This window comes from Cellulophaga sp. HaHaR_3_176 (assembly GCF_019021925.1).
GTDB lineage: Bacteria > Bacteroidota > Bacteroidia > Flavobacteriales > Flavobacteriaceae > Cellulophaga.
Window position 1 is genome coordinate 1,645,761 of record NZ_CP058990.1, and the last position, 115,343, is coordinate 1,761,103.

The 115,343-nt window shown below is 30.4% G+C and carries 107 protein-coding genes, 1 other RNA gene and 1 pseudogene (2 of these 109 cut by a window edge); 49 read left to right on the forward strand and 60 right to left on the reverse strand.

The window, feature by feature from the left end:
• The 4 genes from H0I23_RS07140 to H0I23_RS07155 form a co-directional block, all read right to left on the reverse strand.
• On the reverse strand, positions 1–418 hold the 5' portion of the coding sequence (locus H0I23_RS07140; protein ID WP_216785770.1) for a hypothetical protein. 485 nt of this gene lie to the left of the window's left edge; 418 of the gene's 903 nt are visible here — the first part of the coding sequence; the start codon lies at positions 416–418; its stop codon lies beyond the left edge, outside the window.
• A 95-nt stretch (positions 419–513) separates the two neighbouring features.
• Complete coding sequence (locus H0I23_RS07145) at positions 514–1,233, reverse strand: hypothetical protein (protein ID WP_216785771.1); 720 nt, start codon at positions 1,231–1,233, stop codon at positions 514–516.
• Positions 1,234–1,664: 431 nt separating this feature from the next.
• Complete coding sequence (locus H0I23_RS07150; protein ID WP_216785772.1) at positions 1,665–2,528, reverse strand: thioredoxin family protein; 864 nt, start codon at positions 2,526–2,528, stop codon at positions 1,665–1,667.
• 278 nt (positions 2,529–2,806) lie between these two features.
• Positions 2,807–3,439 carry a hypothetical protein gene (locus H0I23_RS07155; protein WP_216785773.1) on the reverse strand — a complete coding sequence of 211 codons (633 nt, stop codon included), beginning with the start codon at positions 3,437–3,439 and terminating at the stop codon, positions 2,807–2,809.
• Positions 3,440–3,774: 335 nt separating this feature from the next.
• Between H0I23_RS07155 and H0I23_RS07160 the strand changes: the two genes are divergently transcribed.
• Entirely contained in the window at positions 3,775–4,359 is a 585-nt protein-coding gene (locus tag H0I23_RS07160) for a hypothetical protein (protein WP_216785774.1), read from the forward strand.
• 270 nt (positions 4,360–4,629) lie between these two features.
• Here H0I23_RS07160 and H0I23_RS07165 read toward each other — a convergent pair whose 3' ends face one another.
• Positions 4,630–5,724 (reverse strand): hypothetical protein, encoded by a 1,095-nt coding sequence (locus H0I23_RS07165; protein ID WP_216785775.1) that lies wholly within the window; start codon positions 5,722–5,724, stop codon positions 4,630–4,632.
• A gap of 340 nt (positions 5,725–6,064) precedes the next feature.
• Positions 6,065–6,967, reverse strand: coding sequence for a LysR family transcriptional regulator (locus H0I23_RS07170; protein WP_216785776.1), 903 nt, complete (start codon positions 6,965–6,967; stop codon positions 6,065–6,067).
• Positions 6,968–7,060: 93 nt separating this feature from the next.
• Here H0I23_RS07170 and H0I23_RS07175 point away from each other — a divergent pair, with 93 nt between their 5' ends.
• Positions 7,061–7,657, forward strand: a complete 597-nt coding sequence (locus H0I23_RS07175) for an NAD(P)H-dependent oxidoreductase (RefSeq protein WP_216785777.1) — start codon at positions 7,061–7,063, stop codon at positions 7,655–7,657.
• A gap of 61 nt (positions 7,658–7,718) precedes the next feature.
• Here H0I23_RS07175 and H0I23_RS07180 read toward each other — a convergent pair whose 3' ends face one another.
• From H0I23_RS07180 to H0I23_RS07215, 8 genes are all read right to left on the reverse strand, one after another.
• Positions 7,719–8,576: an IS3 family transposase gene (locus H0I23_RS07180; RefSeq protein WP_216783348.1), complete on the reverse strand. Its 858-nt coding sequence runs from the start codon at positions 8,574–8,576 to the stop codon at positions 7,719–7,721.
• A complete protein-coding gene (locus H0I23_RS07185) occupies positions 8,576–8,971 on the reverse strand; it encodes a transposase (protein ID WP_226989911.1) in 396 nt (131 codons plus the stop codon). Before H0I23_RS07185 ends, H0I23_RS07180 begins: the two co-directional genes overlap by 1 nt.
• A 227-nt stretch (positions 8,972–9,198) precedes the next feature.
• Positions 9,199–9,714 carry a hypothetical protein gene (locus H0I23_RS07190; protein WP_216785778.1) on the reverse strand — a complete coding sequence of 172 codons (516 nt, stop codon included), beginning with the start codon at positions 9,712–9,714 and terminating at the stop codon, positions 9,199–9,201.
• A gap of 140 nt (positions 9,715–9,854) precedes the next feature.
• Positions 9,855–10,304 carry a cbb3-type cytochrome c oxidase subunit I gene (locus H0I23_RS07195; protein ID WP_216785779.1) on the reverse strand — a complete coding sequence of 150 codons (450 nt, stop codon included), beginning with the start codon at positions 10,302–10,304 and terminating at the stop codon, positions 9,855–9,857.
• A 22-nt stretch (positions 10,305–10,326) separates the two neighbouring features.
• Positions 10,327–10,530 carry a hypothetical protein gene (locus H0I23_RS07200; protein ID WP_216785780.1) on the reverse strand — a complete coding sequence of 68 codons (204 nt, stop codon included), beginning with the start codon at positions 10,528–10,530 and terminating at the stop codon, positions 10,327–10,329.
• A gap of 440 nt (positions 10,531–10,970) precedes the next feature.
• On the reverse strand, positions 10,971–12,062 hold the full coding sequence (locus H0I23_RS07205; protein WP_216785781.1) for a serine hydrolase: 1,092 nt from the start codon (positions 12,060–12,062) through the stop codon (positions 10,971–10,973).
• Positions 12,063–12,139: 77 nt separating this feature from the next.
• Complete coding sequence (locus tag H0I23_RS07210; protein WP_216785782.1) at positions 12,140–12,628, reverse strand: hydrolase; 489 nt, start codon at positions 12,626–12,628, stop codon at positions 12,140–12,142.
• A 13-nt stretch (positions 12,629–12,641) separates the two neighbouring features.
• Positions 12,642–13,406: an MBL fold metallo-hydrolase gene (locus H0I23_RS07215; protein ID WP_216785783.1), complete on the reverse strand. Its 765-nt coding sequence runs from the start codon at positions 13,404–13,406 to the stop codon at positions 12,642–12,644.
• Between the two features lie 85 nt (positions 13,407–13,491).
• Between H0I23_RS07215 and H0I23_RS07220 the strand changes: the two genes are divergently transcribed.
• Complete coding sequence (locus H0I23_RS07220) at positions 13,492–14,949, forward strand: TonB-dependent receptor (RefSeq protein WP_216785784.1); 1,458 nt, start codon at positions 13,492–13,494, stop codon at positions 14,947–14,949.
• Between the two features lie 61 nt (positions 14,950–15,010).
• Here H0I23_RS07220 and bcp read toward each other — a convergent pair whose 3' ends face one another.
• A complete protein-coding gene (gene bcp / locus H0I23_RS07225; RefSeq protein ID WP_216785785.1) occupies positions 15,011–15,460 on the reverse strand; it encodes a thioredoxin-dependent thiol peroxidase in 450 nt (149 codons plus the stop codon).
• 102 nt (positions 15,461–15,562) lie between these two features.
• Here bcp and nth point away from each other — a divergent pair, with 102 nt between their 5' ends.
• Positions 15,563–16,225, forward strand: a complete 663-nt coding sequence (nth, locus tag H0I23_RS07230) for an endonuclease III (protein ID WP_216786044.1) — start codon at positions 15,563–15,565, stop codon at positions 16,223–16,225.
• Positions 16,226–16,244: 19 nt separating this feature from the next.
• On the opposite strand, the gene H0I23_RS07235 is transcribed toward nth, so the two are convergent.
• Positions 16,245–16,388 (reverse strand): hypothetical protein, encoded by a 144-nt coding sequence (locus H0I23_RS07235; RefSeq protein WP_216785786.1) that lies wholly within the window; start codon positions 16,386–16,388, stop codon positions 16,245–16,247.
• A 71-nt stretch (positions 16,389–16,459) separates the two neighbouring features.
• Positions 16,460–17,041: an RNA polymerase sigma factor gene (locus tag H0I23_RS07240; RefSeq protein ID WP_216785787.1), complete on the reverse strand. Its 582-nt coding sequence runs from the start codon at positions 17,039–17,041 to the stop codon at positions 16,460–16,462.
• Between the two features lie 258 nt (positions 17,042–17,299).
• On the opposite strand from H0I23_RS07240, the gene uvrA reads away from it, so the two are divergent.
• From uvrA to H0I23_RS07255, 3 genes are all read left to right on the forward strand, one after another.
• On the forward strand, positions 17,300–20,080 hold the full coding sequence (gene uvrA / locus H0I23_RS07245) for an excinuclease ABC subunit UvrA (protein ID WP_216785788.1): 2,781 nt from the start codon (positions 17,300–17,302) through the stop codon (positions 20,078–20,080).
• A 131-nt stretch (positions 20,081–20,211) separates the two neighbouring features.
• Positions 20,212–22,110 carry a PQQ-binding-like beta-propeller repeat protein gene (locus H0I23_RS07250; protein WP_216785789.1) on the forward strand — a complete coding sequence of 633 codons (1,899 nt, stop codon included), beginning with the start codon at positions 20,212–20,214 and terminating at the stop codon, positions 22,108–22,110.
• 181 nt (positions 22,111–22,291) lie between these two features.
• Complete coding sequence (locus H0I23_RS07255) at positions 22,292–23,455, forward strand: hypothetical protein (RefSeq protein ID WP_216785790.1); 1,164 nt, start codon at positions 22,292–22,294, stop codon at positions 23,453–23,455.
• A gap of 61 nt (positions 23,456–23,516) precedes the next feature.
• On the opposite strand, the gene H0I23_RS07260 is transcribed toward H0I23_RS07255, so the two are convergent.
• From H0I23_RS07260 to H0I23_RS07275, 4 genes are all read right to left on the reverse strand, one after another.
• The gene (locus H0I23_RS07260; protein WP_216785791.1) at positions 23,517–24,971 is read right to left on the reverse strand and encodes a polysaccharide biosynthesis C-terminal domain-containing protein; all 1,455 of its coding nucleotides are present in this window, start codon (positions 24,969–24,971) and stop codon (positions 23,517–23,519) included.
• Positions 24,971–26,242: a glycosyltransferase family 4 protein gene (locus tag H0I23_RS07265; RefSeq protein WP_216785792.1), complete on the reverse strand. Its 1,272-nt coding sequence runs from the start codon at positions 26,240–26,242 to the stop codon at positions 24,971–24,973. Before H0I23_RS07265 ends, H0I23_RS07260 begins: the two co-directional genes overlap by 1 nt.
• Positions 26,242–28,677 (reverse strand): YfhO family protein, encoded by a 2,436-nt coding sequence (locus H0I23_RS07270; RefSeq protein WP_216785793.1) that lies wholly within the window; start codon positions 28,675–28,677, stop codon positions 26,242–26,244. Before H0I23_RS07270 ends, H0I23_RS07265 begins: the two co-directional genes overlap by 1 nt.
• Positions 28,678–28,782: 105 nt before the next feature.
• On the reverse strand, positions 28,783–29,070 hold the full coding sequence (locus tag H0I23_RS07275) for a DUF4834 family protein (RefSeq protein ID WP_254073665.1): 288 nt from the start codon (positions 29,068–29,070) through the stop codon (positions 28,783–28,785).
• Positions 29,071–29,162: 92 nt separating this feature from the next.
• Between H0I23_RS07275 and H0I23_RS07280 the strand changes: the two genes are divergently transcribed.
• Together H0I23_RS07280 and H0I23_RS07285 are read left to right on the forward strand one after the other, a co-directional pair.
• On the forward strand, positions 29,163–30,218 hold the full coding sequence (locus H0I23_RS07280; RefSeq protein WP_216785794.1) for a transporter: 1,056 nt from the start codon (positions 29,163–29,165) through the stop codon (positions 30,216–30,218).
• Between the two features lie 101 nt (positions 30,219–30,319).
• Positions 30,320–31,441: a GTP cyclohydrolase gene (locus tag H0I23_RS07285; RefSeq protein ID WP_216785795.1), complete on the forward strand. Its 1,122-nt coding sequence runs from the start codon at positions 30,320–30,322 to the stop codon at positions 31,439–31,441.
• Positions 31,442–31,525: 84 nt separating this feature from the next.
• On the opposite strand, the gene H0I23_RS07290 is transcribed toward H0I23_RS07285, so the two are convergent.
• The 3 genes from H0I23_RS07290 to H0I23_RS07300 form a co-directional block, all read right to left on the reverse strand.
• Complete coding sequence (locus H0I23_RS07290; protein WP_216785796.1) at positions 31,526–32,785, reverse strand: aminotransferase class I/II-fold pyridoxal phosphate-dependent enzyme; 1,260 nt, start codon at positions 32,783–32,785, stop codon at positions 31,526–31,528.
• A 122-nt stretch (positions 32,786–32,907) separates the two neighbouring features.
• Positions 32,908–33,948, reverse strand: a complete 1,041-nt coding sequence (locus H0I23_RS07295; RefSeq protein ID WP_216785797.1) for a PLP-dependent cysteine synthase family protein — start codon at positions 33,946–33,948, stop codon at positions 32,908–32,910.
• An 86-nt stretch (positions 33,949–34,034) separates the two neighbouring features.
• Positions 34,035–36,173, reverse strand: coding sequence for a S9 family peptidase (locus tag H0I23_RS07300; protein ID WP_216785798.1), 2,139 nt, complete (start codon positions 36,171–36,173; stop codon positions 34,035–34,037).
• A gap of 64 nt (positions 36,174–36,237) precedes the next feature.
• On the opposite strand from H0I23_RS07300, the gene H0I23_RS07305 reads away from it, so the two are divergent.
• The 3 genes from H0I23_RS07305 (at position 36,238) to H0I23_RS07315 (ending at position 37,385) form a co-directional block, all read left to right on the forward strand.
• Complete coding sequence (locus H0I23_RS07305) at positions 36,238–36,564, forward strand: YbaB/EbfC family nucleoid-associated protein (protein ID WP_216785799.1); 327 nt, start codon at positions 36,238–36,240, stop codon at positions 36,562–36,564.
• Positions 36,565–36,589: 25 nt separating this feature from the next.
• Positions 36,590–37,045, forward strand: coding sequence for a thioredoxin family protein (locus H0I23_RS07310; RefSeq protein WP_216785800.1), 456 nt, complete (start codon positions 36,590–36,592; stop codon positions 37,043–37,045).
• A gap of 88 nt (positions 37,046–37,133) precedes the next feature.
• A complete protein-coding gene (locus tag H0I23_RS07315; protein WP_216785801.1) occupies positions 37,134–37,385 on the forward strand; it encodes a hypothetical protein in 252 nt (83 codons plus the stop codon).
• A gap of 453 nt (positions 37,386–37,838) precedes the next feature.
• Here H0I23_RS07315 and H0I23_RS07320 read toward each other — a convergent pair whose 3' ends face one another.
• Positions 37,839–38,939: an OmpA family protein gene (locus H0I23_RS07320; protein ID WP_216785802.1), complete on the reverse strand. Its 1,101-nt coding sequence runs from the start codon at positions 38,937–38,939 to the stop codon at positions 37,839–37,841.
• A gap of 221 nt (positions 38,940–39,160) precedes the next feature.
• Between H0I23_RS07320 and H0I23_RS07325 the strand changes: the two genes are divergently transcribed.
• Complete coding sequence (locus H0I23_RS07325; RefSeq protein WP_216785803.1) at positions 39,161–39,484, forward strand: YegP family protein; 324 nt, start codon at positions 39,161–39,163, stop codon at positions 39,482–39,484.
• On the opposite strand, the gene H0I23_RS07330 is transcribed toward H0I23_RS07325, so the two are convergent.
• Positions 39,485–40,507, reverse strand: coding sequence for a low specificity L-threonine aldolase (locus tag H0I23_RS07330; protein WP_216785804.1), 1,023 nt, complete (start codon positions 40,505–40,507; stop codon positions 39,485–39,487).
• A 395-nt stretch (positions 40,508–40,902) separates the two neighbouring features.
• On the opposite strand from H0I23_RS07330, the gene H0I23_RS07335 reads away from it, so the two are divergent.
• The 7 genes from H0I23_RS07335 to H0I23_RS07365 all read left to right on the forward strand — a co-directional run bounded on the left by H0I23_RS07335 (position 40,903) and on the right by H0I23_RS07365 (position 48,844).
• Positions 40,903–42,366 carry a circularly permuted type 2 ATP-grasp protein gene (locus H0I23_RS07335; RefSeq protein WP_216785805.1) on the forward strand — a complete coding sequence of 488 codons (1,464 nt, stop codon included), beginning with the start codon at positions 40,903–40,905 and terminating at the stop codon, positions 42,364–42,366.
• 6 nt (positions 42,367–42,372) lie between these two features.
• Positions 42,373–43,320 (forward strand): alpha-E domain-containing protein, encoded by a 948-nt coding sequence (locus tag H0I23_RS07340; protein WP_216785806.1) that lies wholly within the window; start codon positions 42,373–42,375, stop codon positions 43,318–43,320.
• Positions 43,321–43,362: 42 nt separating this feature from the next.
• Positions 43,363–44,214, forward strand: coding sequence for a transglutaminase family protein (locus H0I23_RS07345; protein ID WP_254073666.1), 852 nt, complete (start codon positions 43,363–43,365; stop codon positions 44,212–44,214).
• Positions 44,215–44,279: 65 nt separating this feature from the next.
• A protein-coding gene (gene prfB, locus H0I23_RS07350) for a peptide chain release factor 2 (RefSeq protein WP_216785807.1) occupies positions 44,280–45,384 on the forward strand; the annotation gives its coding sequence in 2 pieces (ribosomal slippage) (positions 44,280–44,345 and positions 44,347–45,384; 1,104 coding nt in all).
• 23 nt (positions 45,385–45,407) lie between these two features.
• On the forward strand, positions 45,408–45,749 hold the full coding sequence (gene arsC, locus H0I23_RS07355) for an arsenate reductase (glutaredoxin) (RefSeq protein ID WP_216785808.1): 342 nt from the start codon (positions 45,408–45,410) through the stop codon (positions 45,747–45,749).
• 116 nt (positions 45,750–45,865) lie between these two features.
• A complete protein-coding gene (locus H0I23_RS07360; protein WP_216785809.1) occupies positions 45,866–46,348 on the forward strand; it encodes a hypothetical protein in 483 nt (160 codons plus the stop codon).
• A gap of 12 nt (positions 46,349–46,360) precedes the next feature.
• The gene (locus tag H0I23_RS07365) at positions 46,361–48,844 is read left to right on the forward strand and encodes an outer membrane beta-barrel family protein (protein ID WP_216785810.1); all 2,484 of its coding nucleotides are present in this window, start codon (positions 46,361–46,363) and stop codon (positions 48,842–48,844) included.
• A gap of 102 nt (positions 48,845–48,946) precedes the next feature.
• Here the strand turns inward: H0I23_RS07365 and H0I23_RS07370 are convergent, their stop codons facing one another.
• Positions 48,947–49,120: a hypothetical protein gene (locus H0I23_RS07370; RefSeq protein ID WP_215955753.1), complete on the reverse strand. Its 174-nt coding sequence runs from the start codon at positions 49,118–49,120 to the stop codon at positions 48,947–48,949.
• Positions 49,121–49,264: 144 nt separating this feature from the next.
• Here H0I23_RS07370 and fumC point away from each other — a divergent pair, with 144 nt between their 5' ends.
• Positions 49,265–50,662: a class II fumarate hydratase gene (gene fumC / locus H0I23_RS07375; RefSeq protein WP_216785811.1), complete on the forward strand. Its 1,398-nt coding sequence runs from the start codon at positions 49,265–49,267 to the stop codon at positions 50,660–50,662.
• A gap of 70 nt (positions 50,663–50,732) precedes the next feature.
• Here fumC and H0I23_RS07380 read toward each other — a convergent pair whose 3' ends face one another.
• Positions 50,733–51,620 carry a hypothetical protein gene (locus H0I23_RS07380; protein WP_216785812.1) on the reverse strand — a complete coding sequence of 296 codons (888 nt, stop codon included), beginning with the start codon at positions 51,618–51,620 and terminating at the stop codon, positions 50,733–50,735.
• Between the two features lie 154 nt (positions 51,621–51,774).
• Here H0I23_RS07380 and H0I23_RS07385 point away from each other — a divergent pair, with 154 nt between their 5' ends.
• The gene (locus H0I23_RS07385) at positions 51,775–52,239 is read left to right on the forward strand and encodes a GNAT family N-acetyltransferase (protein ID WP_216785813.1); all 465 of its coding nucleotides are present in this window, start codon (positions 51,775–51,777) and stop codon (positions 52,237–52,239) included.
• 5 nt (positions 52,240–52,244) lie between these two features.
• Positions 52,245–53,030, forward strand: a complete 786-nt coding sequence (locus H0I23_RS07390; protein WP_216785814.1) for an MBL fold metallo-hydrolase — start codon at positions 52,245–52,247, stop codon at positions 53,028–53,030.
• Between the two features lie 70 nt (positions 53,031–53,100).
• Here H0I23_RS07390 and ettA read toward each other — a convergent pair whose 3' ends face one another.
• From ettA to H0I23_RS07405, 3 genes are all read right to left on the reverse strand, one after another.
• Positions 53,101–54,792 (reverse strand): energy-dependent translational throttle protein EttA, encoded by a 1,692-nt coding sequence (gene ettA, locus H0I23_RS07395; RefSeq protein ID WP_216785815.1) that lies wholly within the window; start codon positions 54,790–54,792, stop codon positions 53,101–53,103.
• A gap of 48 nt (positions 54,793–54,840) precedes the next feature.
• Positions 54,841–55,023 (reverse strand): CAL67264 family membrane protein, encoded by a 183-nt coding sequence (locus H0I23_RS07400; protein ID WP_216785816.1) that lies wholly within the window; start codon positions 55,021–55,023, stop codon positions 54,841–54,843.
• A gap of 80 nt (positions 55,024–55,103) precedes the next feature.
• The gene (locus H0I23_RS07405) at positions 55,104–56,090 is read right to left on the reverse strand and encodes a Gfo/Idh/MocA family protein (protein WP_216785817.1); all 987 of its coding nucleotides are present in this window, start codon (positions 56,088–56,090) and stop codon (positions 55,104–55,106) included.
• 73 nt (positions 56,091–56,163) lie between these two features.
• Between H0I23_RS07405 and H0I23_RS07410 the strand changes: the two genes are divergently transcribed.
• Positions 56,164–57,792, forward strand: coding sequence for an acyl-CoA carboxylase subunit beta (locus tag H0I23_RS07410; protein ID WP_216785819.1), 1,629 nt, complete (start codon positions 56,164–56,166; stop codon positions 57,790–57,792).
• Here the strand turns inward: H0I23_RS07410 and H0I23_RS07415 are convergent.
• Both H0I23_RS07415 and H0I23_RS07420 read right to left on the reverse strand, forming a co-directional pair.
• Positions 57,789–59,135 (reverse strand): M24 family metallopeptidase, encoded by a 1,347-nt coding sequence (locus H0I23_RS07415; RefSeq protein ID WP_216785820.1) that lies wholly within the window; start codon positions 59,133–59,135, stop codon positions 57,789–57,791. The two genes, H0I23_RS07410 and H0I23_RS07415, sit on opposite strands and share 4 nt — an antisense overlap.
• 95 nt (positions 59,136–59,230) lie before the next feature.
• The gene (locus H0I23_RS07420) at positions 59,231–59,701 is read right to left on the reverse strand and encodes a Plug domain-containing protein (protein ID WP_216785821.1); all 471 of its coding nucleotides are present in this window, start codon (positions 59,699–59,701) and stop codon (positions 59,231–59,233) included.
• Between the two features lie 141 nt (positions 59,702–59,842).
• Between H0I23_RS07420 and H0I23_RS07425 the strand changes: the two genes are divergently transcribed.
• Positions 59,843–60,448: a zinc-ribbon domain-containing protein gene (locus tag H0I23_RS07425; RefSeq protein ID WP_216785822.1), complete on the forward strand. Its 606-nt coding sequence runs from the start codon at positions 59,843–59,845 to the stop codon at positions 60,446–60,448.
• 2 nt (positions 60,449–60,450) lie between these two features.
• On the opposite strand, the gene H0I23_RS07430 is transcribed toward H0I23_RS07425, so the two are convergent.
• Genes H0I23_RS07430 through H0I23_RS07440 form a run of 3 tightly spaced genes read right to left on the reverse strand, consistent with a single transcriptional unit; the run spans position 60,451 to position 63,490 of the window.
• Positions 60,451–61,524: an AMP-binding protein gene (locus H0I23_RS07430; RefSeq protein WP_216785823.1), complete on the reverse strand. Its 1,074-nt coding sequence runs from the start codon at positions 61,522–61,524 to the stop codon at positions 60,451–60,453.
• Entirely contained in the window at positions 61,524–62,447 is a 924-nt protein-coding gene (locus tag H0I23_RS07435) for a CPBP family intramembrane glutamic endopeptidase (protein ID WP_216785824.1), read from the reverse strand. Before H0I23_RS07435 ends, H0I23_RS07430 begins: the two co-directional genes overlap by 1 nt.
• A complete protein-coding gene (locus H0I23_RS07440) occupies positions 62,438–63,490 on the reverse strand; it encodes an o-succinylbenzoate synthase (protein ID WP_216785825.1) in 1,053 nt (350 codons plus the stop codon). Before H0I23_RS07440 ends, H0I23_RS07435 begins: the two co-directional genes overlap by 10 nt.
• Positions 63,491–63,539: 49 nt before the next feature.
• Here H0I23_RS07440 and H0I23_RS07445 point away from each other — a divergent pair, with 49 nt between their 5' ends.
• On the forward strand, positions 63,540–64,334 hold the full coding sequence (locus H0I23_RS07445) for an SDR family oxidoreductase (protein WP_371736663.1): 795 nt from the start codon (positions 63,540–63,542) through the stop codon (positions 64,332–64,334).
• Between the two features lie 2 nt (positions 64,335–64,336).
• Here the strand turns inward: H0I23_RS07445 and H0I23_RS07450 are convergent, their stop codons facing one another.
• The 10 genes from H0I23_RS07450 to H0I23_RS07495 all read right to left on the reverse strand — a co-directional run bounded on the left by H0I23_RS07450 (position 64,337) and on the right by H0I23_RS07495 (position 74,581).
• Positions 64,337–65,017, reverse strand: coding sequence for a metal-dependent hydrolase (locus H0I23_RS07450; RefSeq protein ID WP_216785828.1), 681 nt, complete (start codon positions 65,015–65,017; stop codon positions 64,337–64,339).
• A gap of 21 nt (positions 65,018–65,038) precedes the next feature.
• Entirely contained in the window at positions 65,039–66,997 is a 1,959-nt protein-coding gene (locus H0I23_RS07455; RefSeq protein WP_216785829.1) for a sensor histidine kinase, read from the reverse strand.
• A gap of 456 nt (positions 66,998–67,453) precedes the next feature.
• Entirely contained in the window at positions 67,454–68,221 is a 768-nt protein-coding gene (locus H0I23_RS07460; RefSeq protein WP_216785830.1) for a LytTR family DNA-binding domain-containing protein, read from the reverse strand.
• Between the two features lie 35 nt (positions 68,222–68,256).
• Entirely contained in the window at positions 68,257–69,165 is a 909-nt protein-coding gene (menA, locus tag H0I23_RS07465) for a 1,4-dihydroxy-2-naphthoate octaprenyltransferase (RefSeq protein ID WP_216785831.1), read from the reverse strand.
• A 1-nt stretch (position 69,166) separates the two neighbouring features.
• On the reverse strand, positions 69,167–69,763 hold the full coding sequence (locus H0I23_RS07470; RefSeq protein ID WP_216785832.1) for an SPOR domain-containing protein: 597 nt from the start codon (positions 69,761–69,763) through the stop codon (positions 69,167–69,169).
• Positions 69,764–69,939: 176 nt separating this feature from the next.
• Positions 69,940–70,770 carry a S1 RNA-binding domain-containing protein gene (locus H0I23_RS07475; RefSeq protein WP_216785833.1) on the reverse strand — a complete coding sequence of 277 codons (831 nt, stop codon included), beginning with the start codon at positions 70,768–70,770 and terminating at the stop codon, positions 69,940–69,942.
• 119 nt (positions 70,771–70,889) lie between these two features.
• Complete coding sequence (locus tag H0I23_RS07480) at positions 70,890–71,234, reverse strand: DUF2853 family protein (protein WP_216785834.1); 345 nt, start codon at positions 71,232–71,234, stop codon at positions 70,890–70,892.
• A 39-nt stretch (positions 71,235–71,273) separates the two neighbouring features.
• On the reverse strand, positions 71,274–73,028 hold the full coding sequence (gene menD, locus H0I23_RS07485) for a 2-succinyl-5-enolpyruvyl-6-hydroxy-3-cyclohexene-1-carboxylic-acid synthase (protein ID WP_216785835.1): 1,755 nt from the start codon (positions 73,026–73,028) through the stop codon (positions 71,274–71,276).
• A 25-nt stretch (positions 73,029–73,053) separates the two neighbouring features.
• Complete coding sequence (locus H0I23_RS07490; RefSeq protein WP_216785836.1) at positions 73,054–74,157, reverse strand: chorismate-binding protein; 1,104 nt, start codon at positions 74,155–74,157, stop codon at positions 73,054–73,056.
• Position 74,158: 1 nt separating this feature from the next.
• Positions 74,159–74,581, reverse strand: coding sequence for a PaaI family thioesterase (locus tag H0I23_RS07495; RefSeq protein WP_216785837.1), 423 nt, complete (start codon positions 74,579–74,581; stop codon positions 74,159–74,161).
• A gap of 111 nt (positions 74,582–74,692) precedes the next feature.
• Between H0I23_RS07495 and H0I23_RS07500 the strand changes: the two genes are divergently transcribed.
• Positions 74,693–75,337, forward strand: a complete 645-nt coding sequence (locus H0I23_RS07500; protein ID WP_216785838.1) for an alpha/beta hydrolase — start codon at positions 74,693–74,695, stop codon at positions 75,335–75,337.
• A gap of 1 nt (position 75,338) precedes the next feature.
• On the forward strand, positions 75,339–75,893 hold the full coding sequence (locus tag H0I23_RS07505; RefSeq protein ID WP_216785839.1) for a GNAT family N-acetyltransferase: 555 nt from the start codon (positions 75,339–75,341) through the stop codon (positions 75,891–75,893).
• Here the strand turns inward: H0I23_RS07505 and H0I23_RS16780 are convergent.
• The 5 genes from H0I23_RS16780 to H0I23_RS07530 form a co-directional block, all read right to left on the reverse strand.
• Positions 75,886–76,119 (reverse strand): hypothetical protein, encoded by a 234-nt coding sequence (locus tag H0I23_RS16780; RefSeq protein WP_254073667.1) that lies wholly within the window; start codon positions 76,117–76,119, stop codon positions 75,886–75,888. The genes H0I23_RS07505 and H0I23_RS16780 overlap by 8 nt on opposite strands.
• Positions 76,120–76,336: 217 nt before the next feature.
• Positions 76,337–77,281 carry a hypothetical protein gene (locus tag H0I23_RS07515; RefSeq protein WP_216785840.1) on the reverse strand — a complete coding sequence of 315 codons (945 nt, stop codon included), beginning with the start codon at positions 77,279–77,281 and terminating at the stop codon, positions 76,337–76,339.
• A gap of 138 nt (positions 77,282–77,419) precedes the next feature.
• The gene (dnaK, locus tag H0I23_RS07520) at positions 77,420–79,324 is read right to left on the reverse strand and encodes a molecular chaperone DnaK (protein WP_216785841.1); all 1,905 of its coding nucleotides are present in this window, start codon (positions 79,322–79,324) and stop codon (positions 77,420–77,422) included.
• Between the two features lie 220 nt (positions 79,325–79,544).
• Complete coding sequence (locus H0I23_RS07525) at positions 79,545–80,810, reverse strand: Y-family DNA polymerase (RefSeq protein WP_216785845.1); 1,266 nt, start codon at positions 80,808–80,810, stop codon at positions 79,545–79,547.
• Positions 80,807–81,175 (reverse strand): S24 family peptidase, encoded by a 369-nt coding sequence (locus tag H0I23_RS07530; protein ID WP_216785846.1) that lies wholly within the window; start codon positions 81,173–81,175, stop codon positions 80,807–80,809. Before H0I23_RS07530 ends, H0I23_RS07525 begins: the two co-directional genes overlap by 4 nt.
• A gap of 235 nt (positions 81,176–81,410) precedes the next feature.
• Here H0I23_RS07530 and H0I23_RS07535 point away from each other — a divergent pair, with 235 nt between their 5' ends.
• The 8 genes and pseudogenes from H0I23_RS07535 (at position 81,411) to H0I23_RS07570 (ending at position 88,422) form a co-directional block, all read left to right on the forward strand.
• On the forward strand, positions 81,411–82,670 hold the full coding sequence (locus tag H0I23_RS07535; protein WP_216785847.1) for a hypothetical protein: 1,260 nt from the start codon (positions 81,411–81,413) through the stop codon (positions 82,668–82,670).
• Between the two features lie 116 nt (positions 82,671–82,786).
• Positions 82,787–84,211 (forward strand): L-serine ammonia-lyase, encoded by a 1,425-nt coding sequence (locus tag H0I23_RS07540; protein WP_216785848.1) that lies wholly within the window; start codon positions 82,787–82,789, stop codon positions 84,209–84,211.
• 245 nt (positions 84,212–84,456) lie between these two features.
• Positions 84,457–85,233: a DUF3050 domain-containing protein gene (locus tag H0I23_RS07545; protein WP_216785849.1), complete on the forward strand. Its 777-nt coding sequence runs from the start codon at positions 84,457–84,459 to the stop codon at positions 85,231–85,233.
• 3 nt (positions 85,234–85,236) lie between these two features.
• The gene (locus H0I23_RS07550; RefSeq protein WP_216785850.1) at positions 85,237–85,731 is read left to right on the forward strand and encodes a GyrI-like domain-containing protein; all 495 of its coding nucleotides are present in this window, start codon (positions 85,237–85,239) and stop codon (positions 85,729–85,731) included.
• A 124-nt stretch (positions 85,732–85,855) separates the two neighbouring features.
• Complete coding sequence (gene panB, locus H0I23_RS07555; RefSeq protein ID WP_216785851.1) at positions 85,856–86,674, forward strand: 3-methyl-2-oxobutanoate hydroxymethyltransferase; 819 nt, start codon at positions 85,856–85,858, stop codon at positions 86,672–86,674.
• A gap of 9 nt (positions 86,675–86,683) precedes the next feature.
• Complete coding sequence (gene lspA, locus H0I23_RS07560) at positions 86,684–87,163, forward strand: signal peptidase II (RefSeq protein ID WP_216785852.1); 480 nt, start codon at positions 86,684–86,686, stop codon at positions 87,161–87,163.
• Positions 87,163–87,861: an RluA family pseudouridine synthase gene (locus tag H0I23_RS07565; protein WP_216785853.1), complete on the forward strand. Its 699-nt coding sequence runs from the start codon at positions 87,163–87,165 to the stop codon at positions 87,859–87,861. The genes lspA and H0I23_RS07565 overlap by 1 nt, the downstream gene beginning before the upstream one ends.
• Before the next feature lie 170 nt (positions 87,862–88,031).
• Positions 88,032–88,422: pseudogene (locus H0I23_RS07570) on the forward strand (DUF4252 domain-containing protein).
• On the opposite strand, the gene H0I23_RS07575 reads toward H0I23_RS07570, so the two are convergent.
• On the reverse strand, positions 88,412–89,287 hold the full coding sequence (locus H0I23_RS07575; RefSeq protein ID WP_254073668.1) for a DMT family transporter: 876 nt from the start codon (positions 89,285–89,287) through the stop codon (positions 88,412–88,414). The pseudogene H0I23_RS07570 and the gene H0I23_RS07575 sit on opposite strands and share 11 nt — an antisense overlap.
• Positions 89,288–89,297: 10 nt before the next feature.
• Positions 89,298–90,842 (reverse strand): hypothetical protein, encoded by a 1,545-nt coding sequence (locus tag H0I23_RS07580; protein WP_216785854.1) that lies wholly within the window; start codon positions 90,840–90,842, stop codon positions 89,298–89,300.
• A 146-nt stretch (positions 90,843–90,988) separates the two neighbouring features.
• On the opposite strand from H0I23_RS07580, the gene H0I23_RS07585 reads away from it, so the two are divergent.
• Positions 90,989–92,161 carry a 2-isopropylmalate synthase gene (locus H0I23_RS07585; RefSeq protein ID WP_216785855.1) on the forward strand — a complete coding sequence of 391 codons (1,173 nt, stop codon included), beginning with the start codon at positions 90,989–90,991 and terminating at the stop codon, positions 92,159–92,161.
• On the forward strand, positions 92,162–93,280 hold the full coding sequence (gene leuB / locus H0I23_RS07590) for a 3-isopropylmalate dehydrogenase (RefSeq protein ID WP_216785856.1): 1,119 nt from the start codon (positions 92,162–92,164) through the stop codon (positions 93,278–93,280). It abuts the gene before it with no gap.
• A 55-nt stretch (positions 93,281–93,335) separates the two neighbouring features.
• On the opposite strand, the gene H0I23_RS07595 is transcribed toward leuB, so the two are convergent.
• Positions 93,336–94,553, reverse strand: a complete 1,218-nt coding sequence (locus H0I23_RS07595) for a TlpA disulfide reductase family protein (RefSeq protein WP_216785857.1) — start codon at positions 94,551–94,553, stop codon at positions 93,336–93,338.
• Between the two features lie 240 nt (positions 94,554–94,793).
• Here H0I23_RS07595 and pheT point away from each other — a divergent pair, with 240 nt between their 5' ends.
• Positions 94,794–97,217: a phenylalanine--tRNA ligase subunit beta gene (pheT, locus tag H0I23_RS07600; protein WP_216785858.1), complete on the forward strand. Its 2,424-nt coding sequence runs from the start codon at positions 94,794–94,796 to the stop codon at positions 97,215–97,217.
• 14 nt (positions 97,218–97,231) lie between these two features.
• Here the strand turns inward: pheT and H0I23_RS07605 are convergent, their stop codons facing one another.
• A complete protein-coding gene (locus H0I23_RS07605; RefSeq protein WP_216785859.1) occupies positions 97,232–97,780 on the reverse strand; it encodes a fasciclin domain-containing protein in 549 nt (182 codons plus the stop codon).
• A 287-nt stretch (positions 97,781–98,067) separates the two neighbouring features.
• Entirely contained in the window at positions 98,068–99,696 is a 1,629-nt protein-coding gene (locus tag H0I23_RS07610; RefSeq protein WP_216785860.1) for an ABC-F family ATP-binding cassette domain-containing protein, read from the reverse strand.
• Positions 99,697–99,865: 169 nt separating this feature from the next.
• Between H0I23_RS07610 and H0I23_RS07615 the strand changes: the two genes are divergently transcribed.
• Positions 99,866–101,239, forward strand: coding sequence for a thioredoxin-like domain-containing protein (locus H0I23_RS07615; protein WP_216785861.1), 1,374 nt, complete (start codon positions 99,866–99,868; stop codon positions 101,237–101,239).
• Between the two features lie 95 nt (positions 101,240–101,334).
• Here H0I23_RS07615 and fsa read toward each other — a convergent pair whose 3' ends face one another.
• The 3 genes from fsa to ffs form a co-directional block, all read right to left on the reverse strand.
• Entirely contained in the window at positions 101,335–101,988 is a 654-nt protein-coding gene (fsa, locus tag H0I23_RS07620) for a fructose-6-phosphate aldolase (protein ID WP_216785862.1), read from the reverse strand.
• Positions 101,989–102,032: 44 nt separating this feature from the next.
• Positions 102,033–102,842, reverse strand: a complete 810-nt coding sequence (locus H0I23_RS07625; protein WP_216785863.1) for an SDR family oxidoreductase — start codon at positions 102,840–102,842, stop codon at positions 102,033–102,035.
• 90 nt (positions 102,843–102,932) lie between these two features.
• Positions 102,933–103,030, reverse strand: an RNA gene (ffs, locus tag H0I23_RS07630) — signal recognition particle sRNA small type.
• Positions 103,031–103,180: 150 nt separating this feature from the next.
• On the opposite strand from ffs, the gene H0I23_RS07635 reads away from it, so the two are divergent.
• The 9 genes from H0I23_RS07635 to H0I23_RS07675 all read left to right on the forward strand — a co-directional run bounded on the left by H0I23_RS07635 (position 103,181) and on the right by H0I23_RS07675 (position 114,526).
• A complete protein-coding gene (locus tag H0I23_RS07635) occupies positions 103,181–104,224 on the forward strand; it encodes a glutaminyl-peptide cyclotransferase (RefSeq protein ID WP_216785864.1) in 1,044 nt (347 codons plus the stop codon).
• Positions 104,224–104,616: a thioesterase family protein gene (locus H0I23_RS07640; protein ID WP_216785865.1), complete on the forward strand. Its 393-nt coding sequence runs from the start codon at positions 104,224–104,226 to the stop codon at positions 104,614–104,616. Before H0I23_RS07635 ends, H0I23_RS07640 begins: the two co-directional genes overlap by 1 nt.
• A gap of 11 nt (positions 104,617–104,627) precedes the next feature.
• Positions 104,628–106,157: a hypothetical protein gene (locus H0I23_RS07645; protein ID WP_216785866.1), complete on the forward strand. Its 1,530-nt coding sequence runs from the start codon at positions 104,628–104,630 to the stop codon at positions 106,155–106,157.
• 109 nt (positions 106,158–106,266) lie between these two features.
• A complete protein-coding gene (locus tag H0I23_RS07650; RefSeq protein WP_216785867.1) occupies positions 106,267–106,998 on the forward strand; it encodes a LytTR family DNA-binding domain-containing protein in 732 nt (243 codons plus the stop codon).
• 140 nt (positions 106,999–107,138) lie between these two features.
• Entirely contained in the window at positions 107,139–107,291 is a 153-nt protein-coding gene (locus tag H0I23_RS07655) for a hypothetical protein (RefSeq protein ID WP_216785868.1), read from the forward strand.
• A gap of 84 nt (positions 107,292–107,375) precedes the next feature.
• Positions 107,376–109,460, forward strand: coding sequence for an ATP-binding protein (locus tag H0I23_RS07660; RefSeq protein ID WP_216785869.1), 2,085 nt, complete (start codon positions 107,376–107,378; stop codon positions 109,458–109,460).
• A gap of 7 nt (positions 109,461–109,467) precedes the next feature.
• Positions 109,468–110,136 carry a response regulator gene (locus tag H0I23_RS07665; protein WP_216785870.1) on the forward strand — a complete coding sequence of 223 codons (669 nt, stop codon included), beginning with the start codon at positions 109,468–109,470 and terminating at the stop codon, positions 110,134–110,136.
• Positions 110,137–110,283: 147 nt separating this feature from the next.
• Positions 110,284–110,949: a hypothetical protein gene (locus H0I23_RS07670; protein ID WP_216785871.1), complete on the forward strand. Its 666-nt coding sequence runs from the start codon at positions 110,284–110,286 to the stop codon at positions 110,947–110,949.
• 298 nt (positions 110,950–111,247) lie between these two features.
• On the forward strand, positions 111,248–114,526 hold the full coding sequence (locus H0I23_RS07675) for a two-component regulator propeller domain-containing protein (RefSeq protein ID WP_216785872.1): 3,279 nt from the start codon (positions 111,248–111,250) through the stop codon (positions 114,524–114,526).
• Between the two features lie 86 nt (positions 114,527–114,612).
• On the opposite strand, the gene carB is transcribed toward H0I23_RS07675, so the two are convergent.
• Positions 114,613–115,343, reverse strand: partial view of a carbamoyl-phosphate synthase large subunit gene (carB, locus tag H0I23_RS07680; protein ID WP_216785873.1) — the 3' end only. 2,122 nt of this gene lie beyond the right edge of the window; the window shows 731 of its 2,853 coding nt (coding positions 2,123–2,853); its start codon lies off the right edge, out of view; it ends in the stop codon at positions 114,613–114,615.

Sequence of the window (115,343 nt, forward strand, 5' to 3'; positions counted from 1 at the left end):
CTAATGATATTGAGTACGGTTCTTTCTGATTTTTATAAGTCAGTTTTTGAACTTTATGTTTTTTTAAATCAAACTCTTTAAAATCTACCCCACTTACTTCCTTAGCATTAACCTTTAGTATTCCGCTAAAGACTTTTTTAGGAAAATGTGTAAGTTTATGATTGCTAGAGAGTAAAAAGTTAATATTCAAAATATTATCCCAGGTTCCGTAGTCAGCATATATGCCTAACTTATCCCAAACAACCCGCCATAGTAAATCGTGTTCTTGTTTTGATGGTTCTCCAAAAACCTCTTTAAGTGTGTTTAAATGAATAGGAAAAGATACCTGCAAACCATTAATCTTTATTTGATTCTCATCACACTCTATTAAAATTTTATTTTCAGATTCTTCTTTTTTCTTTTTAAAAAAATTGAACATAATTTTAATTATTACTTTTTAAAAGTAGTTTATTTCGATTTAGCACTTAATCCAAACTTTTTATTTTGTTTCATTTTTTTAATGCTCTTCTATTACTAATTAAACTTAATCTCTTCTTCTTCGAGTTCTTCATTTTCTTCCGATGCTACAAGTAATTTTATGTCATTACCTTTTACAATGTACTCTTCAAATTTTTCTCCGTTCCATTTTAAAAATATTTTATTAATGATTTCACGGTTTTCAAATTCTTTTTCCATCCATGTATTTAGTAACACCTCTATTGTTTCATCATTAATAAATCCATAATGTAATTTAGGCTGGTATGACTCTGGCAATTTGTCCTCTTTGCTTAAAAAATCGTTTGCAGAATATTTTTTTAATACATCTGATTCTTGAAGATTTTTATCTTTACTAGAATAGTTCCATGTAAGAAGGTTTGTATGTTGTTCGTTGGTTATTTGGGCAAATAACAGCCCGTCCGAATTATCTTTACTTTTAAAAAAACGCAAAGTGACTTCGCTCAAAGGTTGTTTGCCCTGTATTGCGAGCTTTGTTTTATTTTCGTCAGCTATTCTCCAAGAAGCTGATTCTCCATTTTTTATTAAATCATTTTTTTCTGAAAAGCTCAACCCTTCTGTAGTTTCGTCAAAAATAGTTAACGGACTTAAACTGAATAACGATTTAATGTCAATCGATTCAATTTTTTCAGGTTCTTCACCAATTATTTTTAAAGTACTATCCGATGTGCTTTTATTGCTTGGTTGATTGCAAGCAAACAGTAAAATAGATAATAAGAAAAAAAGTGATTTTTTCATTGTTTTGATTTTTGCTTTTATAACTACTCAGGCTTAATTCAAATAATTAATATGCTGAAAATACTACGTTTTAGTGTAATTTACACGTAATTATATTGTTATTTCAACATAATAATAATAATAATAATAGCTAACAAAATAAAGTTTACTTTATTAATTATATATTTATTTTGGAAATCAAAAAGTTGCAGGTTTAATTTGACCTGAATAGTTCTTTTTTTTTAATTGCACATAACGTCTCTGTATATGGCTCGTAGCGTGCAAATTATGAAATTACTTTCGGATTAAGCACGAGCCGAATTTTTTAATTTTTCTTATTATCTTTTTTCTCAATAAGCCAAATTAAAAAATTTGGCGGACTCGCAAATATACCTTAACTTCGATTAAGCGCTTGACAAGCTATGAGCTATATACATTGTTGCCACACGTTTTTATTCCGATTTCTTTTTATCGAATTCTTCTTTAAACATTTTGATATTGTAATTTGCGTGTTCCTCTTCAAGAGCCTCTTTTGCAAACTTACTCGCTAAATCGAATTTCGATTGGCTTTTATTCTCGATAGCATCTTCGAATTTCCCAAAGGTTAAAAATAATAATGCCACACTTACATCTGTTTCCCCATATAGTTCAATGTACGTACTTTTCTTTTTTAAAAAATTGTCAGCTATATTTGTTGGTAATTTATTCGCAAAATATACTAAAGTTGAAAAATATCCTTCGGATAAAATGTCGTGTTTTTTATTCCAGTATTCTTTAAAATCTGAACGCGAGGTCGCTTTTTTGTCGTCTCTATTTACAAAATCAATATAGAAAGCTGGATATTTACTAATTTCGATTTTATCAGAATATCCTTTTAGGATTTTATTCCTTTTATTCAGATTAATTGATTCTGTTATAAATTCAAATACACTTTTATTGAGTTCTTTTAAATCATCTCCGGCAAAACCATATTTTCTATTTAAAACAAAACCTTTACTGTTAAGTATTATTCCAGTTGGATAACTATTAACGTGATGTTTTTTTGATAAATTGTGAGTTTTATCTTGTTCAGCGTCGTATCTCAGTAGAACAAAGTTTTTTCCGATTTTTGCACTTATTGTGTCGTTTTGGAAAATCAATTTATCCAGTTTTTTACAAGGTGCACACCAAGTAGTATAAAAGTCTATAAAAAGTAATTTATTTTCTTTAAGTGCAATTTTTCTTGCTTTTTCATAATCTTGTTCAATAATTGTTAATTTCTGGGAATAACCAACGCTTGAGATTAAAAGAAGTAATATTATTATCCAATTTTTCATTATTCTATTTTTTTTACTAAAGACTGTTTTAATTTGATAATGTTACAGTTTCACAGTTTTTTTTTAAATGTGTGGCAACGTCTACGTATAAGAAATCGTAGGACAGGTGATAAGCACTTTCATTTCGGTTTATTACTTAGCTAAATATAAATATTTTGCTTTTATCTTTTCTATTATAAACGCCAAATTTTATATTTAGCGGACTTAATTAATATTCACAGACCTTTCGGTTTAGCACGAACGCCCTATGTTTTTTATACATTGTTACCAATAGTTTTTTAATCAAAATTAGACCAATTTCCTCTGTTTAGATTGCCTCTTAATTTTTTATCATATAATTTATTAGCGATGAATATAGTTACCCAAAATCTATCTTTTTTATAGAACTGGTCATATGTTTTTTTAGGATATATTTGAATGACTCTATTTTTATCAAACCAAGTTAATCTAGTTCCTTTAGCAAAAAGTTTTTCTCTGTCTGTTGAATTAGAAGAATCCTTTATTATAGGATTCCCATATAATATTTTCAGTTTCGAAATCATTTTATGATAAGTAATACTGTCTGTATTCTCATTTTTAGCATAAAAGACTAATAATTCATTTTTGGAATTAGTCAAAGCTCCAACTTTTGAGAAATATAAATTATCAAAAACAGCTAATTTATCTGTTGAAGAAGACTTTTTGTGTGTGTATTCAGAAACTCCTTCTATATTGCCTTTAGTATTATATTCATATTCTCCAATATTATATTTTTCATAAATTACTTCATCGGTATCAAAAAAGAAGTCTACATTAAAGTTGTTATTTAGCTTTTCAAGATTTAGAATATCTTTTTTGAATTTTGAATTACTTTGTCCATTACAACCAGTAATAATGATTAACATTATAATACTTAAGAATATTTTGTTCATTTTTTAATTATTGGTAACGTTCAGTATAAGAAATCGTAGGGAAGGTGATAAGCACTTTCGTTTCGGTTTATTACTTAGCTAAATATAAATATTTTGCTTTTATCTTTTCTTCTATAAATACCAAATTTTATATTTAGCGGACTTTGTTAATATGAACAGAACTTTCGGTTTAGCACAAACGCCCTATGTTTTTTATACATTGTTAACTGCTGTTATTTATCTCTATTGGACTATTAATTCAATCATTGCTAATAAAATATAAATATTACCTTAGGCTAGTACAAGAAGTTGAATAAAAATAACTTATTTTAATATAAAATTTTAAAAAAAATATTGTGAAAAAAAAACTTCATATTTTAGTTCTGTTGTTTTTTTGTTTTTGCTCTTGCAAAACAGAAAAAACCAAATTAAAAAGTGAATCATCAGAAAAAAAAGAAAAAATCTCAAAAAAAGAAAATTATAAAGCCTGCCTAGATGAAGTGTTTTTTAATAATGTACGATTAGGTAATTATGGTCATATAATAAAAATAACTCCTGATACATTAAAGCCTAAAAACAATATGGATTATAATTTACTATTGATAAGGGATAAAAAAATGTCAGATTCAGGTAATTTAAAATTGAACGACACAATAATTAATATGTTAATAAATAAAAACACAATTAAAAAATCATATAAACAAAACAAAAAAGATACTATAAACATTGATAATTTTCATTTGCTGACAGCTAATTATTATTATAGTCGAGCATCAGAAAGTCATTTTTCAGTTTTAATGTATTCAATAAAAGACTCATTGTTTTGTAATGTAGGTTATCATTTCGATTATCACAATGGAAAGTATAGATTTAGTATTTATAAAGAAAAAGAGACTAAGATAAAGGCTATTGAAAAATATAATAATTTTAAATGTAACTAATTTTAATCCAAGTAATCATCATTTTTCGCAACAATATGTGAAGTCTAATCAGTGTTTGTTATTTCTTTTTTTCTAATTGCAGTTAACGGTTTGTATAAGAATCGTAGGGCGAAAAAACGCACGAACCATTCGGTTAAGCAAAAGCCGAATTTTTAAATTTTACTTATTATCTTTTTTTCTCAATAAGCCAAATTTAAAAATTTGGCGACCTAGAAAATGTGCCCGAAACTTGCGGTTTTGCTACAATTGCCCTATTATTTTTATACGTTGTTAGCTGTTGTTAAATTTCGGGATGTTTATCTTTTTAGCTGTATATAAATCGTTATTATTATTATTATTATCAAACCAGAATTTCAGAATATTTGTTTTAGTTTCATAAAATGGTTCAATTTTGAAAACTTGTTTGGTGTTTTCCTCGTCAAATATTGCAATCAATCCTAATTCTGTTGTCGCATCCCCTAAAATTATATGGTCGGCTGTGTGAACATTTTCAGTTCTTTGTATTACTCCATTAAAGAATGGTAATTTCTTTTTTGGTTCAAGACCTACTCGATAAACAAAAGGATTACTTCTTTCATAATATACATAGCTTAAATCATCTTGAGTATGCATTAAAATCGGATTGCTCATTAATATTGTTGAATCAATTAATTGGCATAATGTTGCTTTTCTATTTAAGGTTTTTTCTCTATAAACTTCAAGTTTTATTATTTCTTGTGTAACGTCCTTAATAAGAAAAATTTCGCCTTCGTGACCCATTGCTATTTGAACCAAATCTTGGTCTTGTATTATTTTATCAAGACTTGTGAAATAAGCAAAACACAAACTTTTTAACTCCTTAGTTCCTTGATAATTCCAAACAGAGCCAATATAATCACTCGATTGTTCTATGAGTTTTTTGACTTCTTCAGTCGTATGGTGGTAAAGGTTAATGTATGGTTTTCCTTCAATGACCTTCCCTTTACCTGTTGAATATTCCAATAAATTTTCAGGTCCAGTTATCCTGCATTTAAATAAATTAGAATTGTCTTGAAAATTATCAATATGCCATTCGTTAGAAATTGAAATTGTCAAAGTATGTCCCCAAGCAATATCGATGTTGATAGTTCCGTAAATTTCTTCTTCGGTGAACTTGTGTAAATGGTTAGGAAGAAAAGAATAGTGCTGAAACCAAGAAAAATTTTCGTCATCGTCCATTATATAAATCAAATCAGGAACTATGATTGAAAACATTTCGCAATGAACAAGTTTGCATTTAAAAAAGCCTTCAAATTTGGTGTTGCCTATTCCTGCGCCTCCACGGATTGTATTGTATAGATTAGATTTTTCTAATTCAGTTCTGTCAAATTGATAATTTTCTTTCACTCTCGATGTTTCTATTAATAACAGCTAACGTACGGCTAACCGTACATGTACTGTTATATTTTATTATTTTAAATAACCGTAATTATACGGTTTCTTAATTTACCTTCTATTATTTACAGTTAATGCTCTAAAATAGATAAAAATATATGGGTAAATTATTACATTGCTAATATAGAAAATAATACTCTTTAAAATCTTGTGGAAAGCCGCAGTGGTGAAAAAAAGTATAAAATAAAAGCTCAAAGAATCTGTTTTTTGAATCTATGAGCCTAGAATAATAGTGTATCAGATTAAAGAAGAAAAGAGTTATTTTTTTTCTCAGTTCTTTGTTGTACTGCGTTTATTTCATTTTTGATGTAAATATATTCTTAATTGTATCTAATTCTTTTTTGTATTTTAAATCCGTTCTTGATGCAAAATATAAGGTGTTTTCCGTTTTTACTTTTCCTTCCCAAACTAAATTTATTTCGTTTCTTAAAATTTGTTCTCGACATAAAAAATCTGGAACTAATGCAAGTCCGTTTCCATTGTTTAAACATCTTATTATAGAAGTAATATTTGGTAAGATATAGTTTGGTTTAAAAGCGGGTTTCTTATTAAAGTTCTCAAACCAAAAACGTCTAAAATGTTCCATTTCGTTTGATGAACTATACCAAACATTTTGAAGTAGTTCCTCTTCTAACTTATTTAAATTTTTTGAATTAATGTGTTTTTGTATTTTAGTTACATTGGTTTTATTTCCTGCTATTAAAACGATTCTTTCTTTTGAAAAAGGAATATACTCAACTAATGATTTTTTTTCATTCTGTTTTTTAGGTGTTATTACTAAATCTAAAATTCCATTATTTAGGTCTTTTATTAAATCTGTATGTGCTCCAAATCTAGCTACTAGGTCAAAGTCCAGTTTTGGGATTTTGGGTTCAATAATAAGTTGAAACATTTCAGAACACATTCCTATATTTAAAGATGGATTTTTTTCTTGCGTTGTTTTTTTAAAATGCTGTTCTGCTATTTCAAGTTTTTTTAAAGATTCAATTATATATTCATATAAAAATTTCCCATCTTCTGTTGGAATCATTTTTCTCGAAGTACGTTCAAAAAGTTTTTTGCCAACATAAGCTTCTAAAGCATTTAAGTGTACACTAACTCCAGGTTGGGACGCATATAAAGCAATAGAAGCTTTGGTTAAAGTTCCGTTTTCATATATTTCTTTAAATGTTCTGTACCATTCTAAATTCACCATAGCTATTAAAAATTTAATACAAAGGTATGATTTGTATTATTTTTACAATAATAAACATTGCTTTAGTTTTGTCCCATATAAAATAAGAGACAAATGAAAAACATTTTTATAATTAATGGAAGTCATCCATTTGCACATTCTGGTGGAAGATTTAACGAAACACTTTTTAATACCACTACTTCATATTTTGAATCAAACGAAGAATTTGAAGTAAAAACTACTCAAGTAGGTGAAAAATACGATGTAAAGGAAGAAGTTGAAAAATTTAAGTGGGCAGATCTAGTGATTTATCACACTCCAATTTGGTGGTTTCAAATACCGTTTGGATTTAAAAAGTATATAGATGAAGTTTTTACTGAAGGTCATCAAAATGGAATTTATGCAAGTGATGGAAGAAGTAGAAAAAATCCAAACATCAATTACGGGACCGGTGGTTTAATGCACGGGAAAAAATATATACTTACTACAAGTTGGAATGCACCTAAAACCGCATTTACTTTAGAAAATGAATTTTTTAATCAAAAAAGTGTAGATGAAGGTGCTATGTTTGGGTTTCACAGAATGAATGCTTTTACAGGAATGGAATTATTAGCAACACATCATTTTCACGATATGGAAAAAAATGCAGATGTTCCTTTTGAGTTGAATAATTACAGTGTTTTTTTAAATGATTTAATGATTAATTTTTAATTTATCTGGTTCGTTCTGAAAATGTCACGTCCTAAAATACGGCTACAGATTAATATTAGTTTTAAGCGGCATATTGATGCACGTAATTAGGTGTTTTATAATCTAAAGATAAATGCAATCTTTTAGAGTTGTATAATTTGATTGCATTTTTGGCTGCTTTTTTCGCATGTATCACGCTGGTAAAGGTTTGGTCAAGATAGAATTCATCTTTTAGAATACCGTTTACCCTTTCTGCTAGGGCATTTTCATAGCAATGGTTTTCTTCAGTCATACTGATTTTAATTTTCTTTCTTTTCAATATTTGAGTATAGACATTACTGCAATATTGAATACCTCTGTCCGAGTGATGAATAAGTTGGTCAATATTCTTGGCATTGTAAATAGCCTTATTTAAAGCTCTGACACACCCTTTTAGTTCTAGGCTATCACTTAGGTCATATCCAACGATTTTACGTGAGTACATATCTGTAATCAATGCTAGGTAACAGAATCCTTTAATGGTTCTGATGTAGGTTATATCGGAAGCCCAGACTTGATTAGGTCTATTGATTTTCAAGTCTTTTATAATATTACCATACTTATAAAACCTATGATATGAATTTGTGGTTCTAGAAGAATATTTTTTTCTTCTAACGAGTAATCGATTTTCTCTTAGGATACGGAATAGCTGGTCTCTACCTACTTTAAGGTCGTACTTTTGAAACTCATTTTTTAATGATCTCATGAGTTTTCTGGTACCTTCTCGAGGTAGTGTTCTTCTACTTTCCCGAACAAGTTGGATTACATCTTGTTCTATCTGTTTTTTGATAACAAAACGTTTTTGGAATTTGTAATAGGCATCTCTTTTCAGATCAAAGGCATTACAGATAGTACAAATTGAATAGAGCCTTTCATTACGGTTTATCGGTGCTACTTTCATTAGGGCTTTATGTTTAAGTTTTTTTTTAATTCTTCAACATCTCTATAGCCTAGGTTCTCGGCCGCTACCTCGAGATAGCTATCGGTCACCAGTTTGTCCAGGTCCTTTTTAATAAGAAGGTCCTTAAGTTGTTTGAGCTCTTTTTGAAGGGCTTTGATACGGGAAAGTTCATCGTCTGTTTGCACGGTTACACGGGTATTCATTAAATCTTTACGATCATACTTTTTGATCCATACGTTTATAGTACTGGATTGAATACCGTAAGTTAATGCAATTTGTCTTTTGGAATGGTTTCCTTTGGTAAGTTCTGCCAAGACTTTGAGCTTAAAGCTCTCACTATAGCGTTTTACATATCCATCATTTTTATACATATACTTGAAGTGTTTTGTATACATATTTCAGGACGGGTCAAAATTGTGCCCAACGGTTTAGCTATGAACAGTGCGGGAACAAACTGACGTTTGCTTTCCGCCACGCACATAGCGAAATCTTTTTGTTTTGTTTTTTCTTTTTTTGTCCAAAGCAAAATCCCAAAGATTTTGCGACATTCTAAATATACACAGACCTTTCGGTTTTGCCCTAAAGTTCGCATTACGTTTAGGTTTTGTTGGCAAGTGGCTTTTTATTCCGTTCTTTTCCTTAAATCAGTTACTTCGTTTTCTAAATCATATTTTGCTCTTAATTTCCATTCCGTTCTTTCGTTTTCGGCTTGAGTTTTAGACTCTTTTTTGTTCGGCGGTAATGGTTCGGGAGGTGTTGTGGCAGAAACGTTGTTTTCGGGGTTTTCAAAACTACGAGTTAGCCCACAAGCGTTTATCTCGATTAAATTTTCAGTGTTATAATTGCCATAAATTAGCCATCTACCTTCCTTGTTAATTATCGGACCACAATAATTATCATAAGTTCCTTCATAAATGTTTCCAATTCCATCTCCATTAAAAGATTCAACTACCTTAATCTCAAAAGTGCTATTTTCAAAATCAATTTTGAGTACTTCTCCAATAAAAATACAATCAGAATTTTGAAATTCGTAGTCTTGAATAGCTTTTAAACTTTTAGGAATGGAACAGGTACAAGCAAATGCATTGTAAGAAATCAATGTTAATATGAGAAATAATATCTGTAATCTATTTTTCATTTTTCAGCTTGTTTCCAACGTGATTGTATATGGTTTGTTGCGTGTTTCAAGCAACTAATTTAGTAAATAATTACCGACCAAGAAAGTCCGCGAGGACTTTCGTAAGTAGGCAAGAAGCCAGCAATAAATTATATACGGTGTTAGCCACTGGTTTTGTTTTTCCTAAATATTCCAATTATAATGTTTATTATATAGAATAATTGACCAAAAATAATTGTTAGAAATATTAAAGTCAAAATTAAATTTTGTGTAGAAAGGTCATCGTAAAGTGGAAATTCAGACTTTTTACTTTCAAATGATATTAAAGGAATTCCTAACATTATTAATAATGAACCAAAAGTTAATATAATATGAATCCAATTCAGCCATTTTGATAGTTTTCTATTAGCTTTTTTCATTATCCAATATCCAAATCCTATTATTCCAAATAGTGCTGAAATTAAAATACTCAAGTGATATTTAGTGAAAACGAAATAAGTATCGTGAATATTCACATCCATAGTTTCGGTTCCACTTAAAATTCCGATTAATATTATTAATGGAACAGAAAGCCAAAAAATCAGATGTGGTTTATTATTTAAAATGGTCATTTCAAAAAACTTAAAATTTTAATTAATCAATTGTTTTTTCCTTTGACTTTTTGGTCAAGAATTCAGTCAGTTTTAATAATTCAGATTTTTCATATTTAATTGGACCTAAAATAACTTTCGCAAATTCTAAAGTTTGTTTTTCATTCCATTCAGAGATTGCTTGGAAAGAACTTTCTGTCATTTCATTTAATCTTTCAGTAATAGATTTTCCAACATAATTATCCAATTCAAATCGGAATTCAGGAATTCCAGCGTTATTGTTCCTTTTTTTAGTTTTATTTTCTCAAGAATTGAATTCCCAATAGGACTATTTGCGAATTGATTAGATTCATATAAATTCAAATTTTCATATTTGACTTTACTCAAAAGTTTTTTTAAAAAGAGAAGTTCAATGTCGTTAAATTCATTCATTTTGAGTTCTGATTGGTACTTGTGGCTAACGGTTGGTATATGAAAAGTAGCGTGTAAATAGACACTAAATTTTCGGATTATACACGAGCCGAATTTTTTAATTTTCTTTTTATCTTATTTTCTCAAAAAGCCAAATTAAAAAATTTGGCGGACTCTGAAAATACACACGAACCTCTCGGAAAGCCTTTAATAGCTATGTTTTATATACATTGTTATCTCTCGTTTTTTTCCATAATGCTCTTTTCAACTCCAATTTTATGGCAATGTATATTCTAGGTCTGAATAGATACTTAAAATTCCAATTGCCACATCATTGGATGACATTGAAACTCCATTTAAAGTAAAGGACATAGTCACATTATCATTCGGAAAGTGCATAATGTATGATTGAAAACCATCTAGTAGTCCAGTATGCCCTAATGACATTTTTTCGAAAAAGGGAATAGGAATTAGTCCAATCCCTAAGCCTTGACTTGTGTCCTGCATAGACTGTAATGAATTTTGAGATACTACATTTCCGGCAAATAGTTCTGTATAGAAAGTATTTAGGTCTAATGGGCTTGATACTATTGAACCTGTTGCGTTTACAAGAGTTGTGTTCGTTTCAATTGCTAAAGCCCAATCATTAGATTGTGGGTTATATGATAATGCCTCATCATTAGAAGTATCGATTGCTCCGCCATTATAGGTGTCTGTTAAACCTAAAGGAATTATTATTCGGTCTCTTAATGCGTCTGAATAAGATTTTTGGTCGATGTTTTCTATAATAAAACCTAGAATGACATAATTTGTGTTTGAATATGCAGTTTGTTCATTTGGCTCAAAAACAGTTCCGTTTTCAATAAACAAATCGATTAGTTGTTGTTGCGTAGCTGGCTGAGTAACAATATCAGTTCCGTATGCAGTTTCTGTGTAGTTGAAAAGTCCACTTCTATGATTCAACAAGTTTTCAATTGTTATTAAATTTGAGTTTGGCAATTCTGGAAAGAAATTGTCAAGAGTTGTAGATAAAGTCAAACTATTTTCTTCTACCATTTGCATAATGATGGATGCTGTAAAAGTTTTTGTGATTGAGGCAATTCGGTATTTCGTTTGTGCTGACGCAGTAATATTATTTTCTATGTCAGCTTGTCCAAAAGATTTTTGATAATCGACCTGTCCATCTTTAAAAATAGCTACACTACCCATTCCAAGATTTTGCTCCTCAAGAGTTGATAAAAAATTATCCATCTTATTTTGGTCAAAATTTTCTCCAAATTCAAAACTATCGTTTGTACTATCGTCCGAGCAACTCGCTATAAAGCATATAATTAAAATACTTAAAATCTTTAGTTTAATATTTTTCATAATTTTTGTTTAAATGAGAGATAACGTACGGATAACCGTACAATTACGGTTATTTTCAATAATAAATAATAAAGAAACTACCTCGCGTATAATAAATGGTCTGTAAGTGAGAAATCTACTCCTAAATCGTCTTTAAGTTCATATTTTATCAATAAATCTCCCCAATATTTACCATCAGAAAAATCGGCAACAATCCACTTATGGTTTAATACTTTTATCTTATTTATTTTAAATTTACCCTCCATACCTTCGTAAGGTACTAAAGGGTTGTCGCCTTTGCCTTCGTTAGTCTCTAAAAGCTTATCGGTAATATAACTTGTTGGGTTGGTAAGGTTTAAATGCTCGTAATAAGCTAAAGCATCATCATTATTATTTAATGAAAAATACTCTATTTCAAGCATTTTTAAATGTAAGTTCTTAATAGAGTCTTGTAAAACCAATTTATCATCATGCAATGTGTTTATGGTTTTGGTATTTTCTTCTACCATTGTATTTGCACTTACAAATTGGTATAAAGCTATTAATGATGCAAAAATAAATAGGTAAAGAAATAATCTGCTTTTCATCTGAAAATTTAAATTAGATAGTTATTGTTAAGTTATCGTATCCCAAATATACATTATCTGGTAAGTTTTTTTCTACTTCATCATGAAACCCAAGTAGGTGGCTTATATGTGTTAAATAGGCTTTTTCAGGTTGCACTTTTGCTATAAAAGCAAGTGCTTCTTCTAAATTAAAATGTGAATGGTGCGCCTCAATACGCAATGCATTTACGACTAATATTTTTACGCCTTTTAGTTTTTTAATTTCTTCGTCTGTAATAGTTTTTACATCTGTTAAATAAGCAAAATCTTTAAATCGGTAACCAAATACTTGTAGCCTATTATGTTGTACGCTTATAGGTACAACCGCTACTCCACCTAGTTTTAAAACCTTGTTATTTTCTACGGTATGTATATCTACTGCTGGTGCACCTGGGTACCTATTTAGGCTGGCAAAAATATAATCGAAACGCTTTTTTAAAGAGTCTATCACTCTTTCATGCGCATATATAGGTATATCGCCTTGTCTGAAAAAAAAAGGCCTAATATCGTCAATACCTGCAGTATGATCTGAATGTTCGTGGGTAAACAAAATACCATCTAATTTATCAATTGGGTTGGCTAGCATTTGCTGTCTAAAATCTGGCCCACAATCAATAACATAATTAAATTCGTCCCAAGATATAAGAACTGAGACTCTTAAGCGTTTATCTTTTGTGTTTTTACTTAAACAAACTGGGTGTGTGCTCCCTATTATCGGAATTCCTTGTGATGTGCCTGTACCTAAAAAAGTAATTTTCACTTAATAATCGATTTAAATCAAATTTATAACTTATTTAGTTATTAGATAACTCAATCTTATTAACTTTGTTACAAACTTTAAATAAATGGCTTCCGTTTTAAAAAAGGACACTGCATTCGAAAATATTCCGTCCATAAAATCTAAAACCCTAAGAATCAATCTTAACCCTGATATCTACGGGACATTTTCTGAGATTGGTGCTGGACAAGAGACCTCTGGACATTTTTTTAGATCTGGTGGTGCATCGGGTACTATTGCGAAAGCAATGAGTGCTTATGATAAAGATTTTAGTGATGCCATTTATGGTATTGAAAAAGATGGTAGATATGTAACACAATCTCGCTTAAAGAAAATGTTAAGCTATGAGATGAAAAACATGGAAGACCGTATCAGTAGAAAAAAACATCCTGAACGTTTGTTTTTCTCTTACGCGAATACGGTTGCTACGATTGATTTTTCAAAAAGATATAAAGGCCATGGTTGGATTGGTATCCGCTACCAATTAGACCCTACGCAAACTGAGTATGATGAAATTATACTGCATGTGCGTTTTAAACAAAACGAGGCTCGTTTACAACAAGAAACTCTTGGTATACTTGGTGTAAACCTTATTTATGGTGCATTTTATAAAAATGATCAACCTCGTAAAATTCTTAAATATTTATACGACCATATTGATAAGGATACCTTAGAAATTGACATGATCAATTTTTCGGGGCCTAACTTTAAAAATGTAGATAACAGGTTAATGAGTTTGCAGCTTATTAAAAACGATATGACCGATGCGGTTATGTTTGGCCCTGATGGTAATAACTTATTACCTGCTGCAATTTTATACAAAAAAAACATATTAGCATTACGTGGTAGTTTTAGACCTGTTACGAAAGTGAATATGGATATGCTTAAAAAATCTTATGATATTTTTATAAGAGAGCCTAGCGTAAAAGAAGAGAATGCAATGGTTATTTTTGAAATAACACTATCTAACTTAAAAGCATCTGGCGAAATTGATGAGCAAGATTTTATGGATAGAGCTGAATTATTGTGTTCTTTAGGGCACACAGTAATGATATCTAAATTTCAAGAATACTTTAAACTTGTTGAGTACTTTAATAATTACACCAAATCTAAAATTGGTTTGACGATGGGTGTAAATAATTTAGTAGATATTTTTGATGAGAAATATTACCGTCATTTAAGTGGTGGTATTTTAGAAGCCTTTGGTAAATTATTCTTTAAAGATCTTAAAGTGTATTTATACCCAATGAAAAATGATGAGACTGGTCAGATAATGACAAGTAATAACGTGAAGGTTCACCCTAGAATGAAAGAGCTTTACAAGTTCTTTAAATACAATGGTAAAGTGATGGATATTATAGATTACGATCCGGATATTTTACACGTATTCTCTAGAGATGTTTTAAAGCAAATAATAGAAAACGAAGAAGGTTGGGAAAAAGTTTTACCAGAAGGTATCGCTGAAATCATTAAAACAAAACAGCTTTTTACACGCAAAAGAATCGAAGAAATTACGGGTAAATAATTACCGAAGTAATAACATACATAAAAACCCCTAAATAACTACTATTTAGGGGTTTATGTTTTTATAAAAGTTGTGCAGCGTGATCTTTAGTCTTCACTTTATCAATCACATTTGTTACTGTACCCTCTTCATTAACAACAAACGTTTTACGATGAATACCATCGTATTCTCTACCCATAAATTTCTTTAATCCCCATACCCCAAACGCATTAATAACCGTATGATCTTCGTCTGCTAATAACGGAAAAGGAAACTCATATTTGTTCTTAAAATTGGCTTGTCTTTTTTCAGAATCGGCACTTACACCTAAAAGTTCGTACCCTTGTTCTTGCAATTCTTTATAGTTATCTCTTAAATTACAAGCCTCTGCTGTACACCCTGGTGTACTTGCTTTTGGGTAGAAAAAAACGATTAATTTTTTTCCTGAGTAATCAGATAATTTAACCTCATTCCCATCTTGATCTTTCGATGTAAAAGAAGGAACCTTATCCCCTATTTTTAAAGTATTCATAGCTTTTTTATTTAAATTCGTACTACTGTAAAAATACGAATAACCATTTATAGATAAAACTACGTGCTATAATACTCGGTTATTTTGAAATTAGAAAAAAGAATGACGAAAGAAGAAAAAGTAGCTTTTACAATTAATACACTTAAAGAATTATACCCAACTATACCTGTACCCTTAGATCATAAAGACCCATACACATTATTAATTGCTGTACTAATGTCTGCCCAAAGTACCGATGTACGTGTTAATAAAATTACCCCTTTATTATTCAAAAAGGCTGATAACCCGTACGATATGGTAAAAATGACCATTGATGAAATACGCGAAATTATTAAACCTGTAGGTCTATCACCAATGAAAGCCAAAGGAATACACGGTCTTTCGCATATGTTAATTGATAAATACAATGGTATTGTACCTCAAAAAATGGAATTATTGGAAGAATTTCCGGCTGTTGGTCATAAAACAGCAGGTGTTGTGGTTTCGCAAGCTTTTGGTATACCCGCTTTTCCTGTTGATACACATATTCATAGATTAATGTATCGATGGGGTTTTACTAACGGTAAAAATGTGGTGCAAACAGAAAAAGATGCAAAAAGACTATTCCCTAAAGAAATTTGGAATGATTTGCACTTACAAATAATATGGTACGGTCGTGAATATTCTCCAGCACGTGGTTGGAATTTAGAAAATGACGTTATTACCAAAACAATTGGCAGAAAAACAGTACTTGATGAATATTATAAAACTAAAAAGAGCCGCTAATTGCGGCTCTTTTTAGTTTTTAGTTTAAATTATTCTCAAATTTCATCGTATTGTATTCTACAATATGAAGAGATTGGGAGTAACTCATTAGAAACTTTATAGTTTCTGGGCAAGCTTTTGCAAGCCCACACGTATTTTGATTCTCAGAGTAAATTTTTTCCATGTTGAATAGTATTATTATGTTAAGATAACGCTACTAAAATGGAATTATTGTACAGTTCGTCCTTTTACGAATTAATTCGTTAAAACGATATTATTCTTTTCTATAACTTTTCTTAGGTTAATAAGTGCATAACGCATTCTTCCTAAAGCAGTATTTATACTTACTCCTGTATTTTCAGAAATTTCTTTGAAGCTCATATCCCTGTAGATACGCATCATTAGAACTTCTTTTTGATCTTCTGGCAACTCTTCTATTAAAAGATTTAAGTCAGAATCTATTTGATCTTTAATGATTTGTTTTTCTGCATTTAATTTATCGTCGCCGATAACAGAAAAAATGTTAAAATCATCACTTCCTTCAAACATTGGCATCCTTTTGTTCTTTCTAAAGTGGTCAATTACCAGGTTATGTGCAATTCGCATTACCCATGGTAAAAATTTACCTTCTTCACTATAAGAACCTTTTCTTAAGGTTTTTATCACCTTAATAAACGTATCTTGAAAGATGTCTTCCGTTACATCTCTATCTAAAACTTTAGAATATATAAAGCTAGATATACGTTGGTTGTGTCTGTTGATTAAAACCTCTAGAGATTTTTCTTCTCCGTTGATATAATTTTTTACTAAAACTGAGTCATCAATCTGTAGTTCCATACAAATTACTTTTTTATTGGTTAATGATAGGGTTTCCTCTCTTTTACTTTAAAAGATCGGACGTGTACTAAATACTAAATAATTTAAAAAGTAATTTTGCTTTATAGGCTACTATGTTTTTGATTACACTTCAAATATACAGAAATAAGATACTTTCAAAAAAAACAATGTTGTGATATGCAATATTTCCGATGTTAAAACGTGTATTGTAGTTATTGAAATACTCAAATTGTATCTTTGTGCTTTATAAATACGAGTATGACTGCTAATTTAGACGTGAATCCAAAAGAAAATATAATAATTAAAGGAGCCAAGCTTCATAACCTTAAAAATATAGATGTCGTAATCCCTAGAAATAAGCTAGTTGTGATTACAGGTTTATCAGGTTCAGGTAAATCTAGTCTTGCTTTTGATACTTTATATGCCGAAGGACAGCGTAGGTATGTTGAAAGTTTATCATCTTACGCACGTCAATTTTTAGGAAAATTAGACAAACCTAAAGTAGACTATATAAAAGGTATAGCCCCTGCAATAGCAATTGAACAAAAAGTAAACTCTACCAACCCACGATCTACAGTAGGTACAACCACCGAAATTTACGATTACCTAAAATTAGTATATGCCCGAATTGGAAAAACAATTTCACCTATTTCTGGCAATGAAGTAAAAAAGCATACCGTAACTGATGTCATCAACCATATTAAAACATACGAAGAAGGCACAAAACTACTTTTATTGGCACCTATAGTAATAAGAGAAGATAGAAATGCCTTAAAATCATTACAGATATTTTCGCAGCAAGGATATGCGCGTATTAAATATAAAGGTGAAATTATTAGAATTGATGATTCTATAACCGAAATAGAAAAAGAATTTAGTTTAGTTATAGATAGAGTTATAACTAAAGATGATGAAGATTTTTACAACAGACTTGCTAATGCTGTTGATACTGCTTTTTTTGAAGGCAAAGGAGATTGTATTATAGAAGAGCTTGCTACTAAAAAACAAACACCTTTTAGTAATAAGTTTGAATTAGATGGCATGAAGTTTTTAGAACCAAATGTTCACTTATTCAGTTTTAACAATCCTTACGGTGCTTGCCCTAATTGTGAAGGTTATGGAGATGTTATTGGTATCGATCAAGATTTGGTGATACCTAATACCGCTTTATCGGTTTATGAAAATGGAATTTTTCCTTGGCGTGGCGAAAGTATGGGTTGGTACAGAGACCAACTTGTAAATAGTGCTTACAAATTCGACTTCCCGATTCACAAACCTTGGTTTCAACTTACTGAAGAGCAAAAGCAATTGGTCTGGGATGGAAATTCTCATTTTACAGGTATTTCTGGCTTTTTTAGTATGATTGAAGAAAAAAGCTATAAAATTCAGAATAGAGTAATGCTTTCTCGCTACCGTGGAAAAACAAAATGTAGTGTTTGTAAAGGTAAACGTTTACGTAAAGAAACCGATTATGTAAAAGTAAACGGTAAATCTATATCTGATTTAGTAGAACAACCTATAGAAGATTTAATTGCTTTTTTTGAAGGTATAACTTTAAGTAAAAATGATGCCACTATAGCATCGCGACTATTAATAGAAATTAAAAGTAGATTAGGCTTTTTATATAAAGTAGGCCTTACTTATTTAACTCTAAACAGAAAATCAAATTCTCTTTCCGGTGGTGAGAGTCAACGTATCAATTTAGCAACATCATTAGGGAGTAGTTTAGTAGGCTCAATGTATATATTAGATGAACCTAGTATTGGCTTGCACCCAAAAGATACTGAAAACCTTATCGAGGTTTTAAAATCGTTACGAAATTTAGGTAATACTGTTATTGTAGTAGAACATGATGAAGATATTATGAATGCTGCTGACGAAGTAATAGATATAGGTCCTGAAGCTGGTACACTTGGTGGTGAAGTTGTTGCCCACGGTACTATGGCTGATATTTTAAAATCGACATCGCTTACCGCTAGTTACCTTAATGGCACATTAGAAATTAAGGTTCCTGAAAAAAGAAGAGCTTTTAAAAATTATATAGAAATAAAAGGAGCACGCGAAAACAACCTTCAAAATATAGATGTAACCTTTCCTTTAAATGTACTTACTGTTGTTACAGGAGTATCGGGTAGCGGAAAAAGTACATTGGTTAAAAAATTACTGTATCCTATTATATTAAAAGAAATTGGTGGCTACGGAGAAAAGGCTGGTCAGTTTACTGAAGTAAGTGGGAAATATAGTGAAATTAAACATGTAGAGTTTGTAGACCAAAACCCAATCGGGCGTTCATCAAGATCTAACCCTGTTACCTATATAAAAGCTTATGATGATATTAGAGCATTGTATGCTTCTCAAAAACTAAGCAAAATTAGAAACTACCAAACCAAACATTTTTCTTTTAATGTAGATGGTGGTCGTTGTGAAAAGTGTAAAGGTGAAGGAGAAATTACTGTAGAAATGCAGTTTATGGCTGATGTGCATTTAGAATGTGAAACCTGTAATGGAAAACGTTTTAAGAAAGAAGTGTTAGAAGTTAAATTTCAAGATGCTAATATTGATGATTTACTGACAATGACTATTGATGATGCTTTGGCATTTTTTGAAAAACATCAACAAACAAAAATATATCGCAAATTAAAACCTTTACAAGATGTTGGTTTAGGATATGTTACTTTAGGGCAATCATCTTCTACCCTATCTGGTGGTGAGGCCCAACGTATAAAGCTAGCTTCGTTTTTAGTAAAAGGTACTACAAAAGAAAAAGCACTCTTTATTTTTGACGAACCAACTACGGGATTACACTTTCATGATATTCAAAAATTATTGAAGTCTTTTAATGCTTTAATTGAAAAAGGACATTCTATTATTGTAATTGAACACAATATTGATTTAATAAAATGTGCTGATTATATCATAGATTTAGGTTTAGAAGGTGGCTCTAAAGGTGGCGAACTTATTGTACAAGGCACTCCTGAAGTTGTTGCTAAAAACAAAAAATCTCATACTGCTAAATACCTAAAACAAAAATTAAAATAATTAATAATAAAAGTCATTTAAAAAACTTTCATAAAAAAATTAAGTTAAAATAAACATAATACTGTCAGAAAATATCCGTTAAAGTATTCTTTGATAGTATTTACGTTTAATAACTAATAACTTAATTTAACATGATTAACAGAACAAAAAAGTTTACAGCATTAGCCTTAATGATTGTTAGCTGCAATCTATTTGCACAAAGAGAAGCTGATAAAAAAATAGCTTTTGACAGCAAAATCGAAACTTTATTTTTCCACGAATTTTCAGCAGTACCAATAATTTTAACTGATAAAACTGTTGCAGGAATAGACCCTGAAACTGGCGAAAAAATATGGGAAATTGAAGGCGACCGATTGTCTTTACTAGGTGGTGCAATCCAAGAAGATAAAGAAAATTACCAAGTTGTTCCTTTTTCTCCTTACATCATAGTTGATAATTTATTAGTTGATACAAGAGATGGAAAAATTATAGTAAACAAAGAAAATAATTATAAAAGTATCATATCATATAATTTGATACCTGAATTAAAATCTTACCTAATACAGTGTAAAACTGATGACAAAGAGATAAATAAGGTTTTTCTAGTAGAATTATCGAGCAACTCAATAAAATGGGAACAGTCTATAAATATTAGTAAAAAGAGTACTATCAAAAATATTAGTTATAGTAAAGTAAATACTATTGCTTTTACAGCAAGTAACAATTTTTTAATACTAAACAGTAATACAGGTACTGTTATTAAAAATGAAGAAGAAAAAATTGGTGCTATATACCAAAATCCAAATGGAGATACTTTCTACGCAGTAGAAGCTGCTGGCGGTGGTTTAGGCTCAATGATGGGAGCTGCTTTGACTATGAATGTCAATAAAATGGTAGCACTAGGTGATAAGATTTATTCTTTCAACGCTAGTTCTGGTGATAGCAATTGGAAAAAACCTTTAAAATTAGACGAAGGATTTATGTTTAGCCAAGAGGTAGATGGAAAAATGTTTATTCAACATGAAAAAGCTGGTAGTGTTTATGATTACGCTACAGGTGAACCAATTTGGAAAAGAAGTTTTGAAAAAAGAAAGACTAATGATATTGAAAAAAATTCTGAAGGTTACTTAGTCTATTATGGTGCAAGAAAAATGCAATTAGATGATAATGGAAAAGAGCAATGGAAAAAGCCTCAATATAATGGAGATTCATACTTAGAAAATATAGGTGAAGATGATTCTTATGATTTATTTGAATATAGTAATGGTAGTATAGTTGCTACTTCATATAGAATTGCATATTATGAAAATGGTGTAAAAAAAGCAATTTGGAAAATAGGAGCTGATGAAGAAACTAAAATTGCTTATGATGCTCAAGAGAAAAACCTTATAGTTTTAGATGGTAAAAATTTATACATTTTAAATCCAGACAGAGGATTAACAGATGATAACAAACAAAAATTACAATTAAAAAAACATAAAGACTTTAACTTAATGGAAGTTAGAGGAGAGAACTACTTTTTAAGTAGCCCTTGGGAATATGCTATTATAGATAAAAGTGGTTCTTTATTAAAAACTAAATATTTTGTACAACCAGGTGAAGCTGGCAGAAAATGGTTAAATACTTTATCTACAGTAGGTTCTGTTGCTGGTTCAGCATACCAAATGTCAGGACTTTATAATGTTGGCGTGGGTGGAACATCTGCTGTAGGAGAAACTTTTACGGGAGTTGTAGCTCCTGGTACAGGTAGCTTTAACCAAGCTAAAAAAGGAGCTAACCAATATGAAGCAGGTTATTACGGGAAAATGGCTTCTGAAGCATTATATAACCCAAACAGGTTAAATGCTTTTTCTAATTCTAAAGATTATTCTTTCTATTTTACGAAAGATGACGCTGGAACAAAATACTTAGCTCAAGTTAGCAAGGATTCTGGTGAAGAAGTTGATAAATTTATTTTTTTAGATAACAAACCTAACTATCATGTTGACCAAATAGAAAAAAGAGTATTCTATACTAATGATAAAGAAGCTTATATATTTGACTACAAATAAATAATAATTTCATTAAAAAAAGAGCGATACTGTGTAATTACAGTATCGCTCTTTTTTTTAAAAATATAATTTTACACCTGATTATCAACAACTTACATCTTAAATAGATTTTTGGCACGCTGTTTGGTATATATTAATCGAATGTAGATAGTTACATTCAATTAATTTAAAACCTTATATCATGAGAAAATTTATACTTCTTTTTTCGGCATTTATTTTTGCTACTACAATTGCGAAAGCCGAAACTTCAAACGATAAGGTTGCAAATAGCAATACTTATACGAATAACGACTCATTCATTTTTGTCGAAAATGGCATTACGTTTTCAGTTTACCCAGATGGTGAATTTGATTTTTATATAGATGAAAGAGCTGGTGTTAATGCCAATGTAAATATTGGAAGAACAAATATTACATTTAATTCTGGTTACGATTATAACCCATATGTGCAATACGATGATTATGGAGCTGTAATACAAGTTGAAGATATTCCTGTATTTTACGATTATTATGGTCGTGTATCACAAATTGGTGATATAGATATTAGATATAACAACGGTAGAGTTGCTAGATTAGGTGGTATGTCTGTTTTTTACAACAATAATGGTTACTACAGCCATAACAGTGGATACATAAATATATACAATAGAAGTTATGTGTACCGTCCATTTCACCGTTATTTTGCAAGACCATCTATTGGATTTAGTTTAGTGTACCAAACACCTTACAGAAGGTATTATAACCCGGTTAGATATACATATTATAACCCATACCGTTACAATACTCGTAGAGCTTATGCAACTGTAGGTAAATCTCACAGATATAATAAAGTGCGTAACGAAAGAGCTTCTGTTTACAGAAACGATAAAAGAGTAACTGTTAGAAGTAACAACTATTCTAGAGGAAGTAAAAATAGTAAAGTAGCTACTTCTAGAGGTGCTGTAGCTAAAAGAAGTAATACTGGAAGATCTACAACTGTAAAAAGAAGTTCGACAACTTACAGAAAACCATCGACTGCTGCTAATAGAACAAAAACAGTTACTAGAACTACAACGACTAGAAATACAGGTGTAGCTAATAGAAATAATACCTCTTCAAGAGTATCTAAAAGCACTCCTACAAGAACAAATAAACCTGTTGCTAGTAGAACTACAACATCAAGAGTATCGAAAAGTACTCCTGCAAGAACAAGTAGAACTACTACAACTAGATCTACAACGTCAAGGGTATCAAAAAATACTCCTGCAAGAACAAGCAGAGCTAATACATCGTCTAGATCGACTAATAGTTCTTCTAAAAGTTCAAGAAGTACAAATGCTAGCGTAAGAAGTAGTAGTAGAAATTAAAATAATTTTTAGGTTGGTTAGTTGATAACACCCCGCAATGAACTTGTTCTTGTGGGGTGTTTTATTTTTTGAAATACTTAGTTATAACTCCTGTTATATCTTCAGATACATTTAATTTGTATAAAAAAACCACATACACTGCGATTATAAGAATACTTTTAATACCAATATTTATAATCGGATTAAATGGAAGTGGAATAAAATAAAATGATACACCTAATACACATAAAAGCACGAACACTTTAAACATTTGAAACGTAAACGGTAAAACACCAAATCTTAATTTTACAAATATTACCTTAATGGTATTATAAAGTATTAATGAAATAAACGTAGCGATAGCTGCACCAAACAAACCATATTCTGGTATCAACCATAAATTAAAAATAATAGTGATTATAGCCAAAAACACTCCCATAACAAGCACTGCTCTATAATAATCTGAATTATACAATATTGCATTATTGTTACCCAAAGCAGCATCATACACCTTTGCTAGACCAATTAAAAAAACCACAAAAAAACCATTACTGTACTCTTTCGGTAATAGCAAATAAAGGTCTTCTAAATTCAATATAATCAGTAAGTATACTATTCCTGATATAATAAATAATGTCAACGAGCTTCTATGATACATATCTTTTAGCCCCTTAATATCTTTTTTATTTAACAACTCTGCCGTCAACGGGTATACAATTTGATGCATTGATCGCGATGGTACAGATATTACTGTTGCTATAAATATTGCGACACTATAATATGCTACATTTTCAATTTTCACAAACTGATTTATCATCACCTTATCCATTTCTAAAAGAACCACAGCTGCAGAGCCTCCTAAAATTATCAAAGCACTATATTCTAAAATAACTTTTGTATTTGATGGAAAGTTGAAACTTATTTTAGGCATTCGTAAACGGTACGCATATATTTTCATGATTACCATTCTAACCATGTATAATAATACCAAGCACATTAAAAAATCATCTACTGAAATATAGTTAAGGTACACTAATAAAAGTAATACCATTATTCCAACACGAACAAAAACTTCTTTCATGAAGTTACCAAAAACAGATTTCATATAAACTTTTGCCCAAGCATAAAAAATCTCAAAATAAGCCATTGCCATACCTATTAAAAAAATATGCCACACATATCCTTTAACAATTGGATTTTCTTTGGATATAAAACTTCCTATAGCATCATTAGCAACATATGCAATAACAACTATTGGTATAATTAAAAATAAAGGCAATAGAAGCATCAGTGTTAAAAAACCATCGCCTGTTTTTTCATTTTTGAAATTGCTATAGTATTTAACTAAAGTATTTGGCACACCAAATGCCATTATAGGCATTAATACTGCAGATGCTGATAATATAACGCCTACGAGACCATAATACTCATCGGTTAAAAAACGTGTATATAAAAAAAGTGTATTAATCGCTCCTATTCCAAAACCTAAATAGGTAATGATGGTGTTATTAAGAGACTGCTTTAGTACAATTCCCATTAGAGCTGTTCTGCTAGTTTTTTTGTTAGTTCCCTCCTACTATATTTGTTTATATTGGAAGAGTTTATATTTAGTTTACCTTGTTGGTATGCTGTAAACCATGATAAAATTACTTTTTTTAATTCAGCTTTTTGTTGGTATGTAAAAGTTTCTCCTGAAGATGTTTCTGATATAATCTTAGCAACATCCCAATTTTCTGGCCCAATAGCTATTATAGGGCGCTTTGCTGCCATATATTCAAAAAGTTTTCCAGGTATAATACCTCGTGTTTCATCAACATCAATTTCTGCTAAAAGCAAAATTTGAGATGAGCGTTGCACTTCTATAGCTTTACTATGTGAAACATACCCTAATAAATTAATATTGCCTTTTAAGCCATAGCTGTTGATTGTTTCTAAAACATCATCACTAACAACACCAACAAAATTTAAAACAACAGCTTGCTTAAATGCTGAGTTTTCATTTATAAGTTCTGACAAAACTTGCCATAAATTTTCAGGATTTCTGCCTGTTAACAAAGAGCCTATGTGCGCTATTGTAAATTTATCATCTAGAACTGCATCTCCAGCATACGCAGTATCAAAGCCATTTGTAATAACTTCTATAGTTTTATTTGATAGCGCTTGAAATTCTTTTTTAGTAGTTTCACTAGTCACGACAATCTTATCTGCGGTGTTTAAAACTAGCGACTCTAATTTCTTATGCTTTTTAATAGACTTTGAAGTCAACTTTAGCTTTTTATGATAGCCTATCGAAGTCCAAGGATCTCTAAAATCTGAAATCCATTTTATATTTAATTGTTCTTTTAGTTTTAAACCAATTAAATGCACACTGTGTGGTGGGCCTGTAGTAATTACAGTATTAATCTCTTCCTTTTTTATGATTTCTTTTAAGTACGTTACCGATGGTTTAACCCAATATTTTCTAGCATCAGGAATAAATAAGTTACCTCTAACCCAAAGCATCATTTTTTCTGCAAAAGATTGATTTTTAGTTTGAATAATACCTGAACTTATCCTCTTTGTTTTTTTACTTGATAAAAGACTTGCAATTTTATAAGGCTCAAAAATAGGTTGCTTGAAAATAGTTATTCCTTCAGGAATTTCGTTTAAAAAATTAGCATCTACAATTGGATAGTTAGGATTTTCGGGTATATAAACGATAGGTTCTATACCAAAATCTCTAAGGTATTTTACAAATTTTAACCATCGTTGCACTCCTGGACCACCTGCTGGAGGCCAGTAATATGTGATGATTAGTACTTTTTTCATTACTCTTTATTTGTTTTTCGAGAACGCCAGAATGAAAAACCCAATGCTCCTAAAAATAAAATACCTAATAAAGCACTACTCCCTAAAACAATGCTAGAACCTGTTTGTATAACTTTTGGTTCAAATTTGAATTCTACAGTATGCTTTCCTTCAGGAATTTCTAAAGCCCTTAAAGCATAGTTTACTCTAAAGTGTGGTTTTAATTGACCATCAATATAGGCGTTCCAACCATTTGCATAATACATTTCAGAAAAAACAGCCAGACCTATTTTTGAAGTATTTGATTCGTATGTCAAATGATTCGGTTTGTAGGTTCTCAATTTTATTGATGCAAGTGAATCTACAGGAAATGCAAATCTTTTTACAACTGAGAATTTAGATGTATTTACTACTGCTGTAGATTTTGTATTCAACTTTTCTAAAGCTAAAATTTCATCATCAGAAGAAGTTACTTTTTCTAATTTTTGCACAAACCAAGCATTGCCATTAGCGTCTGGGTTTAATGCTGGGTAACTTCTACCCTCTTTATCTTGCTGAATTACATATTTTACATTCAACATATTTAAAACATTTAAATTACCGTTATAAATATGGAAATCAAAAAGATCTTGAATAACTGCGGGTTTAGCAGCATGGTACCCACCAATAGATTTATGGTAATACGATGTACTTGCGCCATTTAACCCTTCTGCTGGGTTATATACTCTATAATTTGAAGTATCTTCTTCAAGTTGCTCATCAATAGGTGTTTTAGGAAAAGGAGCTGTCATTGCACGCTGACGAACAAAATCATCATCATTTACATAACGTTTTGCGACCCCTACTAAATCAAATAAAATCAAAAGTCCAATTACTAAAACAAAAACATTTTTACTGAGTTTTTCTTTGATAAAAAACCATAAAGCCGTTGCTGCCAGCAATACAAAAATTAAAGAACGTATAGCATCATTTACGTAAACTGCTTCACGATCTAATCTAATTATAGTCATTAACTCTTCTCCATAGTTTTGTTCTAAAAAAGCATCACTACCACCTTCAAAATAAAACAAACCTTTAATTAGTAAAATAAGTATACCTAAACCTGTACTTATAAAAAAGCTCAGTTTTAATGCATTTAATTTTTTAGTTTTTTTAATTTTATCATTAAATAAAGCTGATAACGCTAATATCGCAAGTATTGGAACACACAACTCAAGAATTACTTGTATTGATGATACTGCTCTAAACTTATCGTACATCGGAAAGTAATCGATCATAAAATCGGTTAACGTACTAAAGTTTTTTCCCCATGATAATAAAAGAGACATAATAACACCACCTAAAAGCCACCATTTGGCTTTTTTGCGTACTAGTATTAATCCTAAAATAAACAAGAAAAATAATACAGCGCCAATATAAGCTGGAGCTGAAGTACCTGGCTGATCTCCCCAATATAAAGGCAAACCGCTAGTAAAATCTAATGCTTTTGTTTTTGAAAGACCCTTTTCTATTAAAAAATCAAATGTTTTAGAATCCTCACCTAAGTTTTCGTTATTTGAACCTCCAAACATTCTTGGTACAAATAAATTTAAAGACTCTGCTATACCATAACTGTATTGCGTAATATATTCTTTATCTAAACCGCCTGTATTCATTTTTGCAGCTCCGTCTGGCGTAATTGTTAACTCACTTTTACCACGTGTACTCCAGTCCGCATATTCTTTGGTAGCCATTAAACTTGTTGCATTTGTTGCTATACCTAAAAATACGCCTGCTAACAAAATACCTACAGAAGCAAAAAAATGCTTCAATTTTTTTTCAAGAATAGCTTCTACTAAATAGACAACACCTAATATCAATACCAAAAGCATAAAATAATATGTCATTTGATAATGATTAGCATTTATTTCTAAGGCCATTGCTAAAGCTGTGAGAATAAAACCCCAAACATATTTTTTTCGAAATACTAAAACAATACCTCCCAAAAGCATTGGTAAGTATGCAATAGCATGGGCTTTAGCATTATGCCCTACACCTAAAATTATAATCAAATACGTAGAAAAACCAAATGCAAAAGCACCTAATATTGCTAATCTATAATCTACTTTTAAACATGATAAAAGAATATAAAACCCGAATAAATAAAGAAATAAATAATCTGCAGGGCGAGGTAAAAAACGTAGGCCTAAATCTATTTGTTTAATGTAATTATGTGGGTAATGGGCTCCTAATTGAAATGTTGGCATCCCTCCAAATGCACTATTAGTCCAATATGGCTCCTCTCCTGTTTGTTTTTTAAAATCTATTTGCTCTTTTGCCATTCCTGTATACTGAGCAATATCTGATTGAAAAATTACTTTGCCTTGCAAAACAGGTGTAAAAAAAGCTAATGCTCCAATAACAAATAATGCTATCGCAAAAAAATGAATTAAAAACGCTTTAAGGGTACTCTTCATCTGAGGGTATCTTATTTTAGATTCAGATGTAATTACCAAAAAAACATGCAGAATAAGTGCAAATTTTAAATGGTTATTTCATCGGTTGGTTAAAAAAAAAGGAAATTAGTCAATTTCTTCAAAATCTATATATTCTCCCACTTTATTCGAAGAAGAATTAGATTGTTTTTTTGTATTTGTATCAATTATTACATCACCCTCAGGTGTTTTATTTGCTTGCTGTTGTTGCCCAAAACCTTCAAATTTTTCTCTAAAATGTTTCTCTGCTTTTTTACCTGCATAATTTAATAATGTAGGTGCAAATAATTTTATTAAAATTTTGAGCAAATAATATACTAATAGTATAACTAAAATCGTTGTTAAGAAAGCCATATTGTTTAATATAATTAACATCAAAAATACGATTATAAGACCGCATATTAATGGCTAATTTCTTAAAATAATAATAAAACCGTTAACATAACTGCGGTAATGAACAATATATTATGAAAAATCTTTTTAGAATTTCCATTTTTCTATTTTCTATTTTAGCCACTTCGCAATATACAGATGTGATAAATTCTAATAGGCCTGGAGAATCAGTAAGTGCTTACGCCGTTGGTAAAAACGTAATACAGGCGGAATTAGGAATAGGTTTTGAACAACAAGAGCACACATTGTTACTTACTGATTCTAATATTTTGAGCACTGACTTAGCTTTACGTTATGGCCTATTATTTGAAACATTAGAGATTTATTACGAAGGTAGTTTTCAAAAAGAAAACATCAATTATACAGAAGTTGATTACAATACATCTATTACCGACTTTTCAAGAAACAGAATCGGACTTAAATATCTAGTTTATGATCCATACAAAAACCCTGAACGTAATAAACCAAATTTAATAAGTTGGAAAGCAAATCATAAATTTCAATGGCGCAACTTAATTCCTGCTGTATCTGTTTATGCTGGTGCTACGTTTGTAATTGGCGACAACCCTTATTACGCTGGTGACGGTCTTGTTAGTCCAAGAGTTATGATCGCTACACAGAGTAAAATATCGCCGAGAGTAGTTTTCATATCTAACATTGCTTATGATAGAATTGGAACTGAATTTCCTGAATTAAGTTACATACTATCTTTAACACATGCCTTTAGAAATCCTAAATGGAGTATTTTCATTGAAAACCAAGGTATTAAAAGTGATCGATATTCTGATGGAATTTACAGAACAGGAATCGCACATTTATTTGCTAAAAATATGCAAGCAGATGTAACATTTGGTGGAAGCTTTAAAGATACGCCTACGCGTATGTTTGGAAAATTGGGTTTATCTTATAGATTAGATAAACATAAAGACAAGCTTATACCTATTGATGAGCAAAAAGGTGGTAAAAATGGTACCATTAAAAAACATGCCATGAAAAAGAAGTCTAAGAAAAAAGACAGTGGCAATGGAGCCGAAGATGTTGACTTAGGCCCTACTAAAAAGCAAATGAAACAAGAGAAGAAAAAAAATAAAAAGAAAAAAAATAAAGAAAACGGAGCGATTGATTTTTAATCAAAAAAGTTGTTTTTATTATTTAAAACTATTTTAATAAGTTTTCATGTTTTAAGATGTAGATTTATATTACTAATATTGAATCTTCAAAACAAAAATTCATGATTACTATTTCAAAAGTAAAATCTACAGCTGATTTAAAAAAGTTTGTAAAATTTCCTTTTACGCTATATAAAGATTCTCCTTATTGGGTTCCACCAATAATTGCAGATGAGCTAGAAACCTTTAATAAAGATAAAAACCCTGCTTTTAAAGATGCAGATGTCTCTTTATTTTTAGCCTATAAAGATAATGAGGTTGTTGGCCGTGTTGCCGCTATAGTAAATTGGATAGAAGTAAAACAACAAAAAGTGTCTAAAATGCGTTTTGGTTGGTTTGATTTTATTGATGACTTTAAAGTTTCTGAAGCTTTACTAGAAAAAGTTACTGAAATAGGAAATCAACAAAACTTAGATTACATGGAAGGCCCTGTTGGTTTTTCTAACTTAGATAAAGTTGGTGTACTAACGGAAGGTTTCGACCATATTGGAACGATGATTACTTGGTACAACCACGCATATTACGTTAATCATTATGAAAATTCAGGCTTTGTAAAAGAAAAAGAATACATGGAAAATAAGTTTCCATTTGCTAATGCAGATCCAAAATTTTATGCAAAAGCAAATGAACTTATAAAACGTAGATATAACTTAAGGCCTTTAAATTTCACAAAAACAAAAGACGTTATGCCTATGGCTGACAAAATGTTTGATTTATTTAACGAGTCATATGCTTCATTATCTTCATTTGTACCTATAACAGCTATTCAAAAAGCATATTTCAAAAAAAAATATATCAGTTTTATCAATCCTGAATATATAAAGTTTGTAGTAGATAAAGATGATAACTTAGTAGCATTCGGAATTGTAATGCCTTCTTTTTCTAACGCATTACAAAAAGCAAAAGGTAAATTATTCCCTACTGGTATTTTTCATTTATTAAAAGCAAAAAAGCACAGTAAAGAAGTTATTTTTTATTTAATTGGTGTACATCCTGATTATCAAAATAAAGGTGTTACAGCAATCATATTTAATGAGTATTATGAAACGTTTACAGCCAAGGGTGTAGAATCGTGTATTAGAACCCCTGAATTAGAAGAAAACATTGCTATTAAACAGCTTTGGAAGAACTTTAACCCTAAGGTGTATAAACGAAGAAGAACGTACAGGAAGAATTTAAAATAAGTTCTTAAATAACGATTGAATAAAAAAAATCCCAAACACTATAAAATAGTATTTGGGATTTTTTTTATTTTATAGAAAAGAAACTTACTCTCCCATTGCCGCTGATACAGCCGCAGATAATCTTTTATAAGTTCCATTCTCTAATCTTTCTCTAATAGAAGAAAAAGCAGTTAATGTTTCATCTACATCTTCTAATGTGTGTGTTGCTGTAGGTATTAATCGTAATAAAATTAATCCTTTAGGAATTACTGGATACACAACGATAGAACAGAAAACACCATGATTTTCTCTTAAATCTTTCACCAAGGCCATTGCCTCAGGTATACTACCATTTAAATAAACCGGAGTAACACAACTTGTTGTTGTACCTATATCAAATCCTTTTTCTTTAAGACCCGATTGTAATGCATTTACATTTTCCCATAACTTAGCTTTAAGTTCTGGTTGCGTACGCATCATATCTAAACGTTTTAATGCTCCTTTAACATAAACCATTGGTAATGATTTAGCGAACATTTGAGAACGTAAGTTATATTTTAAATAATCTATAATTCCTTGATCTGCAGCTACGAAAGCGCCGATACCTGCCATAGATTTAGCAAAAGTTGCTAAGTATACATCTATATCATCTTGCACACCTTGCTCTTCACCTGCTCCAGCACCAGTTTTACCTAATGTACCAAAACCGTGAGCATCATCTACTAATAATCTAAAGTTATATGTTTTCTTAAGAGCTACTATTTCTTTAAGAATACCTTGTTCTCCTCGCATTCCAAAAACACCTTCTGAAATTACTAAGATACCACCTCCAGTTTGCTCTGCCATTTTAGTAGCACGTTGTAAGTTTTTTTCTAAACTTTCTGGATTGTTGTGAGTAAATGTAAAACGTTTACCCATGTGCAAACGTACACCATCAATAATACATGCGTGACAATCTACATCATAAACAATGATATCATCTTTAGTTACCAAAGCATCGATTACCGACATAAAACCTTGGTATCCAAAATTTAATAAATAAGAGGCTTCTTTATTTGAAAAAGCTGCTAATTCATTTTCTAACTGCTCATGAAACTCTGTGTGCCCACTCATCATCCTAGCTCCCATAGGGTACGCTGCTCCATACTCTAAAGCTGCTTCTCCATCCACCTTTTTTATTTCTGGTAAATTGGCAAGACCTAAATAATCATTAATACTCCAAGTAAGAACTTCTTTACCTTGAAACATCATCCTATTAGAAATTGGCCCTTCTAACTTTGGGAATACAAAGTATCCTTCTGCTTGTGAAGCCCACTTACCTAGCGGTCCTTTATTCTCGATTATTCTTTCAAATAAATCTCTCATTTAAATAAAATTGAATTTGGGGCAAAAGTAAAGATTTTTAGATTGGATTCATAAAATTTATCATACAAAAAAAGCAATGACATAAAAATATCATTGCTTTAAATTATTATTAAATTTTTTATTTATTTAATAAACTGTATTTCTTGAGTAGATTCAACTGTTTTACTATCAAAAAAACCTTGGTCTTCCATCCATTTATCACTATAAACTTTACTCATGTAACGAGAACCGTGATCTGGGAATATAACTACAATATTACTGTCTTTAGTAAACTCGCCTTCTGCATTTAACTGCTTTACAGCTTGTAAAACTGCTCCACTTGTATAGCCAACAAATATACCCTCTGTTCTAGATATTTCTCTTGCGGTATGAGCACTTTCTTCATCCGTTACTTTTATAAACTTATCTATCGCATCAAAATCAGCAGAAGAAGGTATTAAGTTTTTACCTAATCCTTCTATGCGATATGGATAAATTTCATTCGGATCTACTTGTTTTGTTTCGTGATATTTTTTCAAAACAGAACCATAAGCATCAACAGCTATAACTTTAACGTTAGGGTTTTGTTCTTTTAAATACTGAGCTGTACCAGAAATAGTACCACCTGTACCACAACAAGCCACCAAATGAGTAATATGTCCATTCGTTTGCTTCCAAATTTCAGGACCCGTACTATTATAATGTGCTTTAGTATTTAATTTGTTGAAATACTGATTAATGTATATACTATTACTAGTTTCTTCGTGAAGTCTTTTCGCTACTTGGTAATACGATCTAGGATCTTCTGGTGCTACATGAGCAGGACAAACATAAACCTTTGCTCCCATTGAGCGAAGCATATCTATCTTATCTCTAGATGATTTAGAACTTACTGCTAAAATACATTCGTACCCTTTAATAATACTAACCATAGCAATACTAAAACCTGTATTACCTGATGTAGTTTCTATAATAGTACTTCCTTCTTTTAATATACCTTGGCGCTCTGCCTCTTCTATAATATAATTTGCTATTCTATCTTTTGAAGAGTGACCAGGGTTAAAAGCCTCAACCTTAGCATAAAAATTACCTGTAAACGACTCTGCAATTTTATTTAATTTTACTAAAGGTGTATTACCTATTAGTTCAAGTATGCTATTATGAGCGTTGATCTTATTTTCCATTGTTCGGATCTAAGTTAAACATAATGCCATGATTTTTTTTTGAATTAATCATAACAATACTTTGCAAATTTATTGAATTTTTTCGATTAATTCATTTTCTTTTCCAAATCGATTAAGAAAGCATATTCTTTTGCCACCTCTTTTAAGGCTTCAAACCTACCAGATGCGCCTCCATGACCTGCATCCATGTTAATGTCAAATAACAATAAATTAGTATCTGTTTTTAGGTCTCTAAGTTTTGCAACCCATTTAGCTGGCTCCCAATATTGTACTTGAGAATCATGTAAACCTGTAATAACTAACATGTTTGGATATTTCTTAGCTTCTACATTATCATACGGAGAATACGATTTCATATACTCGTAATATTCTTTATCGTTAGGGTTACCCCACTCATCATACTCCCCTGTTGTTAACGGAATAGTTTCATCTAACATTGTGGTAACAACATCAACAAATGGTACCGCTGAAATAACTCCGTTATATAATTCTGGGTTCATATTAACGATTGCCCCCATTAACAGGCCTCCTGCAGAGCCTCCTGAAGCATACAAATGATCTGCACTTGTATATTTTTTTTCAATTAAATATCTCGAGCAATCTATAAAATCAGAAAAAGTATTTCTTTTTTTAAGTAATTTACCGTCTTCATACCAATTACGTCCTAAATATTCACTACCTCTAACATGTGAGATTACATATATAAACCCGCGATCTAAAAGACTTAATCGTACTGTTGAAAAATAAGGATCTACAGTATAACCGTAAGAACCATATGCATATTGTAATAACGGACTACTGCCATCTAACTTTGTATTTTTATGGTAAACGATAGACATTGGTATTTTAACGCCATCTCTAGCTGTTGCCCAAATACGTTCTGATTTGTAATTGTCTTTATCAAATTTACCTCCTAAAACTTCTTGTTCTTTCTTTATCTCTTTTTCTTTAGTTAGCATATTAAAATCTATAACCGAACTTGGTGTTGTCATAGAGTTATAACTATACCTTAAAATGTTAGTATCAAAATCAGGATTTACACTAGCGTATGCTGTATATGTTTCATCTTTAAAGGGTAAAAAATAACTTTCGTTAGTATCCCATCTAGTGATTTTTATTTTACCTAAACCATTTTCTCTTTCAGATAAAACATAATAATCTTTAAAAATATCAATGTCTTCTAATAAAACATCTTCTCTATGCGGAATAAACTCCTTCCAATCTTTAGAAGATGTCTTATCTTCTGAAGTTATCATTAATTTAAAATTTTTAGCTTCATCTTTATTTGTTAACACATAAAAACTATCATTATAATGCGCTATTGAATATTCTAAACCACGTTCTCTTTCTGAAAATATCTTAAACTCACTATTAGGCTCTTCTGCATTTATATACCTGTACTCAGATGTTAATGTACTTGAAGATCCTATCATTATATATTTTTTCGATTTAGATTTAAATATATATACATTGAATGTTTCATCTTTTTCAAAAAAAACTACTTGATCATCTGTTACTGGAGTACCTAAAATATGCTTGTAAATTTTATCAGATCTTAATGTTACTGGATCTTTTTTAGTGTAAAAAAAAGTTTTATTATCGTTAGCCCAAACTGCGCTAGAAGTCGTTTTTTCAATAACATCAGAATATTTTTCACCTGTTATTAAATTTTTAATATTCAGAGTATATTCTCTTCTTGAAACAGTATCAACTCCATAAATAGCCATTGTATTATCTGGACTAATAGAAACGCCTCCTAAGCTATAATACTCATGCCCTTCTGCTAATATGTTACAATTGAACATTTCCTGTTCTATAGCTTCTGGCTTGTCTTCTGTTCTAGAATATATTGGATACTCTTTACCAGTTTCATAACGGGTAGAATACCAATACCCATTTAATTTATAAGGTACTGATGAATCATCTTCTTTTATGCGAGACTTCATTTCCTCAAAAAGACTCTTTTGAAAATCTACTGTATGCGCTGTAACTTTATCGTAATATGCTTTTTCTTCATTTAAATAAGAAATAACATCTGCATTTTCTCTGTCGTTTAACCAATAATAATTATCAATTCTAGAGTCCCCATGAATTTCTAGAGTTTTCGGCATCTTTTTTGCAACAGGACTATTATTTTGTGACATATCTTTTTTTTCACTTTTACAAGAAGCTGCAAAACTAAGACTTAAAAAAAAAATAACACCTTTTTTGATTGTAGATATCATATTTAGCTATATTATTTTTACAATTTATTAAATTTGAACGATTTATATACTTAAAATTACAATTATGTTTGGAGATATCATGGGAATGATGGGTAAATTAAAGGATACCCAAGAAAAAATAAAAGAAACTAAGGAGCGCTTGAATACCGTTTTAGTTGACGAAAAATCTACTGATGAAAAATTAAAAGTGACTTTAAATGCCAACAGGGTTATAAAAAGCATCACTATTGATGATTCGCTTTTAGAAGATAAAGAGCAATTAGAAGATTATTTAATTCTAGTATTAAATAAAGCTATTGAAAAAGCATCTAATGTTAATGATATAGAACTTTCTGCTGTTGCTAAAGAAGGTATGCCCAATATTCCAGGAATGGATTCGTTATTTAAATAAAAATTAGTGTAAATTTTTGAATGTTATGAAAAAAATAATCATACTACTTTTGTTTCCTTTACTAATGTCTGCTCAAGGAGATTTGATAGTGAAAAATGAAAGCAAATGGCTGACTGATTACGATGTTGCTGTAAAAAAAGCCACTAAAGAGGAAAAGAATATTTTAGTTTTTTTTACTGGTAGCGACTGGTGCCCTCCTTGTATTGCTCTAAAGAAAGATTTTTTCGAAACTACTAATTTTGATAATTACTCATCTGATTATATTTTACTATATATTGATATACCGCGTAATAGAGATTTACTAAGCGCTGATCAATTAAAGCATAATAAAGAACTTGCGGCTAAATATAACAAAAGAGGTAGTGTACCTATGTTAAAAGTTATTAATGAAAATGGAAACGAGCTTGGTGCTATGTCTGGCTATAGTATGAATGGTGAAATTCAATACCACACTAAGTTTTTAGACAAATATCTAAAATAAACGATTTTATTAAAAAAAAGGCCAATTTGATATTTTCAAATTGGCCTTTTTTTTTACTTAATTTTAAAATGTTTAAAAAAGCTAAGAGATGAAAATATATAGTATTCGATATGGAATTCTTTTAGTTTTAATTATAGCTTGTAGTGACCAAAAAAAAGAACTTAAAGAATACAGTATAAAAAACAATGATAGTTTAAACGTTTCTTTATCAATTTCTAAATTTGAAACCTTTGGTAATTTAATTGATAGAATAGATAAAATAAGTTGCAACGATAGCATATCTTTTGTGTGTATTAATGATAAACATACAAATAGACATATACCCTATCTCATATTGTGAACTTCCATTATTTTGCCCAAAATCAAAACAGTACATTACTTTTCAAAACGGTAAACCATATCATGATAATTATTACCACACCAAAAAACATAATTATAAGGAAGTAAATCTAGATTCTTTACCGTTCTATTAAAAGAAGATTTCTCACCTTACAGTTCTCATAAAACAACTAATAAGCCTGATAATTATACCGTAATCATTGAAGATAGTAGAAGTGAAAGTATAATTGAGGTCGAAAATTTTTTAAATAAATTATTAATAGAATATGATTTTTTAAATACAGATATTCCTATTAATATATTTTTTTGGGAAGAAGTAAAAACCAACGCTCTAACAGCAACACTGGCAGACTAAAGTTTATTAGATTAATAAACTTAATTTTAAGTTAAAAAAAGACAAAAAAAAAGCCCTTTGAATATTCAAAGGGCTTTTGAGTATTTTAAAAATATCTGATTAGTTGTTGATCAATCTAAACTCAGTTCTTCTATTTACAGAGTGTTCTCTTTCTGTACAAGAAACACCTTCTTTACATCTGTTTTTAATTTTAGTTTCACCGTAACCGTTAGCTACTAATAAACTAGAATTAACACCTTTTGTAATTAAATAATCAGCAACAGCTTGTGCTCTTCTTTCAGATAAACCTTTGTTAGAAGATGCAGTACCTCTTACATCAGTATGAGAAGCTAATTCAACTTTAACACCTGGGTTCTGAGATAATACAGGCATTAATCTATTATCAATAATATTTTTAGCTTCTGCAGTTAATGACGCACTACCTAAGTTCCAGTTTATTGGTAAAGCTTGATACTCAACTAAAGAACATTCAACTTCTTTCCAAGTTGTAAGACCACCTTTAGACTTTAAAACTTCTCTAGAGATTGTTTTAGTAACAGCTGGTATAGTAACCTCTGTTGTGTAAGCGTCTTTATCTAAAACTGTTTTAGTAATTTCTTTATACTCTGCAGGAATAATAGTTTCAACTACTGAAGCTGGAGATATAAGAACTCTTTTAGTATATGTAGCATCTCTAGATCCTAAAGCTGTTTTGCTAACTGATGCAGGAGTTGATAGTACTGAAGTAGAAATTGTTGTAAATTCAGCTGGGTATCCTTTGTAACACCAGTATCTACAATCATCTGGGTTACCAGAAGCACAGTCAGGAGCTGCAGCACCAAGTTCCCATTGAGCAAAAGCTGGCTTAATTTCAATCGTTTCTGATGCCGTTGTAAAAGATGCCGGACTTATAGATAATGTATTTCCACCTGCTTTAGATACATAAGAAATAGTTTCTGTTCCCCATTTTTCAGGAACAACAGATAATTTTTTTCCTGCTGCTTTAATCTCAACTCTTTCTGTAACTGTTTTAAATGTAGCTGGTACCGTTTTTAAAACACTATAAGCTGGCTTAAGCGTAATAGATACTGTTTCATTTACATAAACATCTGGTGTTGTACAACGAACATAACATTTACCAGCTTCTGGATTAGAAGGTAAATCTTGTGCGCTTACAAATGGTGCAGCTAAAACTGCCATAATAAATACTAATTTTTTCATTTCTAAAGTGTTTGTTAATTGTTCCTATTTTATTGTAGTACAAATTTATTTAATTGGTTAACCAAAGCTTATTGTTAAAGAAAACTAAATAAAATTTATCGCCAAAATGCATTAATACACCGATTAAAAACGTTAATAGTTAAATTAACAAGTATTTTCTTACTTAGTTAAGAATTATTTTATGAATAAATTTTGTTTAACTTTAGATATATTTAACATTTATGATAAAATTTCAAATTAAACAGGGTCATACATATTCATTCAAATTAAAGAGTGATAAAGGCTATACGTTATTAAAAAGTGTAAATTTTGAAAGCAAAGAAGAATTGAATCAAATTGCTAATAACCTAAATAATATATTACAAGAAAGAGCTCGATTTGAAAGAAAAACAAATCACAACGGAGATTTCACTTTTAGTTTAAAAGATGAAAATGGAAAGATATTAGGGAATTCTAAAAAATACAGCTCTGAAGCTGGTATGGAAAATGGAATTAAAAATCTTAAAAAAACAATAGATTTTAACGATTACAACAATACCTTATAATTATAGCGCATTTAAAATTTTTATAAATTGCTGATGCATATTTTCAGTATAATCTAAATGTGTAACAATACGAAGCTTCCCCTGCCCCATACCTATTATATGTACATTATTTTCTTCTAATTTTTTCAAAAATGATTCTGCGCTTAATTCTGCTTCATTTATTTCAAAAATAATTATGTTTGTTTCTATTGGTTCTACCTTTTTTATAAAAGATAAGTTTTTTAGCACCTCTCCCAATTCAAAAGCTCTTTTGTGGTCTTCTGCTAATCTATCAATATGGTTATCTAAAGCATAAATACCCGCTGCCGCTAAAAAACCAGCTTGTCTCATTCCTCCTCCTAAAACTTTTCTAACACGTAAAGCTTTATGCATTGTTTTTTTATCACCAACTAAAACAGAACCTACTGGGCATCCCAACCCTTTACTAAAGCAAATACTAATGGTATCAAAAATATTTCCATACTGTTTTGCTGTCTCATTTTTAGCAACTAAAGCGTTCCACAACCGAGCTCCATCCAAATGGTATTTTAAATTGTGATTCTCGCATACTGTTTTAATCCTTTTTAACTCTTCAAAATCCCAACATGCACCACCTCCTTTATTAGTTGTATTCTCTATACAAACTAATGATGTTAAAGGACTATGGTAAAAATCTGGCGGATTAATTGCTTCTTCTACTTGCATAGCTGTCATCATACCCCTATCTCCATCTACCAATCTACAAGATACTCCACTATTAAAACTAATACCTCCACCTTCATAATTATAAACATGCGCATACTTATCACATATTAACTGTTCTGCTGGTTGCGTATGTAATTTTATAGCTACTTGATTTGCCATGGTTCCGCTCGGAAAAAAAAGAGCAGCTTCTTTATTAAATAGTTTCGCTACTTTTTCTTCAAATAAATTGATTGTAGGGTCTTCCTTAAAAACATCATCTCCTACTTCAGCTTTCATCATTGCAGTCAACATTTCGGGTGTTGGCTTAGTAACCGTATCGCTTATCAAGTTTATTTTCATAATGCAACTTATAAATATGTAGTTCTCTACTTTAAAAGGTGGAATTTAAATAAAACAATTCACTCTACTTAGAGAACTACTCATTAATTTAAAAGTAGAAAATATTTTGAACCTCTTTTATTTCAAATAAATTTTAAAAAACGATTTTGATAAACAATTAAAGTTATAAATATCAAATTCATATTTACCCATTCTATTACACGGTATTTTATAATACTAATTACGATAAAAGCATTTTCATTAAAATTTATCGTCTTTTTCCTACTAAAAAATTATCGTATAAATAAAAAACAACATTAATTTTTATTTATACATTAAAATCATAAGGGTATTATTATCAAATAAAAACACCTGAAAGAAATGAAAATCAATAACTTAACTAAAAAATAATGTGTATGACAAATATCGAGAACAGTCTATTCACTTCTTACTTAAAAGACAGAGAATTATATGATGAAATTTTCAATGTTAACGGAAACGTAAAAGAAGTTTACCAAAAGTTATTTGACTTATATGGTGAACACTCTATTGATGATTATGTAAAACTAAATTCTAAAGCTAAATCTTCCTTTTTTAATCAAGGAATTACGTTTCAAGTTTATGGAGATAAAGAAACAAAAGAGAAAATATTCCCTTTCGATTTATTTCCTCGAATTATAGACCCAGTAGACTGGGAGATTATTGAAAAAGGATCTATACAACGCAGTAAAGCTCTAAACCTATTTTTATGGGATGTTTACCATGATAAAAATATTATCAAAGATGGTATCGTTCCAATGGATTTAATAAGCTCTTCTGCTAATTATTTACATCAAATGATTGGTTTAGATCCGCCTGGTGGAATTTATAATCATATTTCTGGAACCGATGTAATTAAACATAAAGATGGCAAGTATTATGTACTTGAAGATAATATAAGATGCCCTTCAGGCGTAAGTTATGTAATTTGTAATAGAACTGCTTTAAAAAAAGCTCTTTTTGGTGTTTTTAATCATTACCAAACGTACTCTGTAACAAATTATGCAGAAAACTTATTAGATCTTTTAGAAACTGTCAAACCTAATGGTGTAGACGTTCCTAATACTGTAGTTATTACTCCCGGAATGTTTAATTCTGCTTTTTACGAGCATTCATATTTAGCTAAAACAATGGGTGTTGAATTAGTAGAAGGACGGGACCTTTTCGTGGAAAACGATTTTGTTTATATGAAAACAATTAAAGGACCTCAGAAAGTAGATATTATATATAGAAGAATAGATGATCCTTTTTTAGACCCGTTAGAATTTAAATCTGATTCATCATTAGGTGTACCTGGTTTATTTGCTGCTTATAAAAAAGGAAATGTAACACTTGCCAATGCCCCTGGCACAGGAGTTGCCGACGACAAAGCCATATATACATATATGCCTGAAATTATTAAGTATTACTTAAAAGAAGAACCTATTTTAAGTAATGTACACACCTACCATTGTTCTAGACCTGACGAGCTTGCTTATGTACTTGAACACATACATGAGTTAGTTATTAAGCCTGTGGATGAGGCTGGTGGTTATGGTATATCAATAGGTAATAAATTAACGAAAAAAGAGATTGAAACTGTAAAATCTCAAATTAAAGAAAATCCTAGAAAATATGTTGCGCAGCCGATTATGTCGCTATCTGTACACCCAACATATATAGATGAAAGCGAATCATTTGAACAACGTCATGTCGATCTTAGAGTTTTTACTGTTTTAGGAAAAGATAAAGAGTTTGTCTTAAAAGGAGGCCTAACCCGAGTAGCATTACAAAAAGGAAATTTAATTGTTAATTCATCTCAAGGAGGTGGCTCGAAAGATACTTGGGTTTTAAAAAAATAATATACTATGCTAGCAAGAGTCGCTAATAATCTATTTTGGATGGGACGTTATATAGAAAGGTCTGAACATATAGCACGCTACCTTAACGTTAATTATTTTTCTTCATTAGATGCTCCTAATAAATTATCGCAATCAAGGCAATTTGTTTTAAGGTCAATGTTATATATGGTTGGAGATCCAGAAATGGATGATTCAGCTATTTTAGAAGAAAAAGATATTTTCTATAAAATTGCACTAGATCCAAACTCAAGTTATTCTATTTTAAATAATGTAAAAAATGCACGAGAGAATGCAAATAGTGCTCGTGATCTTATATCTACAGAATTATATGAATCTATAAATAAGTTTTACCATTTTGTATTGGATTACGAATCTGAGGTATTTTTAAAGAAAGGATTGTATGATTTTACCGTTAATGTAACCGAAATGACATCTATATTAAGAGGGAAAATACGAGGTACATTATTACACGATTCTGTATATGCAATTATTTTAATGGGAATAAACCTAGAAAGAGCAACACAGGTAACTAGAATTATAAATACAAAATACAATGATGCTTTAATTGCACAAGGTAGTTACGGTGACAAGTTCAGTAAAAGCTTCGAATGGACAACTTTATTAAAATGTGCCGAATCTTATGATATGATGAGAAGGTTATACAAAAAAGCACCAACCAGTATTTCAACATTAGAGTTTTTAATTTTAAATCCTTATTGTCCCAGGTCAATAATGAATTGTTTAAATCAAGTGTGCGCACATGTCAAAATTTTAGATAAAAATAAAGACTATAATAAAAATTCGACAGCATTTTTAGTTGGCAGAGTACAGGCGGAGTTTGAATTTAAACATATTGAAGAAATAGAAACCAATATTCAAACTTTCATTGAAAACATATTGGTAAGCCTGTCTGAAATAAGTATTAAAATGGAAAAAGAATTTTTTGATTTTTAAACTTTTAAACCAACTCAACTTCACTATTTTTTACAATCTATTATGCAAGAATATTCAATTACATACAAAACAGAAAATCATTATGAAAATAATGCTGATGATGCGCATTGGCAATTTTTAATAATTCCTGAAGAGAATGAAAGTCAAGAGTTTGTAGAGATAAAGTTTAGTAATTCGTTAAATGTATTAAATCAATTTTCAATTAATGGTTATGGGTTTAAAACAATTCGAGTAAACCCTAAACAGAAATTTAATTTTATATCGTTTGAAGGAAATTTTAAGGTTATAAAAAAAGAGATAAATCCTTTCGTCTCCGACTTCTCTCAAAGTATAACTTCTGATTATCAATTAATTAAAAGTCATAGCTTCAAAATAGATTATGATTTATATCTAAGAGAAACCTCGCTAACTACCCTACCTCGAGAGAACAATAAAGATTATATTTTTGATGAAAATATTCCAATTTTTGACAATCTTCAAAATTTAAACAAATGGGTTTTTGATATACTTACGTTTAAAACTAATGTAACAGATGTAGATACTGTTTTAGATGAAATTATCACTTCGAAAACAGGAGTTTGCCAAGACTACACCCATTTATTTTGTGCCCTGTCTCGTATAAATGGTATTGCCACAAGGTACGTATCAGGGTATATTAACCAAGGAAATGGTTATTTTGGAGATTCACAAATGCATGCTTGGGCCGAAGCTTATGTACCTAATTTTGGTTGGTTAGGTTTCGATCCGACAAATAATTTATTAGCACTAACAAGCCACATAAAAGTATGCGACGGAAAAGATTACAATGATTGTTCACCTCTTAAAGGCATTGTATATGCCTTAGGAGAAAATAAAACTTCTTACACAGTACAAGTTAGTAGTCAGCAACAATAATATTTTAAATTTTTACGGTTACTTTCTTTAAAAAGAATCCTATTTTTGTTTAAAATATATTTATAATGACAGTTACTACAGACCTTTATAAAGGTCTTTTAGATCGCCTTGGTGCGTTAAGGAGGTATCTTTGACGTTGATGCGAAGCTTATCGAAATTGAAAACGAGCAAGAGAAAACGTTAGCTCCTGATTTTTGGGATAATGCCCAAAAAGCACAAGAGCATATGAAGTTTATTCAATCTAAAAAAAAATGGGTTGATAGCTACCATAATGCCGAAAATTTAATCACTGATTTAGAAGTTCTTATTGAGTTTCAAAAAGAAGGAGATGTTTCTCCTGAAGAGGTTGAAAAACACTACGAAAAAACACTTGAAACCGTTGAAAACTTAGAGTTCAAAAACATGCTTTCTGATGAAGGTGATGAGCTTTCTGCTATTTTACAAATTACAGCTGGTGCAGGTGGTACCGAAAGTTGTGATTGGGCTGCCATGCTTATGCGTATGTATATGATGTGGAGTGAAAAAAATGGGTATAAAGTTAAAGAATTGAATTACCAAGAAGGCGATGTTGCTGGTATTAAAACAGTTACTTTAGAAATTGAAGGAGATTTCTCTTTTGGTTGGCTTAAAGGTGAAAATGGCGTACATAGGTTGGTTCGTATTTCTCCTTTTGATAGTAACGCAAAAAGACACACATCTTTTGCTTCTGTATACGTTTACCCTATGGTTGATGATAGTATAGAAATAGATATAAACCCTGCTGATATTGATATTACTACAGCTCGATCTAGTGGTGCTGGAGGACAAAATGTAAATAAAGTAGAAACAAAGGTTCAATTAACCCACAAACCTTCTGGAATTCAAATTTCATGTTCTGATTCTAGATCTCAACATGATAATAGAGCTACTGCATTAAAAATGCTAAAATCTCAGCTTTATGAAATAGAATTACGGAAAAAGATGGAAGCACGACAAGAAATAGAATCTTCGAAAATGAAGATTGAATGGGGCTCTCAGATTCGTAATTATGTTATGCACCCCTACAAATTGGTTAAAGATGTTCGTACTGCCACCGAAACAGGTAATGTTGATGCTGTTATGGATGGCAACATCGATAAGTTTTTAAAAGCTTATTTAATGATGATGGGCCAAAAAGAAAATGAAGAATAAATTCAAATTATAAGTTTTATAATATGATAAAAATTTACCATAACCCAAGATGCCAAAAATCGAGAGAAACTTTGGCCATTATTGAAGCGGCTAATAAAGATTTTGAAATTGTTAAGTATTTAGAAAATATACCTACAAAAAAAGAGCTTCAAAATATTTTAAGTCTACTTGCTATACCTGCTATAGATTTAGTCAGAAAAAATGAAGCTGTTTGGAAAGAACTTTATAAAGATAAAACTCTTTCTGAAGATGAAGTTATAAATGCTATGCTTGAAAACCCTAAGTTAATAGAAAGGCCCATTGTTATTAATAATGGTAAAGCTATAATTGGTCGGCCTCCGAGTAGTGTAAAACCCATATTGTAATTTTATAAATTATTTTTTTAGTTTGGTTTAATTCTTGATAATTTATTTTAACAAATTTTTAACCAAATCCATTTAAACCTTTTATTCGTTTTATCATCCTATAAAAATTATGAGTCATGAAAATATCTAAAAAACATTTAATCGCAGTTATCATATTTATTTCAGTATTTACTGAAATACAAGCTCAATATGGCAACGGTTATGGAAACGGATACGGTAATAGTGGTGGTTATGGAGGAAGACAAAGAAGCTCTATTCCTCAAGCAGAATCTGCACCGGAAAAGCCAGAACCACTTACTGCAGAACAAATTGTGGATAGTGAAATGCCCAATATTACTGAAGCTTTAGGTTTAAACCCTTTTGAAGAAGCTATTGTTAGAACTACGCTAACAAAATCTATTCAGAAAAGAATTGAACTACAAATTTTAAAATTGACTCCTGAAAAAACAAGAGAAGCTATTGAAAAAATTGGAAAAGAGCAAGATGAAGAATTAAAATCTGCTTTACCTGAAGATAAGTATGAAGCTTTTGTTGAGCTTCAAAAAAATCGTTTCAAAGAGAAAAAGAAAAAAAATAAAAAGAAGAAGAAAAAAGATTAACCAAAACTGATTATGAAAAAAATATTGCCTTTTATTTTATTATTTGCGAGTGTAACTTTACTCGCTCAACGAGAAAATAATCAAGAACAAATTAAAATAACAGGTACTGTTGTAGAGCAAGGTACTGGGCAGCCTTTAGAGTATGCTACCCTAGTTTTACAAAGCGTAGATGATTTTTCGAAAGTAAACGGAGGTATTACTGATCAAAATGGTAAATATGAGGTTAAAACCACTCCTGGGAATTATAATATAAGTATAGAATATATAGGCTACAAACCTTATAAAAACCCAAATCAAAGTCTTACTTCAAGTATAAATTTAGGTATTATAAAGCTTTCTCCTGATGTTTCTCAATTAGAAGGTGTTGAAGTAGTTGGTGAGAAAACGACTGTTGAGGTTAGACTTGATAAAAAAGTATATAACATTGGGAAAGACCTTACAAATAGCGGTGCCAATGTTAGTGATGCCTTAAACAATGTACCATCTGTAACTGTTGATGTAGATGGAGCAATAAGTCTAAGAGGTAATGAAAATGTTCGAATTCTTATAAACGGAAAACCATCTGCTATGGCTGGTTTTGGCTCTACTGATGCTTTAAGACAATTACCTGCTGATGCAATAGAAAAAGTTGAGGTTATCACCAGTCCATCTGCTCGTTATGATGCTGAAGGTACTGCCGGTATATTAAATATAGTTCTGAAAAAAGAAAAAACATTAGGTTTTAATGGCTCTGTAAATACCACATTAGGTTATCCTGAAGCTAGTCAGATAAGTAGTAACTTAAACTTAAGAACCGATAAATTTAATATTTTTAATACGTTAGGCTATTCTTACCGTACTCCACCAGGTAATGCTTATTTTGATAACACGTATACCACTGGTGATTTTGATAGAATTATTGAAGACAGAGAGTTGTTTAGAGAAGATAAAGCCTTTAATGCAAACTTAGGGCTTGAATATTTTATCACTGAAAAGTCTTCAATAACAGCAAGTATATTTGGCCGTATTTCAGATGAATCAGATATTACTGAGAACAATAACTCTAGATTTATAAATGACATTCTTGAAAATCAAACTTTTCGTAAAGAGAGTAAAGGTGAGGATGATAAAAGTTACCAACTTTCTTTAAATTACACCAATGATTTTAATGATGATGGTCACAAATTAACTAGTGATTTTCAATATTCTTACGATGTAGAAGATATACTAACAACCATACTTGAAAACAACACAATACCAAATACAGATTTAGTTGCTAGTGAAAATATTTACGAGAACGAAATTCAGAAAGAATATTTATTTCAAGTAGATTATGTGCTTCCAATGGGTGAAGCTCAATTTGAAGCTGGTTATAGAGGTAATTTTGAACAAAGTATAACAGATTATCAATTAGACACTTTAAATCAAGGTTCTAATCAATTTGAAACAAACCTAGAGTTGACAAATAGATTTACATATGATGAAAATGTAAATGCTCTTTATACTCAATACGGTAATAAACTTGGTAAATTCTCATTTTTACTAGGCCTTAGACTTGAAAACACACAACTAAAAGGTAGTGTAAACTCAGAAAGCGATGCTGAAGCTTTAGAAGAAATTTTAGGAGAAGAAATTGATTTAAATTTTGATAAAAATTATTTAGGCCTCTTCCCTACCGTCAATTTTATTTTTGAATTAAACGAAAAAGAAAACATATCATTAGGTTATAATAGAAGAATAAACAGACCAAGAGGATTTTTTATAAATCCTTTTCCTTCAAGATCGAGTAGAACAAATGTTTTTCAAGGAAACCCAGACTTAGACCCTGCTTATGCTAATGCTTTTGATTTAGGATATTTAAAAAGATGGAAAAAGTTGACACTAACTTCATCTATCTACTATCAAAAGGAAACGAATTCTTTTGAACGTATTCAAGAGCCAACTGGTGAAGTTACTTCTGATGGTATATCTATCATTAGAACCCTACCTATTAACCTATCTACAAACGAACGAATTGGTGCTGAACTTGGTTTATTATATAACCCTGCAAAATGGCTTCGATTAAACGGTAGCTTTAACTTTTTTCAATTCGAAACAGATGGTATATATAATGAAGTAGATTATGGAGCTAAAAACACAAGTTGGTTTGCTAGATTTAGTTCTAAAGTAAGCTTACCATCAAATATAGATTGGCAAACAAATTTATTTTACAGAGGACCTTCTGAAAATTCACAAACAGAAAGTAAAAGTATGACTTTTGTTACTTTAGCTTTTAGTAAAGATGTATTTGGTGATAACGGTACTTTATCTTTTAATGTTAGTGATGTATTTAATTCTGCAAAAAGAAGATCTTTTACAGATACAGATACATTTACATCTGACAGTGAGTTTCAATGGAGGGAAAGACAATTTACTTTAGGTTTTATGTACAGATTTAATCAACCTAAAGGAAAAGGAAACTCTAAACAAAAAGGAGGAAAAGGAAATGATGATGGTGACGGAGAAGGTGAATTTTAAATTCACTTTTATATAAATACTACTACAAAACAAAAAAGAAGCCAAATGGCTTCTTTTTTTATTTCTATAAAAAATTAATTAAGTAAAATAATTAATCTTTTCTTATTCTTTTAATTTTGCTTTTTTAGCATCACGCTTTTCTTTCAAAACTTCTAATATAGAACCTCCTACCCAGTAAGGTATTACAAAAGTCAATAAAAAAATCATTAACCAGAATCCGATTAATAAAATAGTTCCAAAAGCAAGAAAACCTAAATATTGGTCAAAGTCAAACATGATAGTAAATTTTGTTATTGCAAAGATACTTTGAAATTGATGAAAAGTACAAATGAAATTTAAAAAATTTACATAAAATAATTAAAGACAGCTTAAAAAAAACTACAATGCAATATATTTGTAGTACACATAAATAAATTACTTATGAGTTTTAGAATAGAAAAAGACACGATGGGCAATGTAGAAGTTCCATCTGATAAATATTGGGGAGCACAAACAGAGCGTTCTCGTAATAATTTTAAAATTGGTGCTGCTGCATCTATGCCATTAGATGTTGTTTACGGATTTGCGTATTTAAAAAAAGCAGCTGCATATACTAATGCAGAACTGGGAGTATTAAGTACAGAAAAAAGAGACCTTATTGCTAAGGTTTGTGATGAAATTTTAACTGGGCAACATGATGACCAATTTCCTTTAGTAATCTGGCAAACTGGTTCTGGTACTCAAAGTAATATGAATGTTAATGAAGTTGTAGCTAATAGAGCTCACGAATTAGCAGGAAAAGTAATCGGAGAAGGTGAAAAAACAATTCAACCGAATGATGATGTGAACAAATCACAATCATCTAACGATACTTTCCCTACTGGTATGCATATTGCTGCATATAAGAAAATTGTAGAAGTAACAATTCCTGGTGTTAAGCAATTAAGAAATACGCTTCATAAAAAAGCTACTGATTTTAAAAACGTAGTTAAAATAGGACGTACACATTTAATGGATGCTACTCCCCTAACCTTAGGTCAGGAGTTTTCTGGTTATGTATCCCAATTGGATCATGGAATAAAAGCATTAGAAAATACTTTACCACACCTTTCTGAGCTTGCCCTTGGAGGTACTGCTGTCGGTACAGGTTTAAATACTCCTGAAGGTTATGATGTATTAGTTGCTGCATACATTGCAAAATTTACAGGATTGCCATTTATAACGGCTGAAAATAAGTTTGAAGCCTTAGCAGCACATGATGCTATCGTTGAAAGCCATGGTGCATTAAAGCAATTAGCTGTTTCATTAAATAAAATAGCAAATGACATTAGAATGATGGCTTCTGGACCACGTTCGGGTATTGGAGAAATAATTATTCCAGCAAACGAACCTGGTAGCTCTATTATGCCTGGTAAAGTAAACCCTACGCAATGTGAAGCATTAACTATGGTGTGTGCTCAAGTAATGGGTAATGATGTTGCTATTAGCGTTGGTGGTACTCAAGGCCATTATGAGCTAAATGTTTTTAAACCTATGATGGCTGCTAACATTTTACAATCTGCTGAATTATTAGGAGATTCTTGTGTGAGTTTTGAAGAAAATTGTGCTGCTGGTATAGAGCCTAATAAAGAAGTTATCAAACAACTTTTAAATAACTCTTTAATGCTTGTTACTGCTTTAAATACTAAAATTGGGTATTACAAAGCTGCTGAAATTGCTAATACAGCTCACAAAAACGGAACTACATTAAAAGAAGAAGCTGTTAATTTAGGATATGTTACTGCCGAAGATTATGACGAATGGGTGAAACCTGAAGATATGGTTGGTAGTCTAAAATAGAAAAGTTAAAAAAAAAGAAAGGGGCAATCTTTAAAAGATTAGCCCCTTTTTTGTTAATGGATAGTGTGTACTATTTTAAAGCGAACTTACTAGTTCCTAATAATTTTAATTTACTGTCATATACATTTACCATGTAATTTCCTTTTTGGAAATCTCCTGCTGGCTTACTAATGTAATCACATACATCTAAAGCTTTATTTTCGTAATAGAATGCTGTTGCTTTACTATACGTTACTGAAGCACCAGAATCTGATGATTTAGAATAACTCTCACCTAAAACATTACCTTGAGGGTCTAAAACTTCAATATAAAATTCTTGATCACCTGCTTGTGCAATTGCATTGTTTGTTAAAGTAAAACATACTTTAAATTTATCTGTAGCACCTGCTCTTGATGTAGAAACTAATTTACCATTGTTACGCTCTTTTACAGCATCAACTGATAGTTTAGATATGTTTAAAGCTGATCCTCTCTCAACAGCATCTGATAATTGTGTGTTTTGTACTACTAATGAATCATTAAAAACGGTTTGCTTTTCTAACTCAACATAAGTACTATCTCTTTGCATTACTAACATACCGTTAGAACGTGTTAAAGAGTCTACTTTTCTAATTAACTGCTGTCTTTCTTTTGTTAATATACTAACTTGTCTTCTATATTTACCTAATGAAGAAATATCTAACTTCATAGTTTTTACAGAATCAATATATTTTGCAATATTATCTCTTGCACTTACTAATTCTTCATTAGTAGCATTACTTTCTAAGATAGCTTTATCGTATTCTGATCTTAAACTAGTTAAATCTTCTACTACTAATTCTTTCTCTTTATTTAAATTCAAAGTTGTATCCTGCTTTTCTTTATAAAGACTAACAGTATAAAACACCAATGCTACCAACAATAAAAGTAACAGACCTGCTATTACTTTTAACCCATTATTACTTTTAGTTTCTGCCATAATTTTAAAAAATTAAATGTTCTTTTTAGCTTGCTTCAAAATGAAGCTGTTTGTTTGTATCAGAAATATATACGTTTTTTTTTAACATTTAGATTTTTTAGGGATTTTTTCGCTAAACTAATTACTAACTTTAGTATTCAAATACTACAAAATTATGCCTGTAGAAATCATCTCTTTTAAACCTGAACACGCTAAGTCTTTCAAAGACTTGAACATAGCTTGGCTTGAAAAGTATTTTTATGTTGAAAAAAAAGATATAGAACTACTTGACGGCTGTGAAAAAAATATTTTAGATAAAGGTGGTTATATTTATTTTGCGGCCTATAATAATCAAATTGTTGGGTGTTTTGCTTTTATCCAAAAAGAAGAAAATGTTTACGAACTCGGAAAAATGGCTGTAGATTTTAAATTTCAAGGTTTAAAAATTGGTCAAAATCTTTTAAAATTTGCCATTGATTATGCTAAAAAAAGTAATTGGAGTAAAATTATTTTGTATTCGAGTACCAAACTAGAGCACGCTCTATATCTTTATAAAAAATTTGGATTTACAGTTATTGAACTTGAGAATAATCCTGAATATTTACGAAGTGATTTAAAAATGGAACTACTACTAAATTAAAGAAAATGAAAAAATTAATCTATTTTACTATTTTTTGCAGTGTATTGATAAGCTGTAAAGACAATAAAAAAAAGGAAACTACGGATAATATACCTCTAGAAATAATGGAAGACAAAAGTCCTGAATTAAAAGTAATTCCGATTTTACATGCTGCAACAGTATTAGAATGGGGTGAAAAAACCATTTATATAGATCCTTACGGAGGAGCTGAAGGTTTTGACGATCAAAAATCACCAGATTTAATTTTAATAACAGATATACATGGTGACCATATGGATGTTAATACTTTAGACTCTTTAGCTATTTCTAATGTAAAAATTATAGCACCGCAAGCTGTTGCTGATCAATTACCTGAAATATACAAGGCACAAACTGAAATACTGAACAATGGTGACTTTAAAGATGTTATGGGAATAAACATCGAAGCCATACCTATGTATAATTTGCGCGAAGAAGCTTTAAAGTTTCATGAAAAAGGAAGAGGAAACGGGTATGTTTTAACTTTAGGTGATAAAAGAGTTTACTTTTCTGGAGATACTGAAGATATTCCTGAAATGCGTGCTTTAAAAAATATTGACAAAGCTTTCATTTGCATGAACTTACCTTATACTATGACAGAGGAAAGTGCTGCTAGCGCTGTTTTAGAGTTTAAACCTAAACAAGTATATCCTTACCATTATAGAGGTAAACCAGATGTAAGTGATGTTGTTAAATTTAAAAACTTAGTTAATGAAGGCAATCGAGAAATTGAAGTTATTCAATTAGATTGGTACCCGAATATAGATTATTAAAAAATAACCTTATAAAGCAAAAAAGCTCTTGATCATATCAAGAGCTTTTTTGTTTTATAATAACTAGAAATTATCTAATTAATTTTTTATACTTAATACGTTTTGGCATTAAATCACCACCTAATCGTTTCTTTTTATTTTCTTCATAATCAGAGAATGAACCTTCAAAGAAATATACTTGAGAATCTCCTTCAAATGCTAAAATATGAGTACAAACACGATCTAAAAACCATCTATCATGCGAAATTACTACAGCACAACCTGCAAAGTTCTCCAAACCTTCTTCTAAAGCTCGTAATGTATTTACATCCAAGTCATTCGTAGGTTCATCTAAAAGCAATACATTTCCTTCTTCTTTTAATGTCATGGCTAAATGCAAACGGTTACGCTCACCACCAGACAACATACTTACCTTTTTATTTTGCTCACTACCTGAAAAGTTAAACCTACTTAAATAAGCTCTAGAATTTACTTGACGACCACCCATCATAATAAGCTCTTGCTCATCACTAAAATTTTGCCAAATAGTTTTTTCTAAATCAATATTAGAGTGACTTTGATCTACATAAGCGATTTTGGCAGTATCCCCTACTATAAATTCTCCTTTATCAGATTTCTCTTCTCCCATTACCATTCTAAAGATGGTGGTTTTACCAGCACCGTTAGGTCCAATAACACCTACAATACCTGCCTGTGGAAGTTTAAAATTTAAATCTTCATAAAGCAATTTATCTCCGTAAGCCTTACTTACACCGGTTGCTTCAATAACATTTGTTCCTAAACGTGGTCCATTAGGAATATAAATTTCAAGCTTTTCATCAAGTTGTTTTTGGTCTTGACTCATTAACTTATCGTAATTCTTCAAACGTGCTTTTTGCTTTGTTTGACGACCTTTGGCACCTTGGCGTACCCAATCTAACTCTCGTTCTAATGTTTTCTGGCGCTTAGAGGCTACTTTACTCTCATCTGCCATTCTTTTAGACTTCTGATCTAACCAGCTAGAGTAATTCCCTTTCCAAGGTATACCTTCTCCTCTATCCAATTCTAAAATCCAACCTGCAACATTATCTAAAAAGTATCTATCATGTGTTACTGCTATAACAGTTCCTTTATATGATGCTAAATGATGCTCTAACCAATGTACCGATTCCGCATCTAAGTGGTTGGTTGGCTCATCTAATAATAAAATTTCTGGTTCTTGTAATAATAATCTACATAAAGCAACACGTCTACGTTCACCACCAGAAAGCACTCCTATTTTCTTATCAGGATCTGGAGTACGTAAAGCATCCATTGCAATTTCTAATTTTGTATCTAGCTCCCAAGCGTTTGAAGCGTCGATTTGATCTTGTAATTCAGCCTGGCGTGCCATTAACTTATCCATCTTATCTGCATCAGAATATACTTCTTCCAATCCAAACATATCGTTTATCTTATTGTACTCGTCAAGTATTGCTACAGTTTCTGCAGCACCTTCTTTTACAATTTCAAGAACGGTTTTATCTTCGTCTAATTCTGGCTCTTGTTCTAAATAACCAACATTATACCCTGGAGAAAAAACGACATCTCCTTGAAAATTTTTATCAACTCCTGCTATAATTTTTAACAAGGTAGATTTACCAGAACCATTCAGACCTAAAATTCCAATTTTAGCACCGTAGAAAAAACTTAAATAAATGTTTTTAAGTACTGGAGTATTTGCCGTTTTAAAGGTTTTTGTAACCCCAGACATTGAGAAAATAACTTTCTTATCGTCAGACATATTTTTTAATTAAATTTTATATTATTTTTTATTAATTATTAAAAGAATTTAAACTCTTCCTTTTAAGGCATTGAAAACCCAAGCAATTGCAAAAAAACCAATTCCAACAGATGCAAAGCCCCATCCTGCAACATCATCATACCTAAAAGCACCTAATGCAATTAAAGCTAAGCCAACTAGTATCATTATAAATGTAGCCCAAGCTAGCACCGTATTTTTGTTCATTCCCATAATATCTTATAAATTTAGTTAGTTGAGTTGTGCCAAATATCGGATTTTAAAAGATTTTTTTAACAAGAAAACAGGAAAATTTATTTCTCGAAAGGAAAAACAATGCCTGTTTTTGCTCTAATTGTATCAATTATGCCTATAATATCTAAACTATTTTGATGGCTCCATAAATCACTCTGCATTTTATTACTTTTTAAACAACTGTGTACTTCTTCTATTTCATAGAAAAAACCTTTGCCTGTTGTAGGCATATCAAAATGTGTTGTTTCACCATCTACAATAAGTGTGTAACCTTCTGTTAAGTGCCAAGTTGCATCTAATATTATACTACCTTTTGTTCCTGATATTTCTGGTTTCATTTCTACTTTAGAGTTAATACCGCTATATAAAATTGCTTGTGCATTTTTGTAATTTAAAAGCATTGATGTTTGTATTTCTACCCCTGTTTTATACATTTTAGAGGCTGCAAGTATTTGTTCTGGTTTCCCTAAAAATAAATACGCTAAAAAAATTGGATAAATACCAATATCTAATAAAGAACCTCCTGCTAAATTAGGATTTAACAACCTACTCTCTTCCGATCTATTTAACCCATAAAAAGCAAAATCTGCATTTATATATTTTATTTCTCCAATAGTACCTTCTGCAACTATTTCTTTGATTTTTTTTATAGTTGGAAAAAAACGTGTCCACAGAGCTTCCATTAAAAAAACACCATTATTTTTTGCTGCATTTACCATTTTAGTAACCTCACTAGTATTTACCCCGATTGGTTTTTCACATAAAACATGCTTACCATGGTTCATTGCTACAATGGCATTTTCAGCATGAAAAGAGTGAGGCGTAGCTATATAAATAATATCTACCTCTTCGCAAGCATAAAGTTCTTCATAGCTACCAAAGCAATGTGTCGCTTTATATTTTTTGCCAAATTCATCAGCTTTTACTCTATCTCTAGAAGCAACTGCAATTAGCTCTGCATCTTTAACAAGCAATAAATCTTTTACAAATTGATGTGCAATATTACCTAAACCTATTACTCCCCAACGTATTTTTTGATCTGCCATATCCTAGTATTTTTATCAAAGTTAATCAATATTACTCCTTATCTTTATACCGACTAAGGAAATTAAATGCACTATGGATATCAACTTCAATAAGAACGAAGATCATAATAAATTACTTTTATCTGAACTAAAAAAAAGACTTGCCACTGTTAAATTAGGTGGTGGCAAAAGTAGAATTGAAAAGCAGCATGCTCAAGGTAAAATGACTGCTAGAGAACGTATCAATTTTCTTTTAGATGATGATGAAAAAGCAATTGAGATTGGAGCTTTTGTTGGTGATGGTATGTATGAAGAACATGGTGGCTGCCCTTCTGGAGGAGTTATTATTAAAATGGGATATGTACAAGGCAAGCAATGTATTGTTGTCGCTAATGATGCTACTGTAAAAGCAGGTGCTTGGTTTCCTATTACAGGAAAAAAGAACTTGAGGGCTCAAGAAATAGCTATGGAAAATAAACTTCCTATCATTTATTTAGTTGATAGTGCTGGTGTTTATTTACCATTACAAGATGAAATTTTTCCTGATAAAGAACACTTTGGTAGAATTTTTAGAAATAATGCCATTATGAGTAGTATGGGTATTACCCAAATATCTGCTATAATGGGAAGCTGTGTTGCAGGCGGAGCTTATTTACCTATTATGAGCGATGAAGCTTTAATTGTTGATAAAACAGGAAGCATATTTTTAGCAGGTAGTTACCTTGTAAAAGCGGCCATTGGCGAAAGTATTGACAATGAAACACTTGGTGGCGCAACTACACATTGCGAAGTAAGTGGTGTTACCGATTATAAGTCTAAAGACGATGCCGATGCTTTAAACACTATCAAAAACATCATGAGTAAAATTGGTGATTTTGATAAAGCTGGTTTTAGTAGAATTGATGCTATTAAACCAAAAGAAGATCCGCAAGATATTTATGGAATTTTACCAAAATCAAGATCTGACCAATATGATATGGTCGAAATTATCAAACGATTAGTTGATGATTCTGACTTTGAACAATACAAAGAAGGATACGGAAAAACAATTTTAACTGGTTATGCTAGAATAGATGGTTGGGCTGTAGGTATTGTTGCTAACCAACGTAAAGTTGTGAAAACTACTAAAGGTGAAATGCAATTTGGAGGCGTAATTTATTCGGATTCTGCAGATAAAGCGACGCGTTTTATCGCAAATTGTAATCAGAAGAAAATTCCGTTAGTATTTTTACAAGATGTTACTGGCTTTATGGTTGGCAGTAAAAGTGAACATGGTGGTATCATAAAAGATGGTGCTAAAATGGTGAATGCTGTTAGTAATTCTGTAGTTCCTAAATTTACGATTGTTATTGGTAACAGTTATGGTGCTGGTAATTATGCCATGTGTGGAAAAGCTTATGACCCACGTTTTATGGTAGCATGGCCAAGTGCAGAATTAGCTGTTATGAGTGGAAACTCAGCTGCAAAAGTACTATTACAAATAGAAAAAGCTTCTTTAAAGAAAAAAGGTGAAAAAATTACTCCTGAAAAAGAAGAAGAGCTTTTTAATAAAATAAAAAACAGATACGATAATCAAGTATCACCTTACTATGCTGCTTCAAGGTTATGGACAGATGCTATTATTGACCCATTAGATACTCGCAAATGGATTTCTATGGGAATTGATGCTGCAAATCATGCTCCCATAGAAAAACCTTTTAATTTAGGTATTATACAAGTTTAATTACCTTGATGATTTTTTATACGCGGAATAAGAAGTAATTCCGTTTGTCTGCCATTCACATATCTAAAACCGTTTTCGCCATAGAAACCTGCTTCTTCAAGCATAATACGAATATCTCTATTCCATTCTGGGACAGTAATGGTGGTATTCAATTCTATAGCGAAAACGGTATTTTTATTTAAAGGATATTTGTCTCCATCGTCTTTCATCACCCCATCTTGAGCATCCCACATGCCTATCGTTGTTCCTGCCGAATGACCATACAAACCTAAAGGATGTGTATAAATTGAAGGTCTAAGACCGGCAACCTTAGCTTCCTGTAATGATTTAGTCAAAATTTCATTTCCTGTTCTTCCTGCAATCATATTATTTGTCAAAAAATCTTGAACGCTATTTCCTTCTTTTAGGCCTTCCACCAAAAACTTGGGCGCTTCTTTTTCTTCTGGTTGTAACACATAAGCCAATTCTTGACAATCAGTATTCAACCTTAAATATGTAATTCCAAAATCGCAATGCAATAAATCTCCGGGTACAATAGTCAAGCCATCAGGTCTGCCTGAAAAGGAATACAAATGATCTACCAATTTTTCACTACTACGTTGCACATCTACCGTAGGATGAAACCAAGTTTCCAAGCCTAAATCTGTTACCTTTTGACGCATCCACCACTCCACTTCTGTTGTGGTCGTAACCCCTGGAGTAATTACTTTTTCCGAAAAGGCTTCTGCGATAATATCATGAGTTATGTCTACTAATTGATTGTAAATCACCATTTCACGTGGCGTACGCGTTTCTATCCAACGCACTGCAAGTTGTTCTGCAGAGCTTACTTTGGAATGCATTTTCTTAGGTAAATAGCTCATGAACTCGTCATAATCTGTTTTATCTAAACCATCAGCGATATTATGATCTTTAGAAAAATTCAACCCAATCTTATTTGGATTACGTTCTTGAATTAACTCTATAAGTCTTTTCCATTGGAGTGGTTGCTTTTCTTTATCCCAAGCAGAAATAATACTTTTACCCACATCATAACGTGCCACCGCTAATTTTTCGATAGTATTTTTTGATTTGTTCCTGTAGAAAAGAAGTATGGTTCTTCTACGCGCATTTAACCAAGTAGCAGGGAGCATCGTTTTAATAACTGGGTCTTCATTATATTCCCGAGACATTACAATCCACATATCAATAGCTGCGGCATCCATCAATTCTGGAAGTAAAACATTAAAACGTTCTTCTAAAATTTCATCTACTACAGTAGCTCTTTCTACTTCTGGGAGAATTTGTTGGGCAAAACTACATACAGTAAAAAATAATGCAAAACTTAATAGGGTTATTTTCATAGTGGTCGATTTAAAATCAAACCTGAAAATACAAAATATTAAAAAAGAATAAAGTGTCTTTCGACACTTTATTAAAATCTATCAGGTAACACGTTCTAATTAACGATATACCCTAAATAATTATTTGAAATATTGCTTGTAGCCACACTAATGCGCTCTATGTCTTGAGGGTTAAGTGTGTTCAATATTGAAGCGTTATAACGTACTCCATCTAAAATAACAATGGTATTAGCATCACCCCGTATTGTAATATTTGGAGTTTGATTAAAATTAGTATTTGAAATACTCACACCTGGAACAATACTACGGATTGCATTAAACACATCTTGTTGTGTATTAAAGTTTGAATTCTCAATTTGATAAATTTTAAATGGATGTTCTTTATTTATCGATGTATCATCTAATAAAGGAATTGAAGTGTTTTTATGAGTTGCACGATAGAGCCGAATATCTGTATTTTCTTTTTGAGCAAGAATAGTATTCTTAACTAATGCTGAGTTATTGTTTTGTGCTTCTAATTGGTAACTGCAAAAAATAATAGCAGCAATTAATACTAGGTTTTTCATCTTTTTAGTTTTAAAGTTGATATAAACTTAACTGACTAAAAGACAAAACAAAATAGGGAATTAGGCAAGTATAGCTTTGAATGAGTGAACGTTACTAAAAAACATATGTGATTTTTACATATATTTAACAAAAATAAATTTATGATATTTTATGGTACAAAAGGTTCTCATTTATTTAGTGAGAGAAAAAATGGTATTAAATGTGACAACTGTAATGAGATAACAGCCCATAATATTTCTGTATATGGAAAATATGCTTACATCTATTGGATTCCATTTTTTCCTATGTCCAAAAAAGCATTTTCCGAATGCACAAACTGCAGTGCTACTCTTGATGTGAACGGAATGAATGGTAAACTTAAGAGTGCAGCTACTGAAGTAAAAAACAACACAAAAACTCCAATATGGTATTGGTCTGGGCTAGCAATTATAGCTGTATTAATTTCATTAGGTGTTTATTCTAGTTTACAACATGATAAAGATGTTGCTGTATATATAAACCAACCAGCAGTAGGCGATGTTATTGAATTTAAAAGTTCTGAGAATGGCTACTACTCTACTTTAAAAATTAGTGCCGTTACTAGTGATTCTATCTTTGTTATTCAAAACGATTATGAAACAGATAAAAAAACTGGTGTTTCAGATATTGATAAAGCATCAAATTATACTACAGAACCTTATTCATTAGGAAAAAATCAAATTCAAGGGCTGTTTGATGAGAAAGTATTTTATGATATAAACAGATAAAATTAAATTAAATCCAATGTTTTTAAGCGTTGAATTTTTCCATTTCCTGTCATCACAAATTCTTTTATGAAATGTATTTGCTTGGGCACTTCAAATGTATCTAATAACTTTAATGATTTAATTTTTTGAAGTAAACTTTCATCTTCATTATTTGCTTCAATAATTAAAACAAGTTTTTGACCTAATTTCTCATCTGGTATTCCAGCTATAAAGAATTGACTATCTAGTATTGTAGTAAGTTTAGCTTCTATTTTTTCAGGCATTAATTTTATACCCCCAGAGTTAATTATAGCATCATACCTACCAAGCCACTCAAATTCTGTAGAAGATACTAAAGCTACCAAATCATTGGTAACAACTTCTTCTTCAGAAATATTGGGTGCATTAATAACCAAACATCCTCTAGCGTCTGTACTAAAATCTACTTCAGGTAATGCTGTAAAATTAATATTTGTAGTATTTTTTAAATGATTGACTGGTTTTAGTGCAACATGGGTAATAGTTTCCGTCATTCCGTAAGTTTCATATACCTTAGAAGTGCTATTAGCTACCGCTACTTTCAATGGCTCTGACATTTTAGCACCACCAACAATTAAAAGTTTGAGTTGCTTTAATTTTTGCAAGGAATTTTCTAATTGTAAGGGTATCATCGCACTAAAATCATAAACCTTAGAGATGCTTTCTAAAGGATTAGAGTTTGGTGCTACATAATCCAAAGACAAACCTAAAACCATAGCCCGTACCAACATCATTTTCCCTGCGATAAAATCAACAGGTAAGCAGAGAAAAGCAGTATTACCCTCTTCAAGACCAAAGAAACTGCCGGTAGCCATAGCAGAATTTACCATGTGTTGTTTTCTGAGTTTTATCAACTTAGGTATACCTGTAGAGCCAGAAGTATTTACTTCTACAACATCAGACTTATCTGCCCAGTTTATTAAAAAATTACCAATAGATTTTTCAAAGACCCCTCCTTCTTTAATAAGGCTGTAACCTGTTTCATTTAAATCATTAAAAGAAATTGTAATTCCATTTAATTTAAAATGAAGGTTTATATTTTTATAATCAGGTTTCATTATTTTTCTTTAGTAAGAAAATCTTCTTTAGAAATAACTGTACCTGTTAACTTTTCTTTCCAATTTGTCCAACCGTATTTTTTAGAAAAAATGATTAATAGGATTGGATAAACCACCAAGACTGGTATAAATACATCCCACCCCAAAGCTGGTTCAGAAACATCGCGATAAACAGAATCTGTCTGAAAAGCTGTCCAATCTGCAGTTAATAATAAAGCACCTACCAGGTTATTAGCGGCATGGAAACCAAGAGCTAACTCTAAACCTTCGTCCATCAATGTTAAAATACCTAAAAAGAAACCAGTGCCTATGTAATACACCATAATACCTAAGCCAAGCTTAGCTACTTCAGGATTACCTAAATGCATAACACCAAATAAAACTGAAGTAATAACTAAAGGAACCCATTTATTTTTTGCCATTAAACCAATACCCTGCATCATATGACCACGAAATAAATACTCTTCAAAACTAGTTTGCAACGGTATTAATAAAATTCCAATAATTGCAAGTGTGAAAAAGGGAACTGGTTTAAAATTAAAAACATAGTCACCTGGACTTAAATAAATATCTACCCCTGTTAATACTATAGTTAAAGCTCCCCATACTGAGAACGCAAAAAATATTCTTTTCCAATCTATTTTATTTCTTGATGTTGTTAAAGATGTAATTGTTTGATTGTGTACCAATTTTGTCCAACCTAGAACTACAAAAAGACCTATAACTAAAGGCAATAATACGATAACCAAAACCGTATTTCGCCCTATCTGATCTATCAATTGTTGCATACTATCTTCAACACTTACTGGAGAAAGTACTGTGGCAACATAGTTTAATGCAATAAATAAAATAAAACCTACAGGAATAATTAAATACTTCCATAAGCCTACATTATTACCTTTATACCCTTGTTCTATAAACATAAATCTTCAATTAAATTTTTATTCCAACACTTATTAATGTCATATATTAATGTACCTCTATCTACCTTTAATGGGCTATCTATATTATTGACATATAAGCCACCTGTACCCAATCCTTGTGGTAATTTACTATTTAAAGTATAGGTCCATTGTGCAATTGCATTTAAACCAATATTACTCTCTAGTGCACTAGTAACCCACCATTTTATTCCTAATTCTTCTGCTAAAGTAATCCACTCTTGACTTCCTTTAAACCCACCAATTAAGCTAGGTTTTAAAATAATATATTGTGGTTGTATTGTTAGTAGCAGTTCTTTCTTTTTTGTTACATCAAAAACACCTATTAATTCTTCATCTAAAGCAATAGGCAAAGGTGTTTCTTTACACAAATTACTCATTTTTAAATAATTACCTTGCTTTATAGGCTGCTCTATAGAATGTAAATTATAGTTTGCTAATTGTTTTAATTTAGATAAAGCTTCTTCTGACGAAAACGCTCCATTGGCATCAACTCGTAATTCTATTTGATATTTTGAATATTTTTCCCTGATAGATGCTATTAACTTTAATTCTGAATCAAAATTAATTGCTCCAATTTTCATTTTAATGCACTTGAAACCTTGTTCTAGTTTTTGTTGAATTTGCTCAAACATAAAACTTTCTTCACCCATCCAAATTAATCCGTTTATAGGTATTGGTGATTTTTTTTGAGTAAAAGCTGATTTAAATAATTCAAACGGATTATCTGAGTCAAATGATAAAAAAGCTTGTTCTACTCCAAATTGAATGCTTGGGTATTCAATTAAATGATTCCAAAGTTTATCTTTACCTAATGTAATATTTTCACACGTCCACTTCAGCTTTTCTTCATAATCAGGCACATCATCAATACTCAAGCTTCTTAAAATACCACATTCTCCAATGCCGTATTTACCATCTTGTTCAAGATAAATAAACCATGTTTCTTTTTGCTTTAATATACCACGGGAAGTTCCACTAGGCCTTTTAAAATCTAAAATGTATTTTTTATAAGCTGCTTTCATAATTTACAATTCAAATTTAGTTATATTTTGGCTTTTAAAGCGAATGAATATGAAAGAGTCTATTGAAAAAGTAGTTTGGATTACTGGTGCATCGTCAGGTATTGGTGAAGCTTTAACGTATGCTTACAATGACAAGAAATATAAAGTCATTATTTCTGCAAGAAGAGAAGAAGCTTTAGAAAAAGTAAAAATTAAATGTACCCACCCTGAAAATGTTTATGTACTACCCTTAGACATAACACTTTTTGATGAAATGCCTGAAAAAACAACAGAAGCCATTACTGCTTTTGATAGAATTGATATATTGATAAATAACGCAGGTGTAAGCCAACGTTCGCTTATTACTGAAACAGATTTTAATGTTTACAAGAAGCTTATGGATGTTAATTATTTAGGAACTGTAGCACTAACAAAAGCTTTGCTTCCTTATTTTATAACACAAAAGAATGGTCATTTTGCAACTGTAAGTAGTTTGATGGGAAAATTCTCTTCTCCTTATCGATCTGGTTACTGCGGTGTTAAACATGCCTTACATGGCTTTTTTGATGCTTTACGAATGGAGCATGAAAAAGATAGAATTTCAGTAACTCTAATTTGCCCAGGTTTCATACAAACTGATGTTGCTAAAAATGCTTTAACGGGGAACGGTAGCAAACAAAACACTGAAGATGAAGCTACAAAAAATGGCTTGCCTGTTGCTGTATTTGCTAATCGAATGATGAAAGCTATTTCTCGCAAAAAGTATGAAGCTTATATTGGTCGAAAAGAAATTATTGCAATTTATGTAAAAAGGTTTTTTCCTAAATTACTACATCGTATAGTTTTAAAAAGTAATGTAAGGTAAACTTATATCAAAATTGATTTACCTATAGCTAGTAAATACAATTTTTTATCTTCTTCTAAAAATCTCTTTTTAGCTTCCTTTTGATCAATTTTTATAAATCCGAAAGTATCGTAATGGTAGCCTAAAACTGTATCACATTCAATAAAATCTGATGCAAAAATAGCATCTTCTACCCCCATAGTAAAATTATCACCAATTGGTAAAATTGCTAAATCTAATGTATAACTATAAGGTATGAGTTTCATATCCATATGTAAAGCAGTGTCTCCGGCGATATAAATATGTTTATCATCTGCAGATAAAACAAAACCTCCTGGCTGACCGCCATTTGTACCATCAGCAAAAGTAGATGTATGTATAGCATTTACATATTTTAGTTTCCCAAAATCAAAATTCCAAGCACCACCATGATTCATTGGGTGCACTCTAAAACCCTTTTTCTCATAATACGTTGCTATCTCATAATTGCTTACAATAGTAGCGTCTGATTGCTTCGCAATAACCTCTACGTCTAAAACATGATCTTGGTGTGCATGTGTAATTAAAATATAATCAGGTTTTAAATCATCAATATTAACTTTATCTTTTACTAAAGGGTTACCTGTTATAAAAGGGTCAACAAGTATTGTTGTTAATTTTGTTTTGATTAATAAAGTGGCATGCCCAAGAAAAGTAACCTTCATGATACTAAATAGTATTAAATGTTATTTAAAATTAAACCAAAAACGAACTCCTTCTGGCATTTTATCTATATTCAAATTAGATTGTAACTGATTAACTAAACGATTCATTAAACGTATCCCCATAGATGAATCTGTGCGCTCATCAATATTTTCTGGCAAACCTATCCCATTATCGGTATACTCAAAAAAGCCTTCCACCTCATTTTTACGTAAATGAATGTAAATTTTACCAGTATCGTCATCATTATCAGGAAAACCATATTTAAATGAATTTGATACTAATTCATTTAAAATAAGACCGAAAGGTATCGCTCTATCTATATCAAGCTCTACATTTTCTGCATCAATAGTAATGTTAATTTTATGCCCTCCTTTTTTATAAACAGATTGAATACTGTTGACCAGACTTTCAATATAACCTTGCATTTCAATAACTGATAAATCTTCGTTCTGATATAATTTCTGGTGTATTAACGCCATTGCTTTCACCCTACTCTTACCTTCTTCTAAAGCCTCTATAGCAGCTTTACTTTTGGTGTTTTTAGTTTGTAAACTCAATAAACTAGAAACCATTTGTAAATTGTTTTTTACACGGTGATGTATTTCTTTAAGTAAAGAGTCTTTTTCTACTAATGATGCTTCAATAATATATTTTTGCTTAACAATAATACGTTGCGCCTTTATACTTCTTAAATAAGCATATACTAAACCTGCAAAACCTAAAAGTGTAAATATCAATGAAATGAAAATGGCATCAATTTTATTATCTAGCTCAATCATCTCATCACTCTTTTTTGCTAAATTTTGTTTAGACTGATCAAGTAAAGCTTTTGAGTTTTCTAATTCTGATTGAACTAAGGCTTCAATTTGTTGTTCTTTAATTCCTTTTTCATTTAAACTTATAGAATCGCGTAATCTAATATTTTTCTTATAATACAAACTAGCATTAGAGTATTCGCCGTTTTTATCATAATAAGCCGCTAACAAACGGTTTTTCTTTAATTGATGCTCCGTTTCGTAATATGATAAATCTTTGTCTAAAATTAATTTAGCTGCTCTTAAATTACCAACCTGTAATTCACACTCTGCTAAATACAAACTATTCTCAATCAATTCTGTAGAATAGGTTCCCATTCTATATTCATTGATAATATCAATACTATTCTTTAAGTATGCGATTGCTTTATCAAATTGCTTTAATTCTGCATGAGACTTTCCTAAGTTACCTTCAATAACACCTTTTAATAAATTACCCTTTATAAGATCATTTTCTGTTTTAACTTCTATAATATCGTTCAGGTATAAATTTATAAACGATTCTGCATTTACGAACTTATCAATAGCAACTTCTTCTGACATTGCCTTTCTTAAATAATTACCTACATTATTGTTATAAACTGCATTTGCATAATAATCTTTAGGGTTCAAATTTTTACTAACTTCTTCGATATAAGCTTCCATTGCTTTTCTTGGAAGGCCTACGTTTGAATAAATATCATAAAAAGTGGTATTCGTAGTAATCCCTAGCTCTTTTTTTTCTTTTCGAACTTCACTTTGGTTTACGTAAAGTTTTAATTTAGCATAATTTCTATCTAATAATTCTAATAGAATTTTTTTATGTTCTATTTTGGTATCTAAGTTAGATTTGTATAAATCGTTTGATATACTAACACTACGAGAATACTGGCCTAAATCATAAAAAACTTGACTTTGCATTATTTTATATTCAAAAATAGATGCCGAATCTTTTTCTCTAATAGCTTCAGATAGATACTCTTCTAATGTTTTTTTCCAATCGTATGCAGAGTTCTGATTGTATCTATTTGGTGTATTAAAAAACAAAAACATCCTATCTGAAGAATTAGGTGCTTTTTTAAACTCTGTGTAAGAATCTACTTTCTGATCTATAGTCTCTTGTCCAAAAGCTGCTACAAACAAAAAAATAAATAAAAATTGAAGGTATATTTTCTTTGTTAACAAATTGTATTCTTTTATTAATCAGAGTATTACTATGTAGAATAAACTCTAATATGAATGATTAGTATTTTACAAAAATAGCTTTTTAGTACAACCTATGCCTATAAAAACTACGAAACATAATATAAGACATAGCATTATATTATTTTAATGCTTTACCAAATTACAAATACCTGTGAGAAATACAATATGTATTTACTCCAAAAAAAAAGACCAAGCAGATTTCTGCTTGGTCTAGTATAAGTATTTTAATGAAAATGATAAGATTTGGGATCTTTTATATAATCATACTTCAAATGTAAGTCGATGTCTCGTTTATTCTTTTTTTTTGTTGTGTAACTCTAATATATTGTTGTAAACTAATCATGTTTTCAAAGACCTTGTATTTCATCGATAATAAAAAATAAAAAAGGCTGATTAATTACTTAACCAGCCCTTCTTAAAAATATTTAATTTTGTTTATGAATTCATTGCAGAAATAATAAACTCTTTAAATTCCTTTGATATAGGAATTAAATTATTATTTATTAAAATATCTTTAGAATTTATAGCTTCAATATGATCAACATTTACAATGTATGATTTATGTGCTCTATAAAATTTTTGAGAAGGTAACTTCTCTAAGTAGTCTTTTAATGGTGAACGTACTAAAAACTTTTTATCAACAGTATTAACTTCTAAATAAACATTATCTGCTTTTATAAAGTGTATATCTTCAAACTGAATTCTGTAATATAAATGCTGTTTTTTAACAAAAATAGAATCCTTTAAAACAGAATTAGACATTACTTTGTTAGACTCTGTTGGAGCATTAGAAGCTGAGTTTTTATCTGAAGACCCTTTTTCATTGTAATTAAAACTTGACAATGCAATTTCTATAGATGTATATAGGTCTTGTTGTTCGAAAGGTTTTACTAAATAACCATTAGGTTTAACTGTTTTTGCATTCTCAACAGTAGCTCTATCTGAGTTTGAAGTAACAAATATGAAAGGTATATTATAATTTTCTCTAATATGTTTACCTAAATCTATTCCTGTTTTATCTGATGCTAAAATAATATCAATTAAAACTAAATCTACTTGTTTTGTTTTCAGTACTTCTACTGCTTGTTCATAAACAATTACATTGTCTACAATCTCATAGCCTATTTCCTCCAACATGGATTGCATATCATCAGCAATGATGACATTATCTTCAACTATAAGAATTTTGATGGGCTGTTCCAAATTTTGGCTAATTTATTAATTTGTGTAATTCAAATCTACGAAAAAATATTAATACTAATATAATATAGAATAGCTATAAAAAACGTACTTAAGGCAAGTTTCTTAAGCTCAGGGTCTAATAAAACTGGATTTTTATTTTTTCTAACTTTCAATGCATGAATAGTTACAGGTATAAAGACGATTAAATATAGAAAATTTTTCCAAGAAGAAAAATTTATTAACCCGAACATTAGCATGCAAAAAAATGAAATTATCAAAAGAGAGTAATGATAAATCTTACCTTTTTCAAAACCCATTTTAACTACAACTGTATTTTTACCTGCTTTTTTATCTGAGATACAATCTCGAAGATTATTTAAATTTAAAACGCCTGTACTTAGCAAACCTATTGCTATGGCAGGTAAAATAGCCTCAAACGTCAAAAACTTGGTGAATAAATACATTGCCCCTAAGACACCTAGTAAACCAAAAAAAACAAATACGAATACATCACCTAAACCTCTATACCCATAAGCAGAAGCACCTACTGTATATTTTATCGAGGCCCAAATACTTACTAGTGCTAAAATAAAAAATACTAAAATTAGTAAAAGGTTATTGCTACCAAAAGCAACATATAGAAGTACAATGGCTAATAAAATACTAATTATCGCAGAAATGATAATGCCCTTTTTTAGCTCTTTGCGTGTTAAAATTCCGCTTTGTAGAGCTCTTTTTGGCCCTATTCTATCGTTATTATCGGTTCCTTTAACACCGTCTCCATAATCGTTTGCAAAATTTGAGGTAACCTGAAAGCCTATAGTTGTTAATAGTGCTAATATAAAGACAGGTAAGTTGCTGTAACCATAATAATCTGCTAATGCAGTACCTGTAATTATTCCTGAAATAGATAATGGTAAAGTACGCAGTCGCGCAGCGTTAATCCAAGCTTTAAATTTCGTCAATCTAGTATGGGTCTTCTATTTTTACTCTTTTCCCGTCTTGATAAGAAGCTACAAAAGCATCTTCAAAACCCATTTTTATTAATTGAAACCTAAAAGACCTAGCTTCATCAATAGTTTCAAAATTCCCTAAAGAATAGGTGTAAAATGGATTTGTTTTAACAAACACTGTATTTGCTAACGCTTCTGAACTGAGTGTTATGTTATTATCTACAAAAGATTGTATTTGAACTGAGTAGATTTTTTCTTTTTCTAAAAATTCTTTAGCTAGGTAAAATTCTTTTACATTACTAAGCTCTTCATTTTTAAGTTTAAGGTTATCAATTCTTGATTTGATTACATCTAAACTATCTATAGATACTAAAAGGTTATTTGTATTAGATGTTTCATTACTTCTCATGCCTGCAGAAAAAGAATATAAAGCCAAAGCGCCTAAAACAAAAAAAGTTGTAATACCTGCAAAAATATTCTTCTGTATTTTATAACTCTTAATTTCTTTATTCTTGTATTTTACTTGATCTAAAAGTCTCTCATTTAATATTTGAGCTTTGTCTATATCTTTATGTAAATCTAGTAAATCACTTTCTTCTATAAATGGCATATTCTAATTGATGTTAGGGGAACTATAACATTTTTATATTTGATTAATATTATCTCACGTGATAAAAAAATCAACCTAATAGTAAAAATATATAAATTTTAAATAAAACAAGACAATATTTAATTTATTTATCTGATTATCAAAATAATATAGCTCAAATTCCTATTTTCTTAAAATTACACTAAATAAATTCCGTCTGGTTTAATTGTAATTTTTCTATCTCTGTATAGAGTTCCAATACTCTTTTTAAATATTTTCTTACTCATTTGTAGTTTAGCGCTAATTTCTTCTGGCGAAGATTTATCATGCAAACCTAAATAACCACCTTCTTTTTGTAGTATTTTATAAATAGTATTAGCTGCTGGTTCTACACTTTCATAACCAATTGCCTGTAAGCTAATATCTATTTTATTATCAGGTCTAATATGTTTTATAAAACCTTTTAAATTATCACCAACAGCCATTCTTTTAAAAACTTCGTTCGTATAAACTAAACCTTTGTGTTTGTCGTTAATTATTACGTCCCAACCTAAATCACTTTGTCGAGTAACAATTAAATCTACCTCATCATTTACCTCAACAGTTAACTCTTCGTTATCTAAAAACTTATCTAGTTTATTTGAACCTACAAGTCTAAACGATTTTTCATCTAAATAACAATAAACAACATACCATTGTCCTTCTTGCATTCTAATTCTTTGCTCTCTAAAAGGGACTAGTAAATGCTTTTCTAAACCCCAATCTAAAAAGGCGCCAACATTATTAACCTCAACTACTTTTAATAACTGAAATTTATTACGAATAACATATGGAGTTAACGATGTTACAACAGGTCGTTCTTCAAAATCTAAATAACAAAAAACAGTAAGCTTATCGCCTATTTCATAAATTTCTGGCACGTACTTATTTGGTAATAAAACATCATTACCTTCTTCATCACCCAAAAAAAGACCTACACTAGTATCTCTTAAAATTTCTAGTGTATTATAATTCCCTAACTCTATCATACTGCAAAAATACGTTTTATAAGTAAATTTTTAATAAAACTGCTTAACGAACTATGTTTTATTATTAACGCAAAAAGCCGCTTCAAAAAATGAAACGGCTTTTATTATTTAAAAAAATATTATTTGTTGTAAACAGATTCTTTTTTATAATGCTTAGCTAGCATATAATAAACAACTGCTCTATGCTTGTTTTTGTTTGAAGAACCATATTTTTCAAGAACGCTTTTAATAGCTGGCATCATGTCATCACTTTCTGGCATGCCTAACTTTTTCATTAAAAAGTTCTTTTTTACTGTTTCTAATTCTTTATCGTCACTACCTGATACTTTAGATGCATCTGCATTGTATATTGCTGGACCAAGACCTATGGCAACTTTAGTTAAAAATTCCATATCTGGAGTTTCTCCTAATTTTTCTTTAATATCTGCTGCGTACTTTACTATTAAATCGTCTCTTTTGCTCATAATCGTTAGTGTTCTTTAAATTTTATATTAATGTGATGTCTAAGATATAAAATCAAAATAACTAAGCAAAATTTTATTATTCAATAGTCTAGGTGTTTTAATTTCGAGCAACTTAGCTTTTTTACTTGCTTTATAAAACTCATTTAAAGAATTCTTTAAATCGTTTTCTTCTGAAACAGAATTGTATTCTAAGTTGTATAAATTACAAATTGCTTCTAATTTTAGATCATGAGTCGTCTCAAAAAAAGTTTCAAAATTATAGGTTTCTTCTTGGCCTGGTAATATTCTAAAAATACCACCTCCATCGTTATTAATAACGATAACTCTAAAATCAGATCTTAAATGTTTATTCCAAAGTCCATTACTATCATATAAAAAACTTAAATCGCCCGTAATAAGTAATGTTGGTGTTTTATTATAAATTGATGCACCTACTGCTGTAGATGTAGACCCATCTATACCGCTTGTTCCTCTATTACAAAAAACTGTAATTGAAGCGTCTATTTCAAACAATTGCGCATACCTAACGGTAGAGCTATTTGCTAAATGCAATTGGTAGTTTTCAGGAATAGACTTTGCTACATTTGAAAAAGCTAACATATCAGAAAAAGGAATTTCTTTTACATATTCTGCTCTTTTTGTTTCATAATGATTTTTAACTTTTGACCAATACGCATAATAATCACTAGCTACATTAGTATGATTTGCAAATAGCGACGACAAAAAAATATGCTCTGATGTTTTAAAATGATGCGTTAAAGAGAAAAAAGTATCGTATGCCTTTTTATTGTTTACGTGCCAATGGTGCTGTGGCTTGTATGTACGTAAAAAACTTTTTATTTTTTTTGAAACAATTAAGCCTCCAAAAGTCAATACAATATCTGGTTGTAACTGTTTAAATAATTTTTCTTTCTTGGTAGATTTTTCAATAGGTGCAATTAGGCTATCTATACTATTAAAAAAATTAAGGTGATGCAAGTTTGATGTTGTTTCCGTAAGTACAATAACAGAAGGGTCATTCGCTAAAATTTCAAGATATTTCTGTGGTATTGTATTTGGGTAATTTACACCTACCAAAACTAATTTACGTTTTGCTTTGCCCCATAACGCAATGTATTCTTCTAAATCATCTAAATCGTCTGAATCTTGCGAAGTTGGGTCAACCGTAGGTTGATTAAAAGGTTCTGTTGTTATATTATACAAAGGCTCTTCAAAAGGTACATTTACATGTACTGGAGACATGCTGTTTAATGCTACCGAAAAGGCTCTTTTTAATTGCTCTCCATTATGGTTTTCCACTACTGTTTGTTGCTCTTCAATATCAATAGAGTTATCAATTAAACCTTTACCCTCTTTTATTATGGTATTTGTAGCATGACTAACATCTAACATTAAATTTGCCGAATATCCAATATGCCTATGAAAAACATGATCTTGTCGTATGGTCTGCCCATCGCCAATATCAATCTTATAAGGTGGTCTGTCGGCCGATATTACAAACAATGGTATATCACTATAAAAAGCTTCTGATATTGCAGGGTAATAGTTTAATAACGCACTACCTGATGTACAAACTACTGCTACAGGTTTCTGTTGCTGCTGCGCCATACCTAATGCAAAAAAAGCAGCGCAGCGTTCATCTACAATACTGTAACAATTAAAATAATCGTCTTCTGTAAAACTTATCGTTAATGGTGCGTTTCTTGAACCTGGAGAGATTACAATGTTTTTAACACCATACATTTTGCAGTAATAAACAACGCTTTGCGCTGAAGGTATCGTAGAATAGTTCACGCTATTTTATTTTTTATATAAATGCTTATGAGCTTAAAACTTTAAGCATTGTATCACTTTTTGCAACAGTCTCTTCCCATTCTTTAATTGGATCTGACTCTTTTGTTATTCCGCCACCTACGTAAATTGATGCTGCAGTATTTTTTAACTGCATACATCTTAAATTTACATATAAAGCATTGGTATTCTTAATCGCTTTATATACTTGGTTTTCTCTATTTTTTCGATTGTTAGATCGTAGGCTTTCCTCTTTAAAATTTAGCTCACCCAAAAAACCTGTATAATATGCTCTGTCGTAATTCTCATGCTCTAAAATAAAAGCTTTAGTCGTATTCTTCGGCAAACCACAAACCGCTGGTGTTGGGTGTAGTGCATGAATCACATTCTTAATAACAGCATTTTTTAATTTACCCGAAACTGAAGTTCGTAAATGCAATAAATTACCTGCCCTAACTGATTCTGTTTCTGATATTTTTAAACCCTCTACTTCATCTGCTAAAGCCTCTACAATATACTGTGTTACTAATTCTTGCTCTTTTAATTCTTTATTCCCCCATACAGGAGTATCATCTCCTGTATATTTTTGAGTACCTGCAAGCGACATTGTTTTTAGTTGCTTACGCTCTATTTGCAATAATATTTCAGGAGTTGCACCTAACCAAGTACCTACTTTAGGGTGATACCATAAATAACAAAATGCATTTGAATAGGTTGACAATAAATCTTTAAACAGTTCAACAGCAGTTTTTTGTGTCTCAACATCTATCTTTCTCGATAAAACTACTTTTTGAAACTCATTATTTTCTATGCTTTTAATCCCTCTTTTAATAAGGTTGATATGAAGTTCCTTATCAGTATTAGCTGTTACTATTCTGTTTTGATTGTTTGATTTAGATTCTGATTCAAAAATAGCTTCTACTCTATCATCTATAAGTGTTAATATCGTTTCTTGTTCTGCATTAAACGGAGCAAATACAAAACCACTCTCTGAATAGTCTTTTATAAAATGTAAGGCATCGCTATTTTGAAATACACCAATTACCTTTATTTCTTTTGGTTTTCGGTATAGTACAAATGGCTTAGCAGTCTCTAAGCTATTTTCTGCTTTTTGTATTAAATCAGTGAACATATTACTTTTTAGGTAATGCTATAGTTGTCAGTTTACAGATTGATATCAAATTATCATTTGCATCTGTAATTTTAATATCCCAAAGTTGTGTAGTTCTTCCTTTATGCAATATAATAGCTTTTGCATATACAAAACCATCACTAATACTCTTTACATGGTTTGCCGATATTTCAATACCACGAACCGTAACTTCTTGTGCATTTAAAAAAATAAATGATGCTGCACTCCCTACACTTTCGGCTAAAGCAACCATTGCCCCACCATGTAAAACACCGTCTGGTTGATAAACTTTTGATGTAACAGGCATTTTACCTACTAGATAATTTTCTCCTACGTCTACATATGTAATATCTAAAGTCTCCATTAACGTACCCTTACAGGTTTCGTTACAAATAGTTAGAATCTTCTCTTTAAAATCGTCCATAATCTAGTTTTATGTAAAATTAAGGATTCCTAATACAACAAAAGGTACGATATAGGTTCGAAATTGAATATTCTTACTAAATTTCAAGCTTGTTAGCTTTAAAAAATTAAAATGAATACTACTGAAAAGAAAGTAACTTATCAAACTACAAATACTTACGAGACTTTAAACGCTTATACTGAAAAAACAAAAAATATTTGGCTTGTTTTTCATGGTATTGGCTACTTAAGTCGTTTTTTCTTAAAGTATTTTAAAGAATTAAATACTGATGAAAATTATATTATTGCTCCTCAAGCCCCTTCTAAATACTATTTAAACAACAAGTATGTACATGTTGGTGCTAGCTGGTTGACTAAAGAAAATACCCCTTTAGAAAATGAAAACCTCATCACATATATTGATAGAGTTTTAGATGCTGAACAACTACCTAAAAATTGTAATCTTATTATTTTTGGTTTTTCGCAAGGTGTATCTATAGCTACTCGGTATGTAGCACACAAACAACTAAAATGTAAACAATTGGTATTATATGCTGGAGGAATACCGAATGAGCTAAAACATAGCGACTTTAATTTTTTAGAACAAAACAATACCTCTGTAAAAGTAATTATTGGTGATCAAGATGAGTATTTAAATGACGAACGCATGAAAACAGAAACCGAAAAAATTAAAACTCTTTTTAATTCTAAAGCCGAAGTAATTACTTTTGAAGGCGGCCATGTTGTTAAAAAAGAAATCATCAATCAACTTGTTTAAAATGATTACAGAAATTCCTATTCTTGAAAATGATATTGTTCGTTTAACAGCACTAACTATAGCTAATTATAAAGAACTTATCGCTATAGCATCACAAAAAAAACTAGTACAATACTCGCCTACCGATATTGAAACACCTGCCTCTTTAAAAGCATATGTGGAAACCGCTATACAACAGTTTGATGCTAAGACTAGTATTCCTTTTATTGTTTTTGATAAAAGATTACAAACGTATGCGGGTGTCACTCGGTTTATGAATATAGATTGGAAAAACAAAGTAATGCACATTGGCTCTACGTGGATAGGAAGAGAGTTTCAAGGTAATGGCCTTAATACGCAAATGAAGCATTTAATGCTCAATTATGCTTTTAATGAATTAGTCTTTGAAAAAATTGAATTTAGGATAGATGAACGTAACATACAATCAAGAAAAGCTGTAGAAAAATTAGGTTGTACTCTTGAGGGTGTTTTAAGACAAAATGTATATTTACTAGATGGTTTTAAGAGAAATACTTGTTGTTATGGTCTTTTAAAAGATGAATGGAGTCTTAAATAAACTTGAGTTCACTAACCTCTTTCGTTGTCATTTTTCGACCCTCCTCAAAACCGAGATAATCATCATCTCCATATTTTTCAGACCAGAAACCATCTAAAATAGTATCATTAATAAACCTATAAATCACTACGCCTTTAAAAGTTTTAGGCCTATCTCTTAACTCTCCCTCATAGGCGAAATTAACAACTAAGGTATCGTCTTTAAAAAAGCCTTTTCCGGTTTGCACTTGCTCTCCACCAATAGTCCAAATGGCATCTACACGATATTCGCTCGTAACAATTAATTGCAGATACCCTGTGTAACCAGATTGTTCTTTATCTTGGTTATAGCCTATAATTTGATATATTCCTTCTAATGTTTTGATAGGTTTTCTGTTTTGTTCTATAAAAAGATTGTTGAAGCTATAATCCAGAATGAATTAAACACCATGAAATAATAGCAACCTACTCCTCTACTACAGGAGCTGTTTCGTAATACGTAATTTTACGTGTAATATAAGTATTGTCTGGTGTTATAATCTGCTTAATCCAATTACCAGTTTCACCATTATCATATTGGTAAATAAAGTTTTTTAAGCGTTCGCTATTGGCTCTTTTTGTTTTTAAAGAGATTAGCATACCAAGCTCGTTGTATTTATATATCTTAAGCTCTTTTGATACAAATGATTTAGCTACCGTATCGTACACGAATTTATTTTCTGAAAGCAACTTACCCTCAGTCGTAAAAACCTCTTCTAAAGCCTTATCGAGCTTACCTTCTAAATACTCTTTAGTGAGTTTAACTTTTCGTACTGTATTCAATTTTGATTTAAGTTCTGATTCTCGTACTGATTTTTTCAACTCTTCATCTAAAATGTAGGTAGTAGTAGTTTCTCCGTCTAATTTTTTATAATCAACTACTGTGCTTTCTATGCCTGCGTCGTTATTTCTTTTAATAGCTGTTAGTTGATTATCTTCATTATATGTATACTCATACTGATCTAAAAATTCTTTATTATAGGAAAGTATTTTTTCTGTAATTTTTATTCCGCTATCTATACTATCTAAGGTATAAATATTAGCTATAGATGTATTTTTATCAAAAAGACCATCTCTATAGTTTTCTACTCGCTTCTGACTAATTTCTCCGTTAATAAATTTATAATATGTTACATCATAATCAGAGTCGCTATAACGTGTAATTAGCTTTGTTAATAAGCCATCTTTATTAAAATAAAATTCTTCTTTACCATAATCTGTTGTTACCAAACAGGTTTTAACATCGCCTATTAAATCAAAATCTGCCGTAGTAAAAATTTTGGCTTTTTGCGCGAAAGAAGAAAAACCTAAACACAAAAAAACTGGCAACATTATAATCCGCAACATTTTAAAATAGTAAAATTTTATCATAATACAAATTTAGTAGGATTTCTAGCAATTGAAAATAAAATCTTACAAATAAAAAAAGGGTATCCAAATTATGGATACCCTTTTTAATATAAAGTGTTTTTCAAAGTATACTAACTTCCATTAGCATAAGCGAATTGCTTATTTTACTTCTTCGAAATCTACGTCTTCAACGTTATCACCTTCTGCTGAATCTGCACCTGCAGCAGCATCTGGTCCTGGAGCAGCTCCACCTTGTGCATCAGCTTGCGCTTTGTACATTTCTTCAGAGGCAACTTTCCAAGCTTCGTTAATTTTATCTAAAGCTGGAGTAATTACAGCGATGTCTTTTAACTCGTATGCTGCTTTTAATTCAACTAAAGCTTCTTCTACTGGCTTTTTCTTATCATCAGATAATTTATCACCAAATTCAGCTAATTGCTTTTCTGTTTGGAAAATCATTCCATCAGCTTCGTTTAATTTATCAGCAGTTTCTTTTAATTTCTTATCAGATTCTGCATTAGCTTCAGCTTCAGCTTTCATTTTCTTGATTTCTTCTTCTGTTAAACCTGAAGAAGCTTCAATTCTAATGTCTTGCGTTTTGTTAGTAGCTTTATCTGTTGCTGATACTTTAATAATACCGTTAGCATCAATATCGAAAGTTACTTCAATTTGAGGAACTCCTCTTTGTGCTGGTGGAATACCATCTAAATGGAAACGTCCGATATTTTTGTTATCAGCTGCCATTGGTCTCTCTCCCTGTAATACATGGATTTCAACTGAAGGCTGATTATCTGCTGCTGTAGAGAATACTTGAGATTTCTTTGTAGGAATCGTAGTGTTCGCTTCAATCAACTTAGTCATTACACCACCCATAGTTTCAATACCTAAAGATAATGGAGTAACATCTAATAATAATACATCTTTAACATCACCAGTTAATACACCACCTTGTATTGCAGCACCTACCGCTACAACCTCATCAGGGTTAACACCTTTTGATGGTTTTTTACCGAAGAATTTCTCAACAGCTTCAACAACAGCAGGGATTCTTGTAGAACCACCAACTAAGATAATTTCATCAATATCACTCTTAGATAAACCTGCATTTTTTAATGCTGTAGCACATGGTTCGATAGTTCTTTTTACTAAATCATCAATCAATTGATTGAATTTAGCTAAAGTAAGTGTACGAACTAAATGCTTAGGTCCGCTAGCAGTTGCTGTTACGTATGGTAAGTTAATTTCTGTTGATGCAGAAGAAGATAATTCAATTTTAGCTTTTTCAGCAGCTTCACGTAAACGTTGTAAAGCCATTGCATCATCACGTAAATCAATACTTTCTTCACCTTTAAACTCATCAGCTAACCAATCAATAATTTTTTGATCAACGTCATCACCACCTAAGTGAGTATCACCGTCTGTTGCTAATACTTCAAATACTCCATCACCTAATTCAAGGATAGAAACATCATGCGTACCACCACCAAAATCAAAAACAACTATTTTTTGATCTGTATCTTTCTTATCCATACCGTAAGCTAACGATGCAGCTGTTGGTTCGTTAATGATACGCTCTACTGTTAAACCAGCAATTTCACCAGCTTCTTTTGTAGCTTGTCTTTGCGCATCGTTAAAGTATGCAGGAACAGTAATTACCGCTCTTGATACTGATTGTCCTAAATAGTCTTCAGCTGTTTTCTTCATTTTCTGAAGAATCATTGCTGAAAGTTCTTGTGGAGAATATAAACGACCATCGATATCTACTCTTGGCGTGTCATTATCACCTTTAACTACATTATAAGGTACTCTTTTAGCTTCTGTGCTAGATTCTGAAAATTTGTTACCCATAAAACGTTTAATTGAATAAATCGTTTTTGTAGGGTTTGTAACTGCTTGTCTTTTTGCAGGGTCACCAACTTTAATCTCTCCTCCTTCTACGAAAGCAATAACAGATGGTGTTGTTCTTTTACCTTCTGCATTAGGTATTACCACTGCTTCATTACCTTCCATTACAGAAACGCAAGAGTTTGTAGTTCCTAAATCAATTCCTATAATTTTACTCATTTTATTTTAGTTTAATTATTAGTGCATTTTTTTATCATTATACCAAAAGACAAACAATATGCCAAGACATAAAAACTGACATCATGTCATTTTTAATCTCTAATACTAAAATTGAAGAGGACTAACTTGCCATAGCTGACACCTTTATAGTCATAGTTATAACGGAAACACCTATTTATGACATCTTTTTAAAACAGAGTAACTACTTTTTTTGCTATACTTATCCTTTTATATGCAACATTTCATTCCATTGTGTTGTATATCGAGGGCTACGTTCTTCTTTTATCAGCTCCCATTCTTTAATTCGGGTGCCAACTAATGCCGAAGACACTTTTGATTTTCCGAATTTAATATTCAAATCATCTACCACCTTTGTTAATGCACTTTTTGATGCTGTTGGAGTTTCAAATAAATTGCCCTGCACATACTCTTCAGGTATAATACCTAACAAATTTACACCTACCTTTTTATATCTATAGCCTGATTTGTATATTTGATATAATGCCTTTTTAGCTTCTTTAATTAAAACAAACGTATCGTTTGTTGGTAATGACAATTGTACGGTAATACTATTCGAGTATTGTTTATCCCGATTGCTATGGTAATTAGTCGTTAAAAAAATATTTAACGTACTGGCACAAGAACCTTGTGCACGTAACACTTCTGTCACTTCTCCTATATAATAAGAGCACGCTTCTTCTATAATATCTAAATTCTCTAATTTTTTTCCGAAAGATTTTGCTGTTCCAATCGCTTTTTTCTTTTTAGGCTCAATACAAAATTCCATGGCAGGTTCTCCATTTAACTCACGCCATATACGCTCGCCCACTACTGTCATTTCTTTTCGCACCCATGCCAAAGGCAATTTAGTAAAATCGTAAGCTGTAGCAACACCTGTTCTCATAATTCGCTCACTATGCTTACGCCCTATTCCCCAAACATCTTTTACCCCACACCATTTTAAAGCTTCTATCCTTTCTGACTCTGTGTTAATAATACAAACATGGTTTTTACTTTCTATTTTCTTTGACATTTTATTTGCCAATTTCGACAACACTTTTGTTTTTGCAATACCGACACCTACCGGCAAACCAGTGTACTTAAAAATAGCATCCTTTATTTGATGCCCATAATTTTCAAGTTCTTTTTCATTAATATGACCTAAATCAACAAAAGACTCATCAATACTATAAATTTCTACACTTGGCGAAAAGGTTTTTAAAATATTGATTACACGTTGCGACATTTCGCCATACAAGGTGTAATTCGAAGAAAAAAAAACTACATTATTCGCGAGTAATTGTTTTTTAATTTTAAAAACAGGCTCAAACATAGGTATGTTAGTAAGTGCTTTAGCTTCTTTATTTGCCGCAATAATACAACCATCGTTATTGCTTAGTACTACTACTGGCCTACCTGCTAAATCTGGTCTAAAAACCAATTCACACGATGCATAAAAACTATTACAATCTACCAAAGCTATCATTTACATGCATGTATTACATAGGTAATTACTCCCCATAATTGAAACTCTTCTCTTTCAGCTTTTGGTGGAATTCGAATTACTTTAAACTCTCCTTCCATTACAACCATGGCTAAATTATTTTCCTTCGGATAAAAAGAGCGATCTATAATTAAAACATCATTTTTATGTATATTAAAATCAATAAGCTCATCACTATCTATCCGAACATAAAAAGTAGCGTCGCTATTGGTAATTAATTCTTGTTCTAAACATATAGAAGGTTCTAAATAATGTGTTGCAGGACTAGGAAAACCTGTCTGCTCAGATACTTCAGGAGTGTATCTTTTTTCTACTCTTTTTATTTTACCATGAGAAAACAATTCCATGAAACAAAAATATGGATATATTCCTAATTAATGGATTAAATCCTTATAATAAATAAATTTAGAAACAACGAAAAAAGGCAAGACTTACTTCATCTATCTAACTATCTGGTAACTAAAATTTTATTTAATACGGTATCAAATAGTATTAGATAAGAAATGGTATTAATTTTGATAAACTAAACAAAACGACTCGTATTAATCAAATACACAGTTATCATATTTGAAATAAAAAAGAATGAAAAAAATAATCTTACTATTTCTACTTACTTCTGCTTCTATTTTTGGTCAACTAAACACAGAGGTTACGGAGTGGAAAAACAAATTTGATACTCGATATTTTTTCAAAGGAAATTACGAAGAAAAAGGATGGAGAGATGCTTTAAATGTTAGCCGTGACAATGGAGATTTATACATTACCCAGTATGCTGTAAACGGTTTGCTTTTAATGTGGCAAGCAACTGGTGATGATTTTTACATACAAGAATTTATAGCTTTTTATCAAGGATGGTTTGATAGAGCGAGACCTGCAAATGAAATTGGGCTAGGAATTTATAAGGCTAATAATTTTCAACATTTCAATGATGATTTTTTGAGTTGGGTTGACTACCCTAGGGCAACAAATATGAGGCAGTCAGATGGTATGCGTGTAAATTTTATTGGTGGAAATTTAGGTGTGTCTCATTTTCAAGTTTCAAGTTCCGATGGACACCAACAATATAGTTTACCTGAAGGTACAGGTTTAAGAACAGTTACGGATGCACTATATGTAATGTTTAAATCTCCAAAATGGAGAGCAGAAGGTACCAATCAAAAAAAATATGAAAGCTTATTAAACTTTATAGAAACTAATGTTTGGGAAAAATGGGAAACTAGAGCTGGTGACCACCTTTATAGAGAAAGAACACATATGAGCAGCCATTATGCAGATATGGCTATGAATTTATATTTAATAACAGGTAAACCTAATTATTTTATTGTTTTTGATAGATGGTTTACTAATATGGGAGCCTGGAATAGCTACCCTGGTAAACGTAATTACCCATATTATGGAATGGCTAATGGTCAACTTCGTATTCATAATGATGGTGGGTATGTATGGGATGGTGTTTGGGGTGGAAAAGGCGTAAATGATGCAAACCACTCAAATGCAGAAGTAGGTACAATTATAAGAAGTATTGAATTAGGGTTTAATTATTTCTCATTAAAGGATTTAAATAAATTCAAAATTACATTTGATAGAATTAAAAAAGACGATACACATGGTTGGTTTTTCATTGACGGTACATCACATGGCGTAAAGGATTCTTTTTTAATAAACACTTTTGACGCTACAGGCTGGTTAATGTTAGCTGGTTACTACCCAGCTATTTTAAAAAACATGAAGAATTTTAGTATAATAGGTAGTGTTTTTAGAGCTAGGCTTTATGCATCAGGAGCTTATTCATGCGCAAAACTAAACGGTGATTTATTTTACCCTGAGCAAAAACAAAAATAAATTTAGAAACATAGAATTTTATAGTTGTAAAACGAATTACCTTAATAATAAATAAATTTAGAGATTGTTAAATTAGTCTGTACATTTACCCGTACAAGTAATTTTTATAACAATATATGGAAGCAATAAGCACTTTTGACATGCTGAAAATAGGAGTTGGCCCATCTAGCTCCCACACACTAGGCCCATGGCGTGCTGCCGAAAAATGGATCAAAGAGCTTAATGATAAAAATGTATTTAAACAGGTAGCTGCCATAAAGGTTTACATATACGGATCTTTATCTTTAACAGGAAAAGGACACGCTACAGATTACGCGATACAATTAGGTTTATCAGGGCAAGACCCAGAGTATATCCCTATCGAAAACATACATGGTATTGTTGCTAGAATAAAAGAAGAAAAACAAATTGAGTTTGATGGTAAACTTACAATACCTTTTTCTCCTGAAGTAGATATCGTTTTTAAAAAAGAGTTTCTTCCATTTCATGCCAATGGGATGATTTTTGAAGCCACATTATATACTGGGAAAAAAACAAAAGCCACATACTACTCTATAGGTGGTGGTTTTGTTGTAAAAGAAGAAAGAAAAAGGGCTAAAAAGAATATTGAAAAATTTAAAGATTTCCCTTTTCCTGTTACCACAGGTGTAGAATTATTGGCTTTTTGCAAGCAAGAAAATAAGTGTATTTCAGAAATTGTTTTAGAAAATGAACGCTCGTTACGAACAGATGATGAAATAGATAAAGAACTACATCGCATTTGGAATACCATGTTAGAGTGCATGTACACAGGCTGCCATACTGAAGGCTCTTTACCTGGTGGGTTAAATGTACGCAGACGTGCTTTTGACATACACCAAAAATTAAAAGATGACAACCCATACAGTAACCCACAAGAATGGTTAGCATCTATACGAGATACTGAAGTTAAGTTTCGCCAAATTTTGCAATGGGTAAGTTGTTTTGCACTTTCCGTAAATGAGGTAAATGCATCATTGGGGCGTGTAGTAACAGCACCAACTAATGGTAGTGCTGGTGTAATACCTGCCGTATTAATGTACTACCTAGTAATAGAAAACCATGATTCAGGTTTTCAAGAAATAAAAAAATTCCTACTAGTTGCTGGTGAAATAGGTAGCATTTTTAAGAAAGGAGCTACTATATCTGCTGCAATGGGTGGCTGCCAAGCTGAAATAGGAGTATCGTCTGCTATGGCTGCAGGCGCACTAACAGAATTACTCGGTGGAACACCCGAACAAGTATTAATGGCGGCAGAAATTGCAATGGAACATCATTTAGGACTAACTTGTGACCCTATCGGTGGCTTGGTGCAAATACCGTGTATTGAGCGAAACTCAATGGGCGCTATAAAAGCTATAAATGCTGCTGAGCTTGCTCTCGGATCAAACCCTGAAGATGCTAAAGTACCATTAGATAAAGTTGTGAGTACTATGTGGGAAACCGCAAAAGATATGAGCTCAAAATATAAAGAAACTTCAGAAGGTGGACTTGCTGTTGGTGTATTTTTGAGTGATTGCTAATTAATACTAAAAAAAATAAATTATGGCTAAAAGTAAAGATGCTAAAAAAAATGTAAAAAAAGAGCCCTTAAAAACAGCTAAAGAGAAAAAAGAAGAAAAAAGAGCTAAAAAAAAGTAACATTATTATTAAATCTCTGAAAGATTATTTCTTCAGAGATTTTTACTTTTTAAGGATAAATTTTAATTTATTTTTAAACGAGTTTAATTGATTTTCTTGTTACTTCGCGCAAAAAAGCCTCAAGAAGATGAATAGATTAGAACATATTGACAAGGAACTAACTGACTTACGAAATCAATTAAAAACACATAAACTTTACAGTAACCTTAAAAACATTAATGATATTAAGATTTTTATGGAAAACCATGTGTTTGCCGTATGGGATTTTATGTCACTATTAAAGGCTATACAAATACAATTAACTACTGTTACTACTCCTTGGATTCCTAGAAAAAATGCTACACTAGCTCGTTTTATTAATGAAATTGTACATGGTGAAGAAAGTGATGTTAATGAACTAGGAGAGCCTAAAAGTCATTTTGAAATGTACCTAGATGCCATGAACCAAATTGGCGCAAACACAAAAACTATAGAACAATTTATAACTATTATTAAAGCTGGAAAATCAGTATCTTCAGTTTTAGATTCGATTCAAATAAACCGTGGTGTTTCTGATTTTGTAGAATTCTCTTTTAAAATTATTGATACGAAAGAAATTCACTTAATTGCTTCTGCTTTTACTTTTGGCAGAGAAGATTTGATTCCTGATATGTTTTTTGAAATCTTAAAAAATGCTGATTCTGAAAATAAAGAATACAATAAGCTTACATATTATTTAGAAAGACATATTGAGCTTGATGGCGATGAACATGGGCCGCTTTCATTGAAAATGATTTCTGAACTTTGTGGTAATGATGTTAAAAAATGGGATGCAACTTTAGAGGTTGCTAAAGAAGCATTGAAAAAACGTATTGAATTATGGGACAGTATTAATGAAATAATCTTAAACCAGAAAAAGGCTTAAAATATGAAACATCGTATTGAAATACTATCTGAGAAAAAACTAGTTGGTAAATGGTTAACAATGTCATACGTTGATAATAAAACTCAAGCATTATGGAAAAGTTTTATGCCGATGAAAGAAAATATTCAAAATGTAGTTTCAAACGATTTGTATTCTATGCAAATTTATAAAACCTCTTTAGTATTTAAAAACTTCAACCCGAATGAAAACTTTATAAAATGGGCTGCTATTGAAGTTTCTGATTTTGATCAATTAAATGAAAATTTAGAAACTCACACTTTAAAAGGTGGTTTATATGCTGTTTTCAACCACAAAGGGAATGCTGAGCAGTTTCAAAAAACATTCAATGCTATTTTTCAGGAGTGGTTACCAAAATCTGATTACGTTATAGATAACAGAGAACATTTTGAATTGTTAGGTGAAAAATATAGCAATACATCCCCAGATTCTGAAGAAGAAATTTGGATTCCTATTCAACTTAAATCTGATTTAAATTAAATTATAACTCTTTCTTAATCAAAACATCAAGCTAGTAAAAGAATTACTATAAAAACTCAACGACGGCTATGCTTAGATATACTAAACAATTTCCTTACTTTTAACGCACCAAATAAAAGAACTAATGTCAGTAGCAAAAAAAGAATATAAAAGAGTCACTGTTAAATCTCTAATCGAGATGAAAAAAAACGGTGAAAAAATATCTATGTTAACCGCTTACGATTACTCTATGGCTAAAATTGTTGATGCCGCAAATGTAGATGTAATTTTGGTTGGTGACTCGGCAAGTAATGTTATGGCTGGGCATGAGACTACTTTACCTATTACATTAGACCAAATGATTTATCATGCATCTTCTGTAATTAGAGGTGTCAATAGAGCTTTGGTTGTTGTTGATATTCCTTTCGGGAGTTACCAAAGTGATCCTAAAGAAGCTTTGCGTTCTGCTATTAGAATTATGAAGGAAAGTGGCGGGCATGCTGTAAAAGTTGAAGGTGGCCTTGAAATAAAAGAACCTATCAAACGTATTTTAAATGCTGGTATTCCTGTAATGGGGCATTTAGGTCTAACTCCTCAATCTATTTACAAGTTCGGAACATATACTGTACGTGCTAAAGAAGAGGAAGAAGCTGAAAAATTAAAAGCAGATGCATTAATGCTTGAAAAAGCAGGTTGTTTTGCTATTGTTTTAGAAAAAATACCCGCTGCACTGGCTAAAGAAGTTGCCGAAAGTGTAAACATACCTGTAATTGGTATTGGTGCAGGTAATGGTGTTGATGGTCAGGTTTTAGTAGTTCATGATTTAGTAGGTTTAACACAAGAGTTTAATCCACGTTTTTTACGTAGATACATGAATTTATATGAAGAAATGGGAAAAGCCATTTCAGATTATGTTTCCGATGTAAAAAGTCGTGATTTCCCTAGTGATGATGAGCAATACTAAATTATAATTTTGAAAAAATTCGCTATTCTTATTCTTGTTTTTTTTAATGTTGGCTGTGATCAGGTTAGCAAAAAACTAGTACAAAATCAGGTTGAGAAGAATGATTATATTCAATTAATTAAAGATAATTTTATACTAACGCATGTTGAGAATAAAGGAGCGATGCTAGGCTTTGGGGAAAGCTTCCCTCCTTTTGTAAAAATTATTCTATTACAAGTTTTACCTGTAATTGTACTTTTACTTCTATTAATCAATATTTTAAGAAAAGATAATCTTAACCGCTGGTTGGTAATTGCATTTGCTTTTGTTATTGGCGGAGGTATTGGTAATTTAATTGATCGTATTTTACACGGAAAAGTAACTGATTTTTTTATTATTAAATTAGGCTTTTTAAAAACTGGAATTTTCAATATGGCAGATGTATCAGTAACCACAGGGGTTATATTGATACTGCTTTTAAGTATTAAGAACAAGAAATTAGAATTTTAGTGGAAAAAAAGATACGTTCTACATCAAAAAATCTTCAAGTAATTTACGAAGACAATCATATAATAGCAATAAATAAACGACCAGGAGATATTGTACAAGGCGATAAAACTGGCGATGCCCCACTTAGCGATGTTGTTAAGGAATATATTAAAATAAAATACGATAAACCTGGTAATGTATATTTAGGTGTACCGCACAGATTAGATAGGCCCACATCTGGCATTGTAATTTTTGCTAAAACATCAAAAGCTTTACCTAGGCTGAATAAACTTTTTGCAGAAAAAGATGCTAAAAAAACATATTGGGCTGTTGTTAAACAGCAGCCTCCGAAACAGAAAGACCTATTAACACATTATTTAAAAAGAAATACAAAACAAAACAAATCTTACGGGCATATAAAAGAAGTGCCTGAAAGTAAAAAAGCAATTTTAGAGTACTCAGTTATAAAAAAATTAGACCATTATTATTTACTAGAAATAGATTTACATACTGGCCGACACCACCAAATACGAGCACAATTAAATGCTATTGGTTGTTCTATTAAAGGAGATTTAAAATATGGGTCTGACAGAAGTAATAAAGACGGCAGCATACATTTACATGCCCGAAAATTATCTTTCATTCACCCTATAAAAAAAGAAACTATAGAGATTGTAGCACAGCCTCCAAATGATCCTATTTGGAACGCCTGTTTCTAAATTTTATGTACTTTTAAGTAAAATATTATACCATGAGTACGCTTAAAAGAACAACTTTCTTTATTTCTCTCTTACTTTTAATGTCTTGCGGAAGTTATAATTCTATCGATACTTTTTATAATTCACATAAAAATGATAATCAGGTAACTGCCGTGCGCGTGCCTCAGTTTATGCTTTCGCTATTAAGTGATATTAGCCCTGAAGTAGAAACTTTAATCGGTAATACTAAAGATTTACGTTATATGCAATTTCCGAGCACTACCGCTGCAAAAACAGAATTTTTAAATAATCAAATGAACTCAATTACTGGAAATAATTTTATAGAAGTTTTTCGAAAAAATGACAATTTAAAGCAACATAATTTCTATTCGAGAGAAAAAGAATTCAGTAAAGGAAATTTTGATATATAATAACAACAACCAACAAGGCTCTTTCTTATATTTTAATGGTGATTTTGATCCTGTTAAAGTTCGAAATATGGCAAAAAATGCAGAGTTTGATAAATTAACGGATGGCTTGATTCAACAGTTTAATGTAAAAATGCCAGAGATTAATCAGTAATTTTTGTTTTTCTAGAAGATCTAACGCTTTCAATAACAACAGAACTCAAAATCAAAACCCCTCCAATTATCGTATTTAAATTAGGTATTTCGCTTAAGAAAAAGGCACCAATTATAATTCCAAAAATAGGCTGTACACTGCTTAAAATACTTACTGTCGTAATAGAAAAATGCTTAAAACTATTTAAAAAAAGTGTATGACCAATAGCTGTTGTAATTAGTGCTAACGCGGCAATACCTTGCCATTGATCTATTACAGCATCTAATGCTACTGAAAAATAAAAAGGTGAAAGCATTACACCAACAACTCCTAATTGGTAACACATTAATACAGAACCATCATAAGACCCCACTTTTGTTTTTAAAATAATATTACGTAAAGCATAAACCAAAGCCGAAAAAACACCTATAACTACGGCTAGCGTATAATCATTTTCTATATCAAAATTTGGCACTAAAAAATAAATACCTAATAGCACCAATAACCCGAGTAATAAATGAACTCTTTGCAATTTTGTTTTAAGCAAAATAGGTTCTAAAAAAGCAGTAAGTATTGGGTATGTAAATAAAGAAATCATACCTATTGCCACATTTGACAATCGCAACGAGTAAAAATAAGTTAGCCAATGCAACCCTATTAACACACCACTAGTAACAACAACAAATAAATGCTTTTTTTCTATTTTAAATGAAACTCCTTTCCATTTACAATATAAAACAAGAAGCAACAAAGCTAAAACAGCTCTAAAGCCTATGGTAACAGTAACAGGTAAAGAAACATACCTTCCTAAGGCACCAGAAGTACTAACAAAAAGCATTGCTATATTTATCTCTAAAAGGTGACTTAAATGATTTTTACTTTTCAATAATAAAAAATTATCTGGTTAATGTAGCCGCTTTTTCTTTAATAATTTGAGCTACAGGTTTGTTCTGCAGGTGACTTTCTAACCAAGAAATTATATCTAAATATAAAAAGGCTCTTTTCTCATAAGGATGGTTCTCATACTTTTTAAGCTGATCATATAATTTCTGAAATTCAATTTTAAGTTCATTTGGATAAATATCTCCTAGCCCGCGTAAAAACTTAATCATCTCTTTTTGAACTGCATGTAAATCATTCATTTTCAATAGAAACTTATATGTGCTTTTTAGTTGAACTTCTAAATGGTAATCCATACCTGCCTCATAATGGGCAACTAGACTTAAAACCCTTGCAAAGCACATAAGGTCTTCGCGCATTTTTAAATTTTTATTATTAATTATTTTTTTTAGATATTGAATACATGTTTTATTATCACCCATACCAAAGTACAAACAGGCAATTTTATAATAAAATAACATAATGTGATGCACATCGATACGATCTTTATGCTTCGCTATACCATATTCTATAATCTTAACTAAATAAGTTCCTTTTTCAAAAGTACCTTCTAAAAAGTGTAGGTTTAATTTATTACTATTTATATATAAAAAAGCTAATGATGTAATATTATCATTCTGAGGAAAGTCTTTTTTATTAATAGTATTCTCTAATTTCTCTAATACTTCTTTAAATTGAGAACTATATCGTACATAAAACAGAGATTCTAATAAATAATTATTCCCTTTTAAGTAAAAAACAGGATTTAAATAAATCATCTCTTCATGTTCATAAAACAAATCAGACCATTTACTTGAATACTTGTAACATGATAAAAAATCTTGTGTTAAAAAGCTATACCACAAATACGCCTTGTACAGCCAAAGTTTTTCTCTGAATCCTAAATTTTCAATTTTATATTTAGGCAGGTGGCTTTCAAAATATTTTTTAACGAACTGATAATCTTCATCACTACGTACATACCCCATCTTCAGCATTTGACCGTACAATTGCAATGACAAGTTCGATAGCTTACTTGTCATTACGTTTTGAGCAGAAAGTTCTTTTGCTTGTATCGCTAATTCATCAGCTCTATCAGGTATACTTCTAGTAATATATTGCGTTTCAATTAACTTTTCTAATTCTACAATTTCGTACGCAATATTTTTTTCTTCGTTTTCAATTGCTGTTGTTTTTGCTTTATCTAATATTTTAAGACTTTGTTTATACAACCCTTTTTGATAAAGTATTGTAGCAAAATCTAATTGCTCACGTATCTGAACTCTTATATTTTGATTTACAGGGTTAAGCCTTAAACTAACTAGTATCTGCTTATACAAATGAGCTTTAAGATTAGATAGTTGTGCTTTTTTTACAATTCCTGTTTCTAAAATTATTTTTTCATCATACCCCTTTACTTTATCTAATAAATTAAATAATGCTAAAAATTTAGCATCTGTATTTACCCCTAACCGTCCCACATAAAGCTTGAATTGTCTTTTTTCAGACTTAGAAAGCGACTTTATTAAAACAAATAATGAATCTTTATTAGCATTTGTCATCGTAAAAAATAATGTTTAAATATTTGTTATTCAATTAGTTAGGTATTCTCAAAACTAACTTAACGTTGTAAATGATTTTTTGTAGCCCATTAAAATAAATAGACTAATCATATATTCGTAATGACTAGTAAAATTACGCAAATATAATGAGCAAAGATATAGTACAAATTTTTGATACGACACTTAGAGACGGAGAACAGGTACCAGGTTGTAAATTAGACACAACACAGAAATTGGTTATTGCAGAAAGATTAGAACTCTTAGGTGTAGATGTTATCGAAGCCGGTTTTCCTATTTCAAGTCCAGGAGATTTTAATTCTGTTCAAGAAATAGCAAAATTAGTAAAGAATGCTACTGTCTGTGGACTTACTAGAGCCGTTAAAAAAGATATAGAAGTTGCTGCTGAAGCATTAAAGTACGCAGTAAAACCAAGAATTCATACAGGTATAGGCACCTCTGACTCTCACATAAAGTTTAAATTCAATTCTAATAAAGATGCCATTATAGAAAGAGCTATTGAAGCTGTTTCTTATGCAAAAACTTTTGTAGAAGACGTTGAGTTTTATGCTGAAGATGCAGGAAGAACAGATAATGAATTTTTAGCTCGTATTTGTGAGGCTGTTATTAAAGCAGGTGCAACAGTATTAAACATACCTGATACAACAGGTTATTGTTTACCTGACGAATATGGTGCAAAAATTAAATACCTATACGAGAATGTAAAAGGTATTGATAGAGCTATACTTTCTTGTCACTGCCATAATGATTTAGGCTTAGCTACAGCTAATTCTATCGCCGGAGTAACTAACGGTGCTCGACAAATAGAATGTACTATAAACGGTATTGGTGAAAGAGCTGGAAACACAGCTTTAGAAGAAGTAGTGATGATTCTAAGACAGCACCCTACTTTAGGTTTAGATACAAATATTAATAGTAAATTATTGAACGATACAAGTAGAATGGTTTCTCAAAAAATGGGAATGTTTGTTCAACCAAACAAAGCTATTGTAGGAGCAAATGCATTTGCTCATAGTTCAGGTATTCACCAAGATGGTGTAATAAAAAATAGAGAAACGTACGAAATTATTGATCCTGCTGATGTTGGAGTTAATGAATCGTCTATTGTTTTAACTGCACGTAGCGGTAGAGCTGCTTTAGCTTATAGAGCAAAAATTGTAGGTTACGAACTTACAAAAGTGCAATTAGATGTTGTTTATCAAGAATTTTTGAAATATGCTGACAATAAGAAAGAAATACTTGACGAAGACATTCATAAAATTATAGAGACAAGCAATATTAAAATAAAAATTGTTGCTTAGATGGAATTAAAAATAGCATTATTACCAGGAGATGGTATCGGACCAGAAGTTGTTGCACAAGCAGTTAAATGCTTGCGTGCAATAGAAGAAATATTTAATCATAAATTCACTTATACAGAAGGGCTTATTGGAGCCACATCTATATATCAAACAGGTGTACCTTTATCGGAAGAAACTATAAAATTATGTAGTGATTCTGATGCTGTATTATTTGGAGCAATAGGTTCTCCTGAATTTGATGATGATCTAGATGCAAAGGTTAGACCTGAAAGTGGTTTGTTTCAGCTTCGTAAAGAATTAGGTGTATTTGCAAATATTAGACCCGTAGCTGTTTTTCCTACTTTATTAAAAAAATCACCATTAAAAGAATCTGTTTTAAGAGGTACCGATTTTGTAATTTATAGAGAGATTAGCAGTGGCATCTATTCTGGTGATCGCAAACTAAGTAAAGATGGCACAACAGCATCTGATTTATGTGAATATTCAGAAAAAGAAATTAGCAGAATTACTCATTTAGCATTTAAAGCTGCCAAAAAAAGAAGAAAAAAGTTAACTTTAATAGATAAATCAAATGTTTTAGAAACTTCTCGTTTATGGAGAAGAGTTGTAAAGCGTATAGCGGAAAGTTATCCTGATGTTGAATTAGAGTGTTTATTTATCGATAATGCAATCATGCAAATGATATTAAACCCTAGTAAGTTTGATGTTATTTTAACAGAAAATTTATTTGGTGATATAATATCTGACGAAGGAAGTGTTATTGGAGGCTCTATCGGCTTATTACCATCTGCATCTATTGGAGAAGGCAAAGCAATGTTTGAGCCAATACACGGTTCTTACCCGCAGGCTAAAGGAAAAGATATTGCCAACCCAATTGCTACAATTTTGTCTGCAGCAATGTTATTACAACATTTTGGCTTGGAAGAAGAGTCAAGAGCAGTAGTATCTGCCGTAAACAAAGCTTTGAAAAAAAATATAGTTACCCCCGATATTAACATTAAGAGTAAGTTTGGAACCAATGATGTAGGTGATTTTATTGCCACAAACATTGTTGATACCGATGAAACTCTTAACATGAATTATGAAAACATAGGTTTAGGGAAATCTACTATCATTTAAATAAGTAGAGTAATTAGTCAGCTAAAATGCCTTTTCTTTATTGAAAAGGCATTTTTTATTCACTAATTAAAGTTGATACCAACTTCTCAAAATCATTCTTAAAAGCTTCGAATTTATCACCAGTAGCAGGTCCATTAAAACCTGTTTTAATTTTACGTACCTCTCCTTTTTTATCTATAAAAATTGTTGTCGGATATGATAAAACATGATTAAGCATTGGCAGTTTTTCTTGTGCTAAATCTTTATCAATGCTACCATATTGAGCTAATAAAATTGGATATTTAACACCTACTCTATCTTTCAATCTGTTTATACTTTTAAAAGCTAAAGTATCTGTCTTTGCATATTCAAAAGCTAAAGCAACTACCTCAATCTCATTTTCTGGATTCTCATTTAAGTAATTAGTTAAATATTTAGTTTCATCTAAACAATTAGGGCACCATGTACCCATAATTTGAACAATTACAGGTTTATCTATAAATTGATCATCTGACAACGATATAAGCTTACCTGTTTCGTCTGGAAAAGAAAAATCAAACACATCAAAACCATCCTTTAAATAAGTAAGATTATCTTCATTTGGTAATTCAAAAACTTCATTTCGCTTTGCTACAAAAGGTTCTTTAAAATGATTTCCAGAATAAAACACCCCATTTAAAGTACTATCGGTAACTTTTGCTGTGAATAAAAAAGCATGTGCTCCATCAAAAGTAGATAGCTTTAAAGAGTCGCCAGATACTACACCTTCTAAAAAACGGTAATCACCAGTTGTTGTTCTAAATGTACCTGTTACTTTATTATCGTTTTGAATAAAAATACCTTTTCCTAGATACGCATCATCAGTACCTTCGCTAAAATTGGTTTCCCAAATACCTGAAATAGAGACTTCTGAAGGCTCATTTGATTGAAACCTGCTCGTTACACCATGTTCTGCTACAAAAGGCACACTTCTATTCAGGCCTTCTTTCACAAAGCTACCTTCTATTCTATTTAATGTATAAGCTCCTTTTAAATATCCTTCAAAAACAGGCATTTTAATTAAAATAGAATCTTTAAAAAAAATAACCTCTTCACTTAAAATAATCTCCTCTCCATTATAAATTTCGGCACTATAACTTGTGTTTGTTTTAATCAACTTAAAATTAAAAGGTAGCGTCTGGTTATCCATAACTTTTAATTTTGCCAACCACATTCCATCATTAATTTGTTTTTCTTCTTTTTTGCATGAAAAAATTATAAAAACTAAAAAAAACAATACTCCCCAACTTCTCATAACTCACCTTTTTAAATATTAACCGAAATAACAATTAAATAATCAAAATTAAAAAACAATTCGACTAAATACCTTTTGAAACTAAACCTACATTGTTTTATCTTTGTCGACTATTGTACCTATAAATTTAGTAGGCATAACAATCAAAAAAACTATAGTCAAACAAACTAACGTTCTAATTATTACAGTATTCATCTTTGAGAATATACTTTATAAAATAGAGCTTGCAAACACTTATTAATGAAAATCTCTTACAACTGGTTAAAACAATTTTTACAAATTGGCTGGGAAGCTGAACAAACCGCAGATTTATTAACAGATTTAGGGTTAGAAGTTGAAGGCATAGAGTCGTTTGAATCTATAAAAGGTGGTTTAAAAGGTATTGTTGTAGGCCATGTGCTTACATGCACAAAACACCCTAATGCTGACAAATTAAAAATTACAACTGTAGATATAGGCACTGAAACTCCGCTTCAAATAGTTTGTGGAGCAGCTAATGTTACCGAAGGTATAAAAGTGCCCGTAGCAACTATTGGAACAAAGCTTTATACGAAAGAAGGTGAAGAATGGACTATAAAGAAAGGTAAAATTCGTGGTGAAGAAAGCTATGGAATGATTTGTGCCGAAGATGAGATTGGAGTTGGTGAAAGTCATGATGGTATTATGATTTTGAATGATGATATTGCTGCTGGAACTTTGTGCGCTACAATTTTTGAAGTAGAAAGCGATATTGTTTTTGAAATAGGTCTTACCCCTAACAGAGCAGATGCAATGAGCCATTTAGGTGTTGCAAGAGATTTAAAAGCTGGTCTTAAACAGAAGGAATTACAATTAGAACTTATAACACCATCTATAAGTAATTTTTCAGTAACTAACCGATCTTTAAAAATTGACATTGACGTATTAGATAACAAACTTGCTCCTAGATATTGTGGTGTTACCATAAGTAACTTAACAGTACAAGAATCTCCTACGTGGTTAAAAAATAGGTTAAAATCAATTGGTTTAAGTCCTGTTAACAACATTGTAGATGCAACTAATTATGTATTACATGAATTAGGACAGCCTTTACATGCTTTTGATGCTAATAAAATAAAGGACCATAAGATTATTGTAAAAACATTACCTAAAGGCACAAAGTTTAAAACACTTGATGGTACTGAAATAGAATTACACGAAGATGATTTAATGATTTGTGATTCTGAAAAACCTTTATGTATTGCTGGTGTTTATGGCGGATTAAACTCAGGTGTTACTAATGAAACAAAATCTATATTTTTAGAAAGTGCTTATTTCGATCCAGTTTCTGTTCGTAAAGCATCTAAAAGACATGGCTTTAATACAGATGCTTCTTTTCGTTTTGAAAGAGGAATTGATATTAACAATGTGGAATATTGCTTAAAAAGAGCTGCAATTTTAATTCAGCAAATTGCAGGTGGAGATATTACATCTGATTTAATAGATCTTTACCCTAACAAGCAAAATGATTATCAAGTTTTCTTGACTTATAAAAAAATTAATGGATTAATCGGTCAAGAAATTCCTCAAGATACTATTAAATCTATTTTAGCTTCTTTAGATATCAAATTAAATAATGTTACTGAAACTGGTTTAGGATTAACAATTCCTTTTTACAGAGTTGATGTACAAAGAGAAGTTGATGTTATTGAAGAACTATTAAGAGTTTATGGCTACAACAACATAAACTTTAAACAAAAGTTGAATGCTTCAATTGCTACTACGTCGCCTTTTGAAGATTATAAAATTCAAAATATAATAGGTGATTTTTTAGCTGCCAAAGGCTTTTATGAAATAATGACTAACAGTTTATCTACTACTTCTTATAACGATTTAAATGAAGATTTAAAAGAAGAGCAAACTGTAAAAATTATAAATCCTTTAAGTAGTGATTTATCTATTTTAAGAAGGTCTTTACTTTTTACAGGTTTAGAAGCTGTTGTATATAATAGCAATAGAAAAAGACAAAACCTGAAGTTTTTTGAATTTGGAAAAAGCTATCATTTATACAATAATAAACAAGTTGAAAATAAGCATTTAGCTTTGTTTATTACTGGTAATAAAAATGAAGACAACTGGACAGGAGCTTCCGAAAAATCAAACTTTTTTACGCTAAAATCTAGTGTTGAAAGTATTTTAGAAAGACTTGGAATCACAAGAACAACAGCTACTGTTTCTGATAGTAAAGAATTATCAGAAGGATTATCTATAAAATCTCAAAAAACTAATTTAGTTGATTTTGGTATTGTTAAAAAATCTGTCTTAAAAAAGTTCGGAATTAAAAACGAAGTACTTTATGCTGATTTTAAATGGGATGCTATACTAAGTTTAATTGCTGAAAAAATAACATATCAAGAAATATCTAAGTTTCCTGAAGTAAAAAGAGATTTCGCTCTCTTACTTGATAATAGCGTTAATTTTAAAGACATACACGAAACTGCTTTTGCTACAGAAAAAAGTCTTTTAAAAGAAGTTAGTTTGTTTGATGTTTACACAGGTTCTAAACTCCCTGAAGGTAAAAAATCATACGCAATTAGCTTTACCTTAAAATCTGAAAAAGCAACGCTTACAGAAAAGCAAATTGAAAAAATAATGAATAAGTTTCAAGATAAATTTGAAACTAAATTAGGTGCCGAGCTTAGGTAGTTTTTATAAACTGCTTAAGCTTTAAAAGGTTTTATACTATCAATTTCATGAATAATACCATTGCATTGGTCTGCATCTGCTTTTATGATTGTAGATTGATGCCCTTGTTCATCTGTTAATATAATATCCAACCCTTTCATAGTAGCATTTAATATTTCACCAGAAATTGTAGTGAATTTGGCTTTTCCTTTACCTCTGCATAAGGCTTTTAATATTTTTGAAGCTGTAATTTTACCTGCAATAATATGATATCCTAAAACTGATTGTAATTCCTTTTTATCTTTTTTCTCTAAAAGCTCTTTTACCTTCTCTTTAGTTGTAATATCAAAATCTAAATCATTAGGTGCAAAAACAGTAAAAGGGCCATCGTTATCTAAAGTTTTCTCTAAATCAGAAGCTCTTACTGCTGCTAATAATAAATCATGCTTACCAGAAGCTTTAGCATTTTTTATAATTGATTTATCTGGGTCCATTTTAGGATTAGAAATAGTAGAGTTTTGTGCTTGAGCATTAAACATGAAAAACACAAGAAGTAATAAAACGGGGAACTTTAAAAAACTCATAAGTAGTAAAAACTTGTTAAATTCAAGGAATCTAATTTGGGGTCAGATGCACTTATTTGATGATTATTAATATAACTAACGGCAATATACACCTAAAAAGTGTTTTTAAAGTGATAAAAATTACCATTCATCGTAATTAACAGTATTTTAACGCAATTAAAACTGATTAATTATATATAATTATTTTTTATTGAAAATTAACAAGCTAAATTATAAACCAAAACTGTATTAACAAAAAAAAGAGCTCCATTATGGAGCTCTTTAAATTTAAATATGTAAACTATATTTTAAGCTTTAACAGCATACATTTTCTCTCTTTGTTCTTTAATAGATTTATCTGACATGTAATCATCAAAAGTTAAATATCTATCAATAGCTCCATTTGGCGTTAATTCTATTACTCTATTTGCTACAGTTTGAGCAAATTCATGATCATGAGTTGTAAATAAAATTGTTCCTTTAAAGTTCTTTAACGAGTTATTAAACGCTGTAATACTCTCTAAATCTAAATGGTTTGTTGGCTCATCTAACATTAAAACATTAGCACGCAACATCATCATTCTACTTAACATACAACGAACTTTTTCTCCTCCAGATAATACAGAACACTTTTTCAAAGCTTCATCTCCACTAAAAAGCATTTTACCTAAAAAGCCACGAACATAAACCTCTTCTCTTTCTTCTTCAGTTTTTGCCCATTCTCTTAACCAATCTACTAAACTATCTTCACTTTCGAAAAAAGAATGATTGTCTGCTGGTAAATAAGATTGATTTGTAGTAATACCCCATTGATACTCACCCGTACCTGCTTTTCTGTTACCGTTTATAATTTCGTAAAAAGCAGTTGTTGCTCTAGAGTCTTTTGAAAAAACAACAACCTTATCTCCTTTTGCTAAATTTATATTTAAATCATTAAATAATAAATCACCATCTTCAGAAGTAGCAGATAAATTTTCTACATTTAATATTTGATCTCCCGCTTCACGCTCTCTTTCAAATATAATTGCAGGGTATCTTCTACTAGAAGGCTTAATATCTTCTATTTTTAATTTAGAAAGCATTTTTTTACGAGAAGTTGCCTGCTTACTCTTTGCAACGTTTGCGCTAAAACGCATAATAAACTCTTGTAATTCTTTTGCTTTCTCTTCTGATTTCTTATTTTGTTGAGCTCTTTGTCTTGCAGCTAACTGGCTACTCTCGTACCAGAATGTATAATTACCCGAAAATAAATTTAATTTTCCGAAATCAATATCTGCTATATGCGTACATACAGAATCTAAAAAGTGACGGTCATGAGATACTACTATTACTGTATTATCGTAGTTTGCTAAAAAGTTCTCTAACCAACTAATTGTTTCATAATCCAAATCGTTGGTAGGTTCATCCATTATCAAAACATCAGGATTACCAAATAAAGCTTGAGCCAATAACACTCTTACTTTTAATTTAGAATCTAAATCGGCCATCATCGTATAATGAAGGTCGGCTGGTATACCTAAGTTTGATAGTAACGCAGCAGCATCACTATCTGCGTTCCAACCATTCATTTCTTCGAACTGAACTTGTAACTCCCCTATTCTATCTGCATTTTTATCATCATAATCTGCATACAAGGCATCCATTTCCTTTTTTATAATAGCTAAAGGCTTATTACCCGTAACTACTGTTTCAAGTACATTTATTTCATCATACTCATTATGGTTTTGCTCAAGAATAGACATTCTCTTACCTGGCTCCAGGTTTACATGGCCAGATGTTGGATCCATTTTGCCAGCCATAATTTTTAATAAAGTAGATTTCCCTGCTCCATTAGCACCAATAACTCCATAACAGTTTCCTTGAGTAAATGAAATATTTACATCATCAAACAAAACTCTTTTTCCAAATTGCACCGATAGATTAGATACAGATAACATACACAGTATTTTAAAATTTGCGCAAAAATAAGGAAAATACCCCTGAAAACCAGTAATCTTTTCAATGAAATAAGAGATTATAAAGTATCCTATAATTTTTTAACGGTGCATTAACAGGTTGTAGCATACGTGTTTATTAAATTCGCTTGTTGTAGAATTATATCATTGTATGAATAAATATTCTTTTTACTTTTTTTTCTTAGCTCTTATCGGGTGTAATATAGACAAAAAAGAAACCTTAACAGTTTTAGCTGGACAGATTATAAACCCTACTAGCGAGACCGTTATTTTATATAAAGATGAGATTGCTATTGACTCTGCTAGGCTAGATACTCAAAATAGATTCTCAATTACTTTAAAAAATATCGACGAAGGCTTATATAATTTTCGTCACGCTCCACAATACCAATACGTATACTTATCTAAAGGAGACAGTCTTTTAATTAGACTTAACACTATTTATTTTGATGAGTCTTTGGTTTTTTCAGGTAAAGGAGAAGAAATAAATAACTTTTTAGTAGAAATTTTTCTAACAGATGAAGATGAAGAGTCTTTAATCAATAAATATTATAAATTAGAATCAACTGCTTTTTCTAAAAAAATAGATTCACTTAGAGAGTTAAAGTTAAAATTATTAGCTGAATTAAATATAGAGAATAACCTTTCTGAAAAATCATTAGAAATAGCAAATGCAAGTATTAACTACAATGCTTATATAACTAAAGAAAAATATCCTTTTAAAAATGCAAAACGAAATTCGTTTTCTGAAATTGACAAGGATTTTTATGATTATAGAAAAGAGCTAAACTTCAACAATAAAGAGCTTACATACTTTACACCTTATTATGACTTTATGAAACGTCATTTTGATAATTTGGCGTTCGAAGATTGTACTAAAAGTTGTAAAGCTGGAGAATTGATTATAATAAATCAACTACACTTCAACAACCACAAACTAGAACTTATCGACAGTATTGTTAAAGAAAAAGACTTAAGAGATAATTTGTTTAGAAATGTAGCAATGAGCTATTTTTTAAAAGTGCACGATACACCTGAAAATAATAAGCAGTTTTTAGATGAATTTCATAAGCTTTCAATAAACAACAAACATAATAACGAAATTCATGATTTATATGAAGGTGTAATTAATATGCAACCTACTAACCATATGCCTAATGTTAATGTATTAGATAGTATTGGTAATGTAATTTCATTAAAAGAAATATCGGAACAAGATAAAGATGTTGTTTTCTATTTTTGGTCTAGTAAAAACAAAAGACATTTTTCTAATATCACAAAACAAGTTACCAAACTATCTGAAGCTAACCCTAACTTAAAGTTTATTGGTATTAGCCTTACTCAAGAACAACAAGAGTGGCAAACGATGGTGAAGTCTTTCAATAAAAATTTTGAAAACCAATACCAAGCAGAAGATATTGATAAGTTACGCAGAACATTAATTATAGATGGTTTAAATAAAGCTATTTTAATTAAAGATGGCGTTATTTTAGATGCTTATAAAGATATGTACTCTAAATTTTAATAACGTTTAAACAACACACAATAGAAGCATAAAAAAACCCACTCTAAACTTAGGTTTAAAGTGGGTTTTTTATGTATTAATTAAAAAGGAATTTATTAGTTCCCTTTCTTATAATCTTCTAAGAATTTAGCAAGGCCGCTATCTGTAAGTGGATGCTTTAATAAACCTTCAATTGCAGATAAAGGTCCTGTCATTACATCTGATCCTAATTTAGCACAATCGATAACATGCATTGTATGTCTAACAGATGCTGCTAAAATTTGAGTTTCAAAACCATAATTATCGTATATATGACGAATTTCAGCAATTAAATTTAAACCATCTGTAGATATATCATCTAAACGACCAATAAAAGGAGATACATAAGTTGCACCTGCTTTAGCCGCTAATAATGCTTGACCAGGAGAGAAAACTAAAGTTAAGTTAGTTCTAATACCTTTATCACTAAAGTACTTACAAGCTTTAATACCATCTTTTATCATTGGTAATTTAACAACGATTTGATCGTGTAATTCAGCAAGTTCTTCACCTTCTTTAATCATTTCTGATAATTCAGTTGAAATAACTTCAGCAGAAACATCTCCATCAACAATATTACATATGTCTACATAATGTTTTAGAATATTATTTTTTCCAGTAATGCCTTCTTTAGCCATTAAAGATGGGTTTGTTGTAACACCATCTAAAACACCTAATTCCTGAGCTTCTTTTATTTGTGCTAAGTTAGCAGTATCGATAAAAAATTTCATTCTTGAATATTTATATTAATAATTAACTTTTGTTACTTACAAAATTACAATTTATAATGGTTTAAAAGTAATTTCTCATACACTTTATCAGGAAGTATATTTTTTAAAATAAGTGAAAATTTTTGCATAAAATCACCCACTTTATAATGTATTTTAGGCTTTTTGGTATTTATAATCTTAAAAATTAAATGAGCTACATTTATAGGGTTTCCTCCACTATCAACATCATCATTTATAGCCTTTAATGTGTCGCCATATGGCTTTTTATAAGGAGAATCGTTAAGAACAGGAACATGGTATCTACCAGAAGCTATATTTGTTGCAAAATCTCCTGGTGCTACATTTGTCATGCTTACACCAAAATCTTTAACCTCCATTCGCATAGCTTCTGTAATTAATTCTAACGAACCTTTTGTTGCAGAATAAATTCCTCTATAAGGTAATCCCATAAAACCAGCTATAGATGTTATATTTATAACAAGTCCTGACTTTTGTTTCCTCATAGTCGGTAGTACTGCTTTTATGACTCGTATTGGCCCATATAAATTAGTTTCGAAAGCATTTGCTATTTCTTGATCGGGTGTTTCTTCTATAGGTCCTGTAATACCAACACCTGCATTATTTATCAATACATCTACCCTACCTTCTTTTTCTATTAAATTGGAAATAGCCAAATTAATAGTATCCGGTTTACGAACATCTAACTCTAACAAATTAAACTCCTTAAAATTTGGGTATTTAGCTAAGCTTCTGGTTGTACCATATACAATATAACCTTTCGATTTTAAGTATACACCTATAGATTTTCCTATACCAGAAGATCCGCCTGTAATTAAAACTACTTTACTTTTCATATAATAAATATATTGGCAAAGAAACAAATAATAAAAAAAGGAAAAAAGAAGTAATTAACAAATGCGTTAAGCAAAAAAAGAAGAAATAAAAAAAGGCAAGCTACCTACGTCGCACCGCTCAACCATATACCCTTGCTGCGTTCCCACCCTGGGGGATTCTAAAGGAGCTGGTCGCGTAGGACTTGCCAGCTGCAAATATACAATGTTTTAATTTTTTCACAATCATTTTAGTTTCTAAATTTAAATAAATACCTTGCTCAAAATACACATTTAGGCTATCTTACTGATTGCCAATTTTTTGGAGTTTAAAAATTTTAAATAAGTTAATATATTTTATAATGAAAATAGTTAGTATCCTCATTTTTACATGTATCTCGTTATTATTTTCAGCATGTGGTAGCAGTAATACTCCAGCTTCTGAACTTTTCGAAATTCAATTAAACGGAAAAGAAAGTGAGTTTCAACAAAATGAAAGCGTAGTCATATCATTAAAAAACGTAAAAAATAAAACTATTGAAAATGTTTCTTACACTATAGATGGTAAAGCTTTAGCTGTTTCAGACAATACTATTCAGCTAGATATACTTAAATTAGGTAACAAAACCATTATTGCTACTGTAAATTATGAAGGTAAATCTGAAGAAGTATCAAAAAATTTCAAACTTTTATCTGCCAATGCTCCTGAAATTTATACCTATGAAATTATAAATGAATTTCCACACGACCAAAAAGCATTTACACAAGGGCTTGAGTTTTATAAAGATACACTTTACGAAAGTACGGGTCGAAAAGGGCAATCTTCTTTAAGAAAACTTGACTACAAAACTGGTGAAATATTAAAAAAAGTAGATTTAGATAACACTTATTTTGGAGAAGGTATTACAATTTTGAACGATAAGATATACATGCTTACATGGCAAAGTGGTTTAGGTTTTATATATGATGCTAAAAATTTAGATAAAATAGATAGTTTTAAATACGGAGCTAGTAAAGAAGGTTGGGGTTTTGCTAATAATGGTGAAAAGCTTTATAAGAGTGATGGTACTGAAAAAATATGGCTTTTAAACCCTGATAATTTAACAGAAGAAACACATATTGAAACCGTAACAAATAAATCTATATTTAATAAAACCAATGAATTAGAATATGTAGATGGTAAAATATATGCCAACGTATGGCAAAAAGAAAGCATGATGATTATTAATGCAAAAAGTGGAGCTATTGAAGGTGTTATTAATTTTGGAGGCTTAAAAGATAATGTTACAAAGCATGCTGATTTAGATGTATTAAATGGTATCGCTTATAGCAAGGAAAGAGGAACTTTTTTTGTGACTGGAAAAAATTGGGATAAGTTATTTGAGGTTAAAATTATGAAAAAGTAATGGTGAAAACCTTTGACAAAATCATTAAAGTTACTCAAGAAGATTTAGATGATTTAAACCACGTAAATAATGTACGCTATGTTCAATGGATACAGGATATAGCAAAAGAACATTGGCAAGAAAAAGCTTCAAAAGAAATTATTGAAAAAAGTATTTGGGTTGTAAAAAGTCATTTTATAGAGTATAAAAAAGCTGCTGTTATAAATGATATTATAACAGTTAAAACATACATAAAATCATCTAAAGGAGCCTTATCTATCAGAATTGTAGAAATGTTTGATAACAAAAGTAATGAGTTGCTACTTAAGTCAAAAACAGAATGGGTATTATTAGATGCCATTACCTATAAACCTATTCGAATTTCTGAAGAAATTATAGCCGTTTTTAAATAAAGTCAACTAAAATGAATCACTCTAAAAGAAATAAGTACTTTCTATTTTTATTGTTGATTGCTTGTGTTTTATGGACTTCATGCCGAAAAGATTTTAATTACGAAACCAGTACAGGTAATTTATCTTTTTCAAAAGACACCGTGTATTTAGATACCGTTTTCACCACTATAGGAAGTAGTACATACTCCTTAAAAGTTTATAACAATAACGATACCGATATTCAAATCCCATCCATAACTTTAAAAAATGGTTTGAGTAGCAAATATCAAATAAATGTAGACGGACAGGCAGGTAAAGAGTTTTTTAACACCCCACTTTTAGCAAAGGATAGTCTTTATATTTTTATCGAAACTAATTTTGATATTAATACCGTAAGTGAAACTGAATTTTTATATACCGATGCCATCGAGTTTAACCATACTAACAATACACAATCTGTTTCATTAGTTACTCTTATAAAAGATGCTACTTTTCTTTATCCGAAAAAAAGCTCTACAGGTTTTGCTGAACAAATAACTATAAACCAAAACAAGAATGGAGAAGAAATAGAAACTGCTGGCTTTATACTTAATGATAGCCTATTAAATTTCACGAATAAAAAACCCTACGTTATATATGGCTATGCTGCTATTCCTGAAAACAACACATTAAATATTGATGCTGGAGCAAGAGTTTATTTTCATCAAAACTCAGGAATTTACGTTCAAAAAAATAGTTCATTAAATGTTAATGGAGAACTTAGTACAGATCAAAACAATCTTGAAAATGAAATTATTTTTGAAGGTGATAGATTAGAATCTAGCTATGATAATGTTGCTGGTCAGTGGGGTGGCATTATAATTAATAAAGAAAGTAACAGTAATTACATTAACCATTTAACTTTAAAAAATGCCATTACAGGTATTTTTATAAACGGAAATACAAATTTGAACTCCGAAAGCAATTTAATTATAAAAAATACTCAAGTTTATAATAGCTCTAATATTAATATCTGGTGTAATTCATCTAAAGTAATAGGCGAAAATTTAGTTATCGGAAATGCTGGAAATACTAGTCTTTACCTTAATGGCGGTAATTACAAATTTACTCATTGTACCTTTTCAAATTATTGGAATAGCTCTTTTAGGTTAGGAAAAACATTACATGTAAATAATACGAATGAACAGATTTTAGTTAATGCTGATTTTTTAAATTGTATTATAGATGGTAACACTTCTTCTGAAGTTCTACTTTCTAACTCCTCCTCTACTTCTTTATTAAATTTTAACTTCGAAAACTGTATATTAAAAGAATTAAGCACTGCTTATAACTATAATGACACTAATTTATTTAATTCCATTTTTATAAATGAAAATGCTTCATTTATAAACCCTAACGGTAATAATTTTAAATTACAAGAAGATTCTTTCGCAATAAATAAAGCTAACATAAGCGGTTCTCAAACCGTTCCTTTTGATATTTTAGGGAATAGCAGAAATAAAGAAAATAACGATATAGGTGCTTACCAATTCATATATAATTTTAAAGTAAAAAATAACTAATTTAATTAATTATCAAATAGTTAAATCATAAAAACCATAAAAATTCTATGGTTTTTGTATAGTCTGTTCTAATATAGGAGCTGTAATTTTACATTTTAAAACCTATATTATGGAGTATGAATACACTATTATAAATTCAGATGCATCTTCTAGTCATGAATTAAGGTCTCAGTTATCAAATTTCTCTGAATTTATTTGCGCTGGTGTTTCTAACAACTGCACAGATGGTTTAAATTTAATATTAAAAGAAATACCTGAAATTGTATTTATTAACCTCTCTAAAGATAGCATTAGTTGTTTTTCGATGATTGCTGAGCTACATCAATATCTAAAATGTACACCCCTAATAATAGGCTACTCGAACACTAAAGACCAAGCATATGATGCTATAAAAAATGGTTTTTTTGATTACTGGATACTTCCTTTGAATGAATTTGATATCAGAAAAACATCTTTTAGGCTTCAAAAAACTCAATTAAAAGTAGAAAATCCTTACACGACACTCTGCCTAAAATCTTATCGAGATTATAGATATATTGATACTAATGAGATTATGTATTTAAAAGCTGATAATAACACTACCGATGTAATCATGAAAGATGGATCGATTATAAATGCCTATAAAACACTAAAAACTTTTGAAAATAGATTACCTAATAATTTTATAAGAATACACCAAAGCTATATTTTAAATACAAATTACATAAGCAGAATTAACTATGGAAAATCTATTTGTGCTTTAAAAGGAGAAACTCAACTACCTTTTTCAAAATCGTATAAAGAGAATATTGATAGTTTAAAAAAAACATTAACCAAAAGTACAATAACCACATTAAATTAAGATAATTCTTACAAATTATGTACATATACTCGTAAAGGTACATCATTAACTAACAAACATTTTTATGTAATAAAAACACTACGCTGTCCGATTAATTTTGATACCAGATAATTTACTAATCAATTAATATCAAAATAATTATGAAAAAAGTAACAGCAATTTTAGCAGTAGTAGTTTTAAGTTTAGGAATGCTTTCTTGTGAATCAGATGCCAATCAAGACGATGATCAAGTTTATGTAGATTCATTAAATTCTTGTGATGATTGTGGTGAAGTGACTACAAAAGGTAATTAATAGTTCAAAATATTCATAATAGAAAGCTTTAAATAAATCATTTATTTAAAGCTTTTTTTTTATCTTGTTGTTTTAAATAAATCAATGAGAACAACTAAAGTTATATTTCCTTGCGGGTTTATTTATATAATTTTTTCTGTAATTTTTATTTCTTGTGGAAAAAAAGAAAAGTTATCTCAAGAAAAGGTTACTACTCAAATTAATCAAGATTCTCTCTACACACTTATCGAAAGTAGTACTAACTCTGACTTTGATTTAGAGCAACGAAAAAAAATAGCAAAAGAAGCTGCTCACAAAATTAATTTGATAACTACTGATTCTATTCAGTTAAAACATTTATCTAATTTATCTTACAAATCAATTAATTTAAAAGATTCTTTATTTTTTAGAACTATAAATAAACAAACTATTGTTTTAGCCAAAAAACAAAAAGATTCTATTGCATTAGCAGAAGCTTATTGGGATTTAGGTATTTTTTTAGATAATACCAAATTAATTGATAGCACCTATTATTATTATAATGAAGCGCTAACCATATATATAAAAAGAAATAAAAAGAAAACTGCTTTTTTATATATTGGTATAAGCTCCATTCAACGAAAATTAGGAGACTATGCAGGTGCCGAACAAACAACAATTAAAGCTCTAGAAATTTTTAAAGAATCAAAAAATTTTTTAGGAATGTCTAACAGTTATAATAGCTTAGGGTCTATAACACATTCCTTAGGAGATATAAAAAAAGCGATTCAATATTATGAACAAGCTAGTAGTTATTTAGATTCTATACCTAAAGACATGTCTTATAATAGAATATTCATCACTAACAATATAGGTGTATCTAATATGCTGTTAAATCAATATGGAGAAGCCGAAAATAGTTTTAATAAAGTCGTTAATTTTAAAAATTTAAGAACCTTAAACCCTGAATTCTTAGCAAAAGTCATGGTTAATTTGGCCAATGCAAAAAAAAAGCAGCTTAGTACAGAGGATTTAGAACCTCAATACTTAGAAGCTATCGCTATTACACGTGAATATAATAATACATTTAGTGAAGCTACTTCAACAGGTTATTATGCACAATATTTAGCTTATAAAAATGATACTTTAAAATCTAAAAAAATAGCTACTAAAGCATTAGCATTGTCAGAAAATTCTGAGAATTTCGAGAGCTTACTTAGAACGTTAGATTACCTAACTTTAATTGATAAAAAAAATGCATCTATATATGCTCAAGAATATTTTGTTGTAAATAAAAAATTACAAGAAGACGAGCGTAAACTAAGAGATAAATTTGCACGAATACGTTTTCAAACCGATGAATTTATAGAACGTAATCAACTATTAGGCAGGCAGAATGAATTATTAACTAGAGAAAAGCGCTTATGGAGTGCTCTTGCAGTATCAGGTTTAATAGGTATTGTAGCTATATTAATTATCGTGATACAACGTATTAAGAATAACAATCTTCGTTTTAAACAACAGCAACAAGAAAGTAATCATGAAATTTTTAACCTTCTTATGACTCAACAAGAGAAACTAGAAGAAGGTAAAAAAATTGAACAAGAACGAATTTCACAAGAGTTACATGACGGAGTTTTAAATAGAATGCTAGGCATACGCCTTGTATTAATTGGCCTTAATAAAAAAACAGACCCAGAATCAATACAACAAAGAGGACAGTTAATTAAAGAACTAGCAGACCTCTCTGAAGAAATTAGAACAGTCTCTCATGAGTTAAATAAAGCTTCATATCAAAAATTTCAAAATTTTATTGAATCTATAAAAGCTCTTATAGAAACTTTTAAAAATGGAACTGAAAATATTAATTATACCTTTACTTTTAATGATGATACTGAATGGGATAGTTTTGATACTAAAATTAAAATTAACCTGTACAGAATTTTACAAGAATGCATACAAAATTGTATAAAACATGCAAATGCAAGTCGTATTAATATTAATTTCGATACTCTAGAAAAAGATATTATTGTAATTATTAGTGATGACGGAATAGGTTTTGATGTAAAGAAAAAGAAAAAAGGTATTGGAGTTAAAAATATTACCTCTAGACTGAGTAAAATAAATGGAGATTGGCAAATTAATAGTAATCTAGGAAATGGAACTAAAATTACTCTTAAAATACCAATAGAACAATATCCAAAAGCATAGATAACTAATGAAAACAATTCGAATTTTAGCTGTAGATGACCATATTATGACCATGTTAGGTTATAAGTATATTTTAGAAGAGGCAGATTTTGATAATTTTAAAGTTGAAATGGAAACGGCAAATACCTTTGAAAAAGGTAAAGCTATAATAGAAATATCAAAAGGGGAACTAGCTTTCGATATCATTTTGCTAGACATACAACTATCGCCTATGCAAAAAGGAATTGCATCTAGCGGTGAAGATCTCGGAGTTATTGCTCGTAGGGTAAGTCCTAAATCTAAAATTGTTTTTCTTTCTTCTTTCAGCGATAACTACAGAATAAATAGCATCTTAAGAACGGTAAATCCTGAAGGATATATGGTAAAAACCGAAATTAATGAAGATGCATTAAAAGAAATGGTTGAAACCGTTTTAACAGAACCTCCTTATTATACTAAAAAAGCACTTATCGCTATTAGAAATAAAATGTCTAGTGATATTTACTTAGATGATAATGATAAAAAAATACTTTACTACCTATCTGTTGGCACAAAAACTAAAGATATGGTAGAGCATATTTCTCTTTCTCTGCCAGGAATAGAGAATAGAAAACGTCAATTGAAAGAAATATTTAACGTAGGGAAAGAAAATGACTACGCTTTAATAACAGCCGCGAAGGAAAAAGGGTTTATTTAACAGCTTATTAACACTTATATCTATTATAAACAACTAATAAACAGCATTTTAACATCAAAAAAATAAAAACCATAAAAAGTCTATGGTTTTTATATAGTCTGACCTGACATATTAAAAGTAAGTTTGTTTTAACAAATCTCTTAACATATGTCATATAAAAAAAATAACCATCGAAAAGGTATTACTTACGGTCCTTCTCAAAAAAATTTGATTGTTGGGTTAGAAGCTTTTAGACTAAAAGTAGAAAAAGAGTTTTTCTGTGTTTTTAATATTACATGTTCTAAAGGTTTAAATGAGTGTAACAACTTTATACTTGATCTGAAATTCAATTTTGAAATGTCAGAAGGATTACATTTTCTTATAAATAGAAAAATTGGAGAATTAGATTTTTGTAAAAATAAAGAATCTAATATTTTATTTTTAAATGTATTAAGTGAAATAGCAACTAAAAATAATATAGAAATTGATATTCAAGAATTGAATCTTATTTTCAATGATTCTACAATTGTTATCCATAAAATATTTAAACAAAGCATTTTTATTGAATTACATAACTTAGTATCCGAAATTTTTCAAAATCAATTATTACTTTCTCGTTATCTAGAAAAAATTCCAAATGAAATACATGTTCCTGTTTTTGAAGAGCATACTATAGATTCTGATTTTGACTTATTAAATTTGAGAATGAAAACCATAAAAAGACAAGACTATTTTGCTTTTTGGGGCTTATACTTTGATAATTGTATAGAAGCCGATATATATGATTTTGAAAATAAGCAAATTATATCTGGAGAGTTAACAATGATAAATTAAAAAATTACACATAAATAATTACACAAAGCCACTAAACCAAAAAGCCATTACAATTATTGTAATGGCTTTTTTTGTAAAAATCCCATTTTATAAAGTCATCAAACAACCTGCAACTATAATATAGTGAGTATTGCCTATTTTGCGTTTAATAAATTTTAAATTAAAAACAGCTACTCTCTTCTAAATTAAACTTTTACCACAACATACTCTTAATAGGCAACAAAAAATTTATATCATATAATTAACATTTGTAAATTGTAAGTTTTAACTTACTTTTAAAGAGGCTTATATTATTATTATGGTTTTATCAAAGCAATTTGCTGCATTAGTATTATACACTTCTTTACTGCTATTATGTTGTAAGCTTACATTTGCGCAACAAAATCAAACCTCATTATCTTTTCAACACCTACCAGGAGGTTTATCTCAAAGCTCTGCAAATGTAATTTATGAAGATAGTTTTGGATACCTATGGATTGGTACTAGAAATGGACTTAATAAATACGATGGTAAAAATTTTCGAATATATGAACAGGCTCTAGATAATAAAACAGGTCTTACCAATGGCTATATTGAAGATATTTATGAAGATGATGATAGACAATTATATATAGGTACCGTTCAGGGCTTAAATGTTTATCATCGAGATATGGATATATTAAAGCCTTATCCATTTATCGGAGAAGGTAAAAAAATAGCTTTAGAACACTTTTATTCCGTTGTTAAATCTACAGATTTTCTTTGGTTAGGAACTACTAGTAGTTTATTCAGGTATCATATTACAACAGGTAATATTAAAGAATTCAAATATCAAGAAGCAACAAGTAACGTAGAAAAAAGCAATTATTTTGTAAAAATCGTAAAACTAGATAGTGAAAAAACTGTAGTTATAATCGATAAAGACATTTGGTTATTAAATAATGAATTACAAGTTTTATCAAAACTTCACGAAAATCAAAGAATACGAAGTGTAATACAGCAAAGCTCATCAACGTTTTTAATTGGCTTACATAACGGTGAGCTAATTGAATTAAAAATCAAAAATGACAATTCTTTAAATGTAGAAAGAAAAAATATATGTAATGGTTATCCTATTTTATCACTAGCAATTGCTAATAATGGTGATTATTGGATAGGTAGTGAAAATGATGGTCTTTTTATTTACTCTAAAAGCACCAAGCAATTATCAAATTTAAAATATGATAATACAAATAACAACTCTATCTCCAGTAATTCTATTTGGTCTATATACAACAGCAAAGGCATTATGTGGTTAGCACCTTATAGAAAAGGGCTAAGCTTCTACGATCCTATTTATCATAAATTTAAACATATTAAAAATCATCCCTTTGATTCTCAATCTTTAAATAACAATAATATTAACTGCTATATTGAAGATATAAATAATAATACAGACCATCTTTGGATAGGAACAGATGGGGGCGGATTAAGCTACTGGGATAGAACTACGAATACTTTTGAAAAATACAGTTTAGATCATAAAAATCTCAATGCAAATGTAGTAATCTCTATACTTCAAGATAAAAAAAATAAACTATGGCTAGGATCTTGGGGTAAAGGAATTACAATTTTTAATCTTAAGAATAAGAATTATGAGGTATTAACTAAGGAAAACTCTTTTTTACTATCTGATAATGTATTCAATTTAAAGATGGATAGTAAAGGACGCATATGGATTGCTACTTTTTACGGAGGCTTGCAACTTTATGATCCCGAAACTAAAACACATAAAAACATAAATCTTAAAAACACTATTAATAATACTAAAGTCTCTACTATAACAAACATTTCAGAGGATACAAAAGGAAATATTTGGGTTGGAACGCAGATTTCAGGGCTTTATAAACTAGTTGAAACAAACGACGAATGGCAATTTAAAAGTTATAATAGTCAAGAGAATGAACATTTTATAAGTAACGACTTCATTAATGCTATTGTAGAAGATAGCAAGGGTACTTTATGGGTTGGCACTCAAGCTGGTTTAAACAAATATGATTACAAAACCGGTTCTTTTCAATCGATAACACGCAAGGATGGATTAAAAAATGATGCCGTAAAAGGAATTATAGAAGACGAGAATCATTTATTATGGTTAAGTACAGGTTTTGGAATTATTCAATACAATCCTGAAAATGAAGTATCTATAAATTATGATATTAATGATGGTTTACAAGGCAACGAATTCAACTCAAATTCTTTTTATAAAACCAGAAATAATGAGTTGATTTTTGGCGGTAGTAATGGTTTCAATTTATTTAAAGCAAAAAACATTAATAAAAGACAAGATAAACCTAAAGTAAATATCACCAGTCTAAAAATATTCAACAAAACAATTTACGCAGGTGATGCATCTAAAATATTAAAACGACACATCTCACAAGTAGATTCTATTACCCTATCGTATGATAATGATGTAATTAATTTTGAATTCAATGCGCTAACTTTTCGCCACCCTGATAAGGTTAACTATGCCTATTTCTTGGATGGTTTTGAAACGGACTGGAATTATGTAGGACATAAAAAAAACGCTACGTACACCAGTTTAGAACCAGGAGAATACATTCTTCGAATAAAATCAAGTAATTCTGATGGTATATGGAATAATAACGAAACAAAACTACATATTACGATTACCCCTCCATATTGGGAAACCTGGTGGTTTCGCTTACTCATAACAATTTTGTTAATTTCAAGTATCTATTTATTCCTATATCTTCGGGTTAAAAACATAAAAAAATACCAATTAACACTCGAAAAAAAGATAGACGAGCGTACTCAACAATTACAACAACAAAAGAAAGAACTTAAAAAAGTAGCTGATGAATTAATCACGAAAAATAAAGAAATTCAACGTTTTACTTTTGCTGTTTCCCATGACCTTAAAAGCCCTTTGAGCGGAATTAAAGGTATTGCAAGCCTAATTCCTAAGAAAGATTATCCTGAATTAGAAACACACCTAGATATGATTAATATTTCATGTGATACTATGAATAATCTTATTGCTGATATTACTAAAATTGCAAAAATTGGAAAAATTGAGAACAAAAATGAAATACTTGACACAAATGAAATTGTAGCACTCTCAACCACCTTAGTCAAAGGAAAATTAGAAGTCTCTAAAGTGAAACTCATAGTTGAAAATAACTTACCGAATATTTATGGCGACAGAAATAGAATTATACAAGTCTTTGGCAATCTTCTAGATAATGCCATTAAATATATGGGTGATCAAAAACAACCTGTAATATATATTAAAGCTCAAGAAAATGGAGAAAAAACACAGTTTTCTGTTTTAGATAATGGTTCTGGAATGGATGAAAGGTCTTTAAAAAAGCTTTTCACACCTTTTGAGCGATTTCATTCTAACGTAAAGGGTACTGGGCTTGGCCTTTACATGATTAAGGAAATTATTGAATCGCATAATGGTATTATCTATGCCGAGTCTGAAGGGAAAGAGAAAGGAACAACATTTACTGTTATTCTCCCAAACATTAAAAGCCAACAGATAAAAAATAAAATTAATAATGATATTATTACTAAAAATACTGATGATTAAAACTAATTTACTATAAAATATTGGCACAAAAAAAATAGCTTGAGCACATTGCCCAAGCTATTTTTAAAATCTAAAAATGTTCTTTATTATTTGCTTAAATACATTTTACGACGTGCATATAAGTTGTAAAATTCATCGTCTTTCAAACTATCAATAAATAAAATACTCTCACCAGTACTTTTCATTTCTGGTCCTAAGTTTTTATTTACATTATGGAATTTCTCAAAAGAGAATACCGGTTGTTTAATTGCATAACCTTCTAATTGAGGGTTAAAATTAAAGTCTTTCACTTTTTTCTCTCCTAACATTACTTTAGTTGCATAATTTACGTACGGCTCTTTATATGCTTTTGCTATAAAAGGCACAGTACGAGATGCTCTTGGGTTTGCTTCGATGATATAAACGGTATCATCTTTTATTGCAAACTGAATATTTATAAGACCTACTGTGTTTAGTGCTAAAGCAATTTTTTTAGTGTGATCTTTTATTTGTTGCATTACAAATTCACCCAAATTAAAAGGTGGTAACGTTGCATTAGAATCGCCAGAATGAATACCACATGGTTCAATATGTTCCATAATACCAATTATATACACATCTTCACCATCGCAAATTGCATCAGCTTCTGCTTCGATTGCTCCATCTAAATAATGATCTAGTAATAATTTATTACCTGGTATCTGTTTTAAAAGATCAATAACATGTTCTTCCAGTTCTGTCTTATTAATAACAATTTTCATTCCCTGCCCCCCTAAAACGTAAGATGGTCTAATTAATAATGGAAAATCTAACTCATCAGAAAGCGCTAGTGCTTCAT

Coding starts and splice junctions, on each gene's coding strand:
- H0I23_RS07180 (WP_216783348.1), bottom strand. CDS start 8,576: ATGAAAGTAGCACCGATAAACCGTAATGAAAGGCTCTATTCAATTTGT.
- H0I23_RS07670 (WP_216785871.1), top strand. CDS start 110,284: ATGTCATATAAAAAAAATAACCATCGAAAAGGTATTACTTACGGTCCT.
- H0I23_RS07410 (WP_216785819.1), top strand. CDS start 56,164: ATGGATATCAACTTCAATAAGAACGAAGATCATAATAAATTACTTTTA.
- H0I23_RS07365 (WP_216785810.1), top strand. CDS start 46,361: ATGAAAAAAATATTGCCTTTTATTTTATTATTTGCGAGTGTAACTTTA.
- H0I23_RS07405 (WP_216785817.1), bottom strand. CDS start 56,090: ATGGCAGATCAAAAAATACGTTGGGGAGTAATAGGTTTAGGTAATATT.
- H0I23_RS07295 (WP_216785797.1), bottom strand. CDS start 33,948: ATGGAAAATAAGATCAACGCTCATAATAGCATACTTGAACTAATAGGT.
- H0I23_RS07210 (WP_216785782.1), bottom strand. CDS start 12,628: ATGAAAAGCAGATTATTTCTTTACCTATTTATTTTTGCATCATTAATA.
- H0I23_RS07310 (WP_216785800.1), top strand. CDS start 36,590: ATGAAAAAAATAATCATACTACTTTTGTTTCCTTTACTAATGTCTGCT.
- H0I23_RS07280 (WP_216785794.1), top strand. CDS start 29,163: ATGAAAAATCTTTTTAGAATTTCCATTTTTCTATTTTCTATTTTAGCC.
- H0I23_RS07605 (WP_216785859.1), bottom strand. CDS start 97,780: ATGAGTTTTTTAAAGTTCCCCGTTTTATTACTTCTTGTGTTTTTCATG.
- H0I23_RS07425 (WP_216785822.1), top strand. CDS start 59,843: ATGATATTTTATGGTACAAAAGGTTCTCATTTATTTAGTGAGAGAAAA.
- H0I23_RS07285 (WP_216785795.1), top strand. CDS start 30,320: ATGATTACTATTTCAAAAGTAAAATCTACAGCTGATTTAAAAAAGTTT.
- H0I23_RS07495 (WP_216785837.1), bottom strand. CDS start 74,581: ATGGACGATTTTAAAGAGAAGATTCTAACTATTTGTAACGAAACCTGT.
- H0I23_RS07525 (WP_216785845.1), bottom strand. CDS start 80,810: ATGATAGCTTTGGTAGATTGTAATAGTTTTTATGCATCGTGTGAATTG.
- nth (WP_216786044.1), top strand. CDS start 15,563: ATGACGAAAGAAGAAAAAGTAGCTTTTACAATTAATACACTTAAAGAA.
- H0I23_RS07190 (WP_216785778.1), bottom strand. CDS start 9,714: ATGAAAAATAGATTACAGATATTATTTCTCATATTAACATTGATTTCT.
- H0I23_RS07250 (WP_216785789.1), top strand. CDS start 20,212: ATGATTAACAGAACAAAAAAGTTTACAGCATTAGCCTTAATGATTGTT.
- H0I23_RS07530 (WP_216785846.1), bottom strand. CDS start 81,175: ATGGAATTGTTTTCTCATGGTAAAATAAAAAGAGTAGAAAAAAGATAC.
- dnaK (WP_216785841.1), bottom strand. CDS start 79,324: ATGAGTAAAATTATAGGAATTGATTTAGGAACTACAAACTCTTGCGTT.
- H0I23_RS07185 (WP_226989911.1), bottom strand. CDS start 8,971: ATGTATACAAAACACTTCAAGTATATGTATAAAAATGATGGATATGTA.
- H0I23_RS07505 (WP_216785839.1), top strand. CDS start 75,339: ATGATTACAGAAATTCCTATTCTTGAAAATGATATTGTTCGTTTAACA.
- H0I23_RS07515 (WP_216785840.1), bottom strand. CDS start 77,281: ATGATAAAATTTTACTATTTTAAAATGTTGCGGATTATAATGTTGCCA.
- H0I23_RS07500 (WP_216785838.1), top strand. CDS start 74,693: ATGAATACTACTGAAAAGAAAGTAACTTATCAAACTACAAATACTTAC.
- H0I23_RS07490 (WP_216785836.1), bottom strand. CDS start 74,157: ATGTTCACTGATTTAATACAAAAAGCAGAAAATAGCTTAGAGACTGCT.
- H0I23_RS07195 (WP_216785779.1), bottom strand. CDS start 10,304: ATGACCATTTTAAATAATAAACCACATCTGATTTTTTGGCTTTCTGTT.
- H0I23_RS07205 (WP_216785781.1), bottom strand. CDS start 12,062: ATGAAAAATATTAAACTAAAGATTTTAAGTATTTTAATTATATGCTTT.
- H0I23_RS07220 (WP_216785784.1), top strand. CDS start 13,492: ATGGCTTCCGTTTTAAAAAAGGACACTGCATTCGAAAATATTCCGTCC.
- bcp (WP_216785785.1), bottom strand. CDS start 15,460: ATGAATACTTTAAAAATAGGGGATAAGGTTCCTTCTTTTACATCGAAA.
- H0I23_RS07450 (WP_216785828.1), bottom strand. CDS start 65,017: ATGAAGGTTACTTTTCTTGGGCATGCCACTTTATTAATCAAAACAAAA.
- H0I23_RS07645 (WP_216785866.1), top strand. CDS start 104,628: ATGAATCACTCTAAAAGAAATAAGTACTTTCTATTTTTATTGTTGATT.
- H0I23_RS07265 (WP_216785792.1), bottom strand. CDS start 26,242: ATGAAAAAAGTACTAATCATCACATATTACTGGCCTCCAGCAGGTGGT.
- leuB (WP_216785856.1), top strand. CDS start 92,162: ATGGAATTAAAAATAGCATTATTACCAGGAGATGGTATCGGACCAGAA.
- H0I23_RS07155 (WP_216785773.1), bottom strand. CDS start 3,439: ATGAACAAAATATTCTTAAGTATTATAATGTTAATCATTATTACTGGT.
- H0I23_RS07640 (WP_216785865.1), top strand. CDS start 104,224: ATGGTGAAAACCTTTGACAAAATCATTAAAGTTACTCAAGAAGATTTA.
- H0I23_RS07675 (WP_216785872.1), top strand. CDS start 111,248: ATGGTTTTATCAAAGCAATTTGCTGCATTAGTATTATACACTTCTTTA.
- H0I23_RS07315 (WP_216785801.1), top strand. CDS start 37,134: ATGAAAATATATAGTATTCGATATGGAATTCTTTTAGTTTTAATTATA.
- H0I23_RS07370 (WP_215955753.1), bottom strand. CDS start 49,120: ATGTTTGACTTTGACCAATATTTAGGTTTTCTTGCTTTTGGAACTATT.
- H0I23_RS07240 (WP_216785787.1), bottom strand. CDS start 17,041: ATGGAACTACAGATTGATGACTCAGTTTTAGTAAAAAATTATATCAAC.
- H0I23_RS07420 (WP_216785821.1), bottom strand. CDS start 59,701: ATGAAAAACCTAGTATTAATTGCTGCTATTATTTTTTGCAGTTACCAA.
- panB (WP_216785851.1), top strand. CDS start 85,856: ATGTCAGTAGCAAAAAAAGAATATAAAAGAGTCACTGTTAAATCTCTA.
- H0I23_RS07150 (WP_216785772.1), bottom strand. CDS start 2,528: ATGAAAAATTGGATAATAATATTACTTCTTTTAATCTCAAGCGTTGGT.
- H0I23_RS07440 (WP_216785825.1), bottom strand. CDS start 63,490: ATGAAAGCAGCTTATAAAAAATACATTTTAGATTTTAAAAGGCCTAGT.
- H0I23_RS07655 (WP_216785868.1), top strand. CDS start 107,139: ATGAAAAAAGTAACAGCAATTTTAGCAGTAGTAGTTTTAAGTTTAGGA.
- H0I23_RS07380 (WP_216785812.1), bottom strand. CDS start 51,620: ATGGCAGAAACTAAAAGTAATAATGGGTTAAAAGTAATAGCAGGTCTG.
- H0I23_RS07170 (WP_216785776.1), bottom strand. CDS start 6,967: ATGGTGAATTTAGAATGGTACAGAACATTTAAAGAAATATATGAAAAC.
- H0I23_RS07325 (WP_216785803.1), top strand. CDS start 39,161: ATGATAAAATTTCAAATTAAACAGGGTCATACATATTCATTCAAATTA.
- H0I23_RS07345 (WP_254073666.1), top strand. CDS start 43,363: ATGCAAGAATATTCAATTACATACAAAACAGAAAATCATTATGAAAAT.
- H0I23_RS07625 (WP_216785863.1), bottom strand. CDS start 102,842: ATGAAAAGTAAAGTAGTTTTAATTACAGGCGGATCTTCTGGTATAGGA.
- H0I23_RS07650 (WP_216785867.1), top strand. CDS start 106,267: ATGGAGTATGAATACACTATTATAAATTCAGATGCATCTTCTAGTCAT.
- H0I23_RS07430 (WP_216785823.1), bottom strand. CDS start 61,524: ATGAAACCTGATTATAAAAATATAAACCTTCATTTTAAATTAAATGGA.
- H0I23_RS07480 (WP_216785834.1), bottom strand. CDS start 71,234: ATGAGCAAAAGAGACGATTTAATAGTAAAGTACGCAGCAGATATTAAA.
- H0I23_RS07415 (WP_216785820.1), bottom strand. CDS start 59,135: ATGAAAATAACCCTATTAAGTTTTGCATTATTTTTTACTGTATGTAGT.
- H0I23_RS07635 (WP_216785864.1), top strand. CDS start 103,181: ATGAAAATAGTTAGTATCCTCATTTTTACATGTATCTCGTTATTATTT.
- H0I23_RS07390 (WP_216785814.1), top strand. CDS start 52,245: ATGAAAAAATTAATCTATTTTACTATTTTTTGCAGTGTATTGATAAGC.
- arsC (WP_216785808.1), top strand. CDS start 45,408: ATGATAAAAATTTACCATAACCCAAGATGCCAAAAATCGAGAGAAACT.
- H0I23_RS07400 (WP_216785816.1), bottom strand. CDS start 55,023: ATGGGAATGAACAAAAATACGGTGCTAGCTTGGGCTACATTTATAATG.
- H0I23_RS07360 (WP_216785809.1), top strand. CDS start 45,866: ATGAAAATATCTAAAAAACATTTAATCGCAGTTATCATATTTATTTCA.
- H0I23_RS07320 (WP_216785802.1), bottom strand. CDS start 38,939: ATGAAAAAATTAGTATTTATTATGGCAGTTTTAGCTGCACCATTTGTA.
- H0I23_RS07585 (WP_216785855.1), top strand. CDS start 90,989: ATGAGCAAAGATATAGTACAAATTTTTGATACGACACTTAGAGACGGA.
- H0I23_RS07595 (WP_216785857.1), bottom strand. CDS start 94,553: ATGAGAAGTTGGGGAGTATTGTTTTTTTTAGTTTTTATAATTTTTTCA.
- H0I23_RS07305 (WP_216785799.1), top strand. CDS start 36,238: ATGTTTGGAGATATCATGGGAATGATGGGTAAATTAAAGGATACCCAA.
- H0I23_RS07330 (WP_216785804.1), bottom strand. CDS start 40,507: ATGAAAATAAACTTGATAAGCGATACGGTTACTAAGCCAACACCCGAA.
- H0I23_RS07615 (WP_216785861.1), top strand. CDS start 99,866: ATGAATAAATATTCTTTTTACTTTTTTTTCTTAGCTCTTATCGGGTGT.
- H0I23_RS07660 (WP_216785869.1), top strand. CDS start 107,376: ATGAGAACAACTAAAGTTATATTTCCTTGCGGGTTTATTTATATAATT.
- H0I23_RS07665 (WP_216785870.1), top strand. CDS start 109,468: ATGAAAACAATTCGAATTTTAGCTGTAGATGACCATATTATGACCATG.
- H0I23_RS07550 (WP_216785850.1), top strand. CDS start 85,237: ATGAAACATCGTATTGAAATACTATCTGAGAAAAAACTAGTTGGTAAA.
- H0I23_RS07385 (WP_216785813.1), top strand. CDS start 51,775: ATGCCTGTAGAAATCATCTCTTTTAAACCTGAACACGCTAAGTCTTTC.
- ettA (WP_216785815.1), bottom strand. CDS start 54,792: ATGTCTGACGATAAGAAAGTTATTTTCTCAATGTCTGGGGTTACAAAA.
- H0I23_RS07290 (WP_216785796.1), bottom strand. CDS start 32,785: ATGAGAGATTTATTTGAAAGAATAATCGAGAATAAAGGACCGCTAGGT.
- uvrA (WP_216785788.1), top strand. CDS start 17,300: ATGACTGCTAATTTAGACGTGAATCCAAAAGAAAATATAATAATTAAA.
- H0I23_RS07580 (WP_216785854.1), bottom strand. CDS start 90,842: ATGACAAATGCTAATAAAGATTCATTATTTGTTTTAATAAAGTCGCTT.
- H0I23_RS07535 (WP_216785847.1), top strand. CDS start 81,411: ATGAAAAAAATAATCTTACTATTTCTACTTACTTCTGCTTCTATTTTT.
- H0I23_RS07145 (WP_216785771.1), bottom strand. CDS start 1,233: ATGAAAAAATCACTTTTTTTCTTATTATCTATTTTACTGTTTGCTTGC.
- H0I23_RS07340 (WP_216785806.1), top strand. CDS start 42,373: ATGCTAGCAAGAGTCGCTAATAATCTATTTTGGATGGGACGTTATATA.
- fumC (WP_216785811.1), top strand. CDS start 49,265: ATGAGTTTTAGAATAGAAAAAGACACGATGGGCAATGTAGAAGTTCCA.
- H0I23_RS07175 (WP_216785777.1), top strand. CDS start 7,061: ATGAAAAACATTTTTATAATTAATGGAAGTCATCCATTTGCACATTCT.
- H0I23_RS07275 (WP_254073665.1), bottom strand. CDS start 29,070: ATGTTAATTATATTAAACAATATGGCTTTCTTAACAACGATTTTAGTT.
- H0I23_RS07235 (WP_216785786.1), bottom strand. CDS start 16,388: ATGGAAAAAATTTACTCTGAGAATCAAAATACGTGTGGGCTTGCAAAA.
- H0I23_RS07300 (WP_216785798.1), bottom strand. CDS start 36,173: ATGATATCTACAATCAAAAAAGGTGTTATTTTTTTTTTAAGTCTTAGT.
- H0I23_RS07255 (WP_216785790.1), top strand. CDS start 22,292: ATGAGAAAATTTATACTTCTTTTTTCGGCATTTATTTTTGCTACTACA.
- H0I23_RS07435 (WP_216785824.1), bottom strand. CDS start 62,447: ATGTTTATAGAACAAGGGTATAAAGGTAATAATGTAGGCTTATGGAAG.
- H0I23_RS07335 (WP_216785805.1), top strand. CDS start 40,903: ATGACAAATATCGAGAACAGTCTATTCACTTCTTACTTAAAAGACAGA.
- H0I23_RS07545 (WP_216785849.1), top strand. CDS start 84,457: ATGAATAGATTAGAACATATTGACAAGGAACTAACTGACTTACGAAAT.
- H0I23_RS07445 (WP_371736663.1), top strand. CDS start 63,540: ATGAAAGAGTCTATTGAAAAAGTAGTTTGGATTACTGGTGCATCGTCA.
- H0I23_RS07470 (WP_216785832.1), bottom strand. CDS start 69,763: ATGCCATTTATAGAAGAAAGTGATTTACTAGATTTACATAAAGATATA.
- pheT (WP_216785858.1), top strand. CDS start 94,794: ATGAAAATCTCTTACAACTGGTTAAAACAATTTTTACAAATTGGCTGG.
- H0I23_RS07260 (WP_216785791.1), bottom strand. CDS start 24,971: ATGGGAATTGTACTAAAGCAGTCTCTTAATAACACCATCATTACCTAT.
- H0I23_RS07610 (WP_216785860.1), bottom strand. CDS start 99,696: ATGTTATCTGTATCTAATCTATCGGTGCAATTTGGAAAAAGAGTTTTG.
- H0I23_RS07475 (WP_216785833.1), bottom strand. CDS start 70,770: ATGATAGAGTTAGGGAATTATAATACACTAGAAATTTTAAGAGATACT.
- H0I23_RS07540 (WP_216785848.1), top strand. CDS start 82,787: ATGGAAGCAATAAGCACTTTTGACATGCTGAAAATAGGAGTTGGCCCA.
- H0I23_RS07270 (WP_216785793.1), bottom strand. CDS start 28,677: ATGAAGAGTACCCTTAAAGCGTTTTTAATTCATTTTTTTGCGATAGCA.
- fsa (WP_216785862.1), bottom strand. CDS start 101,988: ATGAAATTTTTTATCGATACTGCTAACTTAGCACAAATAAAAGAAGCT.